90 protein-coding genes (2 of these 90 running past the window's edge) are annotated in these 115,343 nt (G+C 66.0%); 63 read left to right on the forward strand and 27 right to left on the reverse strand.

All coding sequences use genetic code 11. The annotated features are described in order from the left end of the window. The 26 genes from IE92_RS17705 to IE92_RS0103720 all read left to right on the forward strand — a co-directional run. Positions 1-1,344 carry the 3' portion of a S8 family peptidase gene (locus IE92_RS17705; RefSeq protein WP_162178481.1) on the forward strand. Its footprint begins 219 nt before the window's first position, so only the last 1,344 of its 1,563 coding nucleotides appear in the window; its start codon lies off the left edge, out of view; its stop codon occupies positions 1,342-1,344. A 1,934-nt stretch (positions 1,345-3,278) separates the two neighbouring features. Then, positions 3,279-4,796, forward strand: coding sequence for a S8 family peptidase (locus IE92_RS17710; RefSeq protein ID WP_162178482.1), 1,518 nt, complete (start codon positions 3,279-3,281; stop codon positions 4,794-4,796). Positions 4,797-5,076: 280 nt separating this feature from the next. Further along, entirely contained in the window at positions 5,077-5,754 is a 678-nt protein-coding gene (locus IE92_RS18150; RefSeq protein ID WP_156027382.1) for a hypothetical protein, read from the forward strand. Positions 5,755-6,673: 919 nt separating this feature from the next. Continuing rightward, a complete protein-coding gene (locus tag IE92_RS18155) occupies positions 6,674-7,846 on the forward strand; it encodes a hypothetical protein (protein ID WP_030143507.1) in 1,173 nt (390 codons plus the stop codon). Beyond that, on the forward strand, positions 7,843-8,628 hold the full coding sequence (locus IE92_RS0103615) for a hypothetical protein (RefSeq protein ID WP_030143508.1): 786 nt from the start codon (positions 7,843-7,845) through the stop codon (positions 8,626-8,628). Before IE92_RS18155 ends, IE92_RS0103615 begins: the two co-directional genes overlap by 4 nt. A gap of 59 nt (positions 8,629-8,687) precedes the next feature. Next, positions 8,688-9,092 carry a hypothetical protein gene (locus IE92_RS0103620; RefSeq protein WP_030143509.1) on the forward strand — a complete coding sequence of 135 codons (405 nt, stop codon included), beginning with the start codon at positions 8,688-8,690 and terminating at the stop codon, positions 9,090-9,092. A gap of 139 nt (positions 9,093-9,231) precedes the next feature. After that, positions 9,232-10,590: a hypothetical protein gene (locus tag IE92_RS0103625; protein WP_030143510.1), complete on the forward strand. Its 1,359-nt coding sequence runs from the start codon at positions 9,232-9,234 to the stop codon at positions 10,588-10,590. A gap of 91 nt (positions 10,591-10,681) precedes the next feature. Beyond that, a complete protein-coding gene (locus IE92_RS0103630) occupies positions 10,682-12,466 on the forward strand; it encodes an RDD family protein (protein WP_030143511.1) in 1,785 nt (594 codons plus the stop codon). Next, positions 12,459-16,448: a type VII secretion protein EccC gene (locus IE92_RS0103635; protein WP_043322004.1), complete on the forward strand. Its 3,990-nt coding sequence runs from the start codon at positions 12,459-12,461 to the stop codon at positions 16,446-16,448. The genes IE92_RS0103630 and IE92_RS0103635 overlap by 8 nt, the downstream gene beginning before the upstream one ends. Before the next feature lie 156 nt (positions 16,449-16,604). Beyond that, complete coding sequence (gene rpe, locus IE92_RS0103640; protein ID WP_030143513.1) at positions 16,605-17,267, forward strand: ribulose-phosphate 3-epimerase; 663 nt, start codon at positions 16,605-16,607, stop codon at positions 17,265-17,267. A 111-nt stretch (positions 17,268-17,378) separates the two neighbouring features. Beyond that, positions 17,379-18,332, forward strand: a complete 954-nt coding sequence (locus IE92_RS0103645) for a GNAT family N-acetyltransferase (RefSeq protein WP_051701889.1) — start codon at positions 17,379-17,381, stop codon at positions 18,330-18,332. Positions 18,333-18,436: 104 nt separating this feature from the next. Further along, the gene (locus tag IE92_RS0103650) at positions 18,437-18,700 is read left to right on the forward strand and encodes a phosphoribosyl-ATP diphosphatase (protein ID WP_030143515.1); all 264 of its coding nucleotides are present in this window, start codon (positions 18,437-18,439) and stop codon (positions 18,698-18,700) included. 49 nt (positions 18,701-18,749) lie between these two features. Continuing rightward, on the forward strand, positions 18,750-19,589 hold the full coding sequence (gene hisG / locus IE92_RS0103655) for an ATP phosphoribosyltransferase (protein WP_030143516.1): 840 nt from the start codon (positions 18,750-18,752) through the stop codon (positions 19,587-19,589). A gap of 11 nt (positions 19,590-19,600) precedes the next feature. Continuing rightward, positions 19,601-20,365 (forward strand): imidazole glycerol phosphate synthase subunit HisF, encoded by a 765-nt coding sequence (hisF, locus tag IE92_RS0103660; protein WP_030143517.1) that lies wholly within the window; start codon positions 19,601-19,603, stop codon positions 20,363-20,365. Further along, a complete protein-coding gene (gene hisI / locus IE92_RS0103665) occupies positions 20,362-20,751 on the forward strand; it encodes a phosphoribosyl-AMP cyclohydrolase (RefSeq protein WP_030143518.1) in 390 nt (129 codons plus the stop codon). The genes hisF and hisI overlap by 4 nt, the downstream gene beginning before the upstream one ends. A gap of 62 nt (positions 20,752-20,813) precedes the next feature. Continuing rightward, positions 20,814-22,352 carry an anthranilate synthase component I gene (locus IE92_RS0103670; RefSeq protein WP_030143519.1) on the forward strand — a complete coding sequence of 513 codons (1,539 nt, stop codon included), beginning with the start codon at positions 20,814-20,816 and terminating at the stop codon, positions 22,350-22,352. After that, the gene (locus tag IE92_RS0103675; RefSeq protein ID WP_051701888.1) at positions 22,349-23,026 is read left to right on the forward strand and encodes a Trp biosynthesis-associated membrane protein; all 678 of its coding nucleotides are present in this window, start codon (positions 22,349-22,351) and stop codon (positions 23,024-23,026) included. Before IE92_RS0103670 ends, IE92_RS0103675 begins: the two co-directional genes overlap by 4 nt. A 113-nt stretch (positions 23,027-23,139) precedes the next feature. Further along, entirely contained in the window at positions 23,140-23,370 is a 231-nt protein-coding gene (locus IE92_RS0103680) for a DUF6704 family protein (protein ID WP_030143521.1), read from the forward strand. A 3-nt stretch (positions 23,371-23,373) separates the two neighbouring features. Then, positions 23,374-24,144 (forward strand): indole-3-glycerol phosphate synthase TrpC, encoded by a 771-nt coding sequence (gene trpC, locus IE92_RS0103685; protein WP_030143522.1) that lies wholly within the window; start codon positions 23,374-23,376, stop codon positions 24,142-24,144. A 5-nt stretch (positions 24,145-24,149) separates the two neighbouring features. Continuing rightward, entirely contained in the window at positions 24,150-25,364 is a 1,215-nt protein-coding gene (gene trpB, locus IE92_RS0103690; RefSeq protein WP_030143523.1) for a tryptophan synthase subunit beta, read from the forward strand. Beyond that, the gene (trpA, locus tag IE92_RS0103695) at positions 25,361-26,149 is read left to right on the forward strand and encodes a tryptophan synthase subunit alpha (protein WP_030143524.1); all 789 of its coding nucleotides are present in this window, start codon (positions 25,361-25,363) and stop codon (positions 26,147-26,149) included. Before trpB ends, trpA begins: the two co-directional genes overlap by 4 nt. Positions 26,150-26,185: 36 nt before the next feature. Beyond that, positions 26,186-27,163 (forward strand): prolipoprotein diacylglyceryl transferase, encoded by a 978-nt coding sequence (lgt, locus tag IE92_RS0103700; protein ID WP_030143525.1) that lies wholly within the window; start codon positions 26,186-26,188, stop codon positions 27,161-27,163. A 115-nt stretch (positions 27,164-27,278) separates the two neighbouring features. Beyond that, complete coding sequence (gene gltB, locus IE92_RS0103705; protein ID WP_030143526.1) at positions 27,279-32,081, forward strand: glutamate synthase large subunit; 4,803 nt, start codon at positions 27,279-27,281, stop codon at positions 32,079-32,081. Then, a complete protein-coding gene (locus IE92_RS0103710) occupies positions 32,074-33,531 on the forward strand; it encodes a glutamate synthase subunit beta (protein WP_030143527.1) in 1,458 nt (485 codons plus the stop codon). Before gltB ends, IE92_RS0103710 begins: the two co-directional genes overlap by 8 nt. A 47-nt stretch (positions 33,532-33,578) precedes the next feature. Continuing rightward, positions 33,579-35,021 (forward strand): pyruvate kinase, encoded by a 1,443-nt coding sequence (gene pyk / locus IE92_RS0103715; protein ID WP_030143528.1) that lies wholly within the window; start codon positions 33,579-33,581, stop codon positions 35,019-35,021. 125 nt (positions 35,022-35,146) lie between these two features. After that, on the forward strand, positions 35,147-36,256 hold the full coding sequence (locus IE92_RS0103720; protein WP_030143529.1) for an N-formylglutamate amidohydrolase: 1,110 nt from the start codon (positions 35,147-35,149) through the stop codon (positions 36,254-36,256). A gap of 76 nt (positions 36,257-36,332) precedes the next feature. On the opposite strand, the gene IE92_RS0103725 is transcribed toward IE92_RS0103720, so the two are convergent. Further along, positions 36,333-37,694, reverse strand: a complete 1,362-nt coding sequence (locus IE92_RS0103725) for an anaerobic C4-dicarboxylate transporter (protein WP_030143530.1) — start codon at positions 37,692-37,694, stop codon at positions 36,333-36,335. A 253-nt stretch (positions 37,695-37,947) separates the two neighbouring features. Between IE92_RS0103725 and IE92_RS18710 the strand changes: the two genes are divergently transcribed. The 12 genes from IE92_RS18710 (at position 37,948) to IE92_RS0103785 (ending at position 55,380) form a co-directional block, all read left to right on the forward strand. Beyond that, positions 37,948-40,599, forward strand: coding sequence for a LuxR C-terminal-related transcriptional regulator (locus tag IE92_RS18710; protein WP_030143531.1), 2,652 nt, complete (start codon positions 37,948-37,950; stop codon positions 40,597-40,599). Continuing rightward, positions 40,596-43,256 (forward strand): LuxR C-terminal-related transcriptional regulator, encoded by a 2,661-nt coding sequence (locus IE92_RS0103735; RefSeq protein WP_030143532.1) that lies wholly within the window; start codon positions 40,596-40,598, stop codon positions 43,254-43,256. The genes IE92_RS18710 and IE92_RS0103735 overlap by 4 nt, the downstream gene beginning before the upstream one ends. Before the next feature lie 273 nt (positions 43,257-43,529). Further along, positions 43,530-46,625 (forward strand): vWA domain-containing protein, encoded by a 3,096-nt coding sequence (locus IE92_RS0103740; RefSeq protein ID WP_156027383.1) that lies wholly within the window; start codon positions 43,530-43,532, stop codon positions 46,623-46,625. 41 nt (positions 46,626-46,666) lie between these two features. Continuing rightward, the gene (locus IE92_RS17125; protein ID WP_051701886.1) at positions 46,667-47,287 is read left to right on the forward strand and encodes an alternate-type signal peptide domain-containing protein; all 621 of its coding nucleotides are present in this window, start codon (positions 46,667-46,669) and stop codon (positions 47,285-47,287) included. 78 nt (positions 47,288-47,365) lie between these two features. Continuing rightward, complete coding sequence (locus tag IE92_RS0103750; RefSeq protein WP_030143535.1) at positions 47,366-48,127, forward strand: hypothetical protein; 762 nt, start codon at positions 47,366-47,368, stop codon at positions 48,125-48,127. A gap of 6 nt (positions 48,128-48,133) precedes the next feature. Then, entirely contained in the window at positions 48,134-48,922 is a 789-nt protein-coding gene (locus IE92_RS17130; RefSeq protein WP_051701885.1) for a signal peptidase I, read from the forward strand. Continuing rightward, entirely contained in the window at positions 48,919-49,635 is a 717-nt protein-coding gene (locus IE92_RS0103760; protein WP_030143537.1) for a hypothetical protein, read from the forward strand. The genes IE92_RS17130 and IE92_RS0103760 overlap by 4 nt, the downstream gene beginning before the upstream one ends. 327 nt (positions 49,636-49,962) lie before the next feature. After that, a complete protein-coding gene (locus IE92_RS0103765; protein WP_051701884.1) occupies positions 49,963-51,078 on the forward strand; it encodes a serine hydrolase domain-containing protein in 1,116 nt (371 codons plus the stop codon). A gap of 37 nt (positions 51,079-51,115) precedes the next feature. Next, entirely contained in the window at positions 51,116-51,718 is a 603-nt protein-coding gene (locus tag IE92_RS0103770; RefSeq protein ID WP_051701883.1) for a TetR/AcrR family transcriptional regulator, read from the forward strand. A 211-nt stretch (positions 51,719-51,929) separates the two neighbouring features. Then, complete coding sequence (locus tag IE92_RS0103775) at positions 51,930-53,330, forward strand: C40 family peptidase (RefSeq protein ID WP_030143540.1); 1,401 nt, start codon at positions 51,930-51,932, stop codon at positions 53,328-53,330. 106 nt (positions 53,331-53,436) lie between these two features. Continuing rightward, the gene (locus IE92_RS0103780) at positions 53,437-54,684 is read left to right on the forward strand and encodes a pyridoxal phosphate-dependent aminotransferase (protein WP_030143541.1); all 1,248 of its coding nucleotides are present in this window, start codon (positions 53,437-53,439) and stop codon (positions 54,682-54,684) included. Between the two features lie 165 nt (positions 54,685-54,849). Then, positions 54,850-55,380 carry a hypothetical protein gene (locus tag IE92_RS0103785; RefSeq protein WP_030143542.1) on the forward strand — a complete coding sequence of 177 codons (531 nt, stop codon included), beginning with the start codon at positions 54,850-54,852 and terminating at the stop codon, positions 55,378-55,380. 100 nt (positions 55,381-55,480) lie between these two features. Here IE92_RS0103785 and IE92_RS0103790 read toward each other — a convergent pair whose 3' ends face one another. The 3 genes from IE92_RS0103790 to IE92_RS0103800 are packed head-to-tail and all read right to left on the reverse strand — an operon-like array spanning position 55,481 to position 61,208. Beyond that, a complete protein-coding gene (locus tag IE92_RS0103790) occupies positions 55,481-58,843 on the reverse strand; it encodes an ATP-binding protein (RefSeq protein WP_051701882.1) in 3,363 nt (1,120 codons plus the stop codon). Continuing rightward, positions 58,840-59,613 (reverse strand): DUF4194 domain-containing protein, encoded by a 774-nt coding sequence (locus IE92_RS0103795; RefSeq protein WP_081864079.1) that lies wholly within the window; start codon positions 59,611-59,613, stop codon positions 58,840-58,842. The genes IE92_RS0103790 and IE92_RS0103795 overlap by 4 nt, the downstream gene beginning before the upstream one ends. Continuing rightward, positions 59,610-61,208: a DUF3375 domain-containing protein gene (locus IE92_RS0103800; protein ID WP_081864110.1), complete on the reverse strand. Its 1,599-nt coding sequence runs from the start codon at positions 61,206-61,208 to the stop codon at positions 59,610-59,612. The genes IE92_RS0103795 and IE92_RS0103800 overlap by 4 nt, the downstream gene beginning before the upstream one ends. Before the next feature lie 188 nt (positions 61,209-61,396). On the opposite strand from IE92_RS0103800, the gene cmtR reads away from it, so the two are divergent. After that, complete coding sequence (gene cmtR / locus IE92_RS0103805) at positions 61,397-61,822, forward strand: Cd(II)/Pb(II)-sensing metalloregulatory transcriptional regulator CmtR (protein WP_051701880.1); 426 nt, start codon at positions 61,397-61,399, stop codon at positions 61,820-61,822. Then, a complete protein-coding gene (locus IE92_RS0103810) occupies positions 61,822-63,780 on the forward strand; it encodes a heavy metal translocating P-type ATPase (protein ID WP_425411817.1) in 1,959 nt (652 codons plus the stop codon). The genes cmtR and IE92_RS0103810 overlap by 1 nt, the downstream gene beginning before the upstream one ends. Before the next feature lie 323 nt (positions 63,781-64,103). Here IE92_RS0103810 and IE92_RS0103815 read toward each other — a convergent pair whose 3' ends face one another. Both IE92_RS0103815 and IE92_RS0103820 read right to left on the reverse strand, forming a co-directional pair. Beyond that, positions 64,104-64,844, reverse strand: coding sequence for an alpha/beta hydrolase (locus IE92_RS0103815; RefSeq protein ID WP_030143548.1), 741 nt, complete (start codon positions 64,842-64,844; stop codon positions 64,104-64,106). Positions 64,845-64,880: 36 nt separating this feature from the next. Then, positions 64,881-65,312: a YybH family protein gene (locus IE92_RS0103820; protein ID WP_030143549.1), complete on the reverse strand. Its 432-nt coding sequence runs from the start codon at positions 65,310-65,312 to the stop codon at positions 64,881-64,883. A gap of 130 nt (positions 65,313-65,442) precedes the next feature. Between IE92_RS0103820 and IE92_RS0103825 the strand changes: the two genes are divergently transcribed. Together IE92_RS0103825 and IE92_RS0103830 are read left to right on the forward strand one after the other, a co-directional pair. Beyond that, entirely contained in the window at positions 65,443-66,270 is an 828-nt protein-coding gene (locus tag IE92_RS0103825; protein WP_030143550.1) for a MerR family transcriptional regulator, read from the forward strand. Between the two features lie 217 nt (positions 66,271-66,487). Then, positions 66,488-67,048, forward strand: coding sequence for an HdeD family acid-resistance protein (locus IE92_RS0103830; protein ID WP_030143551.1), 561 nt, complete (start codon positions 66,488-66,490; stop codon positions 67,046-67,048). Positions 67,049-67,122: 74 nt separating this feature from the next. Here the strand turns inward: IE92_RS0103830 and IE92_RS0103835 are convergent, their stop codons facing one another. Further along, entirely contained in the window at positions 67,123-67,890 is a 768-nt protein-coding gene (locus tag IE92_RS0103835) for an SDR family oxidoreductase (RefSeq protein WP_030143552.1), read from the reverse strand. A gap of 203 nt (positions 67,891-68,093) precedes the next feature. On the opposite strand from IE92_RS0103835, the gene IE92_RS0103840 reads away from it, so the two are divergent. The 4 genes from IE92_RS0103840 (at position 68,094) to IE92_RS0103855 (ending at position 71,014) form a co-directional block, all read left to right on the forward strand. Next, complete coding sequence (locus IE92_RS0103840; protein WP_030143553.1) at positions 68,094-68,564, forward strand: NfeD family protein; 471 nt, start codon at positions 68,094-68,096, stop codon at positions 68,562-68,564. A gap of 43 nt (positions 68,565-68,607) precedes the next feature. Further along, positions 68,608-69,636: an SPFH domain-containing protein gene (locus IE92_RS0103845; protein WP_081864077.1), complete on the forward strand. Its 1,029-nt coding sequence runs from the start codon at positions 68,608-68,610 to the stop codon at positions 69,634-69,636. Next, on the forward strand, positions 69,629-70,408 hold the full coding sequence (locus IE92_RS0103850; protein ID WP_030143555.1) for a glycerophosphodiester phosphodiesterase family protein: 780 nt from the start codon (positions 69,629-69,631) through the stop codon (positions 70,406-70,408). The genes IE92_RS0103845 and IE92_RS0103850 overlap by 8 nt, the downstream gene beginning before the upstream one ends. A 240-nt stretch (positions 70,409-70,648) precedes the next feature. After that, entirely contained in the window at positions 70,649-71,014 is a 366-nt protein-coding gene (locus IE92_RS0103855; protein WP_030143556.1) for an RNA polymerase-binding protein RbpA, read from the forward strand. A 79-nt stretch (positions 71,015-71,093) separates the two neighbouring features. On the opposite strand, the gene IE92_RS18715 is transcribed toward IE92_RS0103855, so the two are convergent. From IE92_RS18715 to IE92_RS0103875, 4 genes are all read right to left on the reverse strand, one after another. Further along, positions 71,094-71,648: a type II toxin-antitoxin system PemK/MazF family toxin gene (locus IE92_RS18715; protein WP_030143557.1), complete on the reverse strand. Its 555-nt coding sequence runs from the start codon at positions 71,646-71,648 to the stop codon at positions 71,094-71,096. 265 nt (positions 71,649-71,913) lie between these two features. Further along, the gene (locus IE92_RS0103865; RefSeq protein ID WP_051701878.1) at positions 71,914-73,173 is read right to left on the reverse strand and encodes an ammonium transporter; all 1,260 of its coding nucleotides are present in this window, start codon (positions 73,171-73,173) and stop codon (positions 71,914-71,916) included. 172 nt (positions 73,174-73,345) lie between these two features. Beyond that, positions 73,346-74,377: an NADP-dependent oxidoreductase gene (locus IE92_RS0103870; RefSeq protein WP_030143559.1), complete on the reverse strand. Its 1,032-nt coding sequence runs from the start codon at positions 74,375-74,377 to the stop codon at positions 73,346-73,348. Positions 74,378-74,387: 10 nt separating this feature from the next. Next, positions 74,388-74,780 (reverse strand): DUF1304 domain-containing protein, encoded by a 393-nt coding sequence (locus IE92_RS0103875; RefSeq protein ID WP_030143560.1) that lies wholly within the window; start codon positions 74,778-74,780, stop codon positions 74,388-74,390. Between the two features lie 86 nt (positions 74,781-74,866). Here IE92_RS0103875 and IE92_RS0103880 point away from each other — a divergent pair, with 86 nt between their 5' ends. Then, positions 74,867-75,451 (forward strand): TetR/AcrR family transcriptional regulator, encoded by a 585-nt coding sequence (locus tag IE92_RS0103880; protein WP_030143561.1) that lies wholly within the window; start codon positions 74,867-74,869, stop codon positions 75,449-75,451. 69 nt (positions 75,452-75,520) lie between these two features. On the opposite strand, the gene zapE is transcribed toward IE92_RS0103880, so the two are convergent. Continuing rightward, entirely contained in the window at positions 75,521-76,570 is a 1,050-nt protein-coding gene (gene zapE, locus IE92_RS0103885; protein WP_030143562.1) for a cell division protein ZapE, read from the reverse strand. A gap of 195 nt (positions 76,571-76,765) precedes the next feature. Between zapE and IE92_RS0103890 the strand changes: the two genes are divergently transcribed. The 3 genes from IE92_RS0103890 (at position 76,766) to IE92_RS0103900 (ending at position 78,943) form a co-directional block, all read left to right on the forward strand. Beyond that, a complete protein-coding gene (locus IE92_RS0103890; protein ID WP_030143563.1) occupies positions 76,766-77,689 on the forward strand; it encodes a sulfurtransferase in 924 nt (307 codons plus the stop codon). 98 nt (positions 77,690-77,787) lie between these two features. Next, positions 77,788-78,231, forward strand: a complete 444-nt coding sequence (locus IE92_RS0103895) for a SufE family protein (protein ID WP_030143564.1) — start codon at positions 77,788-77,790, stop codon at positions 78,229-78,231. Beyond that, positions 78,224-78,943: a dihydrofolate reductase family protein gene (locus IE92_RS0103900; RefSeq protein WP_051701877.1), complete on the forward strand. Its 720-nt coding sequence runs from the start codon at positions 78,224-78,226 to the stop codon at positions 78,941-78,943. Before IE92_RS0103895 ends, IE92_RS0103900 begins: the two co-directional genes overlap by 8 nt. Before the next feature lie 107 nt (positions 78,944-79,050). On the opposite strand, the gene IE92_RS0103905 is transcribed toward IE92_RS0103900, so the two are convergent. Beyond that, positions 79,051-80,241, reverse strand: coding sequence for an alpha/beta hydrolase family protein (locus IE92_RS0103905; RefSeq protein ID WP_030143566.1), 1,191 nt, complete (start codon positions 80,239-80,241; stop codon positions 79,051-79,053). A gap of 25 nt (positions 80,242-80,266) precedes the next feature. Here IE92_RS0103905 and IE92_RS0103910 point away from each other — a divergent pair, with 25 nt between their 5' ends. The 7 genes from IE92_RS0103910 to IE92_RS0103945 all read left to right on the forward strand — a co-directional run bounded on the left by IE92_RS0103910 (position 80,267) and on the right by IE92_RS0103945 (position 88,848). Beyond that, positions 80,267-80,884 (forward strand): DUF3000 domain-containing protein, encoded by a 618-nt coding sequence (locus tag IE92_RS0103910; RefSeq protein WP_030143567.1) that lies wholly within the window; start codon positions 80,267-80,269, stop codon positions 80,882-80,884. 259 nt (positions 80,885-81,143) lie between these two features. Beyond that, positions 81,144-82,325: an HRDC domain-containing protein gene (locus IE92_RS0103920; protein WP_030143568.1), complete on the forward strand. Its 1,182-nt coding sequence runs from the start codon at positions 81,144-81,146 to the stop codon at positions 82,323-82,325. A gap of 74 nt (positions 82,326-82,399) precedes the next feature. Further along, the gene (locus tag IE92_RS0103925) at positions 82,400-83,596 is read left to right on the forward strand and encodes a thiolase family protein (protein WP_030143569.1); all 1,197 of its coding nucleotides are present in this window, start codon (positions 82,400-82,402) and stop codon (positions 83,594-83,596) included. A 3-nt stretch (positions 83,597-83,599) separates the two neighbouring features. Beyond that, a complete protein-coding gene (locus IE92_RS0103930) occupies positions 83,600-85,732 on the forward strand; it encodes a 3-hydroxyacyl-CoA dehydrogenase NAD-binding domain-containing protein (protein WP_030143570.1) in 2,133 nt (710 codons plus the stop codon). Between the two features lie 165 nt (positions 85,733-85,897). Beyond that, a complete protein-coding gene (locus tag IE92_RS17135) occupies positions 85,898-86,953 on the forward strand; it encodes an LLM class flavin-dependent oxidoreductase (protein ID WP_051701876.1) in 1,056 nt (351 codons plus the stop codon). Beyond that, on the forward strand, positions 86,946-88,262 hold the full coding sequence (locus IE92_RS0103940; protein WP_030143572.1) for an LLM class flavin-dependent oxidoreductase: 1,317 nt from the start codon (positions 86,946-86,948) through the stop codon (positions 88,260-88,262). Before IE92_RS17135 ends, IE92_RS0103940 begins: the two co-directional genes overlap by 8 nt. 28 nt (positions 88,263-88,290) lie before the next feature. Next, positions 88,291-88,848 (forward strand): NUDIX domain-containing protein, encoded by a 558-nt coding sequence (locus IE92_RS0103945; RefSeq protein ID WP_030143573.1) that lies wholly within the window; start codon positions 88,291-88,293, stop codon positions 88,846-88,848. A gap of 54 nt (positions 88,849-88,902) precedes the next feature. On the opposite strand, the gene dxs is transcribed toward IE92_RS0103945, so the two are convergent. From dxs to dut, 5 genes are all read right to left on the reverse strand, one after another. Next, positions 88,903-90,858 (reverse strand): 1-deoxy-D-xylulose-5-phosphate synthase, encoded by a 1,956-nt coding sequence (gene dxs / locus IE92_RS0103950; RefSeq protein WP_051701874.1) that lies wholly within the window; start codon positions 90,856-90,858, stop codon positions 88,903-88,905. Between the two features lie 175 nt (positions 90,859-91,033). Beyond that, positions 91,034-93,784 (reverse strand): aconitate hydratase AcnA, encoded by a 2,751-nt coding sequence (gene acnA, locus IE92_RS0103955; RefSeq protein WP_030143575.1) that lies wholly within the window; start codon positions 93,782-93,784, stop codon positions 91,034-91,036. Between the two features lie 263 nt (positions 93,785-94,047). Further along, positions 94,048-94,791, reverse strand: a complete 744-nt coding sequence (locus tag IE92_RS0103960; protein ID WP_030143576.1) for a DUF3159 domain-containing protein — start codon at positions 94,789-94,791, stop codon at positions 94,048-94,050. A gap of 3 nt (positions 94,792-94,794) precedes the next feature. Beyond that, complete coding sequence (locus tag IE92_RS0103965) at positions 94,795-95,469, reverse strand: DUF3710 domain-containing protein (RefSeq protein ID WP_081864075.1); 675 nt, start codon at positions 95,467-95,469, stop codon at positions 94,795-94,797. Beyond that, the gene (dut, locus tag IE92_RS0103970; RefSeq protein ID WP_030143578.1) at positions 95,466-95,924 is read right to left on the reverse strand and encodes a dUTP diphosphatase; all 459 of its coding nucleotides are present in this window, start codon (positions 95,922-95,924) and stop codon (positions 95,466-95,468) included. Before dut ends, IE92_RS0103965 begins: the two co-directional genes overlap by 4 nt. A 37-nt stretch (positions 95,925-95,961) precedes the next feature. Here dut and IE92_RS0103975 point away from each other — a divergent pair, with 37 nt between their 5' ends. Then, on the forward strand, positions 95,962-96,420 hold the full coding sequence (locus IE92_RS0103975; protein ID WP_030143579.1) for a DUF3093 domain-containing protein: 459 nt from the start codon (positions 95,962-95,964) through the stop codon (positions 96,418-96,420). Between the two features lie 182 nt (positions 96,421-96,602). Here the strand turns inward: IE92_RS0103975 and IE92_RS0103985 are convergent, their stop codons facing one another. Continuing rightward, entirely contained in the window at positions 96,603-96,896 is a 294-nt protein-coding gene (locus tag IE92_RS0103985; RefSeq protein ID WP_030143580.1) for a DUF4193 domain-containing protein, read from the reverse strand. 201 nt (positions 96,897-97,097) lie between these two features. Here IE92_RS0103985 and sepH point away from each other — a divergent pair, with 201 nt between their 5' ends. Further along, positions 97,098-98,303, forward strand: coding sequence for a septation protein SepH (gene sepH, locus IE92_RS0103990; RefSeq protein ID WP_030143581.1), 1,206 nt, complete (start codon positions 97,098-97,100; stop codon positions 98,301-98,303). 140 nt (positions 98,304-98,443) lie between these two features. Here sepH and IE92_RS0103995 read toward each other — a convergent pair whose 3' ends face one another. From IE92_RS0103995 to IE92_RS0104015, 5 genes are all read right to left on the reverse strand, one after another. Then, entirely contained in the window at positions 98,444-99,454 is a 1,011-nt protein-coding gene (locus tag IE92_RS0103995) for a LacI family DNA-binding transcriptional regulator (protein ID WP_030143582.1), read from the reverse strand. A gap of 15 nt (positions 99,455-99,469) precedes the next feature. Further along, entirely contained in the window at positions 99,470-100,951 is a 1,482-nt protein-coding gene (locus tag IE92_RS0104000; protein ID WP_051701873.1) for a GH1 family beta-glucosidase, read from the reverse strand. Between the two features lie 25 nt (positions 100,952-100,976). Then, entirely contained in the window at positions 100,977-101,870 is an 894-nt protein-coding gene (locus tag IE92_RS0104005; RefSeq protein ID WP_030143584.1) for a carbohydrate ABC transporter permease, read from the reverse strand. Then, on the reverse strand, positions 101,867-102,940 hold the full coding sequence (locus IE92_RS0104010; RefSeq protein ID WP_030143585.1) for a carbohydrate ABC transporter permease: 1,074 nt from the start codon (positions 102,938-102,940) through the stop codon (positions 101,867-101,869). The genes IE92_RS0104005 and IE92_RS0104010 overlap by 4 nt, the downstream gene beginning before the upstream one ends. A 71-nt stretch (positions 102,941-103,011) precedes the next feature. Next, on the reverse strand, positions 103,012-104,286 hold the full coding sequence (locus IE92_RS0104015; protein ID WP_043322096.1) for an ABC transporter substrate-binding protein: 1,275 nt from the start codon (positions 104,284-104,286) through the stop codon (positions 103,012-103,014). Positions 104,287-104,769: 483 nt separating this feature from the next. Between IE92_RS0104015 and IE92_RS18855 the strand changes: the two genes are divergently transcribed. Further along, positions 104,770-107,250, forward strand: coding sequence for an LPXTG cell wall anchor domain-containing protein (locus tag IE92_RS18855; protein ID WP_245601209.1), 2,481 nt, complete (start codon positions 104,770-104,772; stop codon positions 107,248-107,250). A gap of 57 nt (positions 107,251-107,307) precedes the next feature. Here IE92_RS18855 and IE92_RS0104025 read toward each other — a convergent pair whose 3' ends face one another. Next, positions 107,308-108,480, reverse strand: coding sequence for an alkaline phosphatase family protein (locus tag IE92_RS0104025; RefSeq protein ID WP_030149834.1), 1,173 nt, complete (start codon positions 108,478-108,480; stop codon positions 107,308-107,310). A gap of 89 nt (positions 108,481-108,569) precedes the next feature. Here IE92_RS0104025 and IE92_RS0104030 point away from each other — a divergent pair, with 89 nt between their 5' ends. Continuing rightward, positions 108,570-111,239, forward strand: coding sequence for a DNA gyrase/topoisomerase IV subunit A (locus tag IE92_RS0104030; protein WP_081864072.1), 2,670 nt, complete (start codon positions 108,570-108,572; stop codon positions 111,237-111,239). Positions 111,240-111,464: 225 nt separating this feature from the next. Further along, entirely contained in the window at positions 111,465-112,118 is a 654-nt protein-coding gene (locus IE92_RS0104035) for a hypothetical protein (protein WP_030149833.1), read from the forward strand. A 40-nt stretch (positions 112,119-112,158) separates the two neighbouring features. On the opposite strand, the gene IE92_RS0104040 is transcribed toward IE92_RS0104035, so the two are convergent. Continuing rightward, positions 112,159-114,240 (reverse strand): DNA gyrase/topoisomerase IV subunit B, encoded by a 2,082-nt coding sequence (locus IE92_RS0104040; protein ID WP_030143591.1) that lies wholly within the window; start codon positions 114,238-114,240, stop codon positions 112,159-112,161. A 173-nt stretch (positions 114,241-114,413) separates the two neighbouring features. On the opposite strand from IE92_RS0104040, the gene IE92_RS0104045 reads away from it, so the two are divergent. Continuing rightward, positions 114,414-114,638, forward strand: coding sequence for a DUF7455 domain-containing protein (locus IE92_RS0104045; protein WP_030143592.1), 225 nt, complete (start codon positions 114,414-114,416; stop codon positions 114,636-114,638). A 177-nt stretch (positions 114,639-114,815) separates the two neighbouring features. Here the strand turns inward: IE92_RS0104045 and IE92_RS0104050 are convergent, their stop codons facing one another. Then, positions 114,816-115,343 carry the 3' portion of a type 1 glutamine amidotransferase gene (locus IE92_RS0104050; RefSeq protein WP_051701872.1) on the reverse strand. 192 nt of this gene lie beyond the right edge of the window, so the window shows 528 of its 720 coding nt (coding positions 193-720); the start codon falls outside the window, past its right edge; its stop codon occupies positions 114,816-114,818.

Raw genomic sequence — 115,343 nt, forward strand, 5'->3', positions numbered from 1 at the left:
GATGACGGCATTAATCTTGATGCTGCAGAGCTACAGGGTGCGAACATAAAGGTTCATGGTGGCTATTGTCTCAACCAGGACTCAGGCAAGCCGTTTCCTTCCAATACGACGGACGCTACGATATCCCAGCACGGTACGAGCGTTGTTGCCATGCTTGTCGGTAACGGACGTGCCGCAGATGGTGGTCAAGGGACACTAGGCGTAGTACCTGATGCGCAAATAGATTTTTATGCTGCGGGGCCTGCTGTTTCTGAGGAGCAGGAATCAGCAGGGTGGAATAAGATCTGTCCTTCCAAAAAAGATTCAAGCGATGGCTCATTCACGGGTAGTGCTTGGAAGGATGCAACGAATGCGGCCGTAGAATCTGGTGCATCGTTGGTTTCTGTGTCATTGGCGGGATCTGTTATCACTTTTCAGGATGCGCTAATTCAGGCGGCGTCTCGGGGCGTTACTATCGTGGCTTCAGCGCTGAACCCTGGCGACGATTCAATCGGCGTTGGTGGTTTTCCCGCTGCAGGAAATGGAAGCATATCCGTAAACGCAGTCGGGCGAGATAACAATGTGATCGGCAAAAGCGACGGATTTGGAGGTGGACTTCAAGTAGGTAGCGGCAACATTGGTATCTCTGCGCCAGGAGTCAGGATTCTTTCAATTGGATCCGATTGGCAACCCGCGATCGAACATGGCACCTCATATGCAACCCCAATTGTGGCGGGCGCTTTGGCGTTGGCCTCCCAGAAATACCCTAAGGCCACACAGAATCAACTAATCAACTCGCTGATCAACACCACTAATGTCTCGGTTCAGTCTGGCACTCCAAGTTGGGACAGAGTATTCGGTTACGGAATCATTTCGCTGCCCACGCTCCTGAACAACGACCCGATGAACTATTCGGACGACAATCCTCTTTACGTGAAAGATCCCAGTGACCCACGTTGTAAAGGGCCGCGCGAAACTAAACAGCCGACGTCGATGGATAACTGCCAATGGGGAGATACCCCGACCTTGGCGGAGATTTCCGCAGCAAAACCTTCTTCAAGCGGTCTGCCTTCGGCAGCCCCGAATCATTCAGGAGAGAACAAACTACCAATTCTTTCGTGGATACTGTGGATCGGTGTTGCGGGTGTTTTGGTCATTGGCTTAGGTATAGCGGTACCTATTCTCATTGTGTCGCGTAAGCGGTCCAAACTGAGTAAGCAGCCACGCAATGCCGATTTCACTCACCCAGTACTTAGTCACGCGGAGCCTGTTAACCGGATGTTTGGTGCAGAAGCTCGTAAAAGCGCCCAGCCACCACACACTGATGATCGTGGTTCTATCCATGAAAAGGGGGCAGACAAATAATGTCGAATCAGGGGGAAGCGGAAAAAAAGGCTCAATGAGCTCGCTACGGGAAGAAGCTGGGCGGCTCCGACCCTTGAAGTGTTGCATCGAAAGCTAATTCAGGCACGCGAGAGATTGGTCGTACGGGGTCAGGATCTATTTGGATCATGGAATGGCGAATCGTCTGAAGCAGCGCGGGGGGCCGCATCTATTGCAGTTGACCGAATTGCTACGTTGGAGCAGCAGTGCCTTGAACTTGCTCGCGCTATTGACTCGGACGACGATTCACGGCGAGCAGAGGCCGAATTGGCTTTAAAGAAGTTACCGAAAGCTACCATCCCAGATCCCACTCTTCGTGCGGTACTCCAAGGGGCTACGGTTGTCAATCCGCTTGGCGGCGCTTTGCTTACAGCTGCCACCCTGGGTGTTTTCGGATCGCAGCTAGAACAGGCGCGAAACGATGCTGCGAAAAGGGCCCTTGCCGCGCTTGAGGCGAAAATCGAAAATGCCGCGGAAAGCTTGCTCAGCCAACGGACCGAGCATGTGACCCTAAACGAGAAGTTCGGCAAAGGTGACTTCGGCATGACTGAGAATCAACCACCTAACAGGGCACGTCCAGAACCAATCCCTTGGGGCGGCCGGGAACGAAGCGCAGGTCAGGGTGTTAACTTTGGCCCTGGTGCTGGAGACTTGCGTTCACCTCGTCGAGATGACAGCCCCGATTTCGGCAATGGTCGTGGAGGAGATCTGCCGGTAGGAGACGGCGGGCAAGGATCGACCGGCGGCCAAGTTGGCGTTGCTGATCCATCGCGTCCTGGGAAGTCGCCACTTCCTGGTGGCTCAGACGTTGGGTCTCTACCGGGAGTTGGAGGTGGCAATGGCCATGAAAACGGAAGCGATCTCGGGAACGGTGCCGTAGGTGGCGGCGACGGTCGTCGGCCAAGCCAAGACTCCAGCTTGAACGGAGTTGTGGGCGGTCCTGGTGTTGGTTTGCGTGGTGGCCTTGCTGGTGCAGTTGGTTTGGCTGCCGGTGCGAAGCTCGCTGGTGGTGGAAGCGGTGCTTGGTAGTGGTTTGCTTGGTGGCGGTCAGGGAGCCGGTGGGACGAGTTCTGAGAAGAAGCGTTCCGGTTCTGGTGGGTATATCGCGCCCAAGATTGAAGAAGAGGCGGAGCGGGGACCTGCGTCCCTTGCCTCGCGTGCGGGTAAGCGTGTGAAGAAACCGTCCGCAGATCAGTAGCATGATCGGCCGTCAATCGTTGTCCCAGGCGGACAGGTGGGTGCCCGAGTAACGCAGCCGTGAATACAAATCGTTGGTACGGGTCAGCATCGGGGATGTGCCGCGTGTTGAAGTTTTTGGGGCCGTCTCGAAACGAGGAAGTTTTCTCCGAGCGCCCCTAAAGGTTTATGTAATGGTGTGGCTGATGCTCGGGAGCCGTTGTGTTTAAGTTCCTTCTTGGCCCTGTATCGAATATTCACTTGGTCTTATCTTGCTAGGCCGATCGCGAAAGGAAAGGCAATGCCTGATGTTCAAATCAGTTATTGTGACTACTCGGAAACAACGGCAAAGCATCGTGGCGAGACGATTAAGGGCCTACCCAGACGAACTGCAACCATTGAGAGTGTGGGCGTGTCAGTAGGCCGCGCTCAGATGTATCGACGTGCAGTGGAGGATGGTCGTGTCCACCGGGTGACGATCGAGATCATATCGCTATCCAGATACGCGATTTCTCAGATCGTGCCGCGGGAGCAATCGCTGCGAGAAGCACAGCCGACGCGGTAGCAGAGGCGATAAACATGCGGTACTTTAACGAACTCGAAAAAGAAGCCTTGAGCGCCAAGGCTGAAGGTTCTCAAGATGATTCGGGTAGCGAAACGGGCTCAAAATGAAGCGTTCCAATGCAAACTTAGCCGCACACAGAATTCGTCGGCGCTTCCCCTCAGCTAAGGGATTTTCGGTGGCGATTGCTGTTGTTGCACTGACCCTCGCCTCTTCAGCTCCTGCGACTGCGGCGACGCTGTCTGAAAGCGAGCGAGGCGCGGGGCTGTGGTATGTAGATTCGTTGGGTATTTCTAGTGCCCATGCCGAGGGCCTCACAGGCAAAAGTGTGCGTATCGCTGTGGTAGATGACGGTATAAATCTCCAAGCTGCCGAACTACGTGGAGCGAAAATCAGGGTTCACGGAAACTATTGTCTTAACCAGGACACCGGAAAACCCTTTCCCGCGGATTCAACAGACGGCAACGTAGCGCAGCACGGAACCAGCGTGGTGGCGATGCTGGTGGGTAATGGCAAAGCCGCCGATGGTGGAAAGGGAACTCTCGGGATCGTTCCTGACGCTGAAATTGATTTTTATGCGACTGGACCCGTCGTTACCAAGGAACAACAGGATTCAGGGTGGGAAAAGGTTTGCCCATCGGGCCGAGACAAGGCGGATGGATCGTGGGTTGGTGATGCTTGGGAAGACGCCATGAACGATGCGGTCAAGTCTGGAGCATCGATTGTGTCGGTTTCGCTCGCTGGTTCAGCAATTTCATTCAGAGATGGGCTTGTATATGCAGCGGCTCATGGTGTGACTGTAGTTGCTTCAGCAAGGAACCCAGGAAATGATTCGATCGGAGTCGGCGGATATCCGGCGGCGGGGAACGGGACTGTCTCGGTTAACGCAGTTGGCCCTGACAACAAGGTGATTGGCAGAAGCGTCGACTTTGAGCACGCTACTCAGCTGGGTAGCGCGAATATGGGAGTCAGCGCACCCGGTGTTCGAATTCTCTCGATCGGCCGCGATTGGGCCCCGAAAATAGAGAACGGTACGTCATACGCAACGCCATTGACTGCGGGTGTTCTTGCATTGGCCGCAGAAAAATACCCAAAGGCAACACAAAATCAAATACTTCAATCGTTGGTTAGCACAACCGATGCTTCACTCAGAGATGGCACGCCATCGTGGGACCCTGAACTTGGTTTCGGGATCGTGTCGCTGCCACAGCTACTTGAACGGGACCCAGGTGGACTTCAGGACCTAAACCCACTTTTCGTGTCTAAGCCCAGCGACAGTCGTTGTTTAGGGCCTCGTGACTCTGAACAGCCAACTACGATGAAGGACTGCTACTGGGCGCAGCTTCCCACAGCCGAGCAAGTCGCTGAGGCGGCCTCGAAACCAAGTGCGACGGGTGAGCCATCGGAACCTGGCACTTCAGAGCCAAGTGCGCCCCCCGTTTTCATGATTATTGGTCTACTTCTGGGTGGACTGATAGTTATTGCCGCGGGCGTTTTTATCCCTATCGCCGTGACCAAAAAGAGTCGAAGTGGCCGGCAAAAAGCATTTGCCGGTGAGGCGCGGACTTCGGATGGCTCGACATCTGAAGTGCCATTTGCGCGCCAACATCCGACGAACTTCAACTTGCCAAATCTGGACCGCCAGAATCCCCCAAAGCCTAATGGCGATGAACCGCGAGGACCCGTTATCAAATGATTATCGCTGAGCGCCAGCAACGGTCATATAGGTAATGAATGGACGTGACCCTAATGAGCTGCCAGGGAGACGACGAAAAACGTTCACGAGTGCCTATTGGGGGTTCAAATTTGGCGGCGTTAAGGCTCGGGGATAAACGCCACTTCGCCGACAACCGATCCGCGAATGGGCGAGTTGTGGTATGAGAATACAAGGTATTGTGTTTCTACCGCGGGCAATGAGGCCGTTCCGATGATTGCTGTCAGGCATTACAGCAAGGTGGTCGGGCAGAGCGCTGGTTGTGACAGCGCAGAAATATCCAAAGGCGACGCATAATCAGCTATTGCAGTCGATGATTAACACCACGGATAAGTCTCTTCGTGATGGAGGGTTGTCTTGGGAGAGTGATCTGGGTTTCGGTATCGTGTCATTGCCCGAAATGTTGAGTCGGGACCCTTTGGGGTATCCGGATGATAATCCTCTATTTGTGAAGGATCCGAGCGATCCTCGCTGTAAGGGGCCGCGCGCATCGACCCAGCCGACGACTATGGATGACTGCGCGTGGGCTCAGATTCCAACTCTCGAGGAGGTGAGAGATGCGAGTGCCGCGATTCGTCCATCTTCGAATCCGCCGGGATCAAGTTCGGTTGAGGTAGGGACCCAGTTCCCTTGGCTATTTGTTGGTTCAGGTTTTGGGGCTTTGCTGGTTGTTGCTGCCGGAATTCTGATCCCCGTGTTTGTCTTGCGCAACCGCAGGGGAAAAGCAGACGTTGCAGGCACCAGTCAGGTGGGGCATCTGAATTATCCCGGTCACGCACCTTCGCAGGCGCGGCAGAGCCCACCTGGAACGCAGCACAATTCTGTGGTCGGAAACCTCTCTCAAACTTCTCAAGGTTGGGGACCTCCAAACCAAGGAGGAGAACATGTCCAGGGTGACGGCCGCCAGAATGCAACGCATGAAGAAGAGCGCAATACGTGAGGTGAGCGCTAATGTCTCAGCAGAGGGAAGGCAAAAAGTAACTTGTGGAACTTGCGGCTGGGAGGAGTTGGGCAGCGCCGATCCTTGCTACTGGTTGATGTGATCACAACCTCTGATTCACGGGGTTCAGAAAGCGACACGGGGCTGTCGACGAAGGAACATGCCGAGCGTCGGGAAGCTCCCGAGACGGCTTCAAAAGCATTCTCACGTCTCTGTTCATGATCCGATTTATTGAATGATTGTTCAGCGCACAACGATTTTCGCAATTTACAGGCCTTGAGACGGGCTCCGCTCAAACCGAAGACATCGACGCTGGTGGTGTGGCCGGGTCTGGGCGCTCGGGCTTGAATCACTTTCGTTGGTGGTTGAAAACCTTGCCGGTGCGTCAACCGGGAGCGCGTGATGGAGGTGGGAGCGGCTTCTGGTAATTGCATCTATTCACTGGCCGCGCGCAAAGGACTTACTTGTGCGGCGTTAATTGCTTTTTGCGTTGTAGTTGGTGAGGGTGCGCGAATGGACCTCGCCGCGGTCTGGGCGTTGCCGAGTATATGGGCCATATGGTTTTGCGGTGCGGTGCGGTGCGGTGCGGTGTGCGGTGCGGCTGGGCGTTGTGGGTGGCTCCAATACAGCTGTTATTTGGTGTGCAATCGGGGTATCTGATGTGAAATTTGCAATCTTGGTGGCGCAATTCTGTGTCGTAAAGAGGGTAGGCTAGCGGGGTACGCATACGTGCGTTCACATCTCAGTTGTCATCGTGGGGCGATGGATGAGGTGTTCGGAAAGTGCGAATTTCGTGCCGCCCGGGGGGAGCTTTCTGAGGGATTCGGAAATGAATGGTTGGTTCTCCCTCCCCATTCACACCGTGGAGTTCGCTGGTCGAACGACGCGAGAACGATCCCAGCAATTTGGAGGAGTAGCGATGGCAAGCGACAAGATCGTTGTAGTACCGCAAACCCTGATGGAAGCCGAACAGTACCAGGGCGACTTCGCCCGGGCGCTCGAGGCCAACTACGGCTACTTGCAGAAGCACTGTCGTCTCGATGGCGCATTTGGGGTGCTCATGTTGCCGATGCAGCAGTACCACAATCAGGCTCGTGACCTCATCCTCAAGAACTTTGAAAGCTTGAAGAAGGTCGCCGTCGCTAGCCAGGAGGGTCTGCGCCAGGCCCTCAACGATTACAGCGAGCACGAGCGCCAGGTAGTCGACGGCGTCAATAAGCTCGGCTATGAAATCAACGGCGATTTTTCCGGAAATACTGGAACGCAGATTTTTGGGCCGGTGACCATCAACGGTAACGGCAATTCCATCGGCGGCTCGGCCGGGGGCAGCAGCAGCGCCGACGGGGGATACTCCGGGGGCAGCACTGGTGGCGGCTACGGCCCCGGCGGTTCGGGTGGCGGTGCAGGTTCCGGTGGTTCGGGAGCAGGTGGTTCGGGCGGGAACGGCGGCAGCGGTGGTTCGGGCGGTGCCGGCGGCTCAGGTGGTGGTGCGCCCTATACGCCCCCGGTGGTCGATCAGACCCTTCCCGATTTCCCCGATGCTCCCACCCCGCCCGTGCTCGGCGGAGGCTCCGGAGGCGCTGGTGGCGATGGGGGAGCCGGCGGTAGTGGTGGAGCCGGTGGAAATGCGGGCTCCGGAGGTAGCGGTGGAGCAGGCGGCGATGGTGGTGCCGGTGGAACCGGTGGAACCGGTGGCGTGGGCGGCCGCGACGACATTGTCACGCTGCCGGATGACAGGGTGATCCCGGTGGATCCCACACATCCCGAGGGACCCGGTGGGCAGGGAGGCCATGGATCGGTTGTTCCTCCCGTCGAAGGCGCCCTCCCCGGCAACCCCGACGCAGGCCTGCCTCCGAACTGGGATGAGATCGTAGCCAAGGACCCGCTGGGACGTACCGACGCGGAACTGCGCGAGCTGTGGCGCAACCGCGAGTCAATCGTCATCATCGCGCCGGGTTCGTCTCAGATCGGATTCGGCTATCCCGATGAGGTGAACGTCAACGTGAACGTTGTATCCAACGTTCACGTCAATCTCAACCTCGACAGCCTCCTGCGCGAGGCCATTGGCAGTACCGAACGGAGCAACGCATGAGCTCGATCACCCCGGTAGCAGACCCCGCCTCGGTCCTGACCGAACCCACGGTCTCCAAGGAATCACTCGATCGCGTCATGAAGGCCCGAGGTAACTCGATCTTCGGACAGTTCGATAACGTCTCGCGTCAACTCTTCAACTTCAGTCCGCTGGACGAGTGGGTGTTTAACCCGTTCATCGGAGACTGGCAGAGCATGGACCGGGCCTCAACCGCCTGGAGCAACACCGCGACCGCGCTGGACATGTTCGGACAGAATGCGCAGCACCTGACCGAGGTTGTCGGCGCGGATTGGGAGGGCCAAGGGTACCAGGCGTTCAAATCCTCCCAGGAAAAGTTCGCCGAGAAACTCCCTCCGCTGGCCCAGCAGTGCCGCAACGCCGCCGAGCTCAACACCGAATTCGTGAACTTTGCATCCGAGGTCGCCGGGCTCATTCTGGACATCCTGGATATTCTCGCGCAAAAGCTCATTCGGATGTCCGCCGAGGCCTCGGTGCCGATCGCCGGTTGGGTCGCCGCCGGCATCGAAATCGCCGACCTCGTGGCCAAGGTGTGCGACTGGTCGGTACGCGTTCTCGACCTGATCAACAGCGTGGTCCGCATCACCCAGGCCTACATCGCGATCATGACCGGATTCCAAAACTCGCTCGGCGCAATCAGCTCGCTGCTGGATACCTGGTCGAGCGTGGCCTCCGGCGTGGGGTCCGTTGCCAGCCTTGCCGGTGATGTGCTCAAGATGGCACCCACAAAACCCGCCTCGAAAAAGCCCGCACCGACCGGGTAACGGCCGCGTCAGAATCCGAACGCGCGAAGCGGCGCGAGTAACTCGATGAAAGGACCATCATGAGCGATGACTTTGCCAGCACCATAGAAAACATTCGACAGCAGACCGCCGCTATCAGGAGCGAGCGTGATGCCCTGCGCAAGGAAATCGAAGCCGAGCGTGAGGCCAACGCCGAGCTCAAGGAGAAGCTGGTGGCCGCGCGACGTTCCGGGGAACTCGGATCCGAGTGGCGAGTACTGCAGCAGCGTATCGATATCTTCCAGACCACCGAAGACGATATCTACAACGGCATCGACCTCTCGCCCGAAGCCCGCTCGGTGCGTAGGACCATGGGTGAATACTATGGACGCGCGCAGCAGGAGATGCAGGAGGGGGATGGGAGCGAGGAACTGCTCGCGTCAAACGCCAGACTCGACCGGGAGCGCGAGAAACTCGTCGAGACCCTGCGGGACCTCCTATCCTAGGCTGACTGCTGACTGCTGACTGCTGACTGCTGACTGCTGACTGCTGACTGCTGACTGCTGACTGCTGACTGCTGAACCTTCACCCCCGCAACACAGTGCCATCCATGGGCCCCACGGGGCACCGGAAAGAAAGAACCGAATGACCGAGTCCACCAAGGCTGCCCCCGCGCTGCGGCGAATTGCCGTGCGCGATGCGGACCGCCGGCACGACCTGGTGATCCCACTGGGACAAACACTGGCCCACGCGCTCTCGGTATTTGGATCCGACCCCGTATCCGGAGGGCGCGTGTTCGGGCCCGGGGGCGAGGAGGTTGCCGTGCGCACTCCGGTCGCGGACCTGCGCGAGGGCGGCCTGTACACGATCGCTCGCGAGCGGCCGGTGAGTGCCAGAGAACGTCGCCTCGCCGCCGTACCCGACGGATTTACCCGGGTGGGGCCATGGTGGGTATTGCTGGGGTGCAGCATCCTGGTGGGTATCATCTCGACCGGGCTGGACCGATTTCGCCTGACCGGCGCGCTCCTGCTGGGAATCGGAGCAATCCTGGGGGTCTTCATCGCCCAGCTGCGCCCCGAGCACGGCGAACGAGGTCGACTGGGCATTTCCTTTTATACCCCCGTCGCCCTTGCGGTGATCGCCGCCCTGATCGGGGTTCCCCAGACCTTTGCCGGGTCCGCCCAGTTGGCCATCGCCGCCGCCGCGGCCGCGGCCGCCCTGATCTGTGCGCTCACCATGGTGATCAACACCGATACCCCGCGGCGGGCCGCCGCATCCGCCCTGGTGGTGGTTTTTGCCGGGCTGGCGGTGCTCTGGGGCCTCAGCATCCTGGCGGGCTACGGTGTCTCCCAGGCTGCCCTGGTCACCCTCGGATTCATTCCGCTCCTGCTGCGTGCCCTGCCCAGCGCGCTCTTCACCGTGGACGAGGGCTACCAGATCGACTTCGGCAGATTCATGACCGCCCGCTGGACCGTTCGCGGAAAGGTGCCCGAGTATCGACCCACGGTTGAGGTTCCCGAGGTCGAGGGCGTGGTTGCCGAAGCCCTCGCCCGACTACGCGCGCTGACCCTGGTCTTCTCGATTATTGCCGCTCTCTGTTTCCCGGCCATCGCCGAACCGTTGCTGTCGGATGCGGCGATTCAGCGCTGGGCAGCCCTCGCGCTGCTCGCGTTCCTGCCGCTGTCACTGCTGCTGGGGGGAAGGCGGGTGTCCGGTGCGGCGCAGCGGACGCCTCCACGCATCGCGGTGATGGTGGGTATCATCCTGGTTTCGGTTCCGGTCATGGCCAGGCTGACCGGCATGATCGAGCTGGGAGTCGCGGTGGGTCTGCTGGTGGGTGCGCTGCTTGCGGCCGCGGTCATCGTGCCATTTTCGCGAAACGTGCGCTCACTGGGATGGTCGCGCACGGGCGACATCGTCGAGAGCTTCGCGCTGGCCTTTTCCCCGGTGGCGGCCCTCCTGGCCGCCGGCACGCTCACCCTGTTGCAGGGAGCGCTGTCGTGATGAGATTTGCCCACCACACCCCGCCCTACACCCCGGTAGCACCGCCTCCGGTTGACTGCATGCCCACCCCGCCACAAGGAGTGTTCCCCCGATGAGTGTTTCAAACACTTCGCAGACCCGCCGTCGTGGCGGGGGTACCACCGAGCAGACTCGGCCTCAGCAGGGTGCCGCGCCGGTCCGCTCCCGCGAGCGGGGTACAAACCCCGAGCCCAAGTTGACCGGCGATGCCCGCCTCGATGCCGCCCTACGTGCCTCCCGCGCCTGGGCTCATACCGCATCGGTGGGTAAGCGGCTTCTCGCCTACACGATCGACGTTGCGGTTGTCCTCATCCTGGCCGCGGTTGCCGGAGTCCTCACCCGCAGCCCGCTCGTGGGTGCGGTGGTCGCGCTGGAACTGGGAATCGTGCAGTGTGTGATCGAGGCTCGGACCGGACTCACGGCGGGTAACGCCTGCCTGCGACTGCGCACGGTTCGTGACGATGCGCCGCGATCGCCGGGTATCCGTGCCGCCGCGGTACGTGGCCTCATCATGCTCGGCGGATTCCTTGTGGGCGGAATCGGCGGCTGGCTGATGGTGGCCACCGCCGGTCTGGATCCTCGCCGCGCCGGCCGTAGCTGGGCCGATCGGGTGGGGCACACCCTGGTGGTGGCGGTCCCTTCCCGCGCCGAACTCGAATACCGCGCCAGCGCCCCGCGTGACAGCTGGGAGCAGCCCGTTCGTCCGGCCGCGACCACCCCGCCGCCCGGAATCGCCCCCGCACAGGGAACCAACCTTCTCCAGAACCAGCCGGCCGCCGCCACGATCCAGGATGCCTCGGGTGCCGTAGCTTTGGGTGCTGTCGCCTCGGGTGCCGTGGCGTCAGGTGCCGGTGCCCCGCGGCCGGTAGCCTCGGGTGCCGTGCCTCCGCGGGCTGTCCCGGCCCCTCCTCGGGCCGGCGCGCAACCGGAAACGGCCGTGCGGGCCGCCGAGTCGCCGTCGCCTGCTCCCATGGGTGCACCCGCTGTTTCGGCCCCCATCGTCTCGACCCGCGGCGATCGGACCCCCGCGGCTACTCCGCCCGAGGCGGCTGCATCACGCGGTGTGGTGTCTCCGCCGCCGCGGCCCGATGCGCGTGACGCGGTGCCGCCGGCGTCCACTCAGGGTGCCCCGCCGGTGTCCGAGCGGCGCGCCTCCGCCGGTCGCCGCTCGGCAAACGGTGTGGCCGCTCCGACCCCGATCACCCTGCCCTCCACCCAGGGTGTGCCGGTGCCGGATTCCGCGGCGATCGAACGCGATGCCGCGATCCGCGCCTCCGCTTCCCATGCGTCACCGGCACCCGGTACCGCGCGTTTGAATGTGGCCCCCGTGACTCCGGATACCCCGGCAGCGGCGGCCGCTGCTCCGCCGCAGCCCGGCCCCGAGCCGACGACACCGGAAGCGTCTGCCCCGGCGGAGCCCGCCGTCCGCGAACCCGCCGACCCGCCCTCGGGCGTGGTGGCGGTGGGCAACCCGGTGCCGCGCGCCCGCATCCCGCGGCCCCGCGAGGGCGAGCTGCTGCTGGTGTTTGACACCGGTCAGCGAGTACAACTCCCGATCCCCGTGGTCGCCGTGCTCGGACGAAAGCCCGATCGCACCTCCGATCAGGATCAGATCGTGGCGATTGGCGACCCCGAGGGCACCGTCTCCAAGACCCACCTCAAGGTCGAATATCAGCGGGGGAGTGTCTGGGTCACCGACCTCGGCTCAACCAACGGCACCCACATCATCGACGACGACGGAGACGATGCGCAGCTGCCGGCCGGTGGCCGGGCCCTGGTTGCCCAGGGTGCCCGCGTACGCATCGGAAACCGCGTCTTTACACTGTCAACAATCATCGCTGGAGGATCGGATGAATAGCCGTCTCGCCCCGCCCCGGGTCCCGACCGGATCCATCTCGGTTCAGGCTCCGCCGGAGATGGAGCCCTCCGATGGGGGCTCCAGTATCCTGACCTCGATGATGCCGATGCTCGGCAGCGTCGGCGCGATCATCATGGTGAGTATCTCTAATGCCGGGCCCACCGGATTCCTCACCGGGGGCATGGTGCTGCTCTCTTCGCTGGGCTTCGTGTTTGTTAACGGGTGGCGTCAGCGCTCCCAGCGGGCCGCGGCCACCCTAACCAGCCGGCGCGAATACCTCGCATACCTAACCGAACTGCGCACCACCGTCCGCTCGGCCGCCAAGGCTCAGCGACAGGAACGTAACTGGCGCTATCCCGAACCCTCCGTGCTGCCCTTCCTGGCGGAGGAGGGGACGCGGGTGTGGGAACGCGACCCCTCGGCCTCGGACTTTCTCTCGGTGCGCATCGGCACCAACGATCAGCCGCTGTGCATGACCCTGGAACCGCCGGAACTACCCCCGGTGGCCCAGCTGGACCCGGTATCCACCACCGCCGCGCACCGCTTTATCCTGACCCACGAAACCCAGCGTGCCCTGCCCAGCTCGATCGAGCTGTCGGCGTTTTCCTCGGTGCAGCTGGTTGGGGACGACGAGGACCGCATCCGCGGGCTGGCACGGGCGATGATTGCCCACATCGCCACGTTTGAGGCACCCGAAAACGTGCAGATCGTGATTGTCGCCGATCCCGAAAGTCTCCCGCTCTGGGAGTGGGCCAAGTGGCTGCCGCACACCCGATCCACCCGGGCGACCGACGCGCTCGGCGCGGCGCGGATGATCTCCTCGGATGTCAACGCCCTAACCGCGATGATGCCCGCCGACGTGCGTGAGCGCTCGCGATTCAGCCCCGATTCGACATCGAGCGAGCAGCCGCATCTGATCGTGGTGGTGGACGGTGCCACGGTTCCCCCCACCGACCCCGTATTTGTGGGCGGGCTGCAGGGCGTGACCGTGATCGACCTCCCCGCAAGCTGGGACTCCAATGAGGATCCCAACGTTGCCCGACTCATGGTGGAGGGGGATACCACCCACGTGCTCGCCGGGGTCCTCCAGCACAGCTCGGTTCACCAGGATGCGCTGAGTATCGTCGAGGCCGAAGCCCTCGCCCGCCGGCTCTCCCCGCTGGCGCAGTCCGAGGAGCAGGGCGGCGGCGCGGTGGGCACACGCACCTCGAACCGTCAGCTTGAACTCATCGAGCTGCTCAACATGCCCGACGTTCGCGACATGGACCTGGAGTCGGCCTGGGCCTTGCGCCCGGAGCGGGACCGCCTGCGCGTCCCGATCGGTCAGGACACCACCGGTGCGCCGCTGGTCCTGGATATCAAGGAGTCCGCCAAGCAGGGGATGGGTCCGCACGGCATCATGATTGGTGCCACCGGTTCGGGTAAATCCGAGGTGCTTCGCACGCTGGTGCTCTCCCTGGCGCTGACGCACTCGCCCGATGAGCTGAACTTTGTGTTGGTCGACTTCAAGGGTGGTGCCACGTTCGCCGGAATGGCGGACATGCCCCACGTCTCGGCGATCATCACCAACCTGGGGGATGAGATCAGCCTGGTTGATCGATTCCAGGATGCGCTGACCGGCGAGGTGGTGCGCCGCCAGGAGCTGCTGCGTGCCACCGGCCCGTTTGCCAACGTGACCGAGTATGAAAAGGCTCGCCGCTCGGATCGTCCCGAGCTGGCACCGCTCCCGGCCCTGATGATCGTCGCCGACGAGTTCTCCGAGCTGCTCAGCGCCAAGCCGGAGTTTGTCGAGTCGTTTGTGAACATCGGTCGGGTGGGGCGTTCGCTTCACGTGCACATGCTGCTCGCGTCCCAGCGGCTCGAGGAACACCGCCTCAAGGGCCTTGATACCTACCTGTCCTACCGGATCGGTCTGCGCACCTTCTCGGCCGCCGAGTCGCGCAGCGTGCTCGGTGTGCCCGATGCGTACCATCTGCCCAGCGAACCCGGTGGTGGATACCTCAAGGCAAACACCGACGAGATGGTGCAGTTCCGCGCCGCGTATGTCTCGGGGCCGCCGCGCACCAAGATGCGGGGAATCAGCAGTCGCGCCGCCGCCGAGACGATCGATGCGCCGGTGCGCATCAGCGCGTTTACCGCGGCCCCCGTGCTGCGGGACGAGCCCGAGATTGCCGAGGAGGTCGAGATCGAGCAGCCGGTGAATCCGGCCGAACCCGCCGAGAAGCGCAGCACGTTCGATCTGGCGGTATCAAAGATGTCCGAGAGTGGCATGAGCGCCCACCAGGTGTGGTTGCCGCCGCTGGAGATTCCGCCGACCCTCGATGAGCTCTTCGGGGAGCTCGTGGTGAGCTACGAGCTGGGGCTGCATTCGCCCGCCTGGCGCCGTGCGATTCCGCTGACGGTACCGCTGGGTCTGGTCGATGTGCCGCTCGAGCAGCGCCGCGACACCCTCACCGTGGACCTCTCCGGTGCCGCCGGTCACGTGGCCATCGTGGGTGGTCCGCTCTCCGGTAAGAGCACCCTGGCCCGCACCCTGGTCACCGCGCTTTCGCTGCGGCATACGCCGCATGAGGTGCAGTTCTTTGTGCTCGATTTCGGTGGCAGCTTCGCCGGAATGCGTCATCTCCCGCACCTTGCGGGTCTGGCGACCCGGACCGAATCGGATATCGTGCGCCGCTCGGTGGCCGAGGTCACCGCCCTGCTGGATGCGCGCGAGGCCTACTTCCGCGCCAACGGGATCGACTCGATCGCCACCTACCGGACCCGCCGCGCCGCGGGTACCGCGGATGATGGCTATGGCGACATTTTCCTGATTATCGACGGCATCGGCACCATCCGCAGCGACTACGAGTCCCTCGAAGCCCCGATTCAGCTCATCGCCGCGCGCGGGCTCAGCTATGGGGTGCACGTGGTGATCACCGCCGGACGGTGGATGGAGGTGCGCCCGAACCTTAAGGACCTGCTGGGCACGCGACTCGAGCTCAAACTCGGTGACCCGGTGGACTCCGAGGTCAACCGAAAGGCCGCCGGCAACGTGACCCCCGGTCGCCCGGGCCGAGGCCTGGCACCCAGCACGCTGCAGATGCTCACCGCGCTGCCACGCATCGACGCCGACCCCGACTCGGGTTCACTGAGCCAGGGCGTGGATGACCTGGTGAATAAGACCTCGTCGGCCTGGGTTCGCGAGCCCGGTCCCAAGCTGCGCTTGCTCCCCGAGGAGTTGCCGCTGGCGCAGGTCCTGTCCGACGAGCAGGCCAATCTCGAACAGCTGCAGCTGGGTATCGATGAGTCCACCCTGTCGCCGTTTGGCATTGACCCGCGTACCGAGGCACACCTGTTCCTCTACGGCGACTCCGGATCGGGGAAGTCGACCATGCTGCGCGGCTATATCCACGAGATCATGCGTCGCTATGCGCCGGGGGAGGCGCGGATCTTCATGATCGACTACCGCCGTGCCAACCTCGGCGAGATTCCCGCCGAATACCTGGGCGCGTATATGACCGGACACGAGCAGACCACCGACTCGATCGCGCAGCTGGTGGACTTCTTCCGCAGCAGGCTCCCCGGGCCCGACGTGACCGCCGAGCAGTTGCGCACCCGCAGCTGGTGGAGCGGGGCCGAGGGCTTCGTGCTGATCGACGACTACGATCTGGTCGCCACCTCCCAGGGCAACCCGGCCGCGCCGCTCTCCCAGCTGCTTGCCCAGGCGGCGGATGTGGGGCTGCACGTGGTGGTCACCCGACGCTCCGGTGGTGCCTCGCGCGCGGCCTACGACCCCGTGCTGCAGGGCATGACCGACCTCGGCGTCACCGGCATCCTGCTGAGCGGTAATCCCGAGGAGGGTCAGCTGATCGGCAAGGTTAAGGCCATGCCCTCGGTGCCCGGACGTGCGCAGGTTGTCAGCCGCGAGCGGGGACACTTCATCGCGCAGCTGGTGCATACACCGAGCATTCACGAGGATCCCGCCGCCCCGGGTGCCTAGCCGCCCATGCCGGAACCCCCGGACCGAACGGTCCGGGGGTTCCGGCATTTTGGCCGAGGGATGCACGCGGGCCGGCCGAGTGTGCACCATCGGCAGGCCACGCCCGTCCCCGCCCCGGGGGCGGGCATGCGGCGTCTCAGGCGATAGGCTGGAGGCATGACAGTCCGGATCAACCCGAGTATTCTTTCAGCCGATTTTGTGAACATGCAGGCTGACCTTGAGCGCATTGCCAACGCCGATTTTGTGCACGTCGATGTGATGGATAACCACTTCGTGCCCAACCTGACCTTCGGTCCCCAGATGGTCCGCCGGATCCAGGATGTGTCGCCGGTCCCGCTGGATATTCACCTGATGATCAGCGACGCCGACCGCACGGCCCCCGAGTACGCCGAGATCGGCGCCGCCTCGGTCACCTTCCACGCCGAGGCCGCCGAGAACCCGATCACCCTGGCCCGTCGCCTGCGGGAGATCGGCTCGCGCGCGGGAATCGCGCTCAAGCCCGGCACCCCGATCGAGCCCTACCTTGAGCACCTGGACGAATTTGACCAGATTCTCATCATGACCGTGGAGCCCGGATTTGGTGGACAGTCGTTCATGGCGGACATGATGCCCAAGTTGGCGACGCTGTCGGCCGAGGCCAAGCGCCGCGGATCCAACGTGTGGCTGCAGGTGGACGGCGGCATCGCCGAGTCCACCATCGCCCAGGCCGCCGAGGCCGGTGCCGACACCTTCGTGGCCGGCTCCGCCATCTACGGTGCCGACAGCCCCGCGCTGGCCATCGACGCGCTGCGCGATCTGGCCGCCGCCCACCGCCACTAGTCCGGTCCCGGTGGGGCGTGGTGGCGATTACGCCCGATCGCCCCGCCGGGAGCATGCCAATACGTTGGTATACACAGTTTCCTCACAACGGCCGCGATTTACGATCACAAAATGACCGTTTCCCCATTCACCATCCGTGAGCTGACCGACACCGATCTGGACGCGGCAATCGCCCTGCTCTCCCTGGCCAGCGCCTCGGATAATCGGGATCGGCTGCGCGAACGCCTCGCGCAAAACTCCCCGGCCCCGGTGCGTATCGCCCTGGTGGCCGAAGCGGATGGCGTCATGATCGCCGCCGCCAAGATCACCTCCGAAAATGCCACGCCGGGTGCCGCCTCGGCTCTCGTGGTTGTGGATCCGGCCCATCGATTCCGGGGGATCGGAACCGCCCTGTATCGGCGACTGATGTCCGACCTGGCCGCGCACCCCGCGGGTGCCACGATCACCCTGACCTCCGCACTCCGCGATGACGCGGCACCCGGTCGCGGGTTCGCCGAGGCACGCGGCTTCGAGCTGGTGCGTCACAACCTGGGCTGGTCTCTCGAGCTGGAGGGTCGCGCCGCCGAACTCCTCGCCGAGGTCGAATCGATCACCACCGCCAACGCGGCCACGGTGCGTGTGGCCTCGATCGACACCGAGTATCCGCTGATTGCCGCCGTGATGGCGCGCTGCGCGATCGGGCTGCCGGGTCCGATCGCCGGACAGCCCGTGGACACCACCGGCTTCGAGCATCACTTCGCCCGCACCGCCGTCTACCTTGTGGCCAGCGTGGATGGCGCTCCCGCCGGGCTCGGCGTCATTCACCCGGTGGGTGAGGAGGGGGAGTGGTACACGGATTTCACCGGGGTGGATCCGGACTATCGACAGCGCGGCATTGCCCGACTCCTCAAGGCCGCCGAGTTGGCCGAGGCCGCGGGGCGGGCCGGACGGCGGATGGGAACCCATAACGATGTGCACAATACCGGGATCGTGCGGGTGAACGTCGCCACCGGAATGGATCCGGCCCTGGGATACTGGTCCCTGGTGAACAAAAACCCGCGGAAAACCGCAGTTTCCGGCGCGTAGGGGCGTGCTCGGGGAGAGAAGGTGCGTGAAATCCGGGCATATTCTCGCCGGGATCCACCCTCCCGGGTCTTCGCGGAGGGCGCGAACCTAGTACTGTGAGGAACGTGAAGACTTTCGACACCCTGTTTACCGAGCTGACCCGAAAGGCGCAGGAGCGCCCCGAGGGTTCGTTGACGGTGGCCGAGCTGGACCGTGGTGTCCACGGCATCGGCAAGAAGATTGTGGAGGAGGCCGCCGAAGTATGGATGGCCGCCGAATACCAGAGCAATGACGAGGCCGCCGAGGAGATCTCGCAGCTGCTTTACCACCTGCAGGTGATGATGATCGCCAAGGGTCTGACCCTGGAGGACGTGTATCGACATCTGTGAAGCCCCCGCTTCACCCTCGATACCCAACTTCAAACCTAAGGTCCACCCCATGCTGAGAATCGCCATCCCCAATAAGGGATCGCTGTCCGAAACCGCCACCCTGATGCTCGCCGAGGCGGGCTACGCGACCCGTCGCGACCCCAAGGAACTGCACCTGGTTGACGCCGAGAACGACGTCGAGTTCTTCTTCCTGCGTCCGCGCGACATCGCCACCTACGTGGGCTCCGGTGCCCTCGACGTGGGGGTCACCGGCCGTGACCTGCTGCTGGATTCGGGATCCGATGCCATCGAGATCGAACCGCTGAACTTCGGCGACTCGACCTTCCGGTTCGCCGGCCCGGCCGGTAAGTTCCACGAGCTGAGCGACCTGGAGGGTGTCCGCGTGGCCACCAGCTACCCGGGACTCGTGGGCGACTTCCTCGCCGCACACGGCGTGAGCGCGCACCTGGTCAAGCTCGATGGTGCCGTGGAATCGGCCGTGCAGCTCGGCGTGGCCGACGCCGTGGCCGATGTGGTCTCCACCGGTGCGACCCTGCGTAAGGCAGGCCTCGACATTTTCGGCCCGGTCATCCTGGAATCCACCGCGGTTCTGATTCGCTCCGAGCAGGAGCAGCCCGGCCTGGCGACCCTGCGTCGCCGCCTCGAGGGTGTTCAGGTTGCCCGTCAGTACGTGCTGATGGACTACGACCTGCCGCTCTCGCTGCTGGATGAGGCCACCGCGATTGCCGGTGGCCGCCAGTCGCCGACCGTGTCGCCGCTGCGCGAGCCCGAGTGGGTCGCCGTGCGCGTCATGGTTCCCAAGCGCCGCACCAACCAGATCATGGACGCGCTCTATGAACTGGGTGCCCGCGCGATCCTGGTCAGCGCGATTCACGCCGCACGTCTCTAAGGGGGAAGGTCATGACACTCGCAACGCGTGTGATCCCGTGCCTCGACGTGGCCAATGGCCGCGTGGTGAAGGGTGTGAACTTCCAGAACCTGCGCGATCAGGGTGACCCGGTCGAGCTCGCCGCGAACTATGCGGCCCAGGGTGCGGACGAGATCACCTTCCTCGATGTGACCGCAACCGTGGACGGACGCGCCACGACGTATGACGTGGTGACCCGCACCGCCGAGCAGGTTTTTGTGCCGCTGACCGTGGGCGGGGGTGTACGCTCCGCCGAGGACGTCGCCCGCCTGCTGGGCTGCGGCGCAGACAAGATCGGCGTGAACAGTGCGGCGATCGCGCGCCCCGAGCTGATCGGCGAAATTGCCGACCGCTTCGGCGCGCAGGTGGTGGTGCTCTCCCTCGATATCACCCGTGAGGCTTCGGCTCCCTCGGGCTTTGTGGTGACCACCCACGGTGGGCGCACCAAGACCGAGCTGGACGCACTGGCCTGGGCCACCGACGCCATCAACCGAGGTGCCGGCGAACTGCTGGTCAACTCGATCGATGCCGACGGCACCCGCGACGGTTTCGACCTGGAGCTGATCCGGGCAATCCGCGCGATCTCGCACGTCCCGGTGATCGCCTCGGGTGGCGCCGGAGCGCTTGAGCACTTCGCCCCGGCCGTGCAGGCCGGTGCCGATGCGGTGCTGGCCGCGAGCGTGTTCCACACCGGTGCGTTCACCATCGACCAGGTCAAGCTGGCGCTGGCGGACGAGGGCATCGAGGTGCGGCGATGAGCGGCACCGTGACACTGAATACCTCAAGCCCCGAGGCCGTGGCCGCGAGCGTCACCTATGACGAGAATGGCCTGGCCCCGGCGATCATCCAGGAGGTGGGCACCGAGCGGGTGCTCATGCTCGGGTACGTCAATGCGGAGGCGCTGCGGCGCACCCTGACCGAGGGGAGGGTCACCTTCTGGTCGCGATCGCGCCAGGAGTTCTGGCGTAAGGGTGATACCTCCGGCCACGCCCAGTATGTCCGGGATGTCAGCGTCGACTGCGACGCCGACACCCTGCTCATCCGCGTGGTTCAGGTGGGAGCTGCCTGTCACACCGGCGCACACTCATGCTTTGATGAGCGCACGGTTCCGGCGGTTCCGGGAGAGGTTCCCGGCCGCCCCTAGCCACGTGCACGTACGCCCGCTAGCCTCGAACGAGGGCGCGGCGCGAACAATCGGGAGTTTTGATGAGTAACAGTATGTCCGGCACCACCACCCGTGCGGACTTTGACCGCCTGGTTTCGGCGGGGGAGCACCGGGTGGTTCCGGTCGCCCGAGAGGTTTTTGCCGACGGGGAAACGCCGGTGGGGATCTACCGTAAGCTGGCCGCCGGCAAGCCCGGTAGCTTTCTGCTGGAATCCGCCGAGCAGGGCGGCATCTGGTCGCGCTACTCGTTTATCGGGGTGTCCTCGTTTGGTGTGCTGACCGAGCGCGAGGGTGCGAGCCACTGGATCGACTACGATCTGAGCGCCGAGCGCGCCTTCGGCGAGTCGATCCCCGCGGGTCCGCTGGATGCCGTGGATGCGTTCTACCGTCGCTGGGCCGGACCCAAGATCGAGGGGTTCGCCCCGCTGACCGGTGGCCTGGTCGGTTTTATCGGCTGGGAGGCCATCCGCCAGATCGAGCACCTGCCCGATGCGCCGCCGCGCGAGATCCCGGTGCCCGATCAGGCGCTGAGCTTCGTGGAGAGCCTGGCCGTCTGCGATCACCGCTCGGCCACCGTGCGCCTGATCGTTAACGTGCTGCTGGATGATGAGCTGGATGGCGACACCCGATGGGCCCGCGCCCAGGCGCAGCTCGACGCGCTGCAGACCGGTCTCGCCCAGCCCGCCGAGGCGTGGCTCGCCGAGGCCGACTTCTCGCTGGTGGCCGACCCGACCAACCGCACGGATCCGCAGGACTACCTGGACGGCGTGCTGGCCTCGCAGGAGTACATCCGCGCCGGCGACATCTTCCAGGTGGTGCTCTCGCAGCGCTTCGACCTGAAGACCGAGGCCGAGCCGGTGGACGTGTACCGGGTGCTGCGCGCGCTGAATCCCAGCCCCTATATGTACCTCTTTGCGCTGGAGGATGCGGAGGGCCGCCCCTTCCACGTGGTGGGTTCCTCCCCGGAGGCCCTGGTCAAATCGGAGGACGGTCACCTGATCACCCACCCGATCGCCGGATCTCGACCGCGCGGCCGCACCCCCGAACAGGACATCGAACTCGCCGACGAGCTGCTCGCCGACGAGAAGGAGCGCGCCGAGCACCTGATGCTGGTCGACCTGTCCCGCAACGACCTGGCCAAGGTGTGCACGCCCGGCACCGTCGAGGTGACCGAGTTCATGCGGATCGAACGCTTCAGCCACATCATGCACCTGGTGTCCTCGGTGGAGGGCACGCTCCGCGCGGACGCTAGCCCGGTGGACATCTTCCGCGCGACCTTCCCGGCGGGCACCCTCTCCGGTGCGCCCAAGCCGCGCGCGCTGGAGATCATCGACGAGCTCGAACCCGCCCAGCGCGGCGTGTACGGGGGAGTCGTGGGCTACTTCGGCCTCTCCGGTGACGCCGACCTGGCCATCGCCATTCGCACCGCCACCATCGTCGACGGCACCGCCTACGTGCAGGCCGGCGGCGGACTGGTGGCCGACTCGGTGCCCGAACTCGAAGCGGCCGAAAGCCGCAATAAGGCCGCCGCACCGCTGCGCGCGGTGGCCATCGCCAACGCACTCACGAGGATTTCATGACCCAGCCCACCCCCGCCCCCCTCACCGATGCAGAGCGGATCGCCAAGAAACGCCGCGGGCTCAAGTCCCGCTCGCTGCTCCTGCTGATCGTCGCCGGGGGGCTGGGTCTGCTTTCGTGGACCCAGACCTGGGTCAACCTGACGGTGACGATTCCCAGCGGGGGAAGCAAGGACCTCGCCGTCAACGGGACCATCGCGGCGCCGGCTCTGACGGCCTTGGCGCTGTGTTTGATCGCCCTGGCCGCCGCGCTGTCGATTGCCGGATATGTGCTGCGCCTGCTCTTTGGTGGCCTCTCGGTGATCCTCGGGCTGTGCATCGCCCTCGAGGGCATCCTGGTGCTGCTGAACCCCGGTGCCTCCTCGGGTGCCGCGGTCACCGAGGCTACCGGCGTCGCCGGGCCCGCCTCGATTGCCAAGGTCATCACCGCGTCGAGCGTGACCTTCTGGCCCTATGTGGGTCTGCTGGGGGCGGCGATCGCGGTCTTCACCGGGTTTGTGATCATCCTCACGGCCAAGCACTGGCCGGGATCCGCCGGGCGCAAGTATCAGACCACCCCGCGGGTGCGGGTCGTGGATGAGAACGCCATGCCCGACGCGATCGACAGCTGGGATGACCTGAGCCGCGGCGAGGACCCCACCGATCCCACCCTTCCCGACGCCACCCCCAAGTCCTAACCCGACGCACCTCGCCCCGGGCCGTGCCTCCCAACCCGAGGCGCACCGCGTGGGTGCGCACACCCCCGGCGATCCCCGATAGGATGGATCCGCCCATTCGTTTAAGGAGTTTCATGAGCACCGACATTTCCGATCCCGGACACGGACACTCGCCCGCAGCCTGGACCGCCGTCATCGTTATGCTGGCCGCCGTTACCATCGGCACCGTTGCCTTCTGGTTCGCCCAGGTATGGCTGGTGTGGGCTTCGGTTGCGCTGATCGGCGTGGGTGCGCTGCTCGGTTGGATCCTCTCGAAGGCCGGTTGGGGCGTCAAGGGCCCCAAGTACGTCGCCAAGAGCCACTAACCCATGCTCGCCGACCTGATGGCGGGTGCGGCGGCCGACGCCGCCGATCGCGAGCGACTGAAGCCGCTCGAGGCGGTGCGAGCCGAGGCGCTCGCCCGCCCCGCCGCGATCGATGCCCTCGCCGCGCTGGCGCCGAGTGACCGGGTGAAGATCATCGCCGAGGTCAAGCGCGCGAGCCCCTCGCGCGGGGATCTCGCCGAGATTCGCGATCCCGCCCAGCTCGCGGTCTCCTACGAGACCGGCGGGGCCAGCACCATCAGCGTGCTCACCGAGGGACGCAAGTTCAAGGGATCGCTGGCCGATCTCGAAGAGGTGCGTCGTTCGGTCGCGCTGCCCGTGCTGCGCAAGGACTTCATCTCGTCCCCGTACCAGGTGTACGAGGCCCGCGCGGCCGGAGCCGACCTGGTGCTGCTGATCGTCGCCGCGCTGGATGATGCCACCCTGGCCTCGCTGTATGCGCTGATCACCGAGCTCGGCATGACCGCGCTGGTGGAGACGCACAGCGAGGAGGAGCTGCACCGCGCGCTCGCGCTCGGGGCTCAGCTGGTCGGTGTCAACGCCCGCAACCTTTCCACGTTCGAACTCGATCGTGACCTCTTTGGTACCCTCGCCCCGCAGATCCCCGCCGGGGTCATCCGGGTGGCCGAATCCGCCGTGCTCTCGCCGGCCGATGTACGCCACTACCGCGAGGCAGGCGCCGATGTGGTCCTGATCGGCGAGGCCCTGGTGACCGGAGATCCGGTCGCGACCCTCGCTGAATATCTGGCGGTTTAATCCCTATGACGGATCTTCGTTCCGAAACCGGACCGTACTTCGGTGCCTTCGGTGGTCGTTATTCCCCCGAGTCGCTGATCGCGGCCCTCGATGAACTCACCGAGGCGTGGGACAGCGCCCGGAATGACGAGGCCTTCCTCGGCGAGTTCCGCGCGCTGCTGCGGGACTACGTGGGTCGACCCTCGATCATCACCGAGGTGCCCCGCTTTGCCGAGCACGCCGGTGGCGCCCGGATCATTCTCAAGCGCGAGGATCTGAACCACACCGGTTCCCACAAGATCAACAACGCGCTGGGTCAGGTGTTGCTCACCAAGCGCATCGGCAAGACCCGGGTGATCGCCGAGACCGGTGCCGGGCAGCACGGGGTGGCCACGGCCACCGCCGCGGCGCTGTTTGGGCTCGACTGCGTCATCTACATGGGCGAGGTGGACACCGAGCGCCAGGCGCTCAACGTGGCCCGCATGCGCCTGCTGGGTGCCGAGGTCATTCCGGTCAAGACCGGTTCACGCACCCTTAAGGACGCGATCAACGACGCGATGCGTGACTGGGTCACCAACGTCGAGACCACCAACTACATCTTCGGAACCGTGGCCGGACCGCACCCGTTCCCCGCGCTGGTTCGTGATCTGCAGAAGGTCATCGGCGAGGAGGCCCGTCAGCAGGTCCTCGACCTGACCGGCGCGCTGCCCACCGCGGTGACCGCGTGTGTCGGCGGAGGATCCAACGCGATGGGAATCTTCCACGCGTTCCTCGACGATGCCGATGTTGCCCTGTACGGCTTCGAGGCAGCCGGTGAGGGCGTGGACACCCCGCGTCACGCGGCGACGATCACCAAGGGACGCCCCGGCGTGCTGCACGGTGCCCGCTCCTACCTGCTGCAGGACGAGGATGGCCAGACCGTCGAGTCGCACTCGATCTCGGCGGGCCTCGACTACCCGGGCGTGGGTCCCGAGCACTCGTGGCTCGCAGACCTCGGCCGCGCACAGTACCGTCCGATCACCGATGCCGAGGCGATGGAGGCCTTCCGCCTGCTGAGCCGCACCGAGGGCATCATTCCCGCCATCGAGTCCTCGCACGCGCTGGCCGGCACGCTGAAGCTCGGACGCGAGCTTGGACCGGACGCCACCATCCTGGTGAGCCTGTCGGGCCGCGGCGATAAGGATATGGAAACCGCGGGTCGCTACTTCGACCTGATCGACGAGGGAGCCACGCAGCTGTGACCCAGGTACACGACACCCTTGCGGCACTGCGCCGCGACGGTTCCGGGGCCCTGATCGGATACCTTCCGGTCGGCTTCCCCGACTTCCAGACCAGCGTGGACGCCGCGGTGGCCATCGCCGAAAACGGCGTGGACATCATCGAGCTCGGCGTGCCCTACTCGGACCCGGTCATGGATGGGGCTGCGATTCAGGCGGCCACCGTTCAGGCCCTGGCCGGCGGGTTCAAGCTCGCCCACGTGTTTGAGGCGGTTCGTCAGATCCGTGCCCGCGTGGACGTGCCGGTCCTGCTGATGACCTACTGGAACCCGGTGATTCAGTACGGACCCGACCGCTTCGCCGACGACCTGGTCGCCGCCGGTGGTGCCGGGCTGATTACCCCGGACCTGATCCCGGATGAGGCCGCCGACTGGCTCTCGGCCTCGGACCGGACCGATCTGGAACGCATCTTCCTGGCCGCGCCGTCCTCGAGTGACGAGCGCCTGAAGACCGTGTCGGAGCTCAGCCGTGGATTCGTGTATACGGTATCCACGATGGGAATCACCGGCGCCCGCAGCGAGATGGATGGTGCCGCCCGCGCACTGACCACCCGCCTGCGCGCCGCCGGAGACAACTTCGCCTGTGTGGGACTGGGAATTTCCAGCGCCGCCCAGGTGCGCGACGTGCTCAGCTATGCCGACGGTGCCATCGTCGGTTCCGCGCTGGTCTCCGCCCTCGCCGAGGGTGGAGTGCCCGCCGTGGCGGCCAAGGCCGCCGAGCTGGCAACCGGTAAGAGCGAGTCGAAGTAGAATTATCCGCGCCGCCAGGCGTATCTGAAGAAAGGCGTGACCCGGGTGATTTCCCTGAGCATCCCCAGCCCCGAGATTAACTCGTTTAATATCGGGCCCATAACCATCTACTTCTATGCCCTCTGCATTATGGCGGGCATCGTCGCCGCGGCGTTCCTGGTGAACCACCGCCTGAACAAGCTGGGTGCCGGTAACGGCGTCGTGCTGGACATGATCCTGCTGACCGTGCCGATCGGCATCATCGGCGCGCGGATCTTCCACGTGCTGACCCACCCCAACGACTACTTCTACCCGGGTGCGAACCTCTGGGAGGTTGTCGACATCCGCAGCGGTGGCATCGCGATCTTCGGTGCGCTGCTCGGTGGTGCCGTGGGTGCCTGGCTCGGCTGCAAGTGGACCGGACTGCGGTTCTGGGTCTTCGCCGACGCGCTGGCCCCGGGTCTGCTGCTGGCGCAGGCCTTCGGCCGCTTCGGCAACTACTTCAACCAGGAGCTCTTCGGTACCCCCACCGACCTGCCCTGGGGCCTGCAGATCGACAGCACCAACGCCGCCTGGCCGCTGGGCCTGCCCGCCGGTACCCTGTTCCACCCGACCTTCCTCTACGAGGTCATCTGGAACCTGCTCGGCGTGCTGTTCCTGCTGTGGCTCTCGCGCAAGATCAACGTGGGCTGGGGCAAGGTCTTTGGTGCCTACCTCATCTGGTACGGTGCCGGACGCACCGTGTGGGAGTCGATCCGCATCGACCCGAGCGAAATTTTCCTCGGAATTCGGGTAAATGTTTGGGCCGCCCTGCTCGCCATTCTGGTGGGAATTGTCCTGATCATCGTGCAGAACAAGCGCCACACCGGTTTGATCCCCTCGGCCTACCGGCCGGGTCGTGGCGATAAGGACGCTCAGGCTGGAGTAGGATCTTCACACACCGATGTGGAGTACGTAGATACCACTGACCCCTCGGTTCCGGCAACGGCGCCGGTAGCTGAACCGGCCACAAGCCGGGAAGGCGCAACCCCCTAACCCGCTCGGGTTCAGCCAGAACATACCCAGTTACAACGCATTGGCCCGGGACAGGTTAGACCTGCCCCGGGCCAATGGCGTCCCATCCCCTTAAACACTCCGTAAGGGTGGATTCATGACGCAACACAGTCCCTATCAAAGCTTCTCCGCGGTTCCGCCGCGGCAGGGGCTTTACAACCCGGTTCAGGAAAAGGATGCCTGTGGCCTGGCCGCGGTCGCTACCCTGCGCGGTACCGCCGGACACGACATCATCGAGCTGGCCCTGCAGGCCCTGCGTAACCTCGAGCACCGCGGTGCGATCGGCTCGGACGCCGGAACCGGTGACGGCGCCGGTCTGCTGAGCCAGGTCCCCGATGCCTTCCTGCGCGAGGTCACCTCGTTCGAGCTTCCCGAGGCGGGGGAGTATGCCGTCGGTATGGCCTTCCTGCCCCAGGACGCCGCCGAGCGCGCCGCGCAGAAGGCCGCGATTGAGCAGATCGCCGCCGAGGAAGAACTCACCGTGCTGGGCTGGCGTGAGGTCCCCACCGATCCCGAGCACCTCGGCACGCTCGCCCGTGAGGCCATGCCCGCGTTTGAGCAGCTGTTTGTGCGCGTGGAAACCGAGATCGCTCACCACGCTCCCGAGCCCCAGCTGCACGAGCACTCGCCGATCGAACCCGGCGCCCCGGAGGAGGTGATCACACCCCACGCCACGCTTTTCTCGAACCTGGACGCGGTTTCCACCGCTACCTCCTCGATCCCCACGATCGCCACCCCCTCGTCGAGCGCTTCGATCCCCACTCCCGCGCGCTCCGAGGACATTCCTCCCGCGGTCCCCACGACCGCCGCGCGTCCCGCCCGCCCGGATCCCCTCCTGCTGGATCGGCTGGCTTACCGACTGCGCCGTCGCGCCGAGCATGAGCTCGGTGCCTACTTTGCCTCGCTGTCGAGCCGTACCCTGGTCTACAAGGGCATGGTCACCACGCTCCAGCTTGAGCCGTTCTACCCCGATCTTTCGGATGCCCGTTTTGCCTCCAAGCTCGCGCTGGTGCACTCGCGGTACTCCACCAACACCTTCCCGTCGTGGCCGCTCGCGCAGCCGCTGCGTATGCTCGCCCACAACGGCGAGATTAACACCGTGGAGGGCAACCGTAACTGGATGCGCGCGCGTCAGTCTCAGCTGGCCAGCGACCTGCTGGGCGACCTCTCGCCGCTGCTGCCCATCTGCACCCCCGGCGCCAGTGACTCGGCCTCGCTGGATGAGGTGTTTGAGCTGCTGACCCTGTCGGGTCGCTCGATCACCCACGCGATGACGATGCTGGTGCCCGAGGCCTGGGAGAAGAAGGCCGGGTTGGATGACAACCTGCGCGCCTTTTACGAGTTCTCGGCGCTCCAGATGGAGCCCTGGGACGGTCCCGCCGCGCTGACCTTCACCGACGGCACCCAGGTGGGTGCGACCCTCGACCGCAACGGACTGCGTCCGGGCCGCTGGCTCGAGACCACCGATGGCCTGGTTGTCCTTGGTTCCGAGATCGGCATCCTCCCGATCGCCCCCGAGCGCGTGGCCCGCAAGGGACGCCTGCGTCCGGGCCAGATGTTTGTGGTGGACACGGCCGAGGGCCGGATCATCGAGGACACCGAGGTCAAGAAGGGCCTGGCCGAGTCCGAGCCCTGGGCCAAGTGGCTGGAGACCGAGCAGATCACCCTTGAGGACCTGCCCGAGCGCGAGCACATCGTGCACACCGCCGCCTCGATCACCCGCCGTCAGCGGACCTTCGGGTACACCGAGGAGGAGGTGCGCATCCTGCTGGCCCCGATGGGTCAGAACGGTGCCGAGCCGCTCGGCGCGATGGGATCCGACACCCCGATCGCCGTGCTGTCCGACCGCCCGCGCCTGGTGTTTGACTACTTCACCCAGCGCTTCGCCCAGGTGACCAACCCGCCGCTGGACGCGATCCGTGAGGAGCGGGTCACCTCGCTCTCGATCGGTCTGGGACCCGAGCACAACCTGCTTGAGGACGCCCCCGCCCACGCGCGCCGGGTGATCCTGAAGTTCCCGGTGATCAACAACGATGAGCTGGCCAAGATCCAGCACATCGAGCCCGAGGACCTCTCCAGCGCGCCCGCCGAGCTCGCGGTGACCATTCGTGGTCTCTACCGCTTCGACCGCGGCGAGAACGCGCTGCGCGATCGTCTGGACGAGATCCGCGCCGAGGTGGACACCGCGCTGGCTCGCGGCGCCGAGTTCCTGGTGCTGAGCGACCGCGAGTCCACCAAGGACCTGGCCCCGATTCCCTCGCTGCTGCTGCTCTCGACCGTGCACCACCACCTGGTGGAGCGGGAGAACCGCATGCGCGTGGGCCTGATCGTCGAGGCCGGTGACGTGCGCGAGGTGCACCACGTGGCCCTGCTGATCGGCTACGGTGCCACCGCGGTGAACCCGTACCTGGCGATGGAGACCTGCGAGCACCTGACCCGCACCGGTGTGATCACCGGCATCACCCCCGAGCAGGCCGTCAAGAACGTGATCTACGCCCTGGGTAAGGGTGTGCTGAAGATCATGTCGAAGATGGGTATCTCGACCGTGTCCAGCTACGCCGGCGCCCAGGCCTTCGAGGCCGTGGGTCTGTCCCAGGAACTCATCGACGGCTACTTCGGTGGCACCGTGAGCACCCTGGGTGGCGTGGACCTCGGTGTCCTGGCCGCCGAGACCATGTCGCGGCACAAGAGCGCCTACCCGGACAACTCCGCCGAGCGGGTGCACGAGCGCCTGAACACCGGCGGCGAGTACCAGTGGCGTCGCGACGGTGCCCCGCACCTGTTCAACCCCGAGACCGTCTTCAAGCTGCAGCACGCGACCCGCTCGCGTCGCTACGACATCTTCCGTGAGTACACCGCCCTGGTGGACGAGCAGAACGAGAAGCTGATGACCCTGCGCGGCCTGTTCCGCCTCGAGGGCCACGGCCGCACCCCGGTGCCGCTGGATGAGGTCGAGTCCGTCGCCGACATCGTGAAGCGCTTCTCGACCGGAGCGATGAGCTACGGCTCGATTTCCAAGGAGGCCCACGAGACCCTGGCGATCGCCATGAACCGTCTCGGCGCCAAGTCGAACACCGGTGAGGGTGGCGAGGACACCGAGCGTCTGCTCGACCCCGAGCGCCGCTCCTCGATCAAGCAGGTAGCCTCGGGCCGCTTCGGTGTGACCAGCATGTACCTGACCCACGCCGACGACATCCAGATCAAGCTCGCCCAGGGCGCCAAGCCCGGCGAGGGTGGTCAGCTGCCGCCGACCAAGGTCTACCCCTGGGTGGCCCGGACCCGTCACGCGACCCCCGGTGTCGGCCTCATCTCGCCGCCCCCGCACCACGACATCTACTCGATCGAGGACCTCAAGCAGCTCATCTTCGACCTCAAGCGGGCCAACCCCGCCGCGCGCATTCACACCAAGCTGGTCAGCCAGGCCGGTATCGGTGCGGTGGCCGCGGGTGTGGCGAAGGCGCTGTCCGACGTGATCCTGGTTTCGGGTCACGACGGTGGTACCGGTGCGTCCCCGATGAACTCGCTCAAGCACGCGGGAACCCCGTGGGAGCTGGGCCTCGCCGAAACCCAGCAGACCCTGATCCTGAACAACATGCGTGACCGCGTGGTGGTGCAGGTAGATGGTCAGCTGAAGACCGGCCGCGACGTCATCATCGGTGCCCTGCTGGGCGCCGAGGAGTTCGGTTTCGCGACCGCCCCGCTGGTGGTTTCGGGCTGCATCATGATGCGCGTGTGCCACCTGGACACCTGCCCGGTGGGTGTGGCCACCCAGAACCCGGTGCTGCGCGAGCGCTTCACCGGTAAGCCCGAGTTTGTGGTGAACTTCTTCGAGTTCATCGCCGAGGAGGTACGCGAGTACCTCGCCGCCCTGGGCTTCCGCACCCTGGACGAGGCCATCGGTCGGGTGGACCTGATCCACGCCGGAGATGCCGCCGCCCACTGGAAGGCCCGCGGACTGGACCTGGACCCGCTGCTGTACCGTCCCGAGACCGAGCAGGCCCTGCGCGGCATCCGCACCCAGGACCACGAGCTGGATGAGCACTTCGACAACCAGCTGATCGCACACGCCCGTGCGGCCCTGGAAAACGGCGAGCCGGTGGCGATTGATCTGCCGATCAACAACACCGACCGCGCCGTGGGCACGATGCTCGGCCACGAGGTGACCAAGCGTCACGGCGAGGCCGGGCTGCCCGAGTCCACCATCGAGGTTGCGCTGCACGGTACCGCCGGTCAGTCCCTCGGTGCGTTCATGCCCGCCGGAATCGCGCTGCGCCTCGAGGGTGAAGCCAACGACTACGTGGGTAAGGGACTCTCGGGTGGTTTGATCACCCTGCGTCCGCCGCGCGAGGCCACCTATCAGGCCGAGGAGTCGGTGATCGCCGGTAACGTGATCGGTTACGGCGCCACCTCGGGCCAGATCTTCCTGCGCGGTGTCGTGGGCGAGCGCTTCCTGGTGCGTAACTCCGGGGCCACCGCGGTGGCCGAGGGCGTGGGCGACCACGCACTGGAGTACATGACCGGCGGCGAGGCCCTGATCCTCGGACCGACCGGCCACAACGTGGGTGCGGGTATGTCCGGTGGTGTCGCGTACATCTACCGTCTGAACCCCGAGGCCGTGAACCCCGACGCCCGCGAGAGCGGCGAGCTGGGTGTGCACCCGCTGGACCGCGCCGATCAGGAGCGCCTGCGCGAGCTGCTCGGCCGTCACTTCGAAGCGACCGGTTCGCCGGTGGCCGAGGCGATCCTCGCGGACTTCGAGTCCGCCTCAACCGAATTTTCTAAGCTCGTACCGCGCGACTTCGCCGCGGTACAGGCCACCCGTGCCCAGGCCGAGACCGAGGGTCTTGACCTGGACGGCGACGTGGTTTGGGAGCGCATCCTGGAGGTGACCCGTGGCTAACCCGCGCGGATTTATGGAGACCACGCAGCGTGAGACCGCTGCCCGCCGCCCGGTGTCGGTGCGGATCATGGACTGGAAGGAGGTCTACGACAAGCGTGATGGCGCGACCGTGGCCCGCCAGGCCGGACGCTGCATGGACTGTGGTGTGCCCTTCTGCCACCAGGGCTGCCCGCTGGGAAACATCATCCCCGAGTGGAACGACCTGGTGCGTCGGGGCGAGGGTCACGCGGCCATCGAGCGCCTGCACGCGACCAACAACTTCCCCGAGTTCACCGGCAAGCTGTGCCCGGCCCCCTGCGAGAGCGCCTGCGTGCTGGGGATCAACCAGCCCGCGGTGACGATCAAGGAGGTCGAAGCCTCGATCATCCAGGACGCCTGGGACAACGACTGGGTTCAGCCCCAGCCGCCCGAGCGCATCACCGGCAAGACCGTGGCCGTGGTGGGATCGGGCCCCGCGGGCCTGGCCGCCGCGCAGCAGCTGACCCGCGCCGGTCACACCGTGGCCGTGTACGAGCGTGAGGACCGCATCGGCGGGCTGCTGCGCTACGGCATCCCGGACTTCAAGATGGAAAAGGGTGACATCGACCGCCGCCTGGACCAGATGCGCGCCGAGGGAACCCGGTTCCGTGCCGGCGTGAACATCGGGGTGGACCTGACCTGGGAGGCGCTGCGCAAGCGCTTCGACGCCGTGGTTGTGGCCACCGGTGCCACCATCCCGCGCGATCTGCCGATTCCGGGTCGTGAGCTGTCGGGTGTGCACTTCGCGATGGACTACCTGGTGCCGGCCAACCGCGCGGTGGCGGGGGAGACCCCCGAGAACCTGATTGACGCCCGTGGCAAGCACGTGGTCATCCTCGGTGGTGGCGACACCGGTGCCGACTGCATCGGAACCGCGCACCGTCAGGGCGCCGCCTCGGTGACCACGCTGGCGATCGGCAAGCAGCCGGGGACCGAGCGCTCGGATGCTCAGCCCTGGCCGACCATGCCGACCCTGTTTGAGTTCCAGAGCGCGCATGAGGAGGGTGGCGAGCGGGCCTACCTGGTCTCCACCGTCGAGTTCCTGTCGGACGAAGATGGGAATCTGTGCAGCATTCGTGTTGCCGAGACGGAGTTCGTGGATGGGCGGCGTGTCCCCAAGGCCGGGACCGAGCGTGAAATCCCCGCGGACCTGGTATTCCTTGCCCTGGGCTTCACCGGGACAGAGGGCGACACGGTACGCGACCAGCTCGGGCTTCCGATCGCCACACAGGGTAACCTGGAACGAGACAATGATTACCGGACCAACCAGCCCGGGGTCTTCGTTGCCGGTGATGCCGGCCGCGGTCAGTCGCTCATCGTGTGGGCGATTGCCGAGGGTCGTGCGGCTGCCGCGGCGGTAGATCGCTACCTGGAAGGCACCAGTTCTCTCCCAGCCCCGGTGCACGCTCACGAGCGGGCGCTCTCGCTGTAATCACCCCAGCCGCGGCTACTGCCGCAGAAGTTTGGAGCTCTATACCCATGAGACGCGCAAAAATTGTCGCGACACTTGGTCCGGCCACGAACACGTATGAGAACATCCGCGCGATCCTTGAGGCCGGCGTCAACGTCGCTCGGATGAACCTCAGCCACGGTGACTACTCGGTCCACGAGGCCGTGTACACCAACGTGCGCAAGGCCGCCGCGGACCTTGGTCACCCCACCGCCGTTCTGGTGGACCTGCAGGGACCCAAGATCCGTCTGGGCAAGTTCGAGGGTGGTCCCTACGACCTCGCCGAGGGCGACGTGTTCAAGATCACGACCGACGACATCATCGGCAACAAGGACATCTCCTCCACCACGTTCAAGGGCCTGCCCGCGGACGTGAAGGTCGGCGACCCGCTGCTGATCGATGACGGCAAGGTGGGCCTTGAGGTCACCGCCGTGGACGGCAACGTCGTCACCACCGTCGTGACCGTGCCCGGTCCGGTCTCGAACAACAAGGGCATCAACCTGCCCGGCGTTGCCGTGAACGTGCCCGCACTGAGCGAAAAGGATGAGGCCGACCTGCGCTGGGGCCTGAACCTCGGTACCGACTTCATCGCCCTGTCCTTCGTGCGTGACGCCAAGGACATCGTTCGTGTTCACGAGATTATGGACGAGGAGGGTCGCCGCGTTCCGGTGATCGCCAAGATCGAGAAGCCGCAGGCAGTGGACAACCTCGAGGAGATCATCGAGGCCTTCGACGGCATCATGGTTGCCCGTGGTGACCTCGGTGTGGAGCTTCCGCTGGAGGCCGTGCCGATCGTGCAGAAGCGCGCCATCGAGCTGTGCCGTCGTGCCGCCAAGCCGGTTATCGTCGCCACTCAGATGCTGGAGTCGATGATTTCGAGCCCGCGTCCGACCCGCGCCGAGACCTCCGACGTGGCAAACGCCGTCCTCGACGGTGCCGACGCGGTTATGCTCTCGGGCGAGACCAGCGTGGGTGCCTTCCCGGTGATCACCGTGGCCACCATGGCACGCATCGTGGAGTCCACCGAGGAGCACGGCCTGGAGCGTATCCCGGCCCTGGGCAGCAAGCCCCGCACTCAGGGTGGCGCCATCACGGCCGCCGCCGCCGAGGTGGGCGAGTTTGTGGACGCCAAGTTCCTCTGCGTGTTCACCGAGACCGGTGACTCGGTTCGCCGGACTTCGCGTCTGCGCAGCCGGATCCCCGTACTCGGCTTCACCCCGCTGGAGTCGACCCTGCGTCGCATGCAGCTGAACTGGGGTGTCGAGGGCCGTCTGATCGAGACCGTAACCCACACCGACGCCATGTTCGGCCAGGTGGATGACGCACTGCTGGGCGAGGAAATCGCCGAGCAGGGTGACAAGGTGGTTGTGATCTCCGGTTCGCCCCCCGGAATCTCGGGTTCGACCAACGACCTGCGCGTGCACCGCATCGGTGACGCGGCCAACCAGGTTGTTCCGGCGTACGAGAAGTAGAAACGCCAGCAGTGACGGCCCCGGGGGTTTCCCGGGGCCGTCCCGCTTTTAACGCCCCTCGGTCCCGTCCCGCCGCCCCCGTGTAGGGGATATTTTTGCGGGGCGCTTGTGGGTAGTGTGCGGTCATGACCACCAGTGATGCCGCCCCCGTTCTCATCCCCGCGGGCACCGTGTTTTCGCCCGCGGACATCACCTTCTGGGCCGACCGGGATAGCCGGAGCCTCGAACAGGCCATTTCCGAGGCGGATGTGCTGGTGAGCTGTCCACACTCGGGCGCGGCCATCCCCGCCGAGATTTCACGCTTTTTGGCCCCCGAGTTCACCCGGCGTCTCCAGTACGATTTTTCCGATGTGGCGACCTCGGCAATCGTGCGTCGCTGGGCCGAGATCGATCCCCGCATCGTCTATGTGGAAAACCCGCATCCGCGCCTGATTCGCGATCCCAACCGCAAAAAGCCCGAGGACCCGGCGGCACTGCTGGCCGAGGCGATCGGACGGGTGAGGACGGCCGGCGCGTATCAGCGGGCGGATCTGACCGGGGTGGACGCGATTCGCCCGGTCACCTTCTCGTTCTATCCGCTGCTGCGGGTGCCCACCACCGAAGAGGAGCTCTCCGAGCTCACCTCAACCTTCGAGGCCGTGGCCGAGCAGGGCCTCGGTGTGTATGAACGCACCCGGGACGAGCTGACCGAGCGCTTCATCGCCGCCGCCTATGCGCGCGCGGCGGCCGGGGGAGACGCGCGGTTTACCCGGCTGAGTTTCCACGACACGATGAACACCACCACTACCCGCGAGGGTGCCGTCAACGTTGAGCGGGATCCGGCGGACCGGCTGCCGCGGGTGGTGGCGCTGTCCAACCGCGGCGATCACGCGGGTAATCCGCGTCCCGACGGGCCGGTCACCATGAACCCGGTGCGCCTGCGGATGCTGGCTTCTGCCCACCGTGAGGCCTTCGCGGTCGAGCGCGCCGAGGATGTGGCCCTTAATCAGCCCTACCTGGGCAGCCAGGAAATCATCGCCGCGGGGGAGCGCTTCGCCCGCGAGACCGATGCGGCACAGGCCGGCGTGCACCTGGATGCGGTCCAGGCGGAGTTCCTGCGCGAGTTCCTGCTCGGTGACGCGGCGGTTCGGGTACTGCATGAGCCGGGCACCGGCTGGGTCACCGAGGACCCGGAACACGTTGACGCCGTGGCACACGCCTGCCGCGACGCCTGGGACCGCTACCGCGACGCCTAGGCTCCGTACACACAGGGTGCCCGCCACATCCGAAATGTGTGGCGGGAACCCTTCGTGCGAGGCTGCCGCGGGCCGACTAGCCCCAGAGCAATCCGAAGCCCGCACCGGCGATGATCGTGAAGCCCGCCAGCACCAGGGTGGGCACAAAGAACGAGTGGTCCACGAGCTTGGTGCCGAGCTTGGTCGAGCCGGTGTAGTCGAAGTTGGCGGCGGCGATCTGCGAGCCGTTGGTGGGCAGTAGGTAGATACCGGCAAACGCACCGGCCCACATGCCCGAGAGCAGGCCCAGCGGGATACCCGCGGCCAAGCCGATGGGCACCACCGTTCGGGTCGCCGTGGACTGGCTGGTGGTCAGCACACAGACCAGGAAGATGCCCAGCGCGAAGATCCAGGGCCAGTTACCCACCCAGCCACCCACGGTGTCCGCGATGACCTGCTGGTGTGCGCCGAGGAAGGTGTCGGTCAGCCAGGCCAGACCAAACAGCGCGATCGCCGACACCATACCGGCCTTGAACACGGTCATCGTGGGGATCTCGGCCACCTTGGGGCGCGCGACCAGCAGGATCAGGGTACCCACCACAAACATGACGATCTCGATGATCGGGGTCATCGCCAGCGGGACCTGGCCCGGGGCACCGTCGATCAGGCCGGGGACCAGCGGACGCAGATCCTTGAACAGGCCGAAGATCACGATCACCAGCACACCACCCAGGAAGATCAGGGCCGCGTTGCGTCCCTTGGCGGTGGGGGCGACGTCGGCATGGGAGAGCGGGCCATCCTGCTTGGGTGCCTCGAACTTCCCGGCGGCGATCCGCGCCTGAATCTCCGGATCGTCGGCGATGTCCTTGCCCAGCCGCGACACCACAAACGAGGCCAGCACGATGCCTACCACGGCCGCCGGGAAGGTGACCTTCACGATATCGATCAGCTCGTAGCCGTAGGCGGGCGCGTCGGTCAGGGTGACCATCGCGGCCATGGCCGCCGATACCGGGCTACAGGCCAGCGCGACGCCGGTGGCCACCACCGAGAGCGAGAGCGGGCGCGAGGGGCGAATGTTGTTTTTATAGGAGAGGTCCTGGATCACCGGGAGCAGCGGATAGAGAATATTCGAGGTTCCCGCCCCCGCCGAGAAGAGGAAGGACACCAGCGGTGCCACCAGGGTGATCTGCTTGGGGCTGCGCGAGATGAGTTTGGCGGCGACCCCGACCATCCAGTCGATGCCACCGGCCGCCTGCATCATCGAGGAGGCCAGCACCACCGAGAGCACGATAAGCAGGGCATCCACCGGGGGAGAGCCCACCGGTTCCCGGAACACGAAGACCAGGATCGCCACACCGGTGCCGCCCCAGAGCCCCAGACCCACGCCACTGGAGCGGGTTCCCATGATGATGGCACCCAGTACCACCAGCAGTTCCAAGATGAATGTGACGGCTTCCATAGTGCTGCGTCCTCTCCCGGCTCCCGCGCGCACGCGCGGCAGAATCTGCGCTCAGCCTAGCGACGCGCGGACACAAATTGGGTAAAACAATCAACCCAGAACGGGGACGTGTGCCACGCCTGTCCCGCGCGCTACTGTGAGAGGCAGCCTTCGTTTTTTCGACTACCCGATCGAGAATTACGGACGTGGGCACCCGAACGCCGCACCCCTCACACCCATGACTCGAGGGGCGTGGCACACCCGAAGGATCCCGATGCGAACTCTTTCCCCGCCTCGGCTGCAATTCGACTGGACCCCCCAGGCGGCCGAAGTCCTGACCTCATTTAGCGACCCCTCCCACCCCCGCGCCCTCGCCCTGCTGGGGCCCACCGGCTGCGGCAAGACTGCCATCTCCAGCCTGGTCATCGCCGAGCTTGGCGAACCCTACTCGGTTCTGCGGATCCGCGGGGTCTCCTTCGGCAGCGACAGTCCCTACCTGGCCATCGCACACCTGGTGTCGGGGACCGTGAGTCCGGCCGATACCCCGGTGAGCGTGCTGCGTCGCCTGGACGAGCGGCTGCGTCAGATTTCACTCGACCGACCGGTCCTGCTGTACATCCAGAACTTTGAGCTGCTCGATTCGGCCAGCGCCGCCGTGCTATCCACCCTGCTAGGGGCGGGCGAGTTCTCGGCACTGATCACCTGTGGGCCGGTGGAAACCCAGGCATCCCTGATGGGGGTGATCGCCGGCGGCATGGTGGAGCCGGTCGAGATTAGTCCGCTGTCCATCCGCACCGTGCACAGGATTCTCGAGGGGGCGCTCCCGGGGACCGTGCCCTATCCGATTGCCGAACGCCTGACCCGGGCGGCCGCCGGTAACCCGGTGCGCCTGCGGGTGCTGGTGGAGCAGGCCCTGGCGGTGGAGGGACTGCAGTTTCGTGATGGCGTATGGTCACTCAGCGGCGATGCGGCACTGGGCGAATCCGGTTCGCGTACGGACACCGCCTTTCTCGGGGTCTACGAGCTCCTGGGGGAACACGAACGATTTGCGATCAACGCGCTGGCGGTGTTTGAGCGGCTGAGCATCGCCGGGCTGATGGATATTGCGGCCCATGCCAATCTGGAGCAGCTTGAACGCGCCGGGCTAATCATTATCGAGGGGGAGCCGCCCCGCTACCGCCTGGCCTCAAGCACCGTGAACGCGTCCTTCCTGCGCTCGCTCAGTCCCGATCTGGTGCGGGATCTGTGGCGGCAGTATGGGCAGCGCGTCCGCGCCCTGGAGGATACCCTCCACCCGGCCGCGATCCTGCGTGCCACCCGCGGTGGCGTGCGGGTGACGCGGGATGAACTGTACGCGGCGGCGTTTACCGCCACCGGCGACCAGCGCCCCGACCTGAGTGATCTGCTGCTGGACCAGCTGGGTCCCGACACCGCGGAGACCTTCCTGATCCGGGCGGGCAACGCGCGCCAGCGGGGAAACATCCAGGCCTCCGAGGAGTTCGCCGGTCGCGCGGCGCTGGTCGCGACGGTGAGCGCCGAGGCCGCACAGGCCCGCGCGCTGCACATCCTGAATACGCTGGAGGATCGGGCCCAGGTTGCGCAATCCGAACAGCTGTTGGAGGCGTTTACCCGGTGGCAGCGTGAGCATGCCTCCACCGACGCGGTGGCCCTCTCGCTCGTGGTCTACTGCGACATGCTGATCGCCTCCCATCGCGGTCGTTGGCAGCGGGTGCGCGAAATCGCCGAGGAAAAGCGATTTTCTCTGCTGACGCCGGCCATGACCAACGTGTGTTTGATGCTGGTGGCCGAGGCGCTGTGCGTGCAGGGTCTCCAGAATGAGGGGATCGCGCTTGCGCGTCGAGTCTTCCCGGACACACTCAACCTGGACTGGTTTGAGCTGCGCGACACATCGGTGATGGCCATGTGGCGGGTGCTGCAGGTGCGCGGGGAATGGGACGAGTGCCGTCACCTGGCCGCCGTGCTGCGCGAGCGTTTTCCGCAGGCCGGCAGCACCTATGCGGCGGTGGGGGAGCTGGTGGATGGGTTCCTCGCGCTCCTGCAGGGACGAACCGAACGGGCCGAGCGTCCGATGCGGACAGCCCGCGCACTCTTTGCTCAGTTAGATCCCGCGGAGGGGGCCGAACTCGGGCGCGCGATGGAACCACTGTTGGCCGATCCCACCGCCCTGCCCCCCACAGATATCGAATTTGATCTCCAGGGTGTGCCGCGTCCGCTGGTGTTTTTGGGGGAGACGATCATGACCCGCGCCCATGCGGAGGGGCTTGACCTGCCCGCGGCGATCCTCACCCTCGTGGCCCAGGCCGATGCCCACCATCTGCGCGCCGAGTTCGGCTATGAGGTGTTCCCCGCCGCCGGGCTGATTCGCCTCCTGCTGGGTGCCGATCCGGGCACCTTGGCCTCAGCCACCGAGAGTGTTCGGCGTGCCCGCACCGTTATTTCTCGGGCGCTGCGCCACAGCTCGGGTCCGCTCTCGCGCGCCTGTGCGGCGTTTGAAATCGGCCTGGACCGGCCCGATGTCTCGGGTGCCGTGCGGGCGGGAAATCGGCTGAGCGGCATGCTCGGGCTGGGTGCGTTTGTGTATGTCGGTGCGGGTGAGGCCGTGGGGGCGGCATCCGAAACCACCGTGCCCGAGAACGAGCCCGAGGGGCTGTCCGAGCGGGAGCGGCACGTGTTTGCGGCGCTGCGGGATGGTCTGCGTAATCGGGAGATCGCCGCGATCCTGGGGATCTCCCCGCGCACCGCCGAGGGGCACGTTCAGCGGCTGTACCGTCGTCTGGGGGTGCGTTCGCGCACCGAATTGCTCGCCGCCTACCCGGTCGAGGGCCGCGGGGTTACCTCGATCGATCCCGGGTCTGCCACTCAGCCCCTCGCCGCGGTGACCCAGCTGCGAGGTCGTGCCGGATGATCAATGTGACGGAGGGTGCCGAGGTTCGCGATGCGGTGATTATTCGTGATCGCGCGGTGAGTGTGCTGCGCGAGCCCGCGAGCGCCGGGGTGTGCCTGGTTGCCCCCGGCGCCATCGGCCTCCCGGACCTGGCGCGGGAAACCTGTGTCGCCGCGGGGATCGAAAGAACCATGCGGGTGGTCGGAAACCGCAGCCTGTCCGATGTGGCCTATGGGGCGCTGGCCCCCTTCCTCGGACCGATCCTGGATACTCCCGACCCCGACGCCCTCACCGCGCTCTCGGGATTCCGCGGCGAGATCGAGCGGCGCCGACAGGGTGCGCCGTTTGTCATTATCGTGGAGCAGGTTGAGCTGTTGGATTCCGCCAGCGCCGGTCTGCTTGCCCAGATTTCGATCGAAGCCTGGGTTCACCTGATGATCCTGGCGCCGGGTGCCGCCCGAATCCCGCGCGATCTGCGGGCGCTGCTGCTTGAGGGGCAGCTGGTCGAGTTCTCGATGACCTCGCTCAGCACCGACGGCGTCATCGCGTTTGCGCACGGCCGACTCGGGGGCATCGTCCCGTGGGCGGTGGCCGACCGCTTTGTCCGAATGGGTGGGGCCGCACCGCAGATTCTTGAGGGTGGGCTGCGCGAGAGCGTGCGCACCGGAGCGCTGGTCTCCACCGAGGGCGTCTGGCGTTTGGTGGATGAACCGCGGCTGGGGTCGGCGAGTGTCTGGCAACTGCGCGGCATGCTTGCCCAGCTCGGCCCCGAGGAAACCGACGCACTGAGCGCGGTGGCCCTGGCCTTCGCGATCCCCGCCAATCTCCTGGGCGAAATCTTCGGGGGTGACGCCGTGCGCGCGTTACGGGCGGCCGAACTGCTGGTGCCCATCGAGCGGAACGGGCTGGATGAGTCGGGGGAGGAGCTGCTGCGCATTCCCACCAACCTGATTGCCGTGGTGCTGCGCGAATCCCTGTCGCCCTCGGCCAGTCGCGCGCTCTGGCAGCGGGTGTTCTCCCGGTTGCCGTTGCCGCGGCTCCCCGAGTCGACCCTGCGCTATGTCGAGTGGACAATCGAGTGTGGTGGCGTGGTGGACACCCAGTCCCTCGGCGTTTTGGCCACGCTGGCCAATCGTGTCGGTCGGCCCGAGCTGGCGTTACGCGCGGTTGCCCTGGATCGCGAGATCCCGCGCTCCACGGCCATGCAGGTACAGCGCGCCCGCGCACACTTCTACCTGGGGGAATCCGCGGCGGCGCTGCAGATCATCGATGAGATTTTCATCGGTCCCGGCTCGTTGAACGATATTCAGCGTATCGCGACACTGCTGGCACAGATCTATGTCACCACCGGACAGGGCTTTGATCGCATCGAGGTCATTCTGGATCGATGGATCACGATGGCCGAGGGCACCAACTATCACGGGATGCTCGCTCAGCACGCCTGGGCGATGCGGACCCCCGCCTTCCTGATGATCAGCGGCGACTATCGCGCCGCCCGTGCCGCGGTGGAACCGCTCCTGCAGCAATCGGGAACAATCAGCTCGGAAACCGTGCTGATCGGAGGCCTCACCGGGGAGATACTGGCGGTAACCGGCGACTTCGAGCGGTCGCTAGAACAACTGGAATCCGCACTCGAACTGGTCATGCACACGGCGGAGTTGGCCAACTACGGGGGCTTCCTCTTTACCCGCATCGCGCTGGTGCAGTGCTCGTACGCCGACTGGGAGCGGCAGGATCGACTCCTGGAACGCCTGGCCGAGGAGCAAAACGCCTGGATGGTTCGGCAGGGAGTCGTCGTCGAACTGCTGCGTGCGGTGCAAAATATGCAGGAGGGTGACTTTGAGGCCGGGGCGCGACACTCCCAGGCGGCGGTAGTCCTGGCCCGTGAGAGTGACCCCGAGCACCTACGCCCGCTGGTCCTGGCCACCGCCGCGTTTACCGCGGTGGTCTGTCAGGATCTGGAGTTAGCCGCCACCTACCTGGCCGAGTACGGCACCATTGAATACCGGGGAACGCCCCTCACCGACACCCTCACGCGTGCATACGCGGCCTATGCGCGGTATCTGGTGGACCCGAGTCTCGGGCTTGATGAGCTGCGCGCTCTTGCCCGAGAAGCCGGGGAGCAGGGGCACTATCCCGCCCGCGTGCAGATCCTCCTCCTTCTGATGGATCTGGGGGACCGCGAGTGCCTGGGTGAGATGACGGAGATCACCGAGGGCGTCACCGATCGTATGGGTCGAGCCGCCCGTGCGCTGGCCCAGGCGCTGCGCACCGGACTCGCCTGCGACTTTGTGGATGCCGCGGAGATCGCGATCGAGTGTTCCCAGCACTACATCGCCGCCCGCGCCCTGACCAGCGCGTTCCTGGCCCTGCGCGTGGGTCCCGAACGCGCGCTGCATCGACGGGCTCTGGACGCTCTTGCCCTGCTGTCCCCGAGTGCCCGGGCGTTGGATCCGATGCTCAACGCCATGCGGGAGGCCACCGTGCTCTCCGATCGCGAGCGCGAGGTGGCGCGCCTCGTCGCGCGGGGCCTCACCAGTCGGGAGATCGCCCGGGCGCTCTCGCTCTCGGACCGCACCATTGAGGGCCACGTACAGCGGGTTCTGCTCAAACTGGGGCTGGGCTCGCGCGAACGCCTACTCGACGCAAACCTGGGCTTCATCGGCGACACGGCATAGGCACCGCACGTTCCCACGACATTGACCGGCGTGCACCCATCTGGGTGCACGCCGGTCTTTTTGCGTAGGACAGGCGCCTCTAATGGGGGTCTACGCGGGCGGGGCACGTAGTTTTTGCGCCGTTAATGCGTAGGTTTGCGGCTCACCTACGTAGTTTTCTGAGGTCTCCCTGAACAAAACACGTAGCGATACGCATAGCACTACAAATTATCGCTTTCTAGATTGTTCCTAGTTGTGCGCCCCCTTGCACACATGAGTCAAAAGGAACGTTCGGTGAAGAACAGGAATTTCAGGATTGCGACGGCCGCCACGGTGGCGCTCGCGCTGATCGTGGGTGGTGCCTCACTGAGCGCCTACGCGGCCAGCGGCGCGGCAAGCCCCGAGGCTTCCCCCTCCGAGGCGGCACTCGCGGTCACCGCCAATGAGAACATTCGCGCGGTGGATGACGCCCCGGCGCAGGCCCCCGCCCCCCGAGTCGGGACCGATGAGCCGGCCGCCGAGCCGACAAACTCCGCCGAGCCAACCGCCCCCGCGGCGTCTTCGGAGTCCGAGGCTGCGGGTACCACCGCGCCCGAGGCCGCAGCCGAAACCGGCACCAAGGGAACCGCAGAGTTGGACCGAGCACCGCTTGCCGGAGACGCTCTTCTCGCGGATGCGGGCCTTGTGACCCCGATGGCCGCGCCGACGGTGGTGCCTCCCGGCAGCAAGGCCGTGATCAACGTGCAGGTTGGTGGCACCCGCGGCGCCGACGGTAGCGTGGGCCCGCAACAGGGTGTGGTGCTGCGACTGGTGAGCGATAACGGGGGCCCCTCCAACACCCTCTACGCCCCCTGGGCTACCTGCACCTCCGATGCCGATGGAAACTGTGCCTTCCTGGTGCCCTCGACCTTTTCCTTTCCCTGGTTTGGCAGCGCACCCTGGGTGAGCCTGCAGAGCACGCCGGCCGGTGTGTACTCGATCACGATGACCCGTACCGGCACCCAGAACACCGCCATCACCACCCCCTATGCTTTCCAGACCTCCACGGGCGATTTCAGTCAGGGACGTATCACCAAATACCCAACCGGGGGATCCACCTCCTCCAGCGCGGCGCTGAACAGCACGGGGATCTTCCAAACTTCCCAGGCAAACCCGGCGCTGGCCCCCAAGTGTGGGCTGAACATCGGCCTGCTGGTTGACCTGTCTTCCTCGCTGAGCGGCTCGCAGGCCGCCCTGCGCACCGCCACCACCGGATTCGTGGATGCCCTGACCGGCACCCCGACCCGCCTGGGCATCTGGACGTTCGGGACCAACTCTCCGGCCGCCGGGTCCTCCAACACCAACTCGGCGATGGTGAGCCTCGCCACCACCCAGTCCGCCGCACCGATCCGCACCAAGGCCAACGGACTCACCGTGCCCAGCGATTCGGGCACCAACTGGGATGCGGGACTGCGCGCGATCACCGCGAGTTCCGAGGCGCTCGACCTGGTGCTGGTCCTGACCGACGGCGCCCCGACCTACCGGCTGAGCGCCGGTGGAGCGGTGAATGGTGTGGGTAACAACACCACCGTGGCCGACATCGAGGCCGCCGTATTCAGCGCCAACGCGCTCAAGGCCAAGGGCACCACCGTCATGGCACTGGGCATCGGTTCGGCCTTCACCGAGGCCAACATCGAGAACCTCAAGTCGATCAGTGGGACCCGCGAGGGTACCGACTTCCTGAAGGTTGCCGATTACACCGCCCTGAACGCACAGTTGAAGGCCCTGGCCGGCGCCCAGTGTGATGGCACCATCAACGTGGGCAAGACCGTGAAAACCGCCACCAACCCGGCCGGCTCGCCGGCCTCGGGCTGGACAATGAGCGTGACCAACGCCGCGGCCAGTTCCGTCGCCCCCGCCTCCGCGGTGACCGGTGCCACCGGCGTGGCCTCGTTCAAGGTCAACAACCTGCCGATCGGCACCCCGCGCGCCATCACCATCGCCGAGACCCAGCAGCCCGGATACGTCCTGGAGCAGCAGGGTGGCAAGAACGCGGTGTGTACCCGCGCCGACACCAAGGCCGCCGTCACGGTGACCAACGTGGGTGACACGGGCTTCACCGTCGATGCGATCGCCAACACCTCGATCAGCTGCCAGATCGTGAATAAGGAGGTCACCGCGACGGTGACGGTCACCAAGAAGTGGATCGTCAACGGACAGACCTTCGCGCACGGTAGTCAGCCCTTCGGGGCGGCGTCCTACACGCTGAACGGCGCGGCCGCCCGCACCGACTTCGGAACCAAGCAGACCGGATTCACCGCCGGACAGAGCGTGACCCTGGCCGAGCCCGCCCCCACCCAGATTCCCTCGGGCTGCCGTCTGCTGGGTGTTGATGGTGTGGAAACCCGCGTGCTCGTGGTTGGCGACAACGCCTTCCAGCTCACCAACCGGTTTGAGTGCACCAGCACGCTCCAGCTGAACAAGGTGGTGCGCGGCGGAACCGCTCAGCCCTCCGACTTCACCCTGAAGGCCACCCCCGGTGGTACCGGTATCAGCGGAGTCAGCGTCGCCGTCAACCCGGGCACCGTGGTGCTCTCCGAGAGCGGTGGACCCAGCGAATACCGCCCGGTTGTGGCCGCGGGAACCACCCTGGTCCCCGGTGCCGTAGGCTCCTGGGTTTGTGAGCGCGATTCGGGTTCCGGATTCACCGGAATCGCCGACGGGCGCAACGGCTCGATCACCGTCGGATGGGGCGATAAGCTGCGCTGCACGGTGATCAATGAGGCCGCGACCCTGACCCTGTCCAAGGTTGTGCTGAATGGAACGGACACCCACGCCGTCCCGGGAAACTGGACGCTCTCGGCCCTCACCAAGCCCAGTGACGGCCCGATACGGGGCTTCCACACGACCGGATCCGCACGGTCCGCCGCGATTCCCGTCACGATTGCCCCGGACCGCGAGTACACACTCTCCGAGATCGGACTGGTGAACGGATTTGTCCGGGCCTCGCTGATCTGCGATGACGGCACCCGGACCTTCACCCCCGAGAACGCCACCATCAGGGTCGCGGCAAACACCTCGCTGCACTGCGAATTCACCAACGCCGCGGTGCCCAGACTGACGATCGTCAAGACCGGATGGGAACTCTCCGAGATCATCCCCGGCACCGGACCGATCGGGTCCCCGGTGATCGACACCTCGATCCCGCGGCCCTCGGGGAGCGAGGTCCAGTGGACCTACCGCGTCAGCAACACCGGCGCCCTGCCGATCGAGAACATCTCGGTCCTCGATAACAAGCTTGCGGCGAACGCCGTGAACTGCCCCGCCGCGAACACTCGCGACGATGGCACCCGATTCCTCGCGGCCGGCGCGTCCATGACGTGCTGGGCACGAGGATCCCTCACCCCGTAGTCACACCCCTCCTTCGCACCACCTCACATAAAGGAATCATCATGAAGATCTCAACTCGCGGTATCGTCGCCGGCGCTCTGGGCCTCGGGCTCCTGGCAGGCGGTAGCACCTTCGCCCTCTGGAGCTCCACCACCGACGCCGACGCCGGCACGATCAACACCGGTAACCTGCACGTCGCCGTGGCCGGCGCACCGGTCTGGACCGACGTCTCGACCGACGTGGTGGGTGTCCCGGTTGCTATCCCCGACGCCACCAAGTTCAAGACCGTTCCCGGCGACACCCTGAACCGCACCCAGGACATTAACGTGACCCTGACCGGTGACAACCTCAACGCGACCCTGAATGTCACCTCGAGCGCCCTCAGCGCCCTGGATGCGCAGGGTGTGGCCAAGGCCGGAACCGGCGGGCTCACCGCGACCTACATCGTCCTGGACAAGAACAACCAGGCCGTTCCGCTGGTGAGCGGCACCCCCTCGGCCAAGACCGCGCTGGGTACCCCTGTCACCCTCAAGGTGCCCAAGAACACCGGCACCACCCCGGACACCTACACCGTGAAGATCGAACTCGCCTTCGATAAGACCGCCACCGACCTGACCTACGCCAGCGCGCAGGCGGTCCTGGGCAACGTCAACTTCTCGCTCGAGCAGAGCACCCGCGGCTAGTTCCACCCTCGGTGGGGTGGGCACACCCCCTGCCCACCCCATCGCAGTTCTCTCCTCAGTTTTGAAAGGCCCTGACCCATGAAACGCACCCTTGCCGCCGCCACCGCGCTGGCTCTCGGCGCCACGCTCGGCACCGCCGGCGCCGCGACCTGGGCCCTCTGGTCACAGCAGACCGCCGTGTACGATGCCGTGACGATCGGCTATGCGGGATTCGCCGTCGGCAACCCCGGTGCAACCCCCGCGCAGATGGACCGCGCGCAAAGCCCGCAGGCGAACGTCACCTGGTCGGCCAGCTCGGCACCCGGCGGGAACCCGATCACCGCCCTGCAAACCAAAAACTTCGCCGACGCGGTGATCCGGGTGGATGGCCAGTCGCAGGGCAACCGCGGGCTCGCCTATGCGCTGCGCGGCGCCCACGTCACCGGCGGTGACACCACCCTGGTGGATGGCGCGCGCGTGCGCATCGTCCGGGCAAGCACGGCCGAGGGCTGTGCCCCGGCCCTCAACGCCGATGCCGGCACCCTCTATGAGGGGGCGCTGGCGGCCGCGCGGATTCCCGCGCGCGAGCTGGTCTCCTCGGCCTACAGCACGGCGGGTTGGGACACCCCGGAACACGAGTTCCTGTGCCTGCGCCTGAGCCGTCCGGTGGCCCTGAACACCACCTATACCAACATTGGATCCGCGAGCGGCACCTACACCAATCCCGAGACCGGTGCCCGGGTGAGTGTTTCGGGGGAGGATCGCTGGTCGATCGGCCTCGGCTACGACACCCGGGCGTTCCAGGCGAGCTTTGCCCTGGACTTCGGTTTCGAGACCTTCCGCGGTCGGTTTGCCGGATAGCCCATCATGTCCATGCTGATCACCACCACCGAGCCGGACACGGAGCGCCCCGACACCTCGCCGGATGGCCTCGAGCCCGGGAGCCCGTCCGGTCCCGCGAATGAGCCCGAGCCTTCGGATGAGTTCGGTCCCGCGAATGAGTCCGAGTCCTCGAGCGCGTCCGGGTCCTCGAGCGCGTCCGAGCCCCCGACTGAGTCCAGGCTCGCGAGTGAGTCCGATCCTTCGACCCGTCGCGGTCGTCGAGCATCCCAGACCGGGACTCCCACGCCCCCGCGTGGATTCTGGTTCGGGGTCTGGCGAGGGGCCGGGGCCGTGCTGCTCGCGCTGCTGGTTCTGGTCAGCGCCGCGGTCACCGTGGTGCCGCTGGTGATCGGGGCGGTGCCGCTCACGGTCCTGACCGGATCGATGCAACCCACCATCCGCCCCGGCGACATCGTGGTGTCGGCCCCGGTCGAGGCGTCCCGGCTGAGCGTGGGCGACGTGGTCACCTTCCAACCCATCTCCAACGATCCCACCCTGATCACCCACCGTATTCGCTCGATGAGCGCGGGGGACTCGGGCGTGCGTCTGATCACCCGCGGGGATGCCAACGGCGCCGATGACCCGGAAATCGGCGCCGATCAGGTCCGCGGACTCGTGCTCTACACGGTACCGTATGTGGGCTGGGTCACCAACCTGGTGGGCGGCAACATCCGCGGCCCCCTCATCACCCTCGTCGGCCTGGGACTGGTCGGCTACGCAGTCTTCACCATTGTGCGTCGTCCCCGCGGCGCCACCGAAAGGAACACACCATGAAACGGATCACCGTTGCCGCCGTCGCGGGCGCCCTCGCCCTGACGGTTGCGGGGCCCGCCCTCGGCGCACACGCCGCCGACGAGATTGGGCTCTCCTGGGACGGACACTCGGGGTTCGCCGCGGAACTCGACCGCCCGGTGTTTGTCACCCCGCGGGTGGTGCCCGGAGACGCCGACTCGCGCTCCTTCGTGGTGCGCAACCAGGGCGAAACCGCCGCGGTCCTCACCGCCAAGATTGTCAACGTACGGCTCACCGGCAACCCCGCGGACGAGTACTACCGGGACTTCACGGTGAACAGCCTCCCGGTGATCGATCGCTTCGGCAATGACACCACGATCCTGACCACCCGCGTGCAGCCCGGCGGTACCGCCACCGTTAATCTCGACTACGATCTGCCCGAGGCGGCGGTCAGCGGCAACTATCCGGTGGCCGACGAGCAGGCGGTCTCGGTGGCATTCGATGTGCGGCTGACCCTGGCGGGGGAGAGCCGAATTGATGGCCCGCCGGTCAGCCCCACGCCGACCCCGTCCGCACCCACACCCTCCGAGCAGCCCCCGGTGGCGGGACCGCCCGCGGCCGCCGGACCCGGCACCCTGGTGCGCACCGGCGCCGAGGGATGGCCGCTGATCGCCGCCATCGGCGCACTCCTGGCCGGTGGAGACCTGGCGCTTCGGCGGCGAATGAACGGTGCAGCCTCCCGGCGCACCCCCTAGAGCCACCGCCGGTGGTGATCCGTGGTCGTCATGGGTCCCGAATCACCGCCGGCGTGGACCCCGCCCGCTCCGACCCCTGTCGGAGCGGGCGGTTTATTTTGCTCCGACAGTCCGTATGCAGACCCGTGTCGGAGCGGGCGGTTTATTGTGCCCCGACAGTCCGTATGCAGACCCCTGTCGGAGCGGGCGGTTTATTGTGCCCCGTCGGCATGCGCCCCGCGCGCGCATGCCGGCGGGGGAATCGGGTCGGGGATAGGCTGGGCACACCGGTCATCCGGGCCCGCATCACGAGTGTCCAGGGCCCGCGGCCGAGGTAAGGAGCACACAATGAATCCGTCCGACACCACCGCCACCCGCGCAGTCGAGATCACCCACACGCTGGAATCCCTGGTGCGTGACCCCGCCAGCGTGGGCGTCGCGGGCCGCATCCCCGGTTCGGCCCTCGCCCTGGCCGGGCTCACCCCCGCCGGCGAACGCGTCGATTTCCTGCATGGCCGCACCGCCCTGGAGGAGTTTGGTCCCGAGATTTCTCGACCGCTCACCGCCGAGCATCGGTTCGACTTCGCCTCGCTCTCCAAGCTCTTTGTGTCGGTGGCTGCGCTCAGCGTGGTGGAATCCGGGCTGGTGGATCCGGACGCCCCAATCGGCGAGGTCCTCGGCGATGCGCTGCATCCCGACGCCCGCCGGATCACCCTGATGAACCTCCTGGCCCATGACTCGGGCCTCCCCGCCAATACCCGGTTCTGGGAGCAGAACCCGGGTGCCGACGCGCTCTGGGCTCACGTTCTGGGGACCGCTCCGGTGCGCGCGCCGGGGGAGGGTCACGAGTACTCGTGCATCGGGTACAACATTCTTGGACGCATCCTAGAAACGGTGAGCGGGGAAGACCTACCCACCCTGATGCGCACCCGAGTCCTAGAACCGCTGGGCACGCGGAACACCGGCTACCACCCGATCGACCCCAGCGTCGCCGTGGCCACCGAAGAGCAGCCCGGCCGTGGATTGGTGCGGGGGAGCGTGCACGATGAGCTGTCCTTCTTCCTCGGCCGCCCCAGCGGAAACTCGGGCCTGTTTGGTCCCGCCGATGATGCCCTTGCCCTGGGCCGGATGATCCTGGCCGGCGGACTCGGTGATCGCGGACGGGTACTCTCGCCCGCGTCAGTTTCGCTGCTGGCTACCCCGCGGATCCACGCGACCAATCCCGCGGGCACCTTCGGGCAGGCCGTCGGATTTCGCGTGCACGATGCCGAGTTTATGGGCGCGGTGCCGGGACTTGGGCACACCGGATTCACCGGGACGATGCTGGTGGTGGACCCGGTGCACGAGAGCGCCGTGGCGCTGCTCACCAACCGTGTACATCCGGGACGCGCCCGGGCGAACGTGTTCGCACTGCAGCGGCTGGCCAGTGAAACCGTGTGCCTCGCGGGTGTGACAGTCGGATAATCGGAGGACCGGATCCGCCGTGCGATATCATCACACTATGAGCGACTCCACCCCGAAACCCCTCCGCGCCGACGCCGAACGCAACCGCGCAATTCTGCTGACCGTGGCCGGGGAGCTGTTCGCCGAGCACGGCATCGGGGGATCGCTTGAGGATGTCGCTCGTCGCGCCGAGGTGGGCATCGGTACCCTGTATCGCCGCTTTCCCACCCGCGACGATCTGATCATCGCGCTCTACAGCGAGCAGCTGGAGCACTTCGTGACGATCGCCAGCGACGCCGTAAACTTCGCCGACCGCGATGCCGCTCGCGCCTTCCGGGCGTTTGTGCACTACACGATCGAGCTCCAGTCCGCCGATCGAGGCTTCTCGGATGTGCTCCTGGACGGGTTCGAGAACCCCCGGATCTTCCGCGACGAACACGAGCTGATCCGCGCGGGAATCACCGAACTGTTCGATGCCGCCCGCGAGGCCGGCGTGATTCGCGCGGATGTGTCGGATCGTGACTTCCCGCTGATCCTCCGCGCCACCGCCCACCTGGCGGGTGCCCCCGAACGAGCCGACGAGCTGGCACGCCTGGCCGGACTGCTTATTTCGGCACTGACCGGCGATTCCACCATCCCGCTCCCCGTCGCCGAGGGATAGCTAAGGGGAGCTGCGGCTCCGGCACGGGCGACGCGCGCGGTGTGGAAATTTGAGAATCCGGTATGGTCGTGTCGCAAAAACGGTGTTAGCCTGACCAGGCGGCGCACCCGCCGCGTTCCGTTTACACCCCTCCACTCACCGGAGCGATGTGACGGGGTGGCCTCCGCCTAGTGGATGGCCATCATGGACCTACGGGGAGTGAAACACGGTTATGCGCTTTTCCAAACGCTGCGCGGTCATCTCGTTGACCTTTGCGCTCACCCTGGGCGGTGTGGGCTTTGCGGCCCCCGCCCTCGCCGATCCCGGCACACCCACGGCGCCGTCCTGGGAAGACGTGGCCGCCGCGCGCGACGACGTCGCCAAGTCTCAGGCTCAGGCAGCCGCGATCCAGACCACGATTCAGCAGCTCAGCGACGCCTCGGATGCGGCCGATGTCGCCACCCAGCAGGCGGCGGAGAAGCTTCAGGTTGCCCGCCAGAAGGTCACCGAGACCCAGCAGCGCCTGGATGACCTGCACGCCCGCCTGGAAGCCGCCAAGTCCGATGATGAGAATGCGCGCAAGGCGCTCGGCTCGATCATCGCTCAGTTTGCCCGCGCCGGCGGTGGCACCGGTGTCAGCGCGGCCCTGCTCTCCGGCGGCAAGACCGACGGTAGCGACCTGCTGTACGAGCTCGGCACGATGGAGAAGCTCTCCAGCGGCCAGGCGGCCCTGCTCGACCGCGCCAAGCAGACCAGCAACCTGGTGACCACGCTGGAAGACCAGACCAAGGCCGCCCAGTCCGAAAACGTCACCGCGCAGAAGGAGGCCGACGCCGCCTTCAAGACCGCCAATGATCGTGCCAACGCCGCTCAGGCCGCGGTGGATAACGCGCAGGTTGAATCGGCCACGCTGAACGCCCAGCTCGCGTTCCTGCAGGACCGGAGTGCAAGCCTGGATAGCGCCTATGCCGCGGCGCAGGCTCAGGCTGCCGCCCTGAAGGCTCAGGCCGAGCAGGCGGCCCGGGACCGTGCGGCTGCCGAGAAGGCAGCCCGTGATGCGGCGGCCGCCGCCGCACACCCGCCGGTCACCACGCCGCCCGTGACCCGTCCGCCGGCAACCGGCGGCGGACACACCGGTGGCGGCAACTCGGGCGGCGGCAACACCACTCCGCCGGTCACCACGCCTCCGGTCACCACCCCGCCCGCCGGTGGCGGGGGAGGCGCGCCGGTGGGACCGGCCGCCGCCGCGACCAGCGCCGTCAACTTTGCCTACGCCCAGCTGGGCAAGTGGTATGTCTTCGCCGGTGAGGGTCCCGACGTGTGGGACTGCTCGGGCCTGACCATGATCGCCTACCGTCAGGCGGGCATCAACATCGGGTACCACACCGTGGGTGCGCAGTACCGCCAGATGACCGCGGTGGGACGACTGGTTCCGCGCTCCAGCGGACTGGTCCCCGGCGACCTGCTGTTCTACTCGCAGGGTGGCAACACCAATAGCCAGACCATGTATCACATGTCCATCTACGTGGGTAACAACCAGATGATCGAGGCGCCCGAGCCCGGGAAGAAGGTCCAGCTGGTTCCGGTTCGGACCCGCAATCTGGTTCCGAACGTGGGCCGTCCGGCCGGATAGGCCCGCGCCACCATACAATTCGCGACGCCGGATTGGGCATATCGTTTTCGACACGAAACGGTTCCCGATTCGGCGTCGCCGCATTGTACGGGCGTATAGTGGCAGTGTGTCTGATCCAGAAAAGTCGACGCGCAAGCCGCGTCCCATCCTGCAATCCGCCAAGCTGGCAAACGTCCTCTACGATATCCGCGGCCCGGTGCATGAGCACGCCGCCCGACTGGAGGCCGACGGACACAAGATCCTGCGGTTGAACATCGGCAACCCCGCACCGTTCGGGTTCGAGGCGCCGAGCGCGATCGTACGCGACATGATCGCCACCCTGCCCGCCGCGAGTGGATACTCCGATTCCCGCGGCATCCTCTCGGCCCGCCGGGCAATCTTCAACCACTATCAGGTGCGCGAGAACTTCCCCGCGTTTGATGTCAACGACATCTACCTGGGTAACGGCGTCTCCGAGCTGATCACGATGACCCTGCAGGCGTTCCTGAACCCCGGGGACGAACTGCTGATTCCCTCGCCGGACTACCCGCTGTGGACGGCATCGGCCACCCTCGCCGGTGGCAACGTGGTGCACTACAACGCCATCGAGGAGCAGAACTGGGAGCCCGATATCGCCGATATCGAGGCGAAGATCACCGACCGCACCCGTGGCATCGTGGTCATCAACCCCAATAACCCCACCGGTGCCGTGTACTCCAAGGAGGTGCTGACCAAGCTCGCCGACGTCGCCCGTCGCCACGACCTGGTCATCTTCGCCGATGAGATTTATGACCGGATCCTCTACGATGAGGCCGAGCACATCTCCATCGCGACCCTCGCCCACGATGTGCTCTGCCTGACCTTCAACGGTCTGTCCAAGACCTATCGGATTGCCGGCTACCGCTCGGGCTGGGTCATCATCACCGGCCCGCGCGATCGCGCCGCGTCCTTCATCGAGGGAATCTCGCTGCTGTCGAGCATGCGCCTGTGTGCAAACGTGCCCGCGCAGTTTGCGATTCAGGCCGCACTGGGCGGCTATCAGAGCATCGATCCGATGCTCAAGCCCGGCGGCCGCCTGTATGAGCAGCGTCGCGTGGCCGTGGATATGCTCAACGCGATTCCCGGCGTCTCGGTGGTTGCTCCGCAGGGTGCGCTCTACGCGTTCCCGCGGCTGGACCCCGAGGTGCATGAGATTCACGATGATGAGAAGTTTGTGCAGGACCTCCTGCTCAAGGAACACATCCTCGTGGTTCAGGGAACCGGTTTCCACTATCCGCGACACGATCACTTCCGCGTGGTGACGCTGCCGGGTGTGGGCGACCTTGAGGTGGCGCTGGAGCGACTGGGAAACTTCCTGTCCTCCTACCACCAGTAGCGGTTGTTTCCGGTGTGCCCGTCTCGCTTTCGGCGAGGCGGGCACACCGCGTTAACCGGCGTCGTCATCGCGGGGGATCGGCGGCCCTGCTAGGGTATGGGGAGCGCCCGGGCAGATCCGGGCGTTTTTGCGTGTGCGGTATCCGCACCAAAACGAAGGACCCCCGTGACCGACTCCTCCTTCCCCGCGCGCCGCGCGGGGATGCTCGCCCTGCCCGAACCCGACATCCCGATCGCCCCCTCCGCCACGATTTCCTCCATCATCACGTCCTCCACCGCTACATCCCACAACACCGCTACATCCCACAACACCACGCGCTCCACCGCTATCTCGCCCACTGCTACTCCCGCCACCGCTACCACCGCCACGCTCGACGCGGTTCGCGAGCGCATTCATCGCGACATCAATCCGCAGATTCAAATTCTTCTGCGCCCACACGGGCATCAGGTCATCCTTGACCTCATCCAGGTTCCCTATCCGCTGCGTGGCCAACGTCTCGCGGATCGCGCCCTTGATCTTCTGTGTCGCCGTGCCGATTCCGCCGGCTGGGAGATCGCGCTGGAACCCCACCCGGCATTCGGCAGTGACACCGGCAGGCTTGCCGCCTGGTATCGCGCCCACGGTTTTCGCCCCGAGGCTCCCGGCGAGAATGCGTGGATGCACCGCCCACCCCGTTTTGCGGTCGCCCCCAGCTAAGTCGGGCAGGCAAAAACGGTGCGTACCCCACGCACTGGGGCACGCACCGTTTGAGTGCGACCGCGGCCCGACCCGGCCCGCGGTCGACAGGCGGTACGGTCTAGGCGGCGTCTTCCCCGGTTTTCCCGCCGGTCGATGCGATCTCGGCCACGAACGACAGCCCGCTGGCATTGTTCTTGGTCATCGAGAGCATCCGATCCATGTACGGTTCGAGCGCGGTGACCTTATCTAGCGGGGCACCAACGATGAGCTGGAAGCCGAGCCCCTGCCAGGCGGCCACGGCACGTCCGGCGAATTCGGCATCGGATTTCACGAAGCCCTCATCGAGGAACACCGGGGCAAAGCGGGGCCGGGTTCGCGACTCATCGCCGAGCTGGAACCGCAGTGCGGCGCCCACGATGAAGGCGACCAACTCCTGGGATTCACCACCACTCTTTCCGCCGAGGGAGGAGTAGGTGCTGACCTCGACGCCGTCTACGGTCTGGCGGACGGCGGTGATTTCCACGTGTCGGCGGACATCCAGCAGGTCGTCTCGGCGACCCTCGCCGTTTTCGCGGAGCAGATCCATGAACGCGCGCAGCCGACCGAAGCGCTCCTGCGCGGCCGCGTCATCCAGGGTTTCGGTGGAACCGGCCGACAGCTCGCGCAGTTCGCGTCGGAATCGGGTCACGTCCTCACCGTGCAGGCGCCGCAGGGCGATCTTGAGACGGTCACGGCCCGCGCCAAAGGGCAGGGTCGAGAGGATTTCGTTCACCGGATCCAGGCGCTCCTCGATCGCCTCGATCGCGCCATCGAACGCGCCGCCGAGGGGAACCAGGTCCTGCCCGCTCCACTCGGAGAGTCGGCGGGTCCATTCCTGGCGACGCTCGTGCAGGCCGGTGGTGATGATCGTGTCGAGGATATCGCGGTATCCCTCGGCCGATTCGATGGTGGTGCCGAGGTTCGGGTCGGGCCAGCGGTCCTGGTAGATCCGGAACGCCGATTCGAGAGCGGACTCGGCGGCGGCCGCGGCCTCGCGAGCCTGGGTGGACTGCGCGCGCAGGCGATCGCCCAGGCGCTTGACCCCCGAATCGAATGCGGCCAGATCGGTTCCTCCGCCCACCGCCGCAAGCTCCTCATCCAGGCGCTCGGCGTGTTCGGGGGCGAGCTCGGCGGAGTTGACCCGTTCCCAGGCCTCGGCCAGCTCGTCCTCGCGGTCCACCAGGCGCTCGTGCTCGGTGGCCAGCTGGGCGCCGGCGTCCTCGGCGAGGAAGCGTTCCCGCTGGGCGGCGTCACGCTCGACCCGCAGGCGGGTTTCCTCGTCGCCCAGGCTGCGCAGCACGTCGCTGTCGGCGAGCACCCGCTCGCGTTCGGCGGCCAGCTCGGTGAGCGCGGTCTCCACCGCGGCCACATCAATCGTGGACCAGCGTGCATCGCGCACCAGGCGGTGAGCGTCCCGGTGCGCACGCAACACGGCCAGACCCGCCCGTTCGGCACTGATCTCGCCCACCAGCGTGGCCAGCCGCGCATCCAGCTCGGCCACCTCGGCCTCGATCTGGGTGAGCCGGGCAGTGTTGGAGAATCCGATGATCGGGCGCACGTTATTGTCACCGTGTGCGCCGCGACTACCGTCTCGGGTCTGACCACTCGGGGCAACCCGGCGTCCGGACCCGCGCAGCTCGGCGGCGGACTCGACACACAGCGCATCGGTGTGGGCCGCGCGCACCCGGTCCTGCACCCAGTGCGCGTAGGGGGAGTCCTGGAAGACCAGCTTGCCAGAGATCATTTCGGGGTCGGACTCCGCCGGCGTGAAGGCACCCGCGGGTACGCCCTCGAACACGATCCGGGTCGACAGCTCCACCTCGTCGATGCTACGCGAGAAGGCGTCCAGGTGGGCCTCATCCACAACCAGGATGCGCGAGACCGGGCCGAGTGTGACCTCGGCGGCGGTGCGCCACCGTTCCTCCCCGGATGCCAGGTCGATGAGCTCGGCCACAAACGGCAGGTCCGCGGCGTTCAGGCCGGCGGCCTCAGCCAGGGCCAGCCGCGCCTGGTGCAGGTGGGGCGGGACCAGACCGGTTCGCCCGCTGAGCGAGATGGCCTCGTCCCGCAGGGCGCGACGATCGGCCTCGAGCGGATACTGATCGCGGCCGCGGGCGTTGATGCGGTCCTCATATTCCTGTTCGCGGGCGGTATACGCGGCGAGGAATGTGTCGGCGGCGTCCTGAGCGGCGGTGAACTCGGCGGCGGATTCGGGGACGGCACCCAGTACGGTCACCCGCTCGGTAAACGCGTCCCGTTCCAGGGCCACCTGCTCGAGGCGGTGTTCGAGCGCGGTGTGCTGCTGTCCCAGGTCTTCGAGAACGTCACCGCCGTTCTCGCGCTGCTGGCGCTGAATCGTGGCGAGCCGGGAAGCCAGCCCGTCCTCGTGTTCGCGGGCGGTGGCGATCCGTTCCCGGGCACCGCGCCGATCGGCCGCGTTGGCGGTGGTGGCCGCCTCCAGCAGCTCGCGTTCGGTGCGGACCCGCCACAGGTTGAAGGCGGTCGCGCCCTCCCGATTGACCCCAAACGTGTCGATTGTGGCCTCTTCGGCGCGAGCGCGGGCGTGTTCGGTCATCAGCGCGGGTACCGCTCCGAGCACCGTGGATTTCTGATCCTCGGTCACCATCGCCTCATAGGACTTCTCCAGATCGGCGAAGTGCGCCAGCGCGGTATCGGCGGCCTCGAAGGTGGCCGGGCGTTCCAGCACCATCGACTTATAGAGACCATCCACCGTGCGCACCTGCTGACCCGCCTGAATCCGGGCGAGCAGGCGCAGGGCCTTGGACCCGTCCCCACCGGCCCCGATGCCGAGACGCGTGTGCAGTTTCTGGGCGAATTCCAGATAGGTCCCGCACACCTGGATGCCGGGGGCCACGCCGCGCAGCGCCCGGCGATCGAAGCGGCTCTCGGCGATGGTCGCCAGCTCACGCAGGTCAAACGCGCTATCGAGGATTGCCATCTTCATCGACACATTCGCCGAGGCGGCGGCACCACGCGGCACAAAATAGGTGCGCAGTACGGTGAAGCGCCGCCGATTGTCGTCTACGAAGGTCATCGAGATGGCGCCCCAGGTGGACGAGTTCTCCCCGCGCAGCACCCGATCGAGCATAACCCCGGTTTCCGGGTCGCGGCGGGAGTCTGTTTTGCCCAACAGATAGGACAGCAGGTTGCGCTGATCCGCGCCGCGGGCACGCCCGGTGGTGGCGTCATTTGAGGCACCGTTGAACGCGGTATCCGAGGGCATCATCAGGGCCAGGTAGGCGTCCATCAGGGTGCTCTTACCCGAACCCGAGGCACCCGACAGCAGCGTGGCGGTGGGGGAGAGGGGAATCGCATGGTGCCCCTGGAAGCCACCCCAGTTCACCACCTGGAACAGCTCGGCGCGCCACTGGGTAGTTCCCTCGGTGGCGCCGTCAATGTGGAAGAGGGGGGCGTCGCTCACTGGGTGATCTCCTCATCGGTGTGGGTCTCGGTATCGGCTTCGGGCACCGACCCGTTATCGGTCTCGGGATTCTCAACATCCTCGGTCTCGACGTCCTCGGTCTCGACGTTCGGGTCCTCACCCTCGGCCTCTGCCCCGGAGCGCGTCCGGAACCACTCGAGCAGTTCGCTCAGGCGTTCGAGCGGCAGCAGGACCTCGATGACCGGGGCGATCCGGAAGCGGTCGGGATCGTCCGTGCGCAGCAGAATCTGCGAGCGGGCCATCGAGTCGATGGCCTTTTCGGCCTTCCGGGCATCACCCGACTGGTCGGTGGAATATGCGGGGCGGAACTGGGCGATCCGTCCCAGCATCTCCTCACGTCCAACATGCACGCTTTCACGACCGTTGCCCCGCTCGCTTCGGAAGCGTCCACGCAGGAACACCAGGAGAATGGTCTCCTCGCGGGTATAGGCGGTGTCGCGCAGCAGGGTCGGGAAACGTCCACCCTCCTCGGGGTGGGCCTGTCGTTTGAACGCGACCTCATACGCGCGATCGATGTGCAGATCGAGGAACAGGTCGTTCAGGCGGGAGCGCAGCACGGCCTCGGAGGCCAACAGGGTCTTCCACTCGCGCGGGTGGTCGGCGGCGCTGAGGTAGCGCCCGCGCAGCAGCGTGACTAGCGCGCGCCGCTGGGCCAGATCAAGGCGACCCTCATCGCCCTCGAACAGCGATACGGTGCCCTCGGGATCAACCTCGGGCACGCCGTCTTCGATCATCGTGTCTCGGGTCATGCGAGGGGGTCCTCCTGAGCAGTCGGGGTGGTATGGGGTGTCTGAGTGGCCGGGACCGTGGGCGCGGTGTTGGCAGTTTCGCCGTCGCCCGCCTCGCTGGAATCGAACATCCGTTCGATCTGGGCGAGGGCGCGCTGCGCCTCACGATCCAGCCGCACCCGGGGCACCCGGAAGGTGCGCGCGGTGTGGTCGGGGCGAATGGTGGAGAAATCGTCGTAGGCGTCCGCCTCGACACCGATCTCGGCCTGGGTGAGCAGGTGCAGCAGACCAAAGATCTCCACCGGCCGGCGCAGGTCCGGGCTCAATGTATTGAAGAGATCGCCGAGGGCGGCCTCCTCCGCATCTCGTGCCGCAAGACCAATTGCCGCGCGCACCTCCTCGAGATAGGGCCCACCCTGAACACGGATGGTATCGATCTCGGGTGCGGCCGGCGCATCCGCGGCATGGTCTTCCAGCGGGGGAGGAGGTGCCGCCGACAGGGGATCCCACAGTCGTTCGCGCAGGTGCGGCGTCTCGGGTACCTCGGGCAGCAGTTCCACCGGGACCGTGGAACGGGGTCCCGCCGTGTGCATCCAGGTTTCCAGCTCGCGGCCGAGGGCGCGCAGCACCGCGTCGAGTTCGCGGTCGCGCACATGATCGTGGTTTTCGATGTGCTCGCGCAGGGTCGCGGTCAGGCGGCGACGCTGGGAGAGCACGTCATCGATCCCCGATCGCAGAATCGATACGGTGCCGCGGAAGTCCCGGCGCGCCCCCGACCCCAATCCGGCGGCGAAGGGGTGATCGAGGATGGTCTGAATGTCTCGGCGCAGCGCCGTCAGCAGCTCCTCGTTTCGCAGCAGGGTGAACGCACCCTCGAATGCCCGCCCCTCGGCCGTGGCACCCATGAGCTCATCGGTTTTGGCCAGGTACTCATCCAGCACCTCACCGATGGGACGCTCCTCGGCGCGGAAGTCGCTGATGATCTGGCGATGCATGGCGGCCACCGACTCCTCCACTCGCTTGAAGTCGCTGGGGAGTTGGCCGATGAGGTCGATCAGGTTCTGATATCCCTCATACATGCGCTCGTTCCCGGCAGCGGGCACCTCGCCACCACCGCGCAGACGATCGCGTTCGGCCGTCAGCTCGGCGATGCGATCATCCAGTCGCTGAATGCGGGTGTGGGGATCGGGATCGGCCTCGGTGGCCCAGTGGTGCATGGTGTCAAGAATGGTTGTGAGTCGGGATTCACTCAGCAGCGCGCGATCCTTGGCCAGGGAGTCGACCAGTGCCAATGCCTCGAGCGCGTGGGAGGTGAGTGAGTAGCGCTCCTCACCCTCATTGTCGCTGGATCGGTAAAGCCAGCGGTCGTTCATCCACTGCACGCAGAGCGAACGCCCGGTGCCCGTGGGGATCTCCTCGCCCAGCGCGGCAAGCTCCTGCAGATAGGTGTCTACCTGGACGTGCAGTCGCTCGGCATGGATGCTCTGCCGCTCCCGGCTGAAGGAGGTTCGGAAGATGGTGAGCACCAGGGGTGCCCACTTTCGATCGAGGAGACGAAGGGTGGGTTTGTCAAAAGACTCCCGCACCCGCGTCAGCTCTCGCAGTACGTCACTCACCGCGTCCATCCTCCCGTTGTCGCGTGGCCCGCCGCCGGCTGGCCAACCTCTATTCTCTCGTACGTTACCGATTCGACACGATCCCGCCGCCCTCGGCGGGGCAAATGGGGGATAAGTTCGCCGTGCCGGTCTGCTGTGGAGGAAATTTTGCCCTTGGCATATGTCAGCGTTCACTGTATAGTCAGTGCATGCTGACATTAGCCTCGCGTCTCGACGTCATGAACCGCCTCGGTCGCGCCATGGCCGACGCCACCCGCTCCCGGATCCTGCTTGAACTGATGAGCGGTCCCGGATATACCGGCAAACTCGCCGCGGATTTGGACCTCACCCGCACCAACGTCTCCAACCACCTGGCGTGCCTGCGCGGCTGCGGAATCGTGGTGGCCGTCCCCGAGGGGCGAGCGACGCGCTATGAGATCTCCGATCCGCACATCACCCGCGCCATCGAATCGCTGCTGGGCGTGGTGCTGGCGGTGGACGATGGTGCGCCCTGCCTCGATGCCGCATGTGTCGAACCCGGGTGCTGCCCGGGGGAGGATGCCGACGGCAGCGGCGTGACCTCCGCCGCCCTTCCGGCCACCCGAGCATTCGAGCGCACGGGGGAGCGGAACTAGTGGCCGACGCCTGCTGCGGCCCCGCCGAAACCCCCATCATCAGCCCCGCCGAATCCGGCTCGGTGGGGACCGACCGCGAAGCCACCCCACTCCGCGAACCGCTGACCCCCTGGTGGCGTGATTCCGGTGTCCTGATCCCCGCCGCCTCGGGGGTGCTCCTGCTGGTGGGCGCCGGCGTCTCGGCGCTCGAATTCCCCGTGGCCGCGCTGATCATCCACGCGGCTTCGCTCGCGCTGGGTGCCTGGACCTTCATTCCCGGCGCGATTCGGAAGCTTCTGCGCGGGCGCCTCACCGTGGGGCTGCTGATGACCATCGCCGCGGTGGGTGCGGTACTCCTGGGGCACGTGGCCGAGGCCGCGGCCCTGGCCTTCCTCTTCTCCCTGGCCGAGGCGCTCGAAGACCGCGCGATGGATCGCGCGCGTCACGGCCTGGGTGCCCTGCTCGACCTCATTCCCACCGAGGTGCGCGTGCTGCGTGGCGGACACGAGTGCGTGGTCGCCGGCGCGAATGTGCGCATCGGTGACGTATTACTGATTGCCGCGGGGGATCGGATCGCCACCGACGGCGTGGTTGCAGCGGGCCGCGGCGGGGTGGACCTCTCGGCCATCACCGGCGAATCGATCCCCGTTTCGGTGGCACCCGGTGATCCGATTGCGGCCGGGGCGATCAACGGCTCGGCAAGCCTGCGGGTCACGGCCACGGCCGATGGTCGCAACAACTCGCTCACCGATATCGTCGCGCTGGTGAGCGCCGCCCAGGAACGCAAGGGGGAGTGGGCCCGCCGGGCGGATCGAATCGCGCGTCCGCTGGTTCCCGCGGTGCTGATCCTCTCGGCCCTCGTGATCATGTTTGGCTTCCTGGTGGGGGATCCGGAGTTCTGGACCGAACGCGCCCTGGTGGTACTGGTGGCGGCCTCGCCCTGTGCGCTGGCGATCGCGGTCCCGGTCACCGTTATCTCGGCGATCGGTTCGGCCAGCCGGTTCGGAGTCATCGTCAAGTCGGGCGCGGCGTTTGAGCGCCTCGGCGCGGTGCGTCGGGTGGTGTTTGATAAGACCGGCACCCTCACCCGCAATGTGCCCGAGGTGGTTGCGGTCGAGGGCGGAGAGGCCGGATCATCCGATTCGGCGCTGATCGCGGCCGCCGCCCTGGAGGCGCGGAGCACCCACCCGCTCGCCCGGGCAATCGTGGCGGCGGCGCCCGCCGGGCACCTTCCGGAGGCGCAGGATGTGACCGAGGAGGCGGGCCACGGACTCGCCGGACGCGTGGACGGTGTCCGGGTGCGCGTGGGTAGCGTTCGCTGGCTGCTCGACCCTGAGGTCGACGGCGCGCTGGTGAATGCCGCCGAGCGCCTGGCCGCGGTGGGCATGACCGTCGTGGTGATCGAGCTGGATGGCCGCGCCACCACGGTCATCGGCGTTCGGGACGAGCTGCGGCCCGAGGCGGGGGAGACGGTCGCGGCCCTGCGCGCGCAGGGGATTTCGGTTGCACTTCTCACCGGTGATTCCGCGCGCACCGCGGAGGCGCTCGCGCAGAGCGCCGGGATCTCTGAGGTTCATCACGAGCAGCTCCCCAGCGACAAGGCGCGCGTGATCGAGGCTTACCGACGTACCGCGGTGACGGCGATGATCGGAGACGGCATCAACGACGCACCGGCGCTGGCCACCGCGGATGTCGGGATCGCGATGGGCCAGACGGGTTCGGCGGCCGCATTGGAATCCGCCGACATTGCGTTTGTTGGCACCGATCTTCGCCAGCTCCCACGGGCAATCGCCCATGCACGCCGCGGGCTCCGCATCATGACCGGAAACATTTTCCTCGCGCTGGCGATCATCGTGGTTCTGGTTCCGCTGGCGCTGTGGGGCGTCCTGGGGTTGGCCGGGGTGGTGCTGGTGCATGAGATTGCCGAGGTAATCGTGATTCTCAATGGCATTCGTGCGGCGCGGGTCCGGTCAAATTGATCCCGGGCAGAGACGCTGACATCAAGATTTCGCACCATACCGCCCACCCGTTTGGATTCGGCCGCGAACTCCCTCCTCGACCTGAACTCGCTGGCCCGCGAGGCGGACCAGACGCACGTACGCGGTTTCATTCGAGTATCATCGGCCCAGAAAGTAATCATTGGTTCAGAAAGTAATCATTGGTTCAGTGGAAATTGAACCAATGATTACTGAGCCGGTTCCGGGGGAGGAGGAGTGGGCGACTCCTCATGCTGCACCGTCAGATCCGCCTCGTCTACGCATTGTTGATCTGTTGACGCTGGGGATTTATTGGTGCGGGCGGGTTAGATGTCGGTGATGGTTCGGATCCGGTCGGTCATGGCTCGGCGGGCGATGTCGGAGTCGGGGACGAAGCGTTCGAAGCCGTGTGGTGCTCCGGGGTGGACGTGGAGTTCGATCGGTACGCCGTGCCGGGCCAGCTTGGTATGACGGTCGTCAAGCATCGGGTAAATCAGGATTTGCTTGGCGACCGGTATGTTCCGGTCGCGGGCGAGGATTGCGGCGCCCGCGGTGGGGCCACCTCCACCACTGTCGCCCATGAGTGCAATCCGGTCGGGGTTTACGCCGAGGGAGGCGGCGTGTTCGCGAAGCCAGATCAGCGCACTGTAGACGTCTTCGGCCATCGCCGTGCTGGTCGGCGCCTCGGGCGCGAGGCGGAGGTCGACGGACAAAAACGGGATGCCGCTGTGGGCGACGTACCACGCGACGACTTCGTCGTACAGGTCGACGCTGCCCCCGAGCATCCCTCCGCCGTGTGCGTACACGACAGCAGATCCCGGGGTTTTTCCGGTCTTGGCGTACCAGCGCAGTAGCAGCGTGGCCTCACTGTCGAATGTCTCGGTGGTGAAATCGGTGGTGGTCACTCCGGTGACAGTGGGGGAGAGGGCGGGCATGTAGGCCTGACCGGCGTTCGCGGAGGCGCGGACGGCCTGCCAGTCTCCGCGCACGGGGCGTGGGGCATTCGCTGATCCCCGCTTCAGTTCGGCCATCGCGGGCACAAGTGCGGGGTCAAGAGCGTATTTCATGATCGGAGCTTTCGCTTTCTGGGGCGTTGTTCGGTCTCAGACGGTGGTAATGGTGCCATCCCACGCGCCGCCCGCGGGCACGGAGGCGTGCTGATGGATGAGCTCCCACCCGTGCTCCCGACGTTCGAAGCAGTCGGTTTGCCGGGAGATGACCTGTCGGCTGGAGCCGTCCTTGAGTACGAGGGCGGTGCGTTGCACGGTGCATACGATGCCCATGTCTCCGTTGACAGTGGCATCCAGGTCGAGGATCTCGACCGTGCACGACTCAAATGTCGCGAACGTGTCATCGAACAGCTTCTGTGCCGGTGCGATGCCGCGGGAGGCGAACGGCACGATGTCGAACCACAGCGCGTCGGACGCCCAGTGTCGAGTGCTCTGTGCTCCGGTCATCGACGTGGCCATCTCGCCGACGACGCCGATCAAGGTGTCTTTGTCCTGCTGTGCGCTCGCGCGCTCGCTCGTGGTCATGGTGTTGTTCCTTCCATCTGGCAGTCCGAGTAACCGCCTCTAGAACGAGTCTCGGGTGTGCCGTCAGGGGAGATGCAATAGGCCTGTTCCTGCTGGTATCTCCCGTTGGGGGAGGTGTCATACTCGAGGTATGACGGCATCCTTAGCGATCGGGGACTTCTCCCGCGCATCGCACCTGAACATCAAGACGCTGCGCCATTACCACCGGATCGGGCTCCTCGTTCCCGCCCACGTGGACCCGGACACCGCCCACCGGCGATACGACACCGACCAGATCCCGACCGCCCAGGTCATCCGCCGGCTCCGCATGCTCGACATGCCCCTGGACGAGATCCATCGCCTGATCGTGACCAGCGATCTGACCCGCCGGAACCGGCTCATCTCAGACCACCTCGCACACCTGGAGGCGCAGCTCGCCCGCACACAGGACGCGGTGGCGTCGCTGCGGGACCTGATCGAACCATCCCGCGGCAATCAGACGGCGAGCGTTGAGCATCGGCGTCAGCCTGCCACGCCGGCCGCCGCGATCAGCGCAGTGATCGACGTCGAGAATGTGACGGGCTGGTACCAGGGTGCCCTCGGCGAGCTGCACGCCCTGCTCGCCGTCCAGAAGATTTCGCCCACCGGGCCTGGAGGCGCGATCTACTCCACCGATCTGTTCACCCACGGCCGCGGCGAGGCCATCGTGTTTGTGCCCTGTGATGGCGATCTGCGACCGACCGGACGAGTCGTGCCCCTTACGGTGCCGGAGACAGATCTCGCCGTAGCTGAACACCGCGGCCCGCACTCCGGCGAGATCGATCACATCTATGGCGAACTTGGCGCGTACATCGGTGATCACGCGATCGGGATCGACGGCCCCATCCGCGAGTACTACCTCGTCGGCGCACTCGAGACGGCCGACGAGAACCAGTGGCGCACCGAGATCGGCTGGCCCATCTTCCACACCGGAGCGTAAGGCGGCCGATCCAGCTACCCGGCAAGGGGAGTGGTCCGTTATCGACGTATATGCAATTTCAGCACGTCAGATATCCGTGACTTGACATAATGTACATTATCAGCGCGACAGTCTGATTGCGATTTGGGCACGGAGTGGCGGCCCCGCCACCGCATAACGTGTGTCTGCGTCAGAATGGATGTACCGGATACGTTTGGTGTGATCGAAGGGAAAGATCATGAGTGAACGACTCGTCATCGACAGCAGACAGCTCAAAGACTCGGCGGTGAACGGAATTCGCGTGGGACTCGGCGTCACGGGCATCGTCGCCGTTCTGGTGGGAATCCTGATCCTGGCTCGGCCCGGATCCGCGCTGATCGCCGTGGGCTGGCTATTCGGACTGTACTTCATCGTGGCCGGCGTGATGCGCCTGATCGCCGCGGCGCTCGCCACCGACTCGGATACCGTGTATCGCATCTCCAGCGGCATCCTGGGGCTCCTGCTGTTGGCCGGCGGCATCTACACACTGGAAAACCCGGTCTTCGGCGCCACGATCCTCGCCACGGTCATCGGCATCACCTGGATCATCGAGGGCATCGCCGCGCTGACCGGACGCAGCAATGATCGCGCCAAATGGTTCGGGATCCTCTACGGAATCCTGAGCATCGTGGCCGGCGTGATGGTGCTGTTCATCCCGCTCAGCACGGCGGCAATCCTGCTGATTTTTGCGGCCATCTTCCTGGTTATCGGCGGCATCCTGCAGATTATTCAGGCGTTCCTGTTTGGGCGTCACGGGTAGCCCGCCCGTTACCCACTCCCCCAAAAACCACAAAAATCCCGCATTCGCTACGAATGCGGGATTTTTGTTACGTATTACTCGCCGGAGCCGAAGCTGCCGGTGTCCCCCACCAGGCGGGTGTTATCGGCGGGCACGGCCTCGACGGCGGCCAGGGCTACCTCGGCGGCGAACTCGGCCACGTTGTAGAGCTTGCCGGCCTGCTCGCGACGCTCGGCGATCGCGCCGGGGTTCAGTCGGTCCAGCAGGGTCGCGGTGATCGTGCCCTCGATCATGTCGCCGGACACCACCACAAAACCGATACCGGCCTCGGCCAGGGCGGGGATCTGCTCGCGCAGGGCGTCCTCGCCGGCGCGCTTGGACAGGGCAACCGGCTCATACTCGGGCATGGTCGGGGTCTGGCGGATGAAGTGGGCCTGGTGGCTGGTCACGAAGACCACGCGCGACCCCTCTCCCAGCAGGGACTTGGCGCTCTCCAGCACGTTGAGCTGGGCGTCACGGTTGAGCAGCAGGGCATAGTTCTCGGCCATGCCGGACTCCATGCCGCCCGAGGCGTTCAGGACCAGGATGTCCAGCGATCCGTACTCGGCACGGATGGTGTCCATCATGTCCGCCACCGAGGCGGGGTCGGTCAGGTCGGCACCCACGGTGATCGCGGTTCCGCCGGCGGTACGGATCTGCTCGGCCAGCTTGAGCGCGCGTGCCTCCTTATTGCGGAAGTTGATCACGACGCGGGCACCCGCCTCGGCAAAGTAGCGAACGGTGTCCGCGCCGACCCCGCGAGAGGAACCGGTGACGAGGACGTTTTTGCCGGCGAGGCTGCCCGGGGCGAGGATTTCAGACACTGTGTGATGCTCCTTGAAGGGTGCGGAAAGGACAAGACGGGCAAAGAGGCCCAGCGATGATTCTAGCAAGAGTGCCCCATCACGCCCGCGGCATATAAACACAAAGTGGGAACGATCCGCCTTTTTTCCGCGGAATTGTCCACCCGAACTGGTAGGTTTGCTGCAAGAGTTTTCGCCCACATCCTGAAAGGAATTGGACGACCATGGAGATGATTACCCCGTATATCTGGATCGCGTGGCTTGCGCTGATCCTGATCTTCATCATCATCGAGATGCTGACCCTGGAATTCACCTTCCTCATGCTGGCCATCGGCAGCTTTGTTGGGCTGCTGAGCGGCATCCTGCACGTGGAGTGGTGGGGTCAGATCATCATTGCCGGTATCGCCGGCATGCTGCTGATCCTGCTGGTACGCCCTCCCCTGTTGCGTGCCCTTCAGCGTGGCGGGGACCCCACCAAGAGCAATATGGATGCGGTGGTGGGCCAGGGCGGCGTGGTGTTGGAAACCGTGAGCGCCGGCACCGGCCTGGTGAAGCTCTCCAACGGGGAAACCTGGACCGCCCGCACAGTGGCCGATGGTCCCGGCACCGCGCTGGAACCCGGCACGGTTATCTCCGTAGCTCTGATCGAGGGTGCCACCGCTCTGGTGCGCCCCGACGCGACTCCCCCCGTCTAGGTCTCGCCAGAGCGGCGAACCAACACAGAACAAGAGGAACATCGTGAACGACGACGTATCAATTGGTGCCATTATCGGCATCATCGCCCTGATCGCGCTGGTGATCTTTGTCCTGGTGGTGATCGCTCGCGCGGTCCGCATCATTCCCCAGGCCAGCTCCGGCGTGGTGGAGCGGCTGGGCCGCTACCACAAGACCCTGCAGCCGGGCCTGAACATCCTGGTCCCCTTCATCGACCGCCTGCGCCCGCTGATCGACATGCGCGAACAGGTCGTCTCGTTCCCGCCGCAGCCGGTGATCACCGAGGATAACCTGGTGGTCTCGATCGACACCGTGGTGTACTTCCAGGTCACCGACGCCCGCGCCGCAACCTATGAGATCGCCAACTACCTGGGCGCGGTGGAGCAGCTGACCACCACGACCCTGCGTAACGTGGTGGGTGGGCTGAACCTCGAGGAGGCGCTGACCAGCCGCGACAACATCAACGGCCAGCTGCGCATCGTCCTCGACGAGGCCACCGGCAAGTGGGGTATCCGCGTGGGACGCGTGGAGCTCAAGGCCATCGATCCGCCCCTGTCGATTCAGGACTCGATGGAGAAGCAGATGCGTGCCGAGCGGGACAAGCGTGCGGCGATTCTGACCGCCGAGGGAACCAAGCAGTCGGCGATCCTCGAGGCCGAGGGTCTGCGCCAGTCGGAGATTCTGCGCGCCGAGGGTGACGCCCAGGCCGCGGTGCTTCGTGCCAACGGTGAGGCCGAGGCGATCAAGACAGTGTTTGCCTCGATTCACGCGGGAAACCCCGACAACAAGCTGCTCGCCTACCAGTACCTGCAGACCCTGCCCAAGCTCGCCGATGGTTCGGCCAATAAGCTGTGGATCGTCCCGTCCGAGCTCACCGAAGCCCTCAAGGGTATCGGCGGAGCCTTTACCCCCAAGGGTGACAACTCCCCCACCCCGAGCGCCCCCGGTGCCGCGACTCCGGTCGCCGGCGTGAACACCGAGGGCATCAACGTGGAGGGCATCGCGGCCGCCCTGGGGTACACCAAGCAGAACCCCGCACCGAGCGGTGAGTAGCAACTCCCCCGCGTTTTTTGAAAAGGCCAGCCCGCGCGTGTTTGCACACCGCGGCCTGGCCGTTTCGGCGCAAATCGCCGAAAACACGATCGAGGCCTGTGCCGCCGCCGTGGCCGCCGGGGCGACCCACCTGGAAACCGATGTGCGGGTCAGCGCCGACGGAATCCCCGTCCTGCATCACGACCCGCACTTCCTGCGCGCGGGACGCCGCATCCGGGTGGATTCGCTGACCCTCGACCAGCTGCGGGATCCCGCACTCGGCCCCGGCCCGGTGATCGCGACCCTGGACGAGCTGTTGGAGGCTTTCCCGACCACCCCGATTAACGTGGATCTGAAGTCCGCCGCCGCGGTGGATCCCGCGGTCGAGGCGATCCTCCGCGCGCACGCCGAGCCCCGAATCCTGCTGACCTCCTTCTCCGAGCGGACCCGGCGTCGGGCGCTGAGCCGTCTGAGCGCGGTGGCCAGCTCCCCCGGTCGGTGGGCCGGAATGGTCCTGATCCTCACCCACTGGCTGCACCTGGGTCGCGCATTTACCCGACTCGCCGCTCGTGTGGATGCCGTGCAGTTCCCCGAGCGCTACGGTCCCTTCCCCGCGATGACACCGGCCCTGATCGCGCGGCTTCGCGGTGTCGGCGTGGAGTCCCACGTGTGGACAATCAATGATTCGGCCGATCTGCGCCGCCTCATTTTGGTCGGAGTGGATGGCGTGATCACCGATCGCTGTGATCTTGCCGTGAGTGTGATTGAGGATTTGCGCGCCGAGGGTTTTTGACCCTCGAACGAGGTACATTAATGTGAGCGCTTACATTCTCCGCGGGACTTTCCACGCCGGGCTCAATTTGTCGCCCGTGACCTGATGTTTTATCTGACCCACGCACTGGGTCATTCTTTTTGCGCCGCAGGCCTGTTGCGCGGTTGCCCGGGCCGGTAGGGTGTGGGGAACCGATCCACGTTCATAGTTTTTTCAGGCTAGACCGGTATAAATGGCAAGCACGCGAGAGGAGACCACACAATGGCGGATCGCAGTTTGCGCGGAATGCGCCTCGGGGCACAGAGCCTACAGAGCGAAGAGGGTGTTGTGTTCTCAGACCGGGAACGTTACATCTACCTATGTCCTAAGTGCGGTCATGAGACCGCACTGGTGTTTGCGGCCGACGCCGAAGCACCCGACACCTGGGAGTGCCGCAACTGCGGCGAGGCCGCGGTGCTGATGGTGGGGACCGAACCGATCGAGCTTGAGCCGAGCGAGGAGAAGCAGGCACGTACCCACTGGGACATGCTGCTGGAGCGTCGCACCCGCGAAGAGCTTCAGGTTCTCCTGGACGAACGACTCGACTACCTCCGCGCCCGGCGCGGACAGAAGAAGGTGGGCGCCTAGCCCACCCGGTCACCGGATTTGTGGGGATGCCCGTTGGGGCATCCCCATCCTTCGTTTAACGGCTTGAGTTGACCCAGGCTCAGCGCCAGCCGTACCGCTTGCTCAGGGCGGCGGTCACCAGGGCGAAGGTTTTGCGGTCCAGGCCCGAGGCCTCTCGGCGCATGCCGCCCGGGCGCAGTCGGAACACCCGGTCGAGGTTCGCCCAGCTGGGCCGTCCCTGCGCGTCCCAGGGGCCGGCACCGATCGGCACGAAGTCGCTCTGCCCCGCATGGGGCTTGGAGGTGAGCGCGATCGCCAGCACATCCGATCCCTGGAGCCGGGCGACCACCAGGACCGGGCGATCCTTACCCCGGCCATCGTTTTCCTCAAACGGAACCCAGGTCCAGACGATCTCCCCCGGGTCGGCGTCCCCATCGCGGCTCGGCGCATAGGTCATGGTGACGGATCCGACCCGGCGCGGGTCGACCTCGCGGGTGGCCTCGGGTCCGCTCTGTCCGGGGCTCGGTGCCTCCCCCGGCCTCGAGCCACCGGAGGGCTTCCCCGGGGCTCCGGGACGGCCGGGACGGGTGGTGGGGCGACTCGGACCGGTTAGGGCCGACAGCAGGTCGCGCAGGATCCTCAGGAACGTGTTCACGCTCCTACGCTAGTGCACGCTCGCGGCGGCCAGCCAGGGGCCGGGGCGGGTGTCGCGGACAAACAAAATCGAACCGGATGTGCGCGGTGCACATCCGGTTCGAGGGGGAAAGAGTTGTGCCAGGCCCTCCCCTTGAAGACCTGGCACAAACCGGGGATCCGCTAGCCGGATGGGGTTCGCGGTTCTGATTCGAACCGGAATCCGCCTGTCGGAGGAGGTTTCGCGTCGGGCCCTCCCCTTGAAGACCCGACGCGAGCTGGGGAACCTAGAGGCTGTGCTCGGAGGTTGCGGTGGATACCGGGGTCAGGGCGTAGCCGTCCTCACCGTGAACCACGCTGTCGACACCGGCGATCTCATCCTCGTTGGTGACGCGGAAGCCCATGGTCTTCTGGACGACCCAGCCGATGACGTAGGCGGCCACGAAGGAGTAGATCAGGACCGCGAAGACCGCGATGGTCTGGACCACCAGCTGGCGGAAGTCTCCGCCCACGAACAGGCCGGTTCCGGTGGCGAAGAAGCCGAGGTACAGGGTTCCGATCAGGCCACCCACGAGGTGGATACCCACCACATCGAGCGAGTCGTCGAAGCCGAGAACAAACTTCAGCTCGATGGCCACGGCGCAGACGGCACCGGTCAGGACTCCGAGGACCAGGGCCCAACCCGGGGTCAGGTTCGCGCAGGCCGGAGTGATGGCAACCAGGCCGGCGACGGCACCGGACGCGGCACCCACCGAGGTGGGCTTTCCGTGGCGGATCTTCTCGATGATCAGCCAGCCGATGATCGCGGCGGCGGTGGCACCCAGGGTGTTGATCGTGATCAGGCCGACGTTCTTCAGGCCGTTGAGCCACTCGGCACCGGCGTTGAATCCGAACCAACCGAACCACAGCAGCGAGGCACCGATCAGGGTCAGCGGCACGTTGTGGGGCTTCTGGATGCCGGGCTTGAAGCCGACCCGCTTGCCGAGGATCAGGGCGAGGGCCAGGGCTGCGGCACCGGCGTTGATGTGCACGTCGGTACCACCGGCGTAGTCGATGACCTCGATGCCGGCGTCCTTACCGAACAGGGCGGTGCCGAGGTTCTGGATCCATCCTCCGCCCCAGATCCAGGCGGTGACCGGGAAGTAGACCACGGTCGCCCAGATTCCGGCGAACACCATCCAGGCGCCGAAGCGTGCCCGGTCCGCGATCGCTCCCGAGATCAGGGCCACGGTGATGATGGCGAAGGTGGCACCGAAGGCCACCCCGATCAGGTTTTCGTTGGCGTGCGGCGCCGAGGCGAGGCCGCCCAGTCCGAAGTCGTTGAGCGGGTTACCGGCGAACTGGCTCGGGTTGTCGACGTGGGTCATGTTGTAGCCGTAGAGGATCCAGAGTCCGCCGATCAGGCCCATCGAGCCGAAGCTCAGCATGAGCATGCTGACGACGCTGCTGATCTTGACAAGGCCGCCGTAGAAGAAGGCGACGCCGGGGGTCATCAGCAGCACCAGTGCGGTGGCGACGAGTCCCCAGGCGAGAGATCCGGTGTCCATAAGCTTTTCCTAACCGTCTGGGCTTCCATCGGGAGTGGAGGCCGTTGCGATTAGTTTGGCGAGAAGTTATTTCCAAAACCGGCAGGATCTGATTTCCAAAATGTTACAGGGCGGCGGCATCGGTAAACAGAATGTTTCGTACCCGATGCCGCCGCCCCGTGGGAAGCGCGAATTACGCCTCGACGCGGACCACCATCTTGCCCACGTTCTTTCCGGCGAGCAGGTCGATGAAGGCCTGCGGGGTGTTCTCGATGCCCTCGACCACGGTCTCGTCATAGACGATCTCGCCGGCGGCGAACCACTCCCCCATGGCCTTCGCGAAGGAGGGGGCCGCCGCGACGTGCTCACCGATGGTGAAGCCGCGCAGGCGCAGGCTCTGGGTAATCAGGCGGCTCATGTTACGCGGTCCCACCTTGGGGGCGGTGACGTTGTACTCGGAGCTGGCGCCGCACAGCGCGACCCGGCCGCCGCGGTGCAGGGCGCCGATGGCGGCCTCGAGGTGCTCGCCACCGACGTTGTCGAAGTAGACGTCGATCCCGTCCGGGGCCACCTCGGCCAGCTGCTCGGCAACCGGTGCCGCGTCGTTGTAGTTAAAGGCGGCGTCATAGCCGTAACGCTCGGTCAGCATCGCGACCTTTTCGTCGGTACCGGCCGAGCCGACCACGCGGGAGGCCCCCATCAGGCGGGCGATCTGTCCGGCGGCGGTACCCACGGCGCCGGCGGCACCGGAGATGAAGACGATGTCGCCGGGCTTGATCTCGGCGATATCGCGCAGTCCCACGAAAGCGGTCAGCCCGGTCATGCCCAGGATGCCCAGCGAGGTGGACAGCGGGACGCCGGGAATCTCGGCGGCCCGGCGGAATCCGGCGGCAGGACCCTGGGCGACCGAACGCCAACCCTGGTCATGGCTCACGGCGGTGCCCACGGGCAGCTCGGAGGCATTCGAGGCGATCACGTGGCCCACGGCCCCGCCGGTCAGGGCCGCATCCAGCTCGAACGGCGCCACATAGGACTCGCCGAGGTTCATCCGGCCACGCATATAGGGGTCAACCGACACGAATCGGTTGATCACCCGAACCTCACCCTCGGCGAGCTCGGGCAGGGTGCGCTCCACGCGTCGGAAGGTGTCCGGGGTGGGCCAGCCCTCGGGGCGCTCGGCGAGGTGGAATTCGACGGTGGTGTCGGGAATCGGTGTGGTGTTCATGAATACAGCCTTAGCGTGTTGCGAGTGCGACAAAGAGGAAGATGAGGCCCAGCAGCGGCAGGGTTCCCTGCGTGATCGCCGCGCGAGCCTTGGTGTGGTCGGAGAGCAGGAGGACCAGTGCGGCGGCAAACATCGGAGCGATGCCGGCAATGATCAGGGTCAGTCCGATCGTCTCGGTCCCGGCGATAACCAGGATCAGACCGATAAGCGAGGTAATCGCCAGAAACAGGTTGTAGAAGCCCTGGTTGAACGCGAGGGGCTTGGTGATTTCGGCCACCTCGGCACTCTCGATCCCGAAGGTTTTCCGAGTGCTGGGGGCGGTCCAACGCACGGACTCCATCACGAAGATGTAGCAGTGCAGCGCGGCAGCCAGGGTGGCGAATACGAGTCCGACGACAAGCATTTGGGGGTTCCTCACGTTAGATAACAGGGGTCTGGAAACTAGCGTACAATAGATTCTGAACCGATCGTTGCAGAATGTGAGAAAACATGGCTCGCTCCCGAGAATTTGATACCGCCGCCGTGGTGCGTGCGGCCCGCGACCTGTTCTGGGCGGTCGGCTATGACGTTGCCTCGATCAGCGACCTGGAAGCGGCGACCGGCCTGTCGCGGTCGAGCCTGTATCAGGCGTTCGGCAATAAGCGGGGGCTGTTTGATGCGGCGCTTCAGGACTACCTGGATGAGATCATCGAGCCGCGCCTGGTGCACCTTACCGACGGAAGCCCCGACGGGGTGCGGCGTTATCTGCGCGATATGGCGGCATCTCTGGCCGCGCTGGAACCCGGGGACCCGCGGTTCGGGTGCATGATTGTGCGCGCCGGGGCGGGAATCGGCTCGCGGGATACCGATGCGGCCGCCGTGGTTGCGGGTTATCGCCGCCGCGTCGAAGGCTCGATCCTCGCCGCGCTCCGCGTGGACGCCCCGCTTCCCGCCGATCAGGCGCGCACCGCACACCGCGCCACGGTCATTACCGGGCTGATCGTGAGTACGCTGCTGCTTGCCCCGGTGGACGTGGACGGTGCCCTGGCGCTGCTGGACGCGGCGATTATCGAGGCGGCGCCGCCGGCCGAATAGGACTGGCGGGGCCTCGAAGGAGTCCCCTGTGGACTACTCGGTCACCGTGGCCGCGTGGGTCAGTGCGGACTACTCGGTCACCGCGCCCGCGTGGGTCAGCGCGATCATGCGCGAGATCGCACGCTGGTACTTCTTGCGGTAGCCGCCCTCCAGCATGCCGTCGCCGAAGATCTGATCCAGCGCGATCCCCGAGGCCACGATCGGGACCTGGGCGTCGTAGACGCGGTCGATGAACGCCACGATCTGCAGGGCGCGGGTTTGGTCGGTGAGCTCGTGCACGTCACGAATCCCCAGCCGGGACAGCCCGGTGATCAGGCCCGCATAGCGGGACGGGTGCACGGATTGCAGGTGGTTCAGGATGGTGTCGAACGCGTCGTCCGAGACCTCGGCATTCACGGGCAGACCGGCGGTCAGCGCGGTGTCGAAGTCCGCCGGGTCGGTCACGATGCAGGATCCGCTCACCGCGCGGCGTCGGTAGTCGGTTCCGTCGATACGCAGGGTGCGGAAGTGCGCGGACATCGCCTGGATCTCACGTAGGAAGTCGGCCGCGGCGAAGCGTCCCTCCCCCAGCGCGCCGGGCGGGGTGTTCGAGGTGGCCGCGATGCGGGTCCCCGAGGCAACCAGTTCCCCCAGCAGGCGGGTCATCAGCATCGTGTCACCCGGATCATCGAGCTCAAACTCGTCGATGCAGATGAGGGTCGCGCCGGTCAGCGCCTGCACGGCCTGCTGATACCCGAGGGCACCTACCAGCGAGGTGTACTCGATAAAGGTGCCAAAGTATTTGCGGGGACCCGGCGCCCGGTGCCAGAGCGAGGCGAGCAGGTGGGTCTTGCCCACGCCGAAGCCACCGTCGAGGTAGATGCCCGGCTGAACCGTCGGTGCCTTCTTTTTCCGGCCGAAGAAGCCACCCGAGCGCTGCACGCCCCAGGCATCGGCAAACTCGGTCAGGATCGTGACGGCCTCGGCCTGGCTGGGATAGTCGGCATCGGGCCGATAGTTCTCAAACGAGGCCTGCGCAAACTGCGGGGGCGGGGTGAGCCCGGCGATAATGGCCTGCGCGTCGCTGCGCGGGGTGCGTTCGGTCAGGCTGATGCGACGCTGCGTGGGGGCTGCGGTCATGTGGGGGCTACCTCGTGTGTCGGATTCTTTCGCCACCCTGATGACAAGCCGCGCAAAGGTGCGTACATTCGAAGGTGGGGCGTCGGCTCCTAGCCTAGTCCCACGAGGCGCGTGCCCGTGGGGTGTCGGCTGTGAACCCGCCCCATCAGCCACCATCCGGACCGGCGATTGCCGGTGCAACCCGAGGGGAACCCCGTGACATTCGCCTTTGATACCTCCGACCCCAAGTTTGCCGACTACGCACACCCGGGCAAACTCGTCTCCACCTCCTGGCTGGCCGATCGCCTCGGCGAACCGGGACTCGTGGTGGTGGAATCCGATGAGGACGTGCTGCTCTACTCGGTGGGCCACATCCCCGGCGCGGTCAAGGTGGACTGGCACACCGAACTCAACGACCCGGTGGTGCGCGACTACGTCGACGGCGAGGGGTTTGCCGAGCTGCTGTCGGCTAAGGGAATCTCGCGCGATGACACGGTGGTGATCTATGGCGATAAGAGTAACTGGTGGGCGGCCTACGCGCTGTGGGTCTTCACGCTGTTTGGACACCCCGATGTGCGCCTGCTGGATGGCGGGCGGGATAAGTGGATCGCCGAGGGCCGAGACATCACCACCGATATTCCCGACCGGATCGCGACCCGCTACCCGGTGATCGAACGCGATGACCACACCGAGCGCGCATTCCGCGACGACGTGATCGACCACCTGGGAAACCCGCTGATCGACATCCGCTCCCCGCAGGAGTACACCGGCGAACGCGTGACCCACCCGGACTACCCGGAGGAGGGTGTGCTGCGCGGCGGTCACATCCCCACCGCCCATAACGTCCCCTGGGCTCGGGCAGTGGCGGCCGACGGCGGCTACCTGACCCGCGAGGAACTCGAGGCGATTTACCGCGGCGAACTCGGCCTGGCCCCCACCGAGTCGGTCATTACGTACTGCCGGATCGGGGAGCGCTCCAGCCACACCTGGTTCGCGCTGCGCTATCTGCTGGGATTCCAGGCGGTTCGCAACTACGACGGCTCCTGGACCGAGTGGGGCAACGCCGTGCGGGTGCCCATCGTCCAGGGCTCCGAACGCGGAACCCGACCGGCGCGCGGCGCCCGGGCGTCCGCTCACTAGGAACGGGGTGGACAAAGGGCCGCGGGGATTCCCCGCGGCCCTTCACTCTGGGCGAAATCCACGGCCCGTCGCGCCCGAGGCTGGCATAATGGTGTCCCATGACCGATAACGCGCTGCCCGCCGCGCTCGCCGAGATCAGCGAGGACTTCCTCGACCTCGACGAAAACTCGCGGCTTGAACTGCTGCTCGACTTCTCCCGCGAACTTCCCGAGCTGCCCGCTCGCTACAGCGACCATCCCGAGGAGCTCGAGCGCGTGGCCGAGTGCCAGTCCCCCGTGTTCATCCGGGTGGAACTGGATGAGGCCGGACTCGTGCAGCTGTTTGCGACCGCGCCCCAGGAGGCCCCCACCACGCGCGGCTTTGCCAGCATTCTGGTTCAGGGGCTCTCGGGGCTGAGCGTCGAATCGGCGCTGGCCGTGCCCTCCGACTACTCGCAGCGTCTGGGGCTGGCGCGCGCCGTGTCTCCGCTTCGTCTGGCCGGGATGACCGGGATGATTCGTCGTGCCCAGCGTCAGATTCGCCTGCTGGCCGGACATGAGTAGTCTGACCGAGCTTCTCCCCGCCAGCGGAGAGAGCATCGATCCCGCGCTGCCCGAGGCGCGCGAGTGGATCGCCGAACGCTACGCGCTCGCCGGAGAATCCTGGACCGCGGTGAACATGATCACCACGATGAACGGATCCGCCGCCGGCGAGGACGGCACCAGCGACACCATCTCCAACCGGGTGGATCGCACCATCCTCAGCGTCATTCGCGACCAGGCGGACGCGGTACTGGTGGGCGCGCAGAGCCTGCGGGCCGAGGGGTATACGATTCCGCGCCGGGCCGCGCTGGCCGTGCTGACCCGCAGCGGGGATCTGGGCGACGTTCCCGATAACGAGGGTGCCCGGGAACGTTTGATTGTGCTGTGCCCACGCGCCTCGGTCCCCAAGGTGACCGCCCGGATGGATGGCCGGGTTCGCGCGGTCATCGGTATCGAAGCCGCCGATCCGTCCCCCGCTCAGATCCTGGCCACCCTGGCCGAACACGGGCTCAATCGGGTGATCTGCGAGGGTGGCCCGACCGTGACCGGTAGCTTCCTGGCCGCCGGCGCGATCGATGAGATCTTCCTCACCGCGGCGCCCAGCGTGGTCCTGCCACCGCAGCCGGTGTTTGGCCAGACCGAGCACCTGGTGACCCGCTACACCCTGCACGGCCTGATGCTGGACGATGAGGGCACGCTGTATCAGCGCTTCCGTCCGCGCACCGCGGAGTAGCGCGGCCACACAGGCAGTTGACCGAGCGGCGGTTGCGGAGCAAACCCTGGCCGAGCGCGCGGCCAAAGAAAACGACCCGGTGGGATCTCCCACCGGGTCGTTTCTGGTTAGTCCTGCGTGGACGGTTCGCGCTGAGCGTCGAGCCACTCATGCACCAGGCGCTCCCAGCGTTCGCGGTCGAAGTTCCACAGCTTGGTGTGCCGGGCCACGGCGAACTCCTCAAGCGTGACGATGTCCGGCCGCTCGATCGCCAGCGCCTGCGAGGCCTCGGCGGGGACCACATCGTCGTCCACGCTGTGCAGGATCAGGGTCGGGATGCGCAGCTCGTCGGCCCGGGCGACCAAATTCATCCGGTCAAGGCGGACAGGCTCGCCGAGTCCGGTGATCCCGGAGGCCCAGCCGGCGCCGAGCAGGTGGACGGCGATGTCGCGCACGGGGCGCGGCAGACGCCGTTCGCGGGCCTGGAATGCCAGGACCTCGGCCCAGTCGATCACCGGGGAATCCAGCAGCAGCGCGGAGACCTCCGAACCGTGCTCGCCGTTCAGGATCGTCTGCAGGGAAATCGCGCCGCCCATGGACCAGCCCATCAGCACGATGCGCGCCGCCGAGCGGGCCCGGACCCAGCCCAGGGCCGCGTCCACATCGTGCCATTCGGTCAGGCCCAGCCCATAGCGGCCATCGGCGCTGGCGGGTGCATCGCCGTCATTGCGGTAGGACAGCAGGAGCACGTTGTAACCGGCGGCCTGGGCGGTGGGAACCGCCCGCAGGCCCTCGCCCCGACGCGTACCGCGGCCGTGCACCACTACCAGCCAGGGTGCGTTCTCGTCCTCAACCGGGAAGAGCCAGGCGGGTGCCACGCCGTTGTCTACCGGGATGTGGACGTTCTCCCAGTGCTCGGCCACGGTCGTGGGGTCGGCATCCACCCAGGCGGTGAAGCGTCCACCGCCATGACCCACCAGGCCGCGCAGATTCTGCGCGGGTAGCTCGCGGGTAACCGTGTGCTCCCCGACCGCCACAACCTCGCCGATGCGCACCAGGCGTTCGGGGCGTCCGTACCAGATGCCGTACTGTCCGGGCAGGACCGTGAAGTCGGTGCGCGAGAGCACGATGGTGCCCTCGATCTCGTTGATTCCCAGGACCTGGGTATCGGGCGCATCCGGACCCGGAGGCGTCACCACCTCGCGCGCCAGGATCGCCGAGACGGTGGCGATTCCGGCCGCAACAATAGCGGTGGTGGCGGCGACGGCCGCCGCGGGCAGGATTAACGCGCGAGCTCCGGCGCGGCGTGAAGAATTCATAGCCAACTAACTCTAGTCTGCAATCGTGACTGATTCGGTAACGGACGGACTCGCCCCGGCTGACTTTCTCCGGGCACGCGACGCCATCCGAAGTGTGATCCTACGCCCCGAACTGCGGGTCCATGAGATTACCGCGCCGGAGCGTCTTGCGCCGTACGCGCTGGCCCTGGCCGCCGATGTCATTCCGCCCGAGCGGGGGCGTCGAGATGCCCCGCATGCGGCGGACTCCGAGCACGGTGCCGGCCGCTTTGTCCTGCTCTATGACCCCGCGGCCCCCGAGGCCTGGGGCGGGGTCTTTCGGGTGATCTGTTTCGCCCAGGCCCCACTCGAACCCGAGCTCGGCGTGGACCCGTTCATGGCCGGGGTTGCCTGGTCCTGGTTGATGGATGCCCTGGAGTCGCGCGATGCCCAATTTGGCGCGGCGAGCGGCACCGCCACTAAGGTAATATCAACGGGTTTTGGCGAGCTCGCCCGTGCCGGAGACGGCACACAGCTTGAGCTGCGCGCGTCCTGGTCGCCCAGTAATGCCGAAATCGGCGCCCATGTCGAAGGCTGGGGCGACCTGCTGTGTCTCCTCGCGGGCCTTCCCCCGACCGAAGAAGGAGTGACCATGATCGGTCGCCGCAGAGGCCCCCGTGCCTGAGCGCCGCAGACGAGCATCGGCTCCCGCAGGAAACACCGCACCGTCCGCCGCCGCATCGAGCGAGCCCGTTTCCGCCGACGCCGTCGAGGTCGAACAGGCCTCCTCCGGTTCGGCGTCGCGCACACGTACCCGGTCCCGACGCGCGTCGGCACCGGCCGGCGCTGCCGCGCAGGCACCGGTGGTCTCGGTGAGCGCCACCGCGGCGGCCACCCAGGCGCTGGCCCAGAGCGAGGGTGCCCCCGCGGGTGCCACACGCAAGGTGATCGACACCCCGCGCGCCTATGCCGCCTCCCTGGAACTCCTGGCGGCCGGTCACGGACCGGTGGCCGTTGACGCCGAGCGCGCCTCGGGCTACCGCTACTCGCAGCGGGCCTACCTGATCCAGGTCTTCCGCCGGGGATCGGGCATGTTCCTCTACGACCCGATCGCGCTGGGATCGATGCACGAGCTTCAGGCCGTGATCGGCGACGCCGAGTGGGTGCTGCACGCCGCGAGCCAGGACCTTCCGTGCCTGCGCGAGGTGGGCCTGGATCCGCGCGAGATTTTTGACACCGAGCTGGCCGCCCGACTGCTGGGCATGCCGCGGGTGGGTCTGGGTGCCGTGGTGGAGTCCCTGCTGGGCATCCACCTGGCTAAGGAGCACTCGGCCGCCGACTGGTCCACCCGTCCGCTCCCCCAGTCCTGGCTGGAGTATGCGGCCCTGGACGTGGAGCTCCTGGTGGATCTGCGTGACGAGGTCGAGAAGCTGCTGATCGCGGCCGATAAAACCGAGATCGCTCGGCAGGAGTTTGAGGCCGAACTGGCCAAGCCGGCTCCCGCGCCCAAGGTCGACCCGTGGCGCAAGCTCTCGGGTGCCCCGAGCGCGCGCAACCGGCAGATCCTGGCGGTGGCCCGCGAACTGTGGGTCGCCCGCGACACCCTGGCACGACGTCGGGACGTGGCCCCGGGACGCCTGGTCCCCGATGCCGCGCTGCAGGCCGCGGTCAAGGCCAACCCCAAGACCCGCGCCCAGCTCGCCGGTATGCGCGCCTTCACCGGCCGCGCCAGCCGTACCGAGCTGAACACCTGGTGGGAGGCCATCGAGCGCGGGCAGCACGAGACCGAGCTGCCGCCGCTGCGCATTCACACCGATACCCTGCCGCCGATCCGTGCCTGGGCCGAAAAGAACCCCGAGGCACACCACCGCCTGCGGGTGACCCGTCCGCGGGTGCAGGCGCATGCCGAAGAGATTCTGATGCCGGTGGAGAACCTGCTGACTCCGGAATTGCTGCGTCGGGTGGCCTGGCAGCCGCCGACCGAGCTGACCGCCGAGGCGGTCGGAGCGGCCCTCGCCGAGCTCGGGGCGCGCCCCTGGCAGGTTGAGGAAACCTCACAGCTAATCGCGGATGCGTTTGTAGAAGCCCCCCAAATTGTTTTGGATGACGACGGCGCGGTTTCGTAGGAAGCATCAAAGGGGTAGCTGAGCGCCCGCGGTCATCCCTAGGATCGAATCAATCGATTCCTCTAGGAGGCAGTGTGGCCAAGAAAAACGACGTCTATTTCGTCGATGGAACGCGAACCCCGTTCGGACGTGCCGGTGAAAAGGGCATGTACTGGAACACCCGCGCCGATGATCTCGTGGTGAAGGCCATGATCGGCCTACTTGAACGAAACCCCGGTGTTCCCGGGGAACGCATTGACGACGTCGCGATTGCCGCCACCACCCAGCAGGGCGACCAGGGCCTGACCCTGGGCCGCACCGCCGCGCTGTTGGCGGGTCTGCCCACCACGGTGCCCGGCTACGCGATTGACCGCATGTGTGCGGGGGCGATGACCGCGGTCACCGCCCTCGGTGCCGGGGTGGCCTTCGGGGCCTACGACCTGGCCATCGCCGGGGGCGTGGAGCACATGGGGCGTCACCCGATGGGCTTCAACGCCGACCCGAACCCGCGCTTTTTGGCGGAGAAGATCGTCAGCCCGGACGCCCTGAACATGGGCATTACCGCCGAGAACCTGCACGATCGCTTCCCGCAGCTGACCAAGGAGCGCGCCGACCACTTCGGCCTGCGCAGTCAGCAGAAGGTCGAGGCGGCCTACCGCAACGGGAAGATCCGGCCGGATCTGATCCCGATCGCGCTGCGCAGCGAGGCGGGCTGGGGCCTGGCCGACACCGACCAGGGCATGCGTCCGGAGACCACGATGGAGGGCCTGGCCACGCTGCGCACGCCCTTCCGTCCGCATGGCCGCGTCACCGCCGGTAACTCCTCGCCGCTGACCGACGGGGCCACGGTGAGCCTGCTCGCCGGAAGCCAGGCGGTCCACGACCTCAAGCTGACCCCGAAGATGCGGATGGTCTCCTTCGCCTATGCGGGCGTCGAGCCCGAGCTGATGGGCCTGGGCCCGATTCCCTCTACCGAGAAGGCGCTGGCCAAGGCTGGCCTGAAGATCGAGGACATCGGCCTGTTTGAGCTCAACGAGGCCTTCGCGGTGCAGGTGCTGAGCTTCCTGGACCACTACGGCATCGGCGATGACGATCCGCGGGTCAACGCCTGGGGCGGCGCCATCGCCCTCGGCCACCCGCTGGCGGCCTCGGGTGTGCGCCTGATGATCCAGCTCGCCGCGCAGTTCGCCGAGAACCCCGGCGTGCGTTACGGGCTCACCGCGATGTGTGTGGGACTCGGCCAGGGCGGCACCGTCATCTGGGAGAACCCGAACTGGAACGGAAAGAAGTAGATTATGACCGACTACTCCACCATCGACTTTTCCCCGCTCGTCGAGGCCTCGGCCGACGAGGTGGTCACCCACAGTTTTGTGCAGGATGTTCGCCTGGCCTCGGGTAAGACCCTGGCGCTGATCACCCTGGACAACGGCCGGGACCACACCCGCCCGAACACGTTTGGGCCGGCCACGCTGATCGAACTCGGCGAGGTCCTGGACGCGCTGAGTCTGCGCGCCTCCGCCGGGGAGATTGCCGGTGTGGCCATCACCGGTAAGCCGTTCATCCTGGCCGCCGGTGCAGATCTCTCCAAGGTGGGAGACCTCGACAGCATCGAGGTCGCGCGCCTGCTCCCCCGCCTGGGCCACCACGTGTTTGGCAAGCTGCACACCCTCGGGGTGCCCACGTTCACCTTCATCAATGGCCTCGCCCTGGGCGGTGGCCTGGAGATCGCCCTGAACAGCGACTACCGCACGGTAGATGCTTCGGCGGCCGGGATCGGCCTGCCCGAGGTCTTCCTGGGCCTCATCCCCGGCTGGGGCGGCTCCTGGTTGCTGCCCAACCTGATCGGCATCGAAAACGCCCTCAAGGTCATCATCGAGAACCCGCTCAAGATGAACCGGATGCTGCGTCCGGCGCAGGTCCTGGAACTCGGGATCGCCGATGCGAGCTTCGGATCGGCAACGTTCCTGGAATCCTCGCTCGCCTGGGCCTCCGGGGTCATCGAGGGCACCACCAGGGTGGCGCGTCCGAATTTGCCGGGCAAGCTCGAGCGCCTGGCCAAGTGGGACATCGCCCTCGGTATCGCCCGCAAGACCCTGGAGTCGAAGATCGGCACCGAGCCGGTTGCCCCGTATCTGGCGCTGGACCTGATCAAGGCCGCCAAGTCCGTCTCGCGCGAGGAGGGCTTCGCGCTCGAGGACGAGGCACTCACCACGCTGATCTCCGGGGACCAGTTCCGCGCCTCGATCTACGCCTTCAACCTGGTGCAAAAGCGCGCCAAGCGACCCGCGGGGGCTCCGGATAAGGCCCTCGCCAAGAAGATCACCAAGGTGGGTGTGATCGGGGCGGGCCTGATGGCCAGCCAGTTCGCGCTGCTGTTTGTGCGTCGCCTGCAGGTGCCGGTGGTCATCACCGATCTGGACCAGGCGCGGGTGGACAAGGGCGTGTCGCATATTCGCGACGAGATCCGGGCGCTGGCCGAGAAGGGCCGCATCTCTAGCGACGAGGCCAACCGTCTCGCCGCGCTGATCCACGGGACCACCGATCGAGCCGAGTTTTCCGACTGCGACTGGGTCATCGAGGCGGTGTTCGAGGAGCTGGAGATCAAGCAGAACGTGTTTGCCGACTTCGAGAAGATTGTGCGCGAGGACACCATCCTGGCCACCAACACCTCCTCGCTCTCGGTCGAGAAGATCGGGGCCAAGCTCGCTCATCCCGAGCGCCTGGTCGGCTTCCACTTCTTCAACCCGGTCGCGGTGATGCCGCTGATCGAGGTGGTCAAGGCACCCGCCACCAACGATGAGACCCTGTCCACCGCGATGGTCGTGGCCAAGAACCTGCGCAAGAACGCGGTGATCACCCGCGATACCCCGGGCTTCGTGGTCAACCGCGTGCTGGCGGTCCTGCTGGGCGAGGCGATGCGTGCGGTGGATGCCGGCACGAGTTTCGGTACGGTGGACGCCGCGCTGGCACCGCTGGGCCTGCCGATGGCTCCCTCGGCCCTGCTCGACCTCGTGGGTCTCAAGGTGGGTGCGCACGTGCTGGACACCCATCACAACGCGTTCCCCGAGCGCTTCTACCGCTCGGAGAACCTGCACAAGCTGGCCGACTACGGCACGCTGCTGGAGCGGGACGCCAAGGGCAAGGTCAAGGGATTCGATAAGGGGGCGCTGAAGCTCGTCTCGGGCGGAAAGAGCCCCGTGTCCGAGGCGGAGATCCTGCGCCGGGTGCAGGATGGCCTGGCCACCGAAATCCACCTGATGCTCGAGGACGACGTGGTGCACGCCGCCGAGGACATCGACCTGTGCCTGATCCTGGGGGCCGGTTGGCCCTTCATCGATGGCGGGATCACCCCGTATCTGGACCGTGTCGGGGCGAGCGAGCGCACCTTTGGTGCGAGCTTCCACGACCCGCAGATTCGCGGGCTGTAGCCGCCACCACTCACTCCGCCCCGGATCCCATGGTCCGGGGCGGTTGTGTTTTCCGAGTAGCCGGTTTTTTCCCCCGCGTCCAGGGAACCTCGTCATCTTTGGTTTTGTGCTGTCATCCGCGTTCACCCTGCGTTTTTGCGGCCGAATCGGGCCTAGCGTTACCCCATGACCGCACTCACCGAATCCCTGCCCGCCGGCCCGGCTCCGTTTACCGTGGGGCTCGTGCTTGATCCCGGCGGAGTCCTGCCCGCCGACACGCCGCCCGCGCTGCGCTACGATCGCGCGTACTGGGAGGGGCTGGTGCACGCGGCCGAGGCGGGTGGCTTCGACCAGCTTGTCCTGGCCGGATCCTCGACGAGCATCGGGCCCGGCCTGGATCCGGTACTGCTGGCCTCCGCGCTGGCTCCGGGGACCGGGCGGATCGCGCTGGTCCCCGAGATCGTGACCGGGGTGCTTGAACCATTCCACCTGGCCGCGGCGGTACAGACCCTCGACCACCTCTCGCGCGGCCGGGCGGGGTGGCTGGTGCGCCCGGGACCCGCGGGTGCCGGCGGGGTTCTCGAAGACCTGGCCGATGCCGGCGAGACGATTGCGGCGGCCCGACTCCTCTTTGAGAGCTGGGAGGAGGATGCCGAGATCCGAGACTTGGATACCGGACGGTATATCGACCGGGACCGCGTCCACCCGATTCGCTATCGAGGTTCGCGCTTCTCGATCCACGGGCCCTCGTATGTCCCGCGATCTCCGCAGGGATCCCCACCCCTGCTGGTCCGGGTTCCCGCCCTGTCCGAGGCGGAGGCGGCGAGCCGCTCGGGGCGGGCCGAGCGGACCTTCGCCCTCGAGTATGCGGACACCATCATCCTGGACGCCACGACGGGCAACAACCCGGACCAGACCCTCCGCGCGCTGCGAACGGCCGGTGCCGCGCGCGTCCTGATCGAGGTTGCACCACCTGCCGGAGCGGAGGCATCGGCCGCCTTCGCTGAGCGCGCGGTGGCGTGGCATCGGCTCGGGGTGGCGGGGGTCCTGCTGCGGCATGCCACGCTGCCCCGCGGACCCGAGGAGGTGGACACCCACCTCCCGACCGAGCTCTGGGCGCAGGGTCTCCCCGCCTCCGTCGGAGGCACCGCGCCGCGTCTGCGCGCCCTCCTGGGGGTGGAGCCCGCCCGCAACCCGTTTTCCGAGGCTCGTCTGGCGAAGGTGGGTGGCCGCGATGAGTAACGCCCACACGCCGCGTCAGGTACACCTGGTGGGATACTTCCCCGGCGTCAACCACTCAACCGTCTGGTCGGATCCGGCCTCGGGGAGCCAGATCGAGTTCGACTCGTTTGCCCACCTCGCCCGCACCGCCGAGCGTGGCCTCTTCGACTACGTGTTCCTGGCCGAGGGCCTGCGATTGCGCGAGCATAAGGGCGAAATTCACGACCTCGACGTGGTGGGCCGACCCGCCGCGCTGCCGCTGCTTGCCGCCCTGTCCACGGTGACCGAACGCATCGGGCTGGTCGCGACCGTCAACTCCACCTTCAATGACCCCGCCGATCTGGCCCGCCAGTTCGCCACGCTGGATCATCTGTCGGCGGGCCGGGCCGGGTGGAACGTGGTCACCAGCTCCGAGGAGTTCTTTGGGGCAAACTTCCGTCGTGGCGGCTATCTTGACCGCGACGACCGCTATGACCGCGCCTCCGAGGTACTCCGTGCGGCCTCCGCGCTCTGGCGGGCTCGGCCCGGTGCAGAGTTTGCGTTTGGCGGGGCTCACGTGCGCTTGGATCGGGTGCCCGGTGTCGTGCCCGGGCCGCAGGGCGCGCCCGTTATCGTCCAGGCCGGCGATTCGGCCGACGGGCGAGAGTTCGCCGCCGAATACGCCGAGGTGGTCTTTTCGCCCCACTCCGAGCCTGGCCCGGCGGCGGCGCTAGCCACGGATCTGACGGCGCGGCTGGCGCGATTCGGCCGCGGTCGCGAGGATCTGCGCATCCTTCCCTCGGCAACGTTTGCACTGGGAGACACTCAGGCCGAAGCGGAGGAAAATGCTCGGGAGATTGCCCGTGCCCAGGTGAGCCCGCAAACGGCAATCGGGACCGCCGAACGCATCTGGGGCCTCGACCTAACCGGTGTTGATCCGGACGGCCCGCTCCCCACCGCCGAACCCGCCGAAGATGAGCTTCGTCGCGGACAGGCACCGCATCTGGGCGAGCGGCGCAAGATCGCCGCGGCCTGGCGGGGACAGGCCGAAGCGGAGGGCCTCAGCCTGCGCGAGGTCATCACCCGGGCGATTAGCTCCTTCACCCTGGTGGGTACCCCCACCGCCGTGGCCGAGCGTATCGCCGCGGACGTTGCCTCGGGGCGTATCGACGGATACGTTCTGGTTCCGCACCTGCAACCGCACGGCCTCGACGACTTTGTGGACCGGGTGGTCCCAGAGCTTCAGGAACGCGGTGTATTCCGGACCGAATACCCGGAGGGCCGAACGCTCCGAGACGTCCTCGATCTCCCCCGCCCGCCCCTCCTTACCCGGAATATTGACACGCGCTAAGCACCCGGTGCCGTCTATGCTCATGAGCATGATCGATGACGAGCACACCCCGCAGCAACTCAGCCGTACGCGCGTTTATGCGAACGACTGGATGAGCGTTTTTGAGGACCAGGTTCGTTTTCCCTCGGGGGTCGCGGGCCCCTATGGCGTTATCGTGAAATCGGATTTCTCGCTGGTCATTCCTCTACGGGAGGACCGCGTATGCCTCGTGCGCCAGTTCCGGTATCCGCTGGGGTCATGGACCCTGGAGTTTCCGCAGGGATCGCTGCCCGTGGGAGAACTCCCGAGTGACCCCGCTGAAGTCGCCCGGCGAGAACTGTTCGAGGAAACGGGACTTCTCAGCGAAACTTTGAGCGCACTGGGAACCCTGCATGAATCCGCCGGGTTCACCGCGTCTCGCTGTCACGTGTTTCACACGCGGGTGGAGTCGGTCGGCACCGCGCATCCCGAAACCGAGGAATCGATCTCGGGAATTCTGTGGGTCTCGATACCCGAATTCTGGCGAGGCGTTGCGGCCGGGCGTATTACCGATGCGCCGTCTATTGCCGCGATGGGCATGTTGGCGGCCGCGGATTGCTCAAATTAACTGCGTACGGGCCCGGACTGCCTCCTGGGAAGCCGGGCCCGTACTAAGGGAAGGCTATTTGCCGGTGACCGCTCCGAAGCCGGGGCTCGTGGCCGGGTGCGGGTCCTCGCCGTCCGGGCGGGCGACGGGGATGCGGCTGCCGAGCACCTGGGCGACCACGTCGCGGGCGATCTGCTGGCCGGTGAGGCCGGCGTCGGTGAGGATCTGCTCGCGCGAGGCGTGATCGATGAACAGGTCGGGCAGGCCCAGCTCGTCCACCGCGGTGTCTACTCCGGCCTCACGCAGGCGCTGACGGATGCGGGTACCGATGCCGCCCACGCGCACGCCGTCTTCAAGCGTGATTACCAGGCGGTGGCGACGTGCCAGCTCCACCACGTCTTCGTTCACCGGGACGACCCAGCGCGGGTCCACCACGGTGGCCCCGATGCCCTGCGCACGCAGACGCTCGGCCACATCCAGCGCGATGGTCGCCATCGGGCCCACGGCGACGATCAACACGTCCTCGCGCTCGCCCTCGGCTAGCACGTCGACCCCGCCGTCGGTGCGGCGCAGTGCGGCGATCTCTTCGGGGGCCGACCCCTTGGGGAAGCGGATCACGGTCGGTGCATCATCCACGGCGATGGCTTCGGCCAGCTCCTCACGCACACGAATCGCGTCACGCGGGGCGGCGATGCGGATGCCCGGGACAACCTGCAGGATCGAGAGATCCCACATGCCGTGGTGCGAGGGGCCGTCGGGGCCGGTCACTCCGGCGCGGTCAAGCACAAACGTGACGCCGGCCTTGTGCAGGGCCACATCCATCAGGATCTGATCAAAGGCACGGTTGACGAAGGTCGCGTACATCGCCACCACCGGGTGCAGGCCCGCATACGCGAGGCCGGCCGCGGAGGTCACCGCGTGCTGCTCGGCGATGCCCACATCGTGCACCCGGGTCGGGAAGCGCTCGGCAAAGGCGTGCAGTCCGGTGGGACGCAGCATCGCGGCGGTGATCGCCACCACCTTCTTATTGCGGGTTCCCTCGGCCAGCAGCGCATCGCTGAACACGCCGGTCCAGCTCTGCTGCGAGCTGGTGCTCAGCGCGCGCCCGGTGGCCGGATCGATCTTGCCCACCGCGTGGAACTGATCGTCCTGGTCGTCGCGGGCGGGCTGATAACCGCGGCCTTTCTCGGTGATCGCGTGCACGATGACCGGGGCACCATAGTTCTTGGCCTGGGTCAGCGCCTCCTCCATCGCGTGGAGGTCGTGTCCGTCGATCGGGCCGATGTACTTAATGTCGAGGTTTGAGTAGAGGGCCTCGTTGTTGCTGGCGCGGGAGAGGAACCCGTGGGTGCCGCCGCGGACACCGCGGTAGAGGGCGCGGCCGGGAGCACCCAGCTTGGCGAAAAACTGCTCGCTGCTGCGTCGCAGCGAACGGTAGGACTTCCGAGTGCGGACGTCGTTGAGGTAGCGCGCCATGCCGCCGATGGTCGGCGCGTAGGAGCGGCCGTTATCGTTGACCACGATGACCATGCGACGCGCGTTGTCGTCGGTCATGTTATTCAGGGCTTCCCAGGTCATGCCGCCGGTCAGCGAGCCGTCGCCGACCACCGCGACGACCGCGCGATCGGACTGTCCGGTCATCGCAAAACCGCGGGAGATCCCGTCGGCCCAGCTCAGCGAGCTGGAGGCGTGCGAGGATTCCACGATGTCGTGGTCGGACTCGCTGCGCTGCGGGTATCCGGCCAATCCCCCACGCTCGCGCAGGTGGCTAAAGTCCTGACGGCCGGTCAGTAGCTTGTGTACGTAGGACTGGTGTCCGGTATCAAACACGATGGGATCGTTCGGAGAGTCAAAGACCCGGTGAATCGCCAGGGTCAGCTCGACCACCCCGAGGTTCGGCCCCAGGTGACCCCCGGTGAGCGCGACCTTGTTGATCAGGAACTCGCGGATTTCCAGGGCGAGGACCTTGAGCTGCGACTCGGTCAGACCATCCAGGTCACGGGGGGATGAAATCTTCTCAAGAATCGACATGGGTACTCCTTCGCTGTCTGCCTGCGCGGGGGCGCGGACTCGTGGATCGGACAGCGTCCGAGGCACAGGGATAGTTTAGGTGATTCGGGCACATATTGGGTGTGAGCCGCGCGCCCGGAAAACCAAAGCCGGCCCCGGAAGTTTCCTTCCGGGGCCGGACTCTCGGGGTTATCGGCTAGCCAACGAGGCTGCGCAGCACGTACTGCAGGATGCCACCGTTGCGGTAGTAGTCGGCCTCGCCGGGGGTGTCGATCCGCACCACGGCGTCGAACTCGACCACGGCCTTGCCCGGAGCGGAGAACTCACTCGGCACGGCGGTGACGCGGACGGTCTTCGGGGTGGTGCCGTTGTTGAGCTCCTCGATACCGGCGATCGAGACGATCTCGGTACCGTCGAGGCCCAGCGACTCGGCGGTCTCGCCGGCCGGGAACTGCAGCGGAACCACACCCATACCGATCAGGTTCGAACGGTGGATCCGCTCGAAGCTCTCGGTGATGACGGCCTTTACGCCGAGCAGCGAGGTGCCCTTGGCGGCCCAGTCGCGGCTGGATCCCGAACCGTACTCCTTACCACCGAAGATCACCAGCGGGGTGCCGGCGGCCTGGTAGTTCTGCGAGGCGTCGTAGATGAAGGACTGCGGGCCACCCTCCTGGGTGAAGTCGCGGGTGTAGCCACCCTCGACGTCGTTCAGGAGCTGGTTGCGCAGGCGGATGTTCGCGAAGGTACCGCGAATCATGACCTCGTGGTTTCCACGACGCGAACCGTAGGAGTTGAAGTTTCCACGCGAGACGCCGTGCTCGGTCAGGTAGCGACCGGCCGGGGTGTCGGCCTTGATGGCACCGGCGGGGCTGATGTGGTCGGTGGTGACCGAGTCGCCCAGCTTGGCCAGCACGCGAGCGCCCACGATGTCGGACACCGGGGTGGTCTCCATGGTCATGCCCTCGAAGTACGGGGGGCGACGCACGTAGGTGGACTCATCGTCCCACTCAAAGGTTGCGCCATCCGGGGTGGGCAGCGAACGCCAGCGCTCGTCACCCTCGAAGACGCTCGAGTACTGCTTGTCGAACATCGCGGTGTCGATCGACTCGTCGATGACCTTCTGGACCTCCTCGGCGGCGGGCCAGATGTCCTTGAGGAACACCGGGTTGCCGTTGAGGTCGTCGCCCAGGGAGTCGTTTTCGAAGTCGAAGCTCATCGAACCGGCCAGGGCGTAGGCGATGACCAGCGGCGGGGAGGCCAGGTAGTTCATCTTCACGTCGGGGTTGATGCGACCCTCGAAGTTACGGTTACCCGAGAGCACGGCGGTGACCGCGAGGTCGTTCTGGTTGACGCCGGCCGAGATCTCCTCGAGCAGCGGACCGGAGTTACCGATGCAGGTGGTGCAGCCGTAGCCGACTAGGTAGAAGCCGAGGTCCTCGAGGGACTCGGTCAGACCGGCCTTGTCGTAGTAGTCGGTGACAACCTTCGAGCCCGGGGCCAGGGTGGTCTTGACCCACGGCTTGGCCTTGAGGCCCAGCTTGCTGGCGTTGCGGGCCAGGAGCCCGGCGGCCATCATGACCGAGGGGTTCGAGGTGTTGGTGCACGAGGTGATCGCGGCAATCGCGACGGCGCCGTGGTCGATCGTGAAGGACTCACCATCGGCGAGGGTCACGGTGGTCGGCTTGGAGGCCGCGGCCGGGGCCGGGCTGGTCAGCGCGGTAGCGAGCAGCTCGTCGGTATCCACAGCAGAAGCGGAGGCGTAAACGGGCAGGTCGTTCTCGAACTGCGACTTGGCGGCCGAGAGCTCGATGCGGTCCTGGGGACGCTTCGGACCGGCGATCGAGGGCACCACGGTGGCCAGGTCGAGCTCCATGTACTCGGAGTACACGGGCTCGTGGTCGGCGTTGTGCCACAGACCCTGGATCTTCGAGTAGGCCTCGACCAGGGCAACCTGCTCCTCGCTGCGGCCGGTGAGGCGCAGGTAGTCGAGGGTCACGTCATCGATCGGGAAGACCGCGGCGGTCGAACCAAACTCGGGGCTCATGTTACCGATGGTCGCGCGGTTCGCCAGCGGAACCTGGGCCACCGAGGGGCCGTAGAACTCCACGAACTTACCCACGACACCCTGCTTGCGCAGCATCTCGGTGATGGTGAGCACCACGTCGGTGGCGGTCACACCGGCGGGGATCGCGCCGTTGAGCTTGAAGCCGACCACCTTGGGGATCAGCATCGACACGGGCTGGCCGAGCATCGCGGCCTCGGCCTCGATGCCACCAACGCCCCAGCCCAGCACACCCAGGCCGTTCACCATGGTGGTGTGCGAGTCGGTACCGACACAGGAGTCCGGGTAGGCCTGGAGGGCGCCGCCGACCTCGCGGGTCATGGTGACGCGGGCCAGGTGCTCGATGTTGACCTGGTGCACGATTCCGGTGCCCGGGGGCACCACCTTGAAGTCGTTGAATGCGGTCTGGCCCCAGCGCAGGAACTGGTAGCGCTCACCGTTGCGCTCGTACTCGATCTCCACGTTGCGCTCGAAGGCGTCGGACTGACCGAAGAGGTCGGCAATGACGGAGTGGTCGATGACCATCTCGGCCGGTGCCAGCGGGTTGATCTTGGTGGGGTCGCCGCCGAGGGCGGAGACGGCCTCGCGCATGGTGGCGAGGTCCACGATGCAGGGAACACCGGTGAAGTCCTGCATGACCACGCGGGCCGGGCTGAACTGAATCTCGGTGTTGGGCTCCTCGGTGGGGTTCCACGAACCGAGGGCTTCGATCTGGGCCTTGGTGACGTTGGCACCATCTTCGGTGCGCAGCAGGTTCTCCAGGAGGACCTTCAGACCAAACGGGAGCTTCTCATGACCCGGGACGGTGTCGAGGCGGAAAATCTGGTAGTCGGTTCCCCCGACGGTCAGATTCTGCTTCGCACCAAAGCTATTGACGGTAGACACTACGCGTTCTCCTCTGGCTAGACAGGCGCGCCCGCACCTGCGTTCAAGGACCCTCCTCCCCTGCCGCAACAGCGGGGAACTCGGTGCCTTGGTTCGCATGTTCGCTACGTCGCGACTAAGGCTGTCCTTATTTATCTTGATGTCGAGATAATTCTATCAGTATTCCGACGCGGTGTCGCTCACATCCGTGCGTGGCGTGTGGGTAAACGACCGCGACCCCCGCCCGTTTCCGGGTGGGGGTCGCAGAGGTGTTCACGAGTGTTCTAGGAACGTTTATCCGCCGTGTCGCCGCGGCGATACACCGAGCGGACGATCAGCCAGGTCAGCACCAGGACCGGCGCATAGAGCGGCAGGCCCATCGCGATCCGGGTCAGGCCCAGTGCGGCCACGTTTCCGGAGAAGTAGAAGGGCAGCTGGACCGCGAGCCGGGCCACAAACATGCCCACCCAGGCCAGGGTCAGCCAGGTGAACACGCGCCGCTTAAAGCGGTCGTGACGCCAGGCCACCCCGTCGCCCATCAGGTATCCGGCCAGCACGCCGATCAGCGGCCAGCGGACGGCGATCGAGATCAGCAGGCCCAGTGCGTATCCGGAGTTCACGTAGAACCCGAGCACGAAGTTATCCTCGGCGCGGCCGGTGGTGAGGGCCAGGACGGCCGAGGCCACCACACCCACCAGGCCACCGATTGCGGCGGTGACCGAGGACTTACCGATGAGTCGCGCCAGGGTTGCCACCACGGCGATCCCCACCGCCAGACCCGCGGCCCAGGGCAGGCTCTGGGTCAGCGTGAACACGATGACAAAGAGCAGACCCGGAACGACGGCCTCGATGATGCCGCGGACGCCACCGATCGCACCCAGCAGGGCGGTACCGGTGTTGCTGCCGCCGGAAGCCAGCGCGCCCAGCGAGGAGCGCGCGGCTACCTGGGCCAGCGTCTCGCTCAGCTTGGGAGAGATCTCCTCGCCGTCCGCGGGTTCCGGCGGGGTGGTCGAGTCGGGTGTGGTCATGCCCTACTCGGTTCCCGGGGCCACCGGCATCTTCAGCGCGAGCAGGTCGCGCGGAGGCATCGGGGTGTTGCCGCGGACAACCACGACGCTCCGGAACAGGTCATCGATGGCCTCAATGGCCTCGGTGTTGCCCTCCTCGGCACCCGCGCCAGCGATCACGCCGCGCAGGAACCAGCGGGGGCCATCCACGCCGATAAACCGGGCCGCGCGAGCGCCGCCGGGGTTCTCGGTGGTGACCTCACCGGGCAGGGTGGCAAACAGTTCCGGACCGAGCACGGTCTCAACCTCGCGCACCTTGCCACCCTGGCCGTTGATACCCACGGTGATCTGCTCGCGGGTTTCGTGCCAGAGGCCCGAGCTGCGCGGTGCGGCAAAGGCCTGCACCTGCAGGGTCGAACCGGCATAGTCGAGGCCCACGGCGATGATGCGCTGGGTGGATTCCTCCACCTCGAGTCGGAGGTTCAGTCCCTCACGCGGGAGGATCTTGACGCCGCCCAGGTCGATATAGGGGCGAACCGGGTTCGCCTCGCTCTCGTCATAGGGGCCACCCTCCACGCGGTCGGCCGGGGCCGACTTGGCGTCGATGGGCTCGGCGACGCTTTCGGCGGCGGTGTCCTCTGCCTCCACAACGTCCACCGCGTCGGTGGCGGGGGCGGTGCTGTTCTTTTTCCTAATCATGCCTGTGCTCCTGTCTGAGGACGACCATACCCGGTCGAACCGAATCCTGTCTCACCGCGTTCGCTTTCAGGTAACACATCTACCGGAATGAAGCGTGCCTGGGTGACCGGCATGATGATGATCTGCGCGATCCGATCCCCCACCGCAATCTCATACGGGGTCGAGGAATCGGTGTTCAGCAGGATGACCTTGATCTCGCCGCGATAGCCGGCATCGATAGTGCCCGGGGAGTTCACCACGGTGATCCCGTGCTTGGCGGCCAGGCCGCTGCGCGGGACCACAAACGCAGCATGCCCATCGGGCAGCGCGATCGAGACACCGGTCCCCACCAGGGCACGCTGGCCCGGGGCGAGGGTGACCGCCTCGGCGGCCATCAGGTCGGCACCCGCATCGCCCGCTTGCGCATAGCGCGGGGCTTCTCGGGCGATAATAGGGATATCAACACTTTCGGTCACAGATCGAGGGTAATGCACATCGATGAATGATTGAGACATGACCCAGTATCACGAACGACTTTTCCCCTCCGCCATGGTGTTTGTGGCCACCGCCCTGGTGATCCCCGCGAGCATTCTGGTGTTCTTCCCGATCTCCCTCACCGTGGGATACGTGGTGGCCGCGGTGCTGTATCTGGGCTCGGTGGTCCTGTTTTTGACGATGGCCCCCACGGTCTCGATCACCGATGGGATCCTGCGCGCCGGCCGCGCCCGGATCCCGGTCACCGAGCTGGGCACCCCCGAGGCATTCACCGGTGAGGCCGCGCGTGCCGAGCGTGGCGTGAACCTGCACGCCCGTGCGTACCTCCTGCTCAACGCCTGGGCGCAGCAGGCGGTCAAGGTTCCGGTCATCGATGAACAGGACCCGACCCCGTACTGGCTGATCTCCACCCGTCGCGCCGGCGAGCTCGCGGGTGCCATCGAGGCGGCCCGTCGGGAACAGCTCGAATCCCACTAGGGTTCGCCCCCGACACGGCGGGTGTTCGCCCGTCGCGAAACCGACGATCGACCCGCCCTCCTCGCGTCATCCCGTCCGGTTGCGGACCGCGTGCCCACCCGTACCCGGGTCGCGGTGCCGGGCACACAAAAGGCCCTCACGATTTTCATCGTGAGGGCCTTTTGACACTGTGTTGCCAGAGCCTAGGCGGCGCACTCCACACAAACCGGGCCGAGCTTGGTCTCGTGGTCGATCTGGGAGCGGAACTTCACCAGGAAGCAGCTCACACAGGTGAATTCGTCTGCCTGCGGGGGCAGAACGACCACGTCGAGGTCGAGGTCCGAGAGGTCGGCACCGGGCAGCTCAAAGCCACCGGGGTTGTCCGCATCCTCGTCACCAACGGCACCCGAGAGTTTGTCCGGCACGCGCTCCTTAAGCGCTTCGATCGATTCGGAATCGTCGTCGCTTTTGCGAGGTGCGTCGTAATCCGTTGCCATGTTTTTCCACTTCTCTTCGCCTTTACCGATCTGAATCGGCGGCCATAGTTTGCAACAATCCGCGCTCAATAGCAAACCGAGCGACGTTTTTTCCCAGCGTTTTGTCGGGAACACACGCCGCGCCCGCGCGATTACGCGATTCACCCGGCATTCATGGCACCATTGTTCACAGGATTTATGACGCCGAAAGAGGCAGGGCACATGCAGGAATTGAAGGTTGTTGGCATCGAGGATGGGGCCCTCATCGCTGCTGCGGAAAATGGGGACCGCTTCAAACTGGAAATCGATGAGGTGCTGCAGTCGCAGCTTCGTCGGATGAAGTCGCCGCTCGCGGCGACCCCGAAGATTAGGCCGCGCGAGGTTCAGGCGCACATCCGGGCCGGGCTCTCGGCCGAGGAGATCGCCGAGCTGACCGGCGCCGACGCCGACTACGTGCGCCGCTTCGAGGGCCCGATCCTGGCCGAGCGTGAACACATGGTGGCCGCGGCCCTCAGCGTGCCCGTGGTCGCCGCCTCGGTGCCGGGAACCGAGGAGGGTGAGGCCAACTTCGGTTCGGCCATCCGCGCCCGCCTGGAATCCCTCGAGGCCGAGGGTGAGCGCTGGACCAGCTGGAAGGACGAGGAGGAGGGCTGGATCGTGAAGCTGTCCTTCACCGCCGCCCGGGTTGAGCACGACGCCCGCTGGACCTTCGATCCCAAGCGCCACGTCCTGAGCCCGCACAACAGCGAGGCCGTGACCCTGTCCAAGCAGGGCGAGATTGCCGCCCCCCTGATCCCCCGCCTGCGGGCCGTGGAACCCACCGTGGATCCCAGCGAGGCCCGGTTCAGCACCGATGCCTTCGAAACCGGAGTCATCGCCCCGATCACCCCTGCGGCCCCCACCGAGGGTGCAGCCGAGTCCGTCGCCAGCCTGATGGGCCAGCGCCGGGTCGAGCCCGCCCACGCGGTAGAGTCGCACCGCCGCGGACCCAATGCCGCCGCCGACGCCGCGATCAACCGTGCCGAGGATCGTGGTGACGAGGGCAACCAGCACACGGCCGACCTGCTGCAGGCGCTGCGCAAGCGCCGCGGTGAGCGCGAGAACCGGGCCGAGCGCGAGTCGCGTCTGGAACACGACCAGCGTCAGGTGGAGCCCGCCGCGGATGCCGACACCGGCTTTGGACTGCGCCCTGTGGATGTGCCGCTGGAGAACTTCGAAACCCTGACCGGCGAGGTCCCGGTTCAGTCGGCGGAGCAGCCCGCCGACGCCCCGCTGGCACCGGCGGCGGCCCCGAACACCGAACACGAACCGGCCTCGCCCACCTCGCAGGTGGATAACTCGACCGGCGCGATCCGCAACCGTCGCGGCCGCAAGGCGATGCCCTCCTGGGATGAGATCGTCTTCGGCGCACGCACCGAAGAAGACTAGGTACCCACACCACAAACGGGCGGCCACGTGAAAACGTGGCCGCCCGTTTGTGGTTGGGACCACCGCGGTTGTGTGCACCGTAACCCGGGTGGCGTGGAATTGGTCGCCGTGGTGAGTGCGCGCTGGTGCGTGTCCTTCGGCTAGGCCGATTCGCGAATCACCAGCTCGGCCGACACGATGGTTTCGACCTCGGGAGACTCCCCCGCCAGGATCTCCAGCAGACGCTGGGCAATCAGCTCGCCCTGCAGCCCCGAGGGCTGACGCACGGTGGTGAGAGCCGGGCTCACCTCGGTGGCCACCGAGGAGTCATCGAATCCCACCAGGGGCAGATCCTCGGGCACCATGATGCCCGCGGCGGTCAGCGTGCGTAGGGCCCCGCGAGCCATCAGATCGCTGGCGACAAAGAGCCCGTCGATTCCGCCGCGCCGCAGGAGTCGTTCCATCGCCAGCTCGCCGCTGTGCTCGGAGAAGTCGCCGAGTTCCACCAGCGTGTCGGGCAGGTTCGCGGCGCGCAGGGCGTCCTGGAATCCGGTGAGGCGGTCTCGGCCCGCGGGCATGTCTTGCGGACCGGTGATCGTGGCAATACGCCGCGACCCACGCTCGATCAGGTACCGCGTCGCCATGCGCGCGCCCTCGGCGTTATCGATGTCCACAAAATAGTCCCCCACGGTGCCGCGCATCCGGTTGGGGCGCCCACCAAACACCACGGGAAGGGCGTCGGCGATGCGGTCCACGAAGCGGTCCCGCGCGTGGTGGGAGATCACGATCGCCCCATCCACGTTGCCCCCGCGCAGGTAGGCGGTGGTTTTATCGCCGTCGTCATCGGTGGCGATAAAGATGTTGAGCACGTAGTCGGACTGGCTGAGCCGGCGGTGCACCCCGGAAACCACGGTGGCAAAGAAGGGATCACCAAAAAAACGGCTGGTGTCCTCGGGAACCACCAGCGCGATGGCCTTGGTCTGGCGCCGAACCAGGCTGCGGGCAGCCTGGTTCGGCACATAGGAGAGCTCGGCGATCGCGCGCTCCACGGCCTCGCGGGCCGCCGGACTCACCGCCTGGGCACCGTTCACGACGCGGGAGACGGTGGAGCGGGAAACGCCAGACAGCGCGGCGACCGCCTCGAGTGTGACCGGGGGTTGTGCGGGGCCCACTCGGCGCCTCCTTGACTAGTGCGTGTGCAGGTACAGCGGCACACCCGTGTACGTCGGAATGGACAGGGTCCGGTTCCGAATGATCCGATGATACTCCATGGCACTGTCCTTGAGCGTGCGCTGCTGAGTGTCGTAATCCACGTGCACGATACCGAAGCGCTTTCGGTATCCCCAGGCCCACTCATAGTTGTCCATCAGCGACCAGTAGAAGTATCCGCGCACGTCCACCCCGGCCTCGGCGGCGTCGAGCACCGCGCCCAGGTGCGACCGCAGGAACGCGGTCCGCTCGACGTCGTGCACACGCTGCTGGCCGTCCTCGATCGCCACCTCGTCATCGTAGGCGGCACCATTTTCGGTCACATACAGCACCGTGTTTGTGGGTTTTGCGTACTCCTCCCACACCCGGGTGAGCACGCGGGTCAGCCCCTCGGGCTGCACCTCCCAGCCCTGTCCGGTGCGGGCCAGGCCCCGCTCATGCGGGTGGATGTCGGCCGGGGCCGGCCAGGGGGCTCGAATCGCACGGTCGGTGGGGGCCTCAAGCTCGATCGGCGGGACGGCCGGGGCGGTGCCCGACACAAACTCCCCCTGGTAGTAGTTCACGCCCAGCGTGTTGATCGGGGTCGAGATCACCGCGAGGTCTCCCTCGTGTACCGCCGCCTCCAGGCGCTTCAGGGCCAGCGGCTCCTCGGTGCGGATATCGGCCAGGATGTCCGCTGGGTACACACCCCGGAACACCGGATCCAGGAACCAGCGGTTGAACTGACCGTCGAGCTTGCGGGCCGCGTTGCGGTCGCCCTCGGCGTGTGGATCCACCGGGTCGGCCACGGTCAGGTTGAGCGTGATCCCCAGGTTGAGCGATTCGTCGCGGGCGCGCAGCTCGCGCACCACCTGGCCGTGTCCAAGCAGCAGGTGGTGCGCGGCGAGCAGTCCCTCACCGGCGTCCTGGTGGCCGGGGGCATGTGCCCCGGCGATGTGGCTGAGGAAGGAGGAACACCAGGGCTCGTTCAGGGTCGCCCAGTTGGTGACCCGATCCCCCAGCGCATCGTGCACCGAGAGTGCGTACTCGGTGAACAGATCGGCGGATTCGCGTACGGTCCATCCGCCACGCTCCTGGAGGGCCTGCGGCATGTCCCAGTGATACAGGGTCAGCCAGGGCATGATGCCGGCCTCCAGGAGCTCGTCCACCAGGCGACTGTAGAAGTCGATCCCCGCCGGGTTCACCGCACCCGCATCCGGACGCACCCGCGACCAGGAGGTGGAGAAACGGTAGGACTCCAGCCCCAACTCCCGCATCAGCGCCACATCCTCGCGGTAGCGGTGATAGTGATCGCAGGCCACATCGCCGTTATCGGCGTTAATGACGGCACCCGGTACGCGGGCGAACTCATCCCAGATCGACGCTGTGCGCCCATCCTCGAAGGCGGCACCCTCGATCTGGTACGCGGCCGTGGCCGCACCAAAAACGAAGTCCCGTGGGAAGGAGCGTGGTGATGACATGGTGATCTCTTTCTTGAGAAACGAACTAACCCTTGACCGCTCCTGCCATGATCCCACTCACCAGCTGCTTGCCGGTGAAGACAAACAGGACAAGCAGCGGAATCGTGGACAGCAGCACCCCGGCCAGCACGATCGAGTAGTCCACAAAGTGGTTCGACTGCAGCAGTGAGAGGGCCACCGGAAGGGTGGGGTTTTGACGATCCAGCACGATAAACGGCCAGAAGAAATTGTTCCAGGAGGAAATGAAGGTGAACAGTGCCAGCATCGCCGCGGCCGGGCGTGCGGCCGGCAGTCCCACGGTCAGGAAGGTGCGGAACGAGCTGGCGCCGTCGACCCGGGCGGCCTCCAGGAGCTCGTCGGGCACGGCCTGGCGCAGATACTGGGTCATCCAGAACACCCCGAATGCGCTGGTCAGCGCGGGGACGATGATCGCCCCGATGGTGCCGGTCCAGCCCAGGTCCGAGAACAGGATGTACAGCGGAACCACGCCCAGCTGGGTGGGCACGGCCATGGTCGCGATCACAAAGATCAGCAGCACGTTGCCGCCGCGGAACTTCAGCTTGGCAAATGCCCAGCCTGCCAGGGTGGAGAAGAACACCACCGAGAGCGCGATCAGCGCCGAGCTATAGAAGGAGTTCCAGAGCGCCAGCCAGAAGTTCACCGCCGGATCATTGATCACCGTGAGGGCGTTGTCGATGAAGTTTCCGCCGGGAATCCAGGAGGGGTTCCGAATGGTCTGAGCATCCCCCGAACCGATCAGGAACGACCACCAGAACGGGAACAGGCTCCCGGCAATCATCGCCCCGAGAACGCCGTAGACGACCCAGCCGGGACGGGAGCCGCGCACGGTCCGGCGGCGGCGCGGTGCCGGAGCCGGGGCGGCTGTGGCGGTGGACGGCGACATCGTGGGTGCGCTCATCGCGATACCTCCTGAGAATTCGAACTGGGGGCCACCGCGGCGGACACGGCGGCCCGGTCGCGTGCGGCGATACGGCGCTCGCGCCGGGTGGGCGGTCGGTGCCCACCCTCGTCCCGCACCAGGTTGCGGGTGACAAACAGGTTGATCACGCCGATCAGCAGGATGATGATGAACAGGATCCACGCCAGCGCCGCGGCCCGGCCGAAGTTCCACTCTCCCCAGCCGGTGTTGTACAGGTAGAGCGAGATGGTCAGCCACTGACTGTTGGGACCGCCGGTGCCGGGCCTGTCGTACATGCGCGGCTCGTCGAAGATCTGCAGGCCACCGATGGTCGAGGTGATGATCACAAAGATCAGCGTGGGCTTGAGGCTCGGCAGGGTGATCGAAAAGAACTGACGGATCGGGCCGGCCCCATCCACGGTGGCCGCCTCGTAGTAGTCTCGCGAGACCGCCTGCATCGCGGCCAACAGAATCAGGATGTTGTAGCCGGTCCAGCGGAAGTTCACCATCGTGGCGATGGCGACGTGGCTGAAGAAGGCGTTGGAGTGCCAGGGAATCGGCTCCAGGCCGATCGTCTGGATCAGGGTGTTGATGATGCCGTAGCGGTCACCAAACATGTTGCTGAAAATCAGGGCGACGGCCACCGGGGCCATCACGTAGGGCACCAGCACACCCATCCGCCAGAAGGTCTTGGCCCGGATGTTTTTGTCCAGCAGCGAGGCGATGAACACGGCCACGATCAGCTGCGGGACGCTGGAGAGCAGGAAGATGCTGAACGTGTTGCGCAGGGCCAGCCAGAACTTGGGCTGCCCGAGGACGTAGGCATACTGCTCAAACCCGATGAACTCGCCGGTGCCGCGCACCAGGTCCCACTCCATGAAGGAGATGACCGCGGTGAAGGCGATCGGGAAGAGTCCCACGACCGCAAACAGGATGAAGAACGGGGAGATGTAGAGATAGGGGGAAAGCTTAAGATCCCAGCGGGACAGGCCGCCGCCGAAACCCACGCGGCGGGCGGCGCGGGGGCGGGATCGGGCGCCGCCGGGCGCGGTGGTGGAAGAGGACACGATGCTCCTAGACAGAACGTTTGACGGGGAAAGAGGGTGGGGCGGCGATACCGCCGCCCCACCCGGGTGCCTCGTTACTTAATGGCCTTGACCTCGGATACCCACTGCTTCCAGGAGGTGTCCGCGTCCTGCGTGCCCTCCTCGACGCGGGTGAGCGCCTTCTGCATCGCATCGTTGATCTGGAAGTACTTCTCGCCCTTGAACGGAGACAGGGTGACCGCCTGTGCGCGCTCGGAGAAGATCGACCCGATCGGGGCATTGTTGAAGTACTCGTTGGTGGCTTCGAGCAGGGTCGCGTTGGTGAGCGCCTCGTTCTGGCTGGGGAAGTTGCCCGAGTTGCTAAACGCCTTGATCTGCTGCTCGGGGGCGGTCAGCCAGTCGGCGAGCTCCTGGGCGGCCTCGACGTTCTTGCCCTTGGCGGGGACGGTCAGGTAGGAACCGCCCCAGTTTCCGCCGCCGCCGGGGAAGACATTGGCGATGTCCCAGCCGGTCACGTTCTTGGCGTTACCCTCGATCACACCGAGCATCCAACCCGGGCACAGCATGGTCGCGAAGGCACCGTCGGCGAGGCCGGCATTCCAGTCATCGGACCACTGGCCGAGCTTTGCCGACTGGGTCTTGCTGGCCGCGAGTACCTCGTCGTAGATCTTGCGGACATCGGGGTTCTCGGTCGCGGTGACGTCACCGGTCTTGGGGTTCTCATAGGCCGCCTCGACCTGGTTGATCATGCCCTGGTAGGTGCCGCCGGCGGAGTCGAAGAAGGGCTTGCCGGTCTTGGTGGTGTACTCGTTGCCCACCTCGAAGTACTTGTCCCAACCGCCGGTCAGCAGCGCGGTCACCTCGGCGCGGTCGGTGGGCAGGCCCGCCTCGGCGAACAGGTCGCCGCGGTAGCAGATGGCCTCGGGGCCGATGTCGGTGCCGTATCCGATCAGGTTCTTGTCGGAGTCGGTCGCGGCGTTGACCTTCCAGTCCAGCCAGCGATCATGCAGCTTCTCGGGCACCGGGGCCAGCATGTCCGAGTACTTCATGACCTCGGGCAGCCAGTCCACCTCGATGGCCTCGATGTCCGCCAGACCGGACTTGCCGAGCTTCTGGAAGTAGTTGGCGCGGGCATCGTTGCTGGTCGCCGCTCGGTTGTGGACCACCGTGACGTTCGGGTGGGCGTCGCTGTACTCCTTGAGCAGCGCATCGGTGTAGCCGAAGTCGTTAAACGTGGCCACGGTCAGGGTAATCTTGCCGTTCCCCGATCCGGCCTCGCCGCCGTCGCTCGCGCAGCCGGCTAGGACCAGTGCGGCCGCGGAGACCAGCGCAACGGTGCCCGCGCTTTTTCGGAAAGCACTCTTGTTCACAATCACTCCTTCGTGGTGGTGGGGTGAGCTTCATCGCTCTGGATTGAGACGCTGTGAGAGCGCTCCCAATCGGTGCCCCGATCCTATGAGAGCGCTCCCAAATAAGTCAACTCGGGGTGCATCGCCGTCCTGGTTTCGGATGCCTTTCGTCACTCCGCGTGAGTCCTTTTCTGACCACATATTCGGCTCAAAAAGTAGCCGTCTCGACGCCACTCTCGGCACCGACAGCCGACGGTCACACTCCCCTGTTTTCTCTAAATCAGGCAGTATGTAAACTCGGATGAATATGCGGAAATGGCCCGATTTTCCGCGTAATCTCGGGGGTTTTGAGTGGCCGCAAAATTTACTTGTTGACAGGTAAGTAAGTAGATGGCTAGCCTGCACCTGTCGACGCCGATGTCGATGAAACGCCCCTCACATTTGTTCAAGGGAGAACACATGCGATCGAAATTATTGCGTGAAAAAAATGGGCCAAATTTAGCCGTGTCGGCCGCCGCGATTCTCGCGTTGGCCGCGGCCGGAACGATCGTCACGGCACCCGCCGCGCACGGTGCCGATCCACTCTTTGGCCCCAACGTCACGATCTTTGACGAAAACTGGAGTGTGGACGCGATCAACTCCGCACTTCAGGCCGCCTCCCACGAGGGAGAATTCAGCCTCAAGCGCCACCAGTTCTTCTTCGCCCCCGGCACCTACGGCGTGAACAATAACGCCGACAACCCCATGGCCGCGACCAACATCATCAACTCCGAACTCGGCTACTACCAGTCGGTTTCCGGACTCGGGGCCTCCCCCGACGATGTGCTCATCAACGGTGCCATTCACGTGGAGCCCGAGCGCGTGTGCGAGGCGAACCCCTGGGACTGCCAGCAGCCGGGCTCGCTCACCAAGTTTTGGCGGTCGATGAGCAACCTCGCGTTCAACCCGATTCAGCAGCCGGTCGGCGTGGATGCGACTCGCCCATTCCCCAGCGGAATCACGGCCCCGCACCAGATGCGCTTTGCGGTCTCGCAGGCGGCACCGCTCCGACGCATTCACATCAAGGGTGACCTGACGGTGTTTGGCCGCGTGGGAGAGTATGCCAGCGGCGGCTACCTGGCCGACAGCAAGGTCGACGGCCAGATCGTTACCGGATCCCAGCAGCAGTGGTTCACCCGAAACTCCGAGGTGGGAACCTGGGAGGGTGGCGTCTGGAACAACGTGTTCTCCGGCGTGCAGAACGCCCCGGCCACCGACTTCGGCCAGCCCCGCGCCGGCGGCGTCGGCGTGACCACCAACGTCGACAAGACCCCGGTTTCCCGCGAGATTCCGTTCCTGTACAAGGACGGCAACGACTTTAAGGTCTTTGTCCCCAAGGCCCACACCAACTCCACCGGCGCCAACTGGTCCACCGATGCCTCGGCCGGGCAGTCCCTGCCGATTGGCGACTTCTACATCGCCAAGGCCGGCGACACCGCCGCCTCCATCAACGCGGCCCTCGCCTCCGGTAAAAACCTCCTGCTGACCCCCGAGGTGTACTACCTGAACGCCCCGATCAAGGTCACCCGGGCCAACACCGTGGTGCTGGGTCTCGGCTACGCCTCACTGGTTCCCAACAACGGCACCGCGGCCATCGAGATTGCCGACGTCCCCGGCGTCAAACTCGCGGGAATCACTGTGGATGCACACACCAAGAACTCCGATGTGCTGGTTCAGGTGGGCCCCCGGGGTGCCACCGCCGCCGAGGTGGCGAACCCCACCACCCTGTCCGATGTGTTCATCCGCGTGGGTGGCCCCTGGGCCGGCAACGCGACCACCTCGATCGAGGTCAACACCCCGAACACCCTCCTCGATCACATCTGGGCCTGGCGCGCCGACCACGGCGACGGCGTCGACTGGCACACCAACGTGGGCGACCACGGCGTGGTGGTCAATGCGGACAACGTGACCGCGACCGGTCTGTTTGTGGAGCACTACGGCAAGAACCAGGTGATCTGGAACGGCAACAACGGCCGCACCATCTTCTACCAGAGTGAGCTCCCCTACGACCCGCCCACCCAGGCCGACTACATGGACGGCACACGACTGGGATACTCCTCCTACCGTGTGGCCGACACCGTGACCAGTCACCTGGCGCAGGGTATGGGTGTGTACTCGTTCTTCGATGACACCCGCAACAACGGCAACCACGTGTACGCCGAGAGTGGCGTTCAGGCGCCGCAGAACGCCAACGTGCGCTTCGAGTCGCTGACCTCGGTGTTCCTCAACGGTACCGGCGGCATCAACCACGTCATCAACGGCACCGGTGCCCAGGTCAAGGGCGGCTCCCCCGCCACCATGACCGCGCAGGTGGTGTCCTACCCCGGCGTGGATAGCAGCGCGCCGACCGTCTCGATCACCGCGGACCCCGCGGCACCGGGCCCCAACGGCTTCTACACCAAGAAGGTCACCCTCACGGTGACGGCCTCGGATGACTTCCTCCCGGCACCCCGGGTGGAGTACCGCTTCCTGCCCGCCGGAAACGTCTCAACCGAATCGGCCGTCCGGGTCGAGTCGGTGGCCCTGGCCGCCGCCGTCCCGACCGAGGACGACGCGCAGGATGAGGTCGCGGCCGAGGACGACGCCGAGTGGATCCGTGCCGACGGACCGATCGTCCTCGGTGATGGTGAGCACAGCGTCGAGGTGCGCGCGGTGGATGCCGCCGGAAACGTCTCGGCCAGCGCCAGCTGGTCCGGGAAGGTTCGGGTCGCCGTGGACGCCGAGACTCCGGAGCCCGGAAACCCCTCGGCCACCCCGACCCCGGTCGCCCCGGGTGACGGTGGTGCCACAACGCCCGGCGTGATCGCCGCCCCGGGTGCCCAGCCGGGTGGCGGTCTGCCCCAGACCGGTGCCGCCGGTCAGGCGGGCGCAGTCATCGCCCTGCTGCTGATGGCCGCCGGCATCGCCCTCGGTGCCGTGCGTCGAGCGCGGGCTCAGCGAGGCTAGGGCAACGGACCCACCGGATGCCCAGGACGCGCGTCCTGGGCATCCGGAGCGCGGCCGTTAGCCGCGGCCAGGCGGAGCCCAGGCGCCGAGGGTGATCCACGGCACCAGTACCTCATCCTCGGTGAGAGACCCGTGCTGGCCCACCATGCGCCTCGAACTCTGATCCGACGGACGGGAATCGTAGTATGCGATCCGCTTCCGCGCGGCCACCAGAATGTCGCCGATCCGCGGAACCACGGTGGGATTCACGGCACCAAACAGACCCGCCGCGATCGCCTCGTCCCGGGAGAGCACCCAGGCGCGCTCCCCCTCGCTCTCGCGCCAGGCCCCGAGGGTTGCCGCGCGCTGCTCGGGGGAAACCCCCGCGTCAAAGTAGAGGTGTCGCATTCGAGGCTCCCCGCCGATCAGGCCGATCCCGGCCACCAACTCGGGATCCTGATCAAAGAGGACGTGGGCATAGTCGGGCACATCCACGATGCCGTGGTCGGCGCTCAGCGCGATCCCCACGCCGACCCCCACGCGTGCATGCAGCTTGCGCACCTCGGCATCGAGGTCCTCGAGCGCGGCCAGCCAGCGATCATCGGCCACGCCGAACCGGTGGGCGATCTGGTCGAGCTCGGGCACGTAGAGATACACCAGTGCGCCGGGGGTTTCGGCAAGCTTGGCCGCCTGCTCGAAGCGCTCGGCGATGCGGTCAGCGGGGACATAGGTGGCCCCGCGCAGGATCGCCCGGGTCATGCCGCTGGTGGCATACTTCCCGGTGCCCACGGCGAAGGGACGCAGGCCCTGCCGATTCGCCTGCTCAAACAGGGGTTCGCGCAGCTGCCAGGTTTCGGGAACCATCCGAACGTCCCAGCCGGTCAGGCCGTTGACGATGCGATCGTTCTCGGCATCACGCATTTCATACCCAACCACGCCGTGTTCCCCGGGCCAGGCACCGGTCATGATCGCGGTCAGGCTGGCCGCGGTGGTGCTGGGGAACACCGACTGCAGGGTGGGGAACTTCCGCGCGGTGAGGAAGCGGGCGTAGGGCTTGGCCTCGCGCAGCTGCTGCGCCCCCAGTCCGTCCACCACGATCAGGATGGCCGACTGCACCGAAGTGAGGGTTTCTCCGGGCATCGTCGCGGGCACCGGGAGGCCCGTTTCGGGGCGCAGGGCGGCGACGAGATTCGGCAGGATATCGGCTTGGCTGCGGGAAACGTCGGTGCGTGTCGGTAACATTGAAGGCATCGGGTTAAGTGTGCCACAGAAGGCACGGTTTACCCGGCTCCCATCCACCCTCGCGCCGTTCTCCTCGCGCGGCCATCCGAAACTATGGAATGACCCGAAAAGACTCCGCTTCCACCAGCGCCGCCCCCGCCGAACGCATCCTCGATGTCGATGTGACCGATGAGATGGAGGGCTCCTTCCTGGAGTACGCCTACTCGGTCATCTACTCGCGGGCGCTGCCGGATGCGCGCGACGGTCTTAAGCCGGTGCAGCGACGCATCCTGTATCAAATGGCCGATATGGGGCTGCGCCCCGACCGCAATCACGTGAAGTCCGCCCGCGTGGTGGGCGAGGTCATGGGTAAGCTGCACCCGCACGGTGACGCTCCCATCTACGACGCCCTGGTCCGCCTGGCCCAGCCCTTTACGATGCGCCTGCCGCTGATCGATGGTCACGGAAACTTTGGATCGCTGGATGACGGCCCCGCGGCACCCCGCTATACCGAGGCGCGCCTGGACGCGACCGCCCTGGCAATGACCGAAAACCTCGACGAGGACGTCGTGGACTTCATCCCCAACTATGACGGCGCGCTCATGCAGCCCGATGTCCTGCCCGCCGCCTATCCGAACCTCCTGGTCAATGGCGGCAGCGGTATCGCCGTGGGAATGGCCACCAACATGGCCCCGCACAACCTGATCGAGGTTGTGGGCGCCGCACGCTTCCTGCTGGAAAAGCCCAAGGCCACCCTTGAGGAGCTGATGGCGTATGTGCCCGGCCCCGACCTGCCCACCGGCGGGACGATCGTGGGTCTCGCCGGCATCAAAGATGCCTACGCAACCGGTCGTGGCGCGTTCAAAACCCGCGCCAAGGTCACGGTCGAAAACCTGACCCCGCGCAAAAAGGGCCTGGTGGTCACCGAGCTGCCCTATCTGGTGGGCCCCGAGCGGGTGATCGAGAAGATCAAGGACGGTGTCAACAACAAGAAGCTCTCCGGCATCTCGGACGTCACCGACCTGACCGACCGGACCAACGGCCTGCGCCTGGTCATCGGGATCAAGACCGGCTTCAGCCCCGAGGCCGTGCTGGAACAGCTCTACCGGTTCACCCCGCTGGAGGACGGCTTCAGTATCAACAACGTCGCCCTGGTCGACGGCGGTCCGCGCACCCTGGGTCTGCGCGAGCTGCTGCAGGTCTACGTGGATCACCGCATTCAGGTGGTCACCCGCCGCTCCAAGTACCGCCTGGCCCGGCGCAAGGAACGCCTGCACCTGGTGCTGGGACTCCTGATCGCGATCGTCGACATCGACGAGGTCATCCAGGTCATCCGCGCCAGCGATGACTCGGAGATCGCCCGCAAGAAGCTGCAGGAGGTTTTTGACCTCTCCAAGGTCCAGGCCGAATACATTCTCGAGCTGCGGCTGCGTCGCCTGACCAAGTTCTCGCGGATGGAGCTGGAAACCGAGCGGGATGAGCTGCAGGCGCAGATTGCCGAGCTGGAGAAGCTGCTGAGCAGCACCCGCCGGATCCGCACCCAGGTGTCCAAGGAGCTTGAGGCCGTGGCCGAGAAGTTTGGGACCCCGCGGCGCACCATGCTGACCGAGGCGGCGCCGAGCATCGCCGGGTCCGCACGGAAGAAGGCGGGCGTGGTTCTCGAGGTCGCCGATGTGGCCTGCACAATTTTCCTGAGCGCCACCGGTCGCGCGTTGCGGGTGGACCGCCCGGCGGGCGAGGAGGTCACGATCACCGCGCCGCCGCGCCGCGCCAAGCACGACGCGATCGCCTCGGTGCTGGAGACCACCTCACGCACCGAGATCGGTGCGGTCACCAACCTGGGTCGCCTGATCCGTTTCTCCCCCATCGACCTCCCGGCTGTGCCCGCCGCCTCGATTCATCTCGCGGCGGGTGTCAAGATCTCCGACTACATCACGCTCACCAATAAGAAGGAGCGGGTGCTGGCCCTGGTGGATCTGGGCAGCGACCGCCCGATCGCGCTGGGGACCGCGCAGGGTGTGGTCAAGCGGGTCACCGCGAACGCCTGGCCGAATAAGCCCGAGTTTGAGGTGATCGCGCTGAAGCCCGGCGATGAGGTTGTGGGCCTCGGCCAGCCCGCCGAAACCGATGAGCTGATCTTTGTCACCTCGGACGCGAAGCTGCTGCACTTTGTCGCCTCCTCGGTGCGCCCGCAGGGTGCGCCCGCAGGTGGTATGGCCGGTGTCGCGCTGGTGGGGAGCGCTCGCGTGCTGTTCTTCGGCGCGGCACCGCATGCCGAGGAGATTATGGTGACCACGATCTCGGTGGCCGAGGGCACGATCCCCGGCACCGATCCGGGCCGAGCCAAGACCTCGACGTTTGCCGATTTCCCCGCCAAGGGCCGCGCGACCGGTGGTGTCCGGGCCCACGCGTTCCTCAAGGGTGAGTCCCACCTCGAACGCGCCTGGGTGGGCCCCGGTCCCGTGCGTGCGCTCTCGGTCGAAGGCTCGGCGCGTCCGCTGCCCGAGCCGGTGGGCCGACGCGATGCCTCGGGTGCCGCGCTTGAGCAGGTGGTGACCTATCTGGGTCGGGCGATCCAGCCCGACACCGGTTCGGGCCCTGCCGCCGCGTCCGATGGTGACGCTCCGCAGGATGGCCCGTTGGATGCCCCCTCGTTTGAAGACGGCGATGTGATCCGCATCCCCGCCCGCGCCTCGGCCACCCCGGCCCAGCCACTCGGCTTTGACACCGACGGCGTCCTCTCGGTGGAACCCGCCGACACCGTCACCCTGGACCTCGACCTGGAATAGTCCTGAAGCCTGTTGGTGGGTTTCGGTTTCGAACACTCGGAACCGAAACCCACCTTTTTGTCATGGACCAGACCCAAAAACATGGCGATTGGTTTCCCTGCGACAACCCTTGACATTAGCTCAAACCCGGGTAGCGTGAGCTGAAACCTAGCAACCGCAGTCCGGAGCACCGCCGATATCTGCCCCGCCCACGGTTGCCGGCCGCGACGATGGGGAGTGCGAACGATGAACGGTGTACCGAGCGACGGGTCGCATCCGGTGAGTTCCCGGCCGCTGACTGTCGGGTTGCTTTTTATTGGGTCCTCGCTCGCGGCGTATGCGCTACCCGAGTCATTCCCGGCACGCGAGATCATCGCGGCCGTGCTCTTCTCCGGTGCGCTCCTGGGCACCGCGGGTTCCCGCTATTGCCGACAGGCTCTTTTTGGCTCCCGCCGAACCGGGGTAATTGCCACGCGCGCGCTGGCGATCTGGTCGCTGGGGGCCGCCGTGCTCGGAAGTGTGTCCTGGGCACAGCCCGACGCCAACCCCTGGGGTAGCCTGCTGACAATTTCGATGCTTGGAAACCTCGTCCTGACCCTCATTATTGTGGTCGATATTGCGCGCGCACCGCACCTGCCCGTTCCCTGGAAACGGATCCCACTCGCGATGCTTATGCTCCAGGCGCTGGCATATCTGGCAAGCACCCTGCTGATCCGGATGAATGCGGAGCCGGTCGGGATACAGATCGTCACCGCGGCAGTCTCGCTGATCGCCGCGGCAACGCCCCTGAGCTACGGAATCCTGCTGCTGTCACTCACACGCACCGATCATCGCGATGGCGCGACCGAACCAACCGGGCGCGGTCAGGTTGTCTCCGACGCAGCAGGGACCCTCGGCTAGACCTCGGTGTGTTCGTGACGAGACCTTGGTGTGTTCGTGGCTATACGTCGATGCGTTCGCGGCTGAGGTCCGCCGAGTGCTCCACGATGAAGTCCTTGCGCGGTGCCACATCGCTTCCCATCAGCAGCTCAAACACCCTGGAGGCGCGCTCGGCGTCGCCCATGCGTACGCGGCGCAGGGTTCGTCCCGAGCGTTCCATCGTGGTTTCGGCCAGCTGGTCGGCGTCCATCTCGCCCAGACCCTTGTACCGCTGCGGGTCCTGGTAGCGCTTTCCGGTGGCCTTGAACTCGGCCAGCAGGTCGTGCAGCTCCTGCTCGGAGTACGTGTAGATCGTCTCATTGGGCTTGGAGCCCGGGTTGATCTGCACCACCCGGTGCAGCGGGGGCACCGCCGCGTAGACCCGGCCCGCGTCGATCATCGGCCGCATATAGCGGAAGAACAGCGTGAGCAGCAGGGTGCGAATGTGCGCGCCGTCCACGTCGGCGTCGCTCATGATGATGACCTTGCCATAGCGGGCGGCGTCAAGATCGAAGCTGCGGCCCGATCCGGCGCCGATCACCTGAATGATCGCCGCGCACTCGGCGTTTGACAGCATGTCGGACACCGAGGACTTCTGCACGTTGAGGATCTTGCCTCGAATCGGCAGCAGCGCCTGGTGCTCGCTGTCGCGGGCATTCTTGGCGGTGCCCAGCGCCGAGTCACCCTCGACGATGAACAGCTCGGAGGTTTCCACATCGTTGCTGCGGCAGTCCACCAGCTTGGCGGGCAGCGAGGAGGACTCCAGCGCGTTTTTGCGGCGCTGGGTCTCCTTGTGGGTGCGCGCGGAAATGCGCGACTTCATCTCTGCCACGACCTTGTCCAGCACCAGGGCGGTCTGGGTCTTGTCGTCGCGCTTGGTCGAGGCGAAGCGCTCCTTGAGCTGACCGGACACGACCGAGGCAACGATCGCCCGCACCGCGGGGGTACCCAGGATCTCCTTGGTCTGCCCCTCGAACTGCGGCTCGGCCAGGCGCACGGTCAGAACCGCGGTCAGCCCGGCCAGGACGTCGTCCTTATCCAGCTTGTCGTTTCCAGCCTTGAGACGACGCGCGTTGGCCTCGACCTGGGCGCGCAGGAAGCGCAGCAGCCCCTGGTCAAAACCGGTTTGGTGTGAGCCACCCTTGGGCGTGGCGATGATGTTCACGAAGCTGCGCATCACCGTCTCATAGCCGGTGCCCCAGCGCAGCGCGATGTCCACGGTGCACTCGCGCTCCACCTCGGTGGGGACCATCGCCCCGCCGTCGGTCAGCACGGGCACGGTCTCGGTGAAGGTCGAGGTTCCGGTCAGGCGCCACACGTCGGTGATCGCCGTATCCGGGGCCAGGTGATCCACAAACTCGGAGATGCCGCCGTCAAACTCGAAGGCGTGCGATTCGGTCTCCTCGCCGCGTGAGTCCTCGATGGCGATGCCCAGGCCGGGGATCAGGAACGCCGTCTGCTTGGCGCGACCGATCAGGTCCTCCATCTGGAAGTTGGCGCCCTTGGTGAAGATCTGCGGGTCGGCCCAGTAGCGCACGCGGGTGCCGGTCTTGGCCTTGGCGACCTTGCCGATCGGGCGCAGCGCCGGCTCACCAAACTCGGTGAACGGGGTGAACGGAGCATCGGGGGTCGGGGCACCGGTGTCCTCGAAGACGCCGGGCACGCCGCGCTTGAAGGACATCAGCCAGGTCTTGCCGCCGCGGTCCACCTCGACGTCGAGGCGCGCACTCAGCGCGTTGACCACCGAGGCGCCCACACCGTGCAGACCACCCGAGGCGGCATAGGAACCCGACCCGAACTTTCCGCCGGCGTGCAGCTTGGTGAAGACCACCTCGACACCGCTCAGCCCGGTCTTGGGCTCGATGTCTACGGGGATACCGCGGGCGGTGTCGCGTACCTCGACCGAGCCGTCGTGGTGCAGCAGGATATTGATCCTGGTTCCGAAGCCCGCCAGCGCCTCATCCACCGAGTTATCGATGATCTCCCAGAGGCAGTGCATGAGGCCGCGGGAGTCGGTGGACCCGATGTACATACCGGGTCGCTTCCGCACCGCCTCAAGGCCCTCGAGGACGGAGAGGTGGCGCGCGGAGTATTCAGTGGTCACAGGGATAAATTCTACCGAAAACCCCCGACATCACCTGCCATCGACACGTTGTGAGCGGGCTGAGCGTACGCGCCTAGCGAAATTGCCCCGGAACGGAATGAATTTGCCCCCGGACGTGGTTGGATAAGACGTGAGGCCGAACGATTGGCCTCCTCACCGGTCAGGAGGAAAACATGACACAGATCACCGAAAGCGCTCCGAGCGTGGTGGACGCCCCGGCACTGACCGCGGCCGACCGTTGCGACAGCTGCGGCGCACAGGCCTACGTCCGGGTAACCCTTGCCAACGGCGAGCTCATGTTCTGCGCTCACCACGGCAAGAAGTATCAGGAGAAGCTCGCCGCCGTCGCCTCGAACTGGCACGACGAGAGCGCCCGCCTCAGCGAGGCTCGCGCCTAAGGGCCCGCCCCCACTCGCCGACGCTGTCGAAACAGCGCGACCAGGGCGAGTCCCCCAAACCACGCGTCGCCGTCCGGGAAACCGGGCGGCGACGCTTTGGTATGTGGGCACCACCATGGGACGAGAAAGCCCCGCCGGAACCGAGGTTCGGACGGGGCTTTCGCAATTTCGAAGGCGCTAGCGCGGGAGCTTGCCGATCAGGATCTCGCGGGCGAGATCGATGGTCTGGTCCAGCTCATCGTGCTTGTCGTTCTTGATGTAGGTGTCTCCGGTGCGGGCCACGGCCAGGCTGATCAGGTGATCGGCGAACACCGGGTTCAGGACCAGCGCCGGGCCGTGCAGGTGCGTGCCGTAGGCATTGCCCACAACCGCGCCCTCCAGGCCATCGCCGTTACCGAAGCCGTTGCGCACGGCACCAATCGGGGCCATCCCCTGAGCCAACGTGGTCACGGCCGAGTGGTTCTCGGTTCCGATCAGCAGTCCAAACTGCCCATCGATACCAAAGGCCTCGGTTACGATCCGCGCCGCGGTGGCATCCACGGTCACATCAAAGACCCCGGCACCCTCGATCACGGTATCGGCGTCGAGCTTGATCGTCTTGCCCAGCAGGTGGAACCCGGCACCGGCGGCCAGGAAGACCACACCCGCCTTGGCCCACTCGCGCAGCTGCTCGGCGATCTGCGCAAACTCCGGGGCGAGAGCACG

Source organism: Mycetocola saprophilus (genome assembly GCF_000718085.1).
GTDB lineage: Bacteria > Actinomycetota > Actinomycetes > Actinomycetales > Microbacteriaceae > Mycetocola > Mycetocola saprophilus.

Excerpts from the sequence above, each read along its gene's own strand:
- IE92_RS18155 (WP_030143507.1), top strand. The coding sequence starts at position 6,674 with ATGGCAAGCGACAAGATCGTTGTAGTACCGCAAACCCTGATGGAAGCC.
- IE92_RS0103615 (WP_030143508.1), top strand. The coding sequence starts at position 7,843 with ATGAGCTCGATCACCCCGGTAGCAGACCCCGCCTCGGTCCTGACCGAA.
- IE92_RS0103620 (WP_030143509.1), top strand. The coding sequence starts at position 8,688 with ATGAGCGATGACTTTGCCAGCACCATAGAAAACATTCGACAGCAGACC.
- IE92_RS0103625 (WP_030143510.1), top strand. The coding sequence starts at position 9,232 with ATGACCGAGTCCACCAAGGCTGCCCCCGCGCTGCGGCGAATTGCCGTG.
- IE92_RS0103630 (WP_030143511.1), top strand. The coding sequence starts at position 10,682 with ATGAGTGTTTCAAACACTTCGCAGACCCGCCGTCGTGGCGGGGGTACC.
- IE92_RS0103635 (WP_043322004.1), top strand. The coding sequence starts at position 12,459 with ATGAATAGCCGTCTCGCCCCGCCCCGGGTCCCGACCGGATCCATCTCG.
- rpe (WP_030143513.1), top strand. The coding sequence starts at position 16,605 with ATGACAGTCCGGATCAACCCGAGTATTCTTTCAGCCGATTTTGTGAAC.
- IE92_RS0103645 (WP_051701889.1), top strand. The coding sequence starts at position 17,379 with ATGACCGTTTCCCCATTCACCATCCGTGAGCTGACCGACACCGATCTG.
- hisG (WP_030143516.1), top strand. The coding sequence starts at position 18,750 with ATGCTGAGAATCGCCATCCCCAATAAGGGATCGCTGTCCGAAACCGCC.
- hisF (WP_030143517.1), top strand. The coding sequence starts at position 19,601 with ATGACACTCGCAACGCGTGTGATCCCGTGCCTCGACGTGGCCAATGGC.
- hisI (WP_030143518.1), top strand. The coding sequence starts at position 20,362 with ATGAGCGGCACCGTGACACTGAATACCTCAAGCCCCGAGGCCGTGGCC.
- IE92_RS0103670 (WP_030143519.1), top strand. The coding sequence starts at position 20,814 with ATGAGTAACAGTATGTCCGGCACCACCACCCGTGCGGACTTTGACCGC.
- IE92_RS0103675 (WP_051701888.1), top strand. The coding sequence starts at position 22,349 with ATGACCCAGCCCACCCCCGCCCCCCTCACCGATGCAGAGCGGATCGCC.
- IE92_RS0103680 (WP_030143521.1), top strand. The coding sequence starts at position 23,140 with ATGAGCACCGACATTTCCGATCCCGGACACGGACACTCGCCCGCAGCC.
- trpC (WP_030143522.1), top strand. The coding sequence starts at position 23,374 with ATGCTCGCCGACCTGATGGCGGGTGCGGCGGCCGACGCCGCCGATCGC.
- trpB (WP_030143523.1), top strand. The coding sequence starts at position 24,150 with ATGACGGATCTTCGTTCCGAAACCGGACCGTACTTCGGTGCCTTCGGT.
- gltB (WP_030143526.1), top strand. The coding sequence starts at position 27,279 with ATGACGCAACACAGTCCCTATCAAAGCTTCTCCGCGGTTCCGCCGCGG.
- pyk (WP_030143528.1), top strand. The coding sequence starts at position 33,579 with ATGAGACGCGCAAAAATTGTCGCGACACTTGGTCCGGCCACGAACACG.
- IE92_RS0103720 (WP_030143529.1), top strand. The coding sequence starts at position 35,147 with ATGACCACCAGTGATGCCGCCCCCGTTCTCATCCCCGCGGGCACCGTG.
- IE92_RS0103725 (WP_030143530.1), bottom strand. The coding sequence starts at position 37,694 with ATGGAAGCCGTCACATTCATCTTGGAACTGCTGGTGGTACTGGGTGCC.
- IE92_RS18710 (WP_030143531.1), top strand. The coding sequence starts at position 37,948 with ATGCGAACTCTTTCCCCGCCTCGGCTGCAATTCGACTGGACCCCCCAG.
- IE92_RS0103735 (WP_030143532.1), top strand. The coding sequence starts at position 40,596 with ATGATCAATGTGACGGAGGGTGCCGAGGTTCGCGATGCGGTGATTATT.
- IE92_RS17125 (WP_051701886.1), top strand. The coding sequence starts at position 46,667 with ATGAAGATCTCAACTCGCGGTATCGTCGCCGGCGCTCTGGGCCTCGGG.
- IE92_RS0103750 (WP_030143535.1), top strand. The coding sequence starts at position 47,366 with ATGAAACGCACCCTTGCCGCCGCCACCGCGCTGGCTCTCGGCGCCACG.
- IE92_RS17130 (WP_051701885.1), top strand. The coding sequence starts at position 48,134 with ATGTCCATGCTGATCACCACCACCGAGCCGGACACGGAGCGCCCCGAC.
- IE92_RS0103760 (WP_030143537.1), top strand. The coding sequence starts at position 48,919 with ATGAAACGGATCACCGTTGCCGCCGTCGCGGGCGCCCTCGCCCTGACG.
- IE92_RS0103765 (WP_051701884.1), top strand. The coding sequence starts at position 49,963 with ATGAATCCGTCCGACACCACCGCCACCCGCGCAGTCGAGATCACCCAC.
- IE92_RS0103770 (WP_051701883.1), top strand. The coding sequence starts at position 51,116 with ATGAGCGACTCCACCCCGAAACCCCTCCGCGCCGACGCCGAACGCAAC.
- IE92_RS0103775 (WP_030143540.1), top strand. The coding sequence starts at position 51,930 with ATGCGCTTTTCCAAACGCTGCGCGGTCATCTCGTTGACCTTTGCGCTC.
- IE92_RS0103795 (WP_081864079.1), bottom strand. The coding sequence starts at position 59,613 with ATGACCCGAGACACGATGATCGAAGACGGCGTGCCCGAGGTTGATCCC.
- cmtR (WP_051701880.1), top strand. The coding sequence starts at position 61,397 with ATGCTGACATTAGCCTCGCGTCTCGACGTCATGAACCGCCTCGGTCGC.
- IE92_RS0103815 (WP_030143548.1), bottom strand. The coding sequence starts at position 64,844 with ATGAAATACGCTCTTGACCCCGCACTTGTGCCCGCGATGGCCGAACTG.
- IE92_RS0103820 (WP_030143549.1), bottom strand. The coding sequence starts at position 65,312 with ATGACCACGAGCGAGCGCGCGAGCGCACAGCAGGACAAAGACACCTTG.
- IE92_RS0103825 (WP_030143550.1), top strand. The coding sequence starts at position 65,443 with ATGACGGCATCCTTAGCGATCGGGGACTTCTCCCGCGCATCGCACCTG.
- IE92_RS0103830 (WP_030143551.1), top strand. The coding sequence starts at position 66,488 with ATGAGTGAACGACTCGTCATCGACAGCAGACAGCTCAAAGACTCGGCG.
- IE92_RS0103840 (WP_030143553.1), top strand. The coding sequence starts at position 68,094 with ATGGAGATGATTACCCCGTATATCTGGATCGCGTGGCTTGCGCTGATC.
- IE92_RS0103855 (WP_030143556.1), top strand. The coding sequence starts at position 70,649 with ATGGCGGATCGCAGTTTGCGCGGAATGCGCCTCGGGGCACAGAGCCTA.
- IE92_RS0103865 (WP_051701878.1), bottom strand. The coding sequence starts at position 73,173 with ATGGACACCGGATCTCTCGCCTGGGGACTCGTCGCCACCGCACTGGTG.
- IE92_RS0103870 (WP_030143559.1), bottom strand. The coding sequence starts at position 74,377 with ATGAACACCACACCGATTCCCGACACCACCGTCGAATTCCACCTCGCC.
- IE92_RS0103875 (WP_030143560.1), bottom strand. The coding sequence starts at position 74,780 with ATGCTTGTCGTCGGACTCGTATTCGCCACCCTGGCTGCCGCGCTGCAC.
- IE92_RS0103880 (WP_030143561.1), top strand. The coding sequence starts at position 74,867 with ATGGCTCGCTCCCGAGAATTTGATACCGCCGCCGTGGTGCGTGCGGCC.
- zapE (WP_030143562.1), bottom strand. The coding sequence starts at position 76,570 with ATGACCGCAGCCCCCACGCAGCGTCGCATCAGCCTGACCGAACGCACC.
- IE92_RS0103895 (WP_030143564.1), top strand. The coding sequence starts at position 77,788 with ATGACCGATAACGCGCTGCCCGCCGCGCTCGCCGAGATCAGCGAGGAC.
- IE92_RS0103900 (WP_051701877.1), top strand. The coding sequence starts at position 78,224 with ATGAGTAGTCTGACCGAGCTTCTCCCCGCCAGCGGAGAGAGCATCGAT.
- IE92_RS0103905 (WP_030143566.1), bottom strand. The coding sequence starts at position 80,241 with ATGAATTCTTCACGCCGCGCCGGAGCTCGCGCGTTAATCCTGCCCGCG.
- IE92_RS0103930 (WP_030143570.1), top strand. The coding sequence starts at position 83,600 with ATGACCGACTACTCCACCATCGACTTTTCCCCGCTCGTCGAGGCCTCG.
- IE92_RS17135 (WP_051701876.1), top strand. The coding sequence starts at position 85,898 with ATGACCGCACTCACCGAATCCCTGCCCGCCGGCCCGGCTCCGTTTACC.
- IE92_RS0103940 (WP_030143572.1), top strand. The coding sequence starts at position 86,946 with ATGAGTAACGCCCACACGCCGCGTCAGGTACACCTGGTGGGATACTTC.
- IE92_RS0103945 (WP_030143573.1), top strand. The coding sequence starts at position 88,291 with ATGATCGATGACGAGCACACCCCGCAGCAACTCAGCCGTACGCGCGTT.
- dxs (WP_051701874.1), bottom strand. The coding sequence starts at position 90,858 with ATGTCGATTCTTGAGAAGATTTCATCCCCCCGTGACCTGGATGGTCTG.
- IE92_RS0103960 (WP_030143576.1), bottom strand. The coding sequence starts at position 94,791 with ATGACCACACCCGACTCGACCACCCCGCCGGAACCCGCGGACGGCGAG.
- IE92_RS0103965 (WP_081864075.1), bottom strand. The coding sequence starts at position 95,469 with ATGATTAGGAAAAAGAACAGCACCGCCCCCGCCACCGACGCGGTGGAC.
- IE92_RS0103975 (WP_030143579.1), top strand. The coding sequence starts at position 95,962 with ATGACCCAGTATCACGAACGACTTTTCCCCTCCGCCATGGTGTTTGTG.
- IE92_RS0103985 (WP_030143580.1), bottom strand. The coding sequence starts at position 96,896 with ATGGCAACGGATTACGACGCACCTCGCAAAAGCGACGACGATTCCGAA.
- sepH (WP_030143581.1), top strand. The coding sequence starts at position 97,098 with ATGCAGGAATTGAAGGTTGTTGGCATCGAGGATGGGGCCCTCATCGCT.
- IE92_RS0104000 (WP_051701873.1), bottom strand. The coding sequence starts at position 100,951 with ATGTCATCACCACGCTCCTTCCCACGGGACTTCGTTTTTGGTGCGGCC.
- IE92_RS0104005 (WP_030143584.1), bottom strand. The coding sequence starts at position 101,870 with ATGAGCGCACCCACGATGTCGCCGTCCACCGCCACAGCCGCCCCGGCT.
- IE92_RS0104025 (WP_030149834.1), bottom strand. The coding sequence starts at position 108,480 with ATGCCTTCAATGTTACCGACACGCACCGACGTTTCCCGCAGCCAAGCC.
- IE92_RS0104030 (WP_081864072.1), top strand. The coding sequence starts at position 108,570 with ATGACCCGAAAAGACTCCGCTTCCACCAGCGCCGCCCCCGCCGAACGC.
- IE92_RS0104035 (WP_030149833.1), top strand. The coding sequence starts at position 111,465 with ATGAACGGTGTACCGAGCGACGGGTCGCATCCGGTGAGTTCCCGGCCG.
- IE92_RS0104045 (WP_030143592.1), top strand. The coding sequence starts at position 114,414 with ATGACACAGATCACCGAAAGCGCTCCGAGCGTGGTGGACGCCCCGGCA.